Source organism: Roseateles sp. P5_E1, assembly GCF_054049335.1.
This window is the reverse complement of record NZ_JBFUMN010000017.1, coordinates 1-95,881: the sequence shown is the minus strand read 5'-3', so window position 1 is coordinate 95,881 and position 95,881 is coordinate 1. Positions and strand designations below refer to the sequence as shown.

Here is a 95,881-nt window from a genome sequence, read left to right as displayed (position 1 = left end):
GGCGCTGCCAGTGCGCCGGGCGCGAGTGCCAGCGGCGCGAGCGCGGCGGCGGCTGCCGCCGACGGCGAGCGGCCGCGCTGGGCCGACCGCGTGCCGCCCGAGATGGTCGAGAAGCTCAAGGCCATGAATCCCGAGGACCGCCGCACCTGGATCCAGCAGCACCGCGCCTCGGCTCCTTCCCAGTGAGGAAGCTGTGAACGCACCCCGCACGCCCGCTCATCCCGCCGCAACGCCGCCACTCGGCGTTGCAAATGCTCGCCGTAGTCCCTGCTACGGCTGTGCTTTGCGCCTTGATTGGCGACGCCGCGACGGCCTGCTCGGCCGCGCGGAGTCCATTCACAGCTTCCGATGAACCCGTCACGCCTTTTCATCGCGCGGCCGGTCGCGACCTCGCTGCTGATGCTGGCCATCGTGCTGGCCGGCGCCCTGGCCTACCGGCTGCTGCCGGTGTCGGCCCTGCCCGAGGTCGACTACCCGACCATCCAGGTCACGACGCTCTACCCCGGCGCCAGCCCGGACGTGATGACGTCCTCGGTCACCGCCCCGCTGGAGCGCCAGTTCGGCCAGATGCCGGGCCTGGCGCAGATGTCGTCCACCAGCTCGGGCGGGGCCTCGGTCATCACGCTGCGCTTCGAGCTCAGCCTGGCCCTGGACGTGGCCGAGCAGGAGGTGCAGGCGGCCATCAATGCCGGCAGCAACCTGCTGCCCAGCGACCTGCCGATGCCGCCGGTCTACAGCAAGGTCAACCCGGCCGATGCGCCGGTGCTGACCATCGCCATCAGTTCCGCGACCCTGCCCATCACGCGCGTGCACGATCTCGTCGAGAGCCGCCTGGCGCAGAAGATCTCGCAGGTGCCGGGCGTGGGCCTGGTCGGCATCGCGGGTGGGCGGAGGCCGGCCGTGCGCATCCAGGCCAATCCGGGCGCGCTGGCCTCGCTCGGCCTGTCCATCGACGATGTGCGCACGGCGATCTCTGGGGCCAACGTCAACCAGTCCAAGGGAAGCTTCGACGGCCCGCTGCGCGCCTCGACGCTGGACGCCAACGATCAGCTGCGCAGCGCGTCTGAATACGCCAATCTGGTGATTGCCTACAAAAACGGCAATGCGGTGCGGCTCAAGGATGTGGCCCAGCTGGTGGATGACGCCGAGAACCTGCGCCTGGCCGCCTGGGCCGGCCAGGCCAGCAAATCCTCGGTGTCGGCCGTCATCCTGAACGTGCAGCGCCAGCCCGGGGCCAACGTCATCGAGACCGTGGACCGCGTGCGCGCCGTGCTGCCCCAGCTGCAGGCCAGCCTGCCGGCATCGCTGGACGTGCAACTGCTCAGCGACCGCACCACCACCATCCGCGCCTCGGTGACCGATGTGCAGCACGAACTGCTGTTTGCCATCGTGCTGGTCATCGGCGTCATCTTCGTCTTCCTGCGCAGCCTGCCGGCCACCATCATCCCGGCCGTCGCCGTGCCGGTGTCTCTGGTGGGCACCTTCGGCGTCATGTACATGGCGGGGTTCTCGATCAACAACCTGACGCTGATGGCGTTGGTGATCTCCACGGGCTTCGTGGTGGACGACGCCATCGTCATGATTGAGAACATTGCGCGGCACATGGAGGAGGGCGGTGAAGCCGTCAGCCCATACGACGCGGCCCTGACTGGCTCCAAGCAGATCGGCTTCACCATCATCTCGCTGACGGTCTCGCTGATCGCCGTGCTGATCCCGCTGCTCTTCATGGGCGACGTGGTCGGCCGCCTCTTCCACGAGTTCGCGATCACGCTGGCCGTGTCCATCCTGATCTCGGCCTTCGTGTCGCTGACGTTGACGCCCATGATGTGCGCGCGCCTGCTCAAGCACGAGCACGACGAAGACCACGGCTGGCTGTGGCGCCGCGTGGGCAAGGCCTTCGACGACACCATCGCCGGCTATGGCCGCATGTTGAACTGGGTGCTGGACCGCTCAGCGGCGACGCTGGTCGTCTTCATCGCCACGCTGGGCCTGACCGGCGTGCTCTATCTGCTGGTGCCCAAGGGCTTCTTCCCCGTGCAGGACACCGGCCAGCTGCAGGGCATCACCGAGGCGGCGCAGTCCACCTCCTTCGGCGCCATGGCCGAGCACCAGCAGCGCCTGGCCGAACGCGTGCTGAAGGACCCGGCGGTGGAGAGCGTGTCGTCCTTCATCGGCGTGGACGGTGGCAACACGACGCTGAACCAGGGCCGGCTGCAGATTTCGCTCAAGGCCAAGGAGGGCCGCGGCGCCAGCGCCGCCGAGGTGGCGCGACGCATTGCGGACGCGGCCGCCGAGGAGCCCGGCATTGCGCTGTATCTGCAGCCCGTGCAGGACCTGACCATCGAGGACCGCATCGCCAAGACGCAGTACCAGTTCACGCTGTCTTCGCCGGACTCCGCCGAGTTGAGCCGTTCGACGACGGCCGTGCTGGAGCGGCTGCGTGGCCTGAAGCAGATCGTCGATGTGGCCAGCGACCAGCAGGAAAAGGGCCTCCAAGCCTATGTCGACATCGACCGCGACGCGGCCGGCCGGCTGGGCGTCAGCGTCGCGGCCATCGACAGTGCGCTGTACAGCGCCTTCGGCCAGCGGTTGATCTCGACCATCTTCACGCAGAGCAACCAGTACCGCGTCGTGCTGGAAGTGGCGCCCGAATACCGCCAGGGCCTGGACGGCCTGAAGCGCCTCTATGTGCCCGGCGCGGGTGGCGTGCAAGTGCCGCTCAGCTCGGTGGCGCGCTTCAGCGAGAAGCTGGCGCCGCTGGCCGTCAACCATGTGGCGCAGTTCCCGTCGTCGACCCTGTCTTTCAACCTCGCGCCTGGCGCCTCGCTCGGCGAAGCGGTCAAGGCGGTCCGCGCCGAGGTCGATGCGTTGCAGCTGCCGCTCAGCGTCGAGACGCGATTCGAGGGTGCGGCCCTGGCCTTCCAGGCGTCCCTCACGAGCACGCTGCTGCTCATCCTCGCGGCCATCGTGACGATGTACATCGTGCTGGGCGTGCTCTACGAGAGCACCATCCACCCGCTGACCATCCTGTCGACGCTGCCCTCCGCCGGCCTGGGTGCGCTGCTGGCCCTGCTGGCCTTCCGCCTCGACCTGGACATCATCGCCATCATCGGCATCGTGCTCTTGATCGGCATCGTCAAGAAGAACGCGATCATGATGATCGACTTCGCCTTGGAGGCCGAACGCGATCATGGCAAGACGCCGCGCGACGCCATCTTCGAGGCCTGCCTGCTGCGTTTCCGGCCCATCCTGATGACGACGATGGCGGCCCTGCTGGGCGCGCTGCCGCTGATGCTCGGCACCGGCGTGGGCAGCGAGCTGCGCCACCCGCTGGGCGTCGTCATGGTCGGCGGCCTCATCGTCAGCCAGCTGCTGACGCTGTTCACGACGCCGGTCATTTACCTGGGCTTCGCATCGGTGGCCGCGCGCCTCAAGCGCCGCGGCCAGGCGAAGGAGGCCGTGGCGTGAACCTGTCGCGCGTCTTCATCGAGCGCCCCATCGGCACGGCGCTGATCACCTGCGGCCTGGCGCTGGCGGGGGCCATCGCCTACCTGCTGCTGCCCATCGCGCCGCTGCCGCAGGTCGAGTTCCCGACCATCTCGGTCAGCGCTTCCCTGCCCGGCGCCAGCCCCGACACGATGGCCGCGACCGTGGCCACGCCGCTGGAGCGGACGCTCGGCAGCATCGCCGGCGTCACCGAGATCACCTCGTCATCGTCGCTGGGCAGCAGCCGCGTCACGCTGCAGTTCGACCTCAGCCGCGACATCGACAGCGCCGCCCGCGACGTGCAGGCCGGCATCAATGCCTCGCGTGCCTTGCTGCCCACCGGCATGCCGAGCAACCCGAGCTACCGCAAGGTCAACCCGGCCGACGCGCCCATCATGATCGTCGCGCTGACGTCGGACACGCTGACGCGCGGCCAGATGTACGACGCCGCGTCCACCGTGCTGGCGCAGCGCCTGTCGCAGGTCGACGGTGTCGGCCAGGTCAGCGTGGGCGGCGGTGCGTTGCCGGCGGTGCGCATCGAGCTGGACCCGAACAAGCTGTCCGCCCAGGGCATCTCGCTGGATCAGGTCAGGGCGGCCGTTGTCGCCACCAATGCCAACCGGCCCAAGGGGCAACTGGAGAGCGGCGACCGCACCTGGCAGATCATCGCCAACGACCAGGCCCGCCTCGCCAGCGACTACGCACCCCTGGTGCTGAGCTACAAGAACGGCGCCGCCGTGCAGCTGCGCGACGTGGCCTCCATCGAGGACAGCGTGCAGGACCTGCGCAACGACGGCCTGGCCAATGGCCGCTCGGCCGTGCTGCTGATCCTGAACAAGGCACCCAGCGCCAACATCATCAAGACCGTCGACACGGTGCGGGCGCTGCTGCCGCAGTTGCGCGCCTCCATCTCGCCGGCCATCAATGTCGACGTCGTCATGGACCGCACGTCGACCATCCGCGGCAGCATCAAGGAGGTGCAGCGCACGCTGACCATCTCCTTCGGCCTGGTCATCGTCGTCGTCTTCATCTTCTTGCGGCGCTTCCGTGCCGCCCTGCTGCCGGCTGTGGCCGTGCCGGTGTCGCTGGCCGGCACCTGCGGCTTCATGTATCTGCTGGGCTACAGCATCGACAACCTGTCGCTGATGGCGATGACGGTGGCGACGGGCTTCGTCGTCGACGACGCCATCGTCGTGCTCGAGAACATCTCGCGCCACATCGAGCGCGGCGTGCCGCCCCGCGAGGCGGCGCTGAAAGGCGCGCGCGAGATCGGCTTCACCGTCGTCTCCATCTCGCTGAGCCTGATTGCCGTCTTCATCCCCATCCTGGCCATGGGTGGCATCGTCGGGCGGCTGTTCCGCGAGTTCGCCGTCGTGCTGTCGGTGGCCATCCTGGTGTCCATGGTCGTGTCGCTGACCACCACGCCCATGATGGCCGCGACCTTGCTCAAGCCCCATGGCGAGGCGAAGAAGGCCGGCCGCGTCGGCCAATTTCTCGGACGCCTGCAACGCGCATTGATGCGCGGCTACCGCCGCAGTCTGCGCTGGACGCTGCGCCACCAGCCCGTCGCGCTGCTGGTGCTGGCCGGCGTCGTCGCGCTGAACGTGCATCTCTACATGACCATCCCCAAGGGCTTCTTCCCGCAGCAGGACACCGGCCTGATGACTGGCGGCGTACAGGCCGACCAGGCCTCCTCCTTCCAGTCCATGCAGCTCAAGCTGCGCACCTTCCATGACATCGTGCGCGCCGACCCGGCCGTGGCCAACGTCACCGGTTTCACCGGCGGTGGCCAGCGCAACAGCGCCAACATGTTCATCAGCCTGAAGTCCCAGGCCGAACGCGAGGAGAGCATCGACGCCGTCATCAACCGGCTACGCGGCAAGCTGGCCAAGGTGCCGGGCGCCAATATGTTCATGGCGCCCGTGCAGGACATCCGCATCGGCGGCCGCCAGGCCAACGCCTCGCTGCAGTACACGCTGCAGTCGGACAGCCTGGAAGACCTGCGCACCTGGGAGCCGCGCATCCGCCGCGCGCTGACCGAGGTGCCGGAGATCACCGACGTCAATACCGACCAGCAGGACAAGGGCACGCAGACGTCGCTGGTCGTCGACCGTGATGCATTGGCGCGACTCGGCATCACGATGAGCGCCTTCGACAGCACGCTGAACAATGCCTTTGGCCAGCGCCAGGTCGGCGTCATCTACAACCCGCTGAACCAGTACCGCGTCGTCATGGAGCTGGCGCCCGTCTGGCTGCAAAGCCCGCAGACCCTGGACCGGCTGATGCTGACCAGCAGCGCGGGCCAGCAGGTGCCGCTGTCGGCGGTGGCGCGCGTCGAGACGACCAACACGCCGCTGTCCGTCAACCACCAGAGCGGCACGCCGGCCAGCACCATCAGCTTCAACCTGGCCGAGGGCGTGTCGATGTCGGATGCGGTCGTCGCCATCAATGACGCCGTGGCCGGCAGCGGCGCGCCCGTGTCGGTGCGCGGCAGCTTCCAGGGCACGGCCCAGGCCTTCCAGGCCTCGCTGAAGTCCCAGCCCCTGCTCATCCTCGCGGCCATCGTGACCATCTACCTGGTGCTGGGCATGCTCTACGAGAGCCTGATCCACCCGATCACCATCCTGTCGACGCTGCCCTCGGCGGGCGTCGGCGCATTGCTCGCGCTGATGGCCTTCAAGACCGACTTCACCATCATTGCGTTGATCGGCGTCATCCTGCTGATCGGCATCGTCAAGAAGAACGCCATCATGATGCTGGACTTCGCCATCTCGGCCCAGCATGCGGCCGAGGAGCGCGGCAGCCGGCTGTCGCCAGGTGCCGCCATCTACCGCGCGGCGCTGCTGCGGCTGCGCCCCATCCTGATGACGACGGTGGCCGCCGTCTTCGGCGCCGTGCCGCTGGCCCTGGGCCATGGCGAAGGCGCCGAACTGCGCGTGCCGCTGGGCATCTCCATCGTCGGCGGCCTGCTGCTGAGCCAGCTGCTGACCCTCTACACCACGCCCGTCGTGTTCTGCTGCATGGACAGGCTGAGCCGCAAGAAGCGCGCGCCTGCTCGTGCAGCTGTCATCCAGACCGCGACCTAAGCCATGCTGAAGACTGCCCTTGCTCCCTTGACCATCGCCCTGCTGCTTGCCGGCTGCGCCGTGACCTCGCAGCACCCGCCTGCTGAATCCCCGCCGCCCGAGCACTTCACGGGCTCGACCGAATGGCGGCGCGTGGCGCCCGAGGTCGCCGTGCCCGAGGCCTGGTGGACGATGTTCAAGGATCCGGTGCTGGACAGCCTGCAGGCCGACCTCGTCGTCGGCAACCAGAACCTTGCCGCGGCCCTGGCCCAGGTTGCATCGGCCCGCGCGGTGCTTGCAGCCAGCCGCTCGGCCATTTTCCCCACGTTGTCCGTTGGCGCGGGCAGCACCCGATCCGCCACGGCCGAGAACGGCAACGGCCAGCGCACCGCGTCGACCAACAACTCGCTGACGGCCAATGCGGCCTGGGAGATCGATCTCTGGGGGCGCCTCGCCGAAGGCGTCAAGGCCGCCGGCGCGAACTACCAGGCCAGCCAGGCCGATCTGGCCGCGCTGCGCCTGTCGGCGCAGGCGACGCTGACGCAAAGCTATTTCGCGTTGCGCACCGCCGAGGCGCAGCAGGCGCTGCTGGAGCGCACCGTGACCGCCAACCAGCGAGCGCTGGAGTTGACCGAGGCCCGCTATGCCGGCGGCGTCGTCGCGCAGACCGATGTGCTGCAGGCTCGCACCCAGCTGCGCAGCGTGCAGTCGCAGCTCAGCGACATGCGCACCGAGCGCGCGCAACTTGAGCATGCCATCGCCACCCAGCTTGGCAAGCTGCCGGGGCAGTTCCAGCTGCTGCCCAGCTCTCACCTGCCCGAGTTGCCGCCGGTGCCGGACCTGGTGCCGTCGACGATGCTGGCCCAGCGCCCCGACATTGCGGCCGCACGCGCCCGCCAGACGGCGGCGTATGCGCAGATCGGCATCGCCGATGCGGCCTTCTTTCCGTCCATCGACCTGTCAGCCAGCGCCGGCTACCGCGGCTCGTCCTGGTCCAACCTGATCTCGGCGCCCAACCTGTTGTGGAGCATCGGTGCGGCCGTGGCGCAGCCGATCTTCGATGGCGGCCAACGCAAGCTGGCTTCAGCCCAAGCTCGCGCCGCGGCCGATGCCGCTACCGCCAACTACCGCCAGGCGGTGCTGACGGCGTTTCAGGAGGTCGAGGACAACCTCGTGCAGTTCGCCGAATCCGGCGCCGCGCTGGCCCTGCAGCGTGACGCTTTCGAGGCCGCCCAGCGAAACCTCGACATCGTGCTGGCCCAGTACCGCGCCGGCACGGTCAGCTTCTTGAACGTCAGCGCGGCGCAGAGTTCGCTGCTCTCGGCCGAAGCCAACCTGCTGTCTGCCCGCAACCGCCAGCTGGTGGCGGCCAATCTGCTGCTGAAGAACCTGGGTGGCCGGCTGCCGGCGCAATGAAAAAGGGCTCCTTGCGGAGCCCCTCGTCTTTGGCTTGAAGCCTCGAAGAAATTACTTCTTCTTCTTCTTCTTGCCGTCGTCGACCACCGGAGCGGCGGCAACGATGACTTCTTCAGCAACCGGCGCGATCGGCGTCGCGATGACGGGGTTCGGCTTGCCGTGCGTCACGACCTTGATGCCTTCCGGCAGCTTGATGTCGTTGACGTGCAGCGAGTGACCCTGGGTCAAGCCAGACAGGTCCACCTCGATGAACTCGGGCAGTTGCTTGGCCAGGCAGGTGATCAGCAGTTCGGTCACAACGTGGTTGACCGTGCAGTGGTCGGTCTTGACGGCCGGCGACGTGTCTTCACCGATGAAGTGCAGCGGCACCTTCTTCGTGATCTTGGTCGTGGCGTCCACGCGTTGGAAGTCGCAGTGCAGGACTTGCGGCTTGTACGGGTGCATCTGGAAATCGCGCAGCAGCACTTGCGTGGTGGCGCCAGCCAGTTCCATGTCCAGCAGCGAGCTGTGGAAGGCTTCCTTCTTGAGGGCGTGGAACAGCGCGTTGTGATCGAGTTCGATCATGACGGGCTCACCAGCGCCAAAAACGATACCGGGCACTTTGCCGGCCACGCGCAGGCGGCGGCTCGCTCCGGTCCCCTGCAATTTGCGCTCAAAAGCGACGAACTTCATGGTTTTCTCCAAAAAGAGAAACGGCACCCGCGACCAGGCACCGTTGGGAATGCGGTCTTGCGACCGCGGCGAAATCCCCGATCAGAAGTTGTTGTTCTGCTCGGAGAAGAGACTGGTGACCGACTCGCCGTCGGAAATACGGCGGATGGTCTCGGCGAACAGGAAGGCCACCGACAGCTGGCGGATCTTCTTGCAGGCCTTGGCCGCGTCGGTCAGCGGAATGGTGTTGGTGATGACGACTTCGTCCAGCTGCGAGCTGGCGATGCGCTCGATGGCCGGGCCCGACAGGATGGGGTGGGTGCAATAGGCGAACACGCTCTTGGCGCCACGCGCCTTCAGCACATCGGCCGCCTTCACGAGGGTGCCGGCGGTGTCGATCATGTCGTCCATGATCACGCAGTTGCGGCCGTCGATCTCGCCGATGACGTGCATCACTTCGGACACGTTGGCGGTTGGGCGGCGCTTGTCGATGATGGCCAGGTCGCAGCCGAGCTGTTTGGCGAGGGCGCGGGCGCGCACCACGCCGCCGACGTCCGGCGACACGACGACGAGGTCGCTGTAGTTGCGGCTCTTCAGGTCCGACAGCAGGACGGGCGACGCGTAGATGTTGTCGACCGGGATGTCGAAGAAGCCCTGGATCTGGTCGGCGTGCAGGTCCATGGTCAGCACACGCTCGACGCCGACGGTTTCCAGCAGGTTGGCGACGACCTTGGCCGAGATCGGCACGCGGGTGGAGCGCGGGCGGCGGTCCTGGCGGGCATAGCCGTAATAGGGGATGACGGCGGTGATGCGGCGGGCACTGGAGCGCTTGAGCGCGTCCGCCATGATCAGCAGCTCCATCAGGTTCTCGTTCGTCGGCGCGCAGGTGGGCTGGATGACGAAGACGTCGCGGGCGCGCACGTTCTGCTGGATCTCGACGGCGACTTCGCCGTCCGAGAAACGCCCGACGACGGCCTTGCCCAGCTCGAGACCGAGATGGGTGGCCATTTCCTGAGAGAGGACCGGGTTCGCGTTGCCGGTGAAGAGAACCGTGTTGAGCAGCACTGGGCTTCCTTGAGTCAGTGGCCCGCTGAATGCGCAGCCGGTTCAGCGAAGTACGGAAAACATTTGGCAGGGGAGGAAGGACTCGAACCCTCGCATGTCGGAATCAAAATCCGATGCCTTGACCAACTTGGCGACTCCCCTACACAGGACCCGGCCGAGCGGCCGAACCCTATAAACCTTTGTCAGCCGGCCCAGCCCGCGAGCGGGTGTTGAGCCAGGCTGTGGCAGATTCGACCGGTCCACTCCGCAGGTCTGGCCCGCAGTAATGTCGCCAGGGACTGGTCGTCATTGCCATCTTTTCCATTCCCGGCGAGTACTGAAAACACTGCAGCGCCTGAGCCCGTCATTCGGGCGTTGCCGAATTGCTTCGACATGCACGCTACCGCGTCTTGCACTTCACTGCTGATACTTTCGGCGGCGGGCTGGAGGTCGTTGTGACCAAAGCCATTCACCAAGTTTTCTGCAGTTCCAGCCAGGGCGGGAAAGCCCGCGACTATAGCCAGGTTTTCAGACCTTGCCAAGAGTTGGCTTGAAAAGATGTCCTTGGTTGCCAGCCCGGCCGGGCCCTTGAGCACGGCGAAGCGCTGCTCGGGCAAGGTCAGTGGATGCAGGATTTCGCCGATGCCTTCGACGAAGGCCGGGCCGCCGCCGAGGAAGAAGGGCAGGTCGGCGCCGAGCTTCAGGCCGAGCGCTATCAGGCGGTCCAGCGGCAGGCGCAGATCCCAGAGCCGGTTCAGCGCCAGCAGCGTCGTCGCCGCATCCGACGAGCCGCCGCCCATGCCGGCACCGGCAGGCAGCCGCTTTTCGAGATGGATGTCGGCGCCGAGCGTGCAGCCAGTCTCGGTTTGCAGCAGGCGAGCGGCACGCAGGCAGAGGTCATCGGCGGGCAGGTCGCCTGCGAGCACATCATGGCGATGCAGCTGCCCGTCTGCGCGAGTCTCCACATGCAATGTGTCCGCCCAATCGATCAGCACAAAGACTGACTGCAGCAGGTGGTAGCCATCAGGCCGCTTGCCGATCACATGCAAAAAGAGGTTGAGCTTGGCGGGCGCGGCCAGGTCGTACAGCGCCTTCATTCGCCGCTGTCCAGCCGGGCGCGCAGCGTGACGGTGGGTTCGGCCAGGCGCGTGGCGACGAGGGCGGGCAGCTTGGGTTCGATGCGCCAGCCCAGTTGCTCGAAGCCGCTCGTCGTCTTGCGGTGTGGCGCGGCGGGCCAGGGTCGGGCTTGCAGCCAGTCGAACAGCGCAGCAACCGGCACCGGCTCGCCGAGCAGCTCGCGGGTCAATGCGTCGAGGTCGTCGAAGCGGCGCTCGTCGCCGGGCGTCTGCAGCGTGACGCGGCCGGGCTGCCAGTTCGCGCGGGCTACCAGGGCGCCGAGCGGCGATGTCAGCTCCAGCCGCCCAGCCTGCGGGCCGCCGAACAGTTCGAAGCTGGCCGCACCGCCGGTGCCACGGTTGTGCGCATCGCCGGCCACCGTCACGCTGATGCGGCCACTGAGCCGGGACTCCTGGCCAGCGGGCGGCGCCTGAGGCAGCTGCGCGCAGCCGGCGACGGCGAGCGCGAGGAGCAGGGCGGCCAGCCTCATCGCGGCTTGACCTTCAGCCGGTCCAGCGTCTCGCGTAGGGCGTCATTGCCGGGTTCGCGCTGAGCGGCCTCTGCAAAGACGCGGCGGGCTTCATCCTGGGCGCCGCTGGCCCACAGCACCTCGCCGAGGTGGGCGGCGATCTCGGCGTCGGGGCGGGCGGTATGGGCCTGGCGCAGCAGCTTGGCGGCCTCGGGCAGGTTGCCCAGGCGGAATTCGACCCAGCCCAGGCTGTCGACGATGAAGGGCTCGCCCGGCGCCAGCTTCAGCGCCTGTTCGATGAGCTCCTTGGCCTCGGGCAGGCGCAGATTGCGCTCGGCCAGCGAATAGCCCAGGGCGTTGTAGGCGTGGTGATAGTCGGGTTTGATCTCGATGACCCGGCGCAAGAGGCTCTCCATTTCATCGAAGCGGCCCGCCTTCTCGGTCATCATGGCCTGTTCGTAGACGAGGTCGGCGTCGGCGGGAAAGCGGGTCGTGGCAGTCTTGAGGACGGCCAGTGAGGCCGTGTAGTCGCGCTGCTCGCGCATCAGCTGGGCTTCGGCAAGCAGCGCGGCGCGGGCGTCGGCATCGCTGGCATCGGTCGCCGGTTGCAGCAGCTTGCGGGCCTCAGGCAACTTCCCTTGTCGAGCCAGCAGGCTGGCGCGGCGGTAGCGCAGTTCCAGTCCGTTGCCGTCCACCTTTTGCAGTGCCGCCTCGGCGGCCTTGAGATCGCCGCGTTGCTCGGCCGCCTGGGACAGCATCAACCAGGCCTGCTGGCGGCCCTCGGCGCGGGCCTTGATCTCGGCATCGGTGCCCGAGGCCGGCGTGTCCAGCCGCTTCAGGGCTTCGCGCAGGGCGGCCTCAGCGGCGGCGGCATGCTTGAGCTCCAGCTCGGTGGCGCCCAGGGCCAGCCAGGGGGCGGGGTTGTCGGGTGTCGCCTCGGTCAGCAGGCGGAACTCGCGCGCGGCATCGGCCGGGCGCTGGGCCAGGATCAAGGCGCGGGCATAGGCCTGGCGCAGCGCATGCTGATCAGGCGTCTGCCGCAGCCTGGCGGTGATCAGCCCTTCGGCCTGAGGCTCCGTGGGCATCAGGTCGACGGCCAGTTGCATCGCGTCATCGTTGTCGGGCACGAGCTGGTTGAGTTCGCGGGTCAGTCCAAGTGCTCGCCCGTTCTCGCCGGCATTGATGGACAGGCGGGCCTCGGTGTACAGGGCGGCGGGCTTGAGCGGGCCGGCCTGGGCCTGCAGCACCGGGCGCAGGGCCATGAGCACGGCCTTGGGATCGGGCGAGCGCTGGAACAGGCGGGGCAGCGCGAGGATGAGCCCGGGGCGCTGCGGAGCGGGCGCAACGCGCAGCAAGCTCGCCAGCGGCGTGGGTACTTCGGCGGGCTTGTTCATGACGGCCAGCAGCTGCACGCAGTTCTGCAGCGCCTCGGCCGAGGTTGGCACGGTCTCGGCCCAGGCACGTGCGGCCATCAGGGCCTGGTCACCCGCACGCGCCTGCACGGCGATGTTGACGACGCGCTTGAACAGCTCCTCGTCGCCGGTGCGGCGCGCCGCGTCCAGCAGCACCTGGAAGGCGACGCCGGCCTGGCCACTCTGCAGCTCGAGCTCGCCGATCAGCAACTGGTAGAACAGCGGCGCGTCCATGGCCGAGTTCGTCGGTGCCTCGGTGGGAGTGGCCGGCGCGGCGGCATCCTGGGCGTGGGCTTGCAAGGCGGCGAACAGGGCGGCCGCGGCGATCACGCGGCGAGTGGGCAGGGGCATTCGAACTCCGACTGAACAGGGCCTGATTATGATTTCCGTCTCATGCCCGAGTTACCCGAAGTCGAAGTCACGCGCCGCAGCTTTGCCAGCGCCATCCAGGGGGCCCGGGTAACCGGCCTTCGCCTGGGAAAACCCTTGCGCTGGCCACTCGGCGTCGACCCCGAAACACTGCTCGGCAGCCGCGTCGGCAGCACGCAAAGAAGGGGTAAATATTTGTGGCTGCCGCTGGAAAAAGGCGATGCCGGGCCGCCCCAAATCGCCTTGCTCCCCTCGGGGGGCGGGCTGGGCGCCGCTCAGCCCTTGGGGCCGACAAGTGCCGGGGGCTTGTTGATGCACCTGGGAATGTCCGGTTCGCTGGCCTTTCTCGACACGACACCCGCGCCCGGCGCGCATGATCATTTCGACCTGCACACCGACCATGGCCTGCTGCGCCTGACCGACCCGCGCCGCTTCGGCGCCGTCGTCTGGGGCGCGTCGCTGGACGCAGAACCGGTGGCGACGCTGCTCGGCAGCCTGGGCCTGGAGCCCTTCGACGAGCGATTCGACGGCCTGCACCTGCATGCGGCACTCAGCGGCCGGCGCGTGTCCATCAAGCAGGCGCTGCTGGCAGGCGACATCGTCGTCGGCGCGGGCAATATCTACGCCTGTGAGGCGCTGTTCATGGCCGGCATCGACCCGCGTCTGCCCGCCGGCAAGCTGAGCCGCCCGCGCGCCGACAAGCTCGCCGCGGCCGTGCGCACGGTGCTCGGCCAGGCGCTGGAAGCTGGTGGCACGACGCTGCGCGACTTTCGCGACGCCCATGGCGTGGCCGGCAGCTTCCAGATGCAGGCGCAGGTCTATGGCCGCGAAGGCGACGCCTGTCGGCGTTGCGGCACCGCCATCAGGCGCATCGTGCAAGGCGCACGTTCCACCTTCTTCTGCCCCCAATGCCAGAAACGATGAGGCCAGAAGCGCTGGGCGCCGACTTCGGCAAGACCGTCGTCGCCTGGCAGCGCCGCCATGGCCGCAACACGCTGCCGTGGCAGAACACGCGCGACCCCTACCGCGTCTGGCTGTCGGAAGTCATGCTGCAGCAGACCCAGGTCGCGACGGTGCTGGGCTACTACGAACGCTTCCTGGCGCGCTGGCCCAAGGTCACCGACCTGGCCGCGGCGTCGCTGGACGAAGTGCTCGCGCAATGGGCCGGCCTGGGCTACTACAGCCGGGCGCGCAATCTCCACGCCTGCGCCAAGGCCGTGGCTGAGCTGCATGGGGGCGAGTTCCCAGGCACAGCTGCAGCCCTGCAGACGCTGCCCGGCATCGGTCGCTCCACGGCTGCGGCCATCGCGGCCTTCTGCTTTGGCGAGCGCGTCGCCATCCTGGACGGCAATGTCAAGCGCGTGCTGTCGCGCGTGCTTGCCTTCAGCGGCGATCTTTCCAGCAGCGCCGCCGAGAAGAAGCTGTGGGACCGTGCCACCGAGCTGCTGCCCGAGCGCGACGTTGACCGCTACACCCAGGGCCTGATGGACCTCGGCGCGACGATCTGCAGCACGCACTCGCCCGACTGCCTGCTCTGCCCCGTGCAGCCCATGTGCCGCGGGCAGCAGGAGGGCGATCCGACGCGCTTCCCGGTCAAGACCAGGAAGCTCAAGCGCGGCCGTCGCGAGAACTGGTGGCTGTGGGTCGAGAGCGTCGAGGGCCGGGTCTTGCTGCAGCAGCGACCTGACACCGGCGTCTGGGCGGGCTTGTGGACGCTGCCGATGTTTGATGACGAGGCCAGCGCCCGAGCGGCCCTGCCGGGCGGCGAGCTGGAGACGCTGCCGCGGCTGCAGCACGCGCTGACGCACTTCGATTGGGTGCTGCACACGCTGCGGGCCGAGGCAGTTGAGGGTATGACTCCTGGCGGCACTTGGGTGGCGCGGGAGAAACTGGTGGATTACGCGCTGCCTGCGCCGCTGAAGAAGTTGATCGAGGGAGACTGAGCCATGAAACCACACATCAAGAGCGGCATCGAGTACGCAGTCATCACCCTGCTCGTCGCCGGCCTGTGCCTGTGGCAGATCATCAGCAGCACGCAGGACGGCGAGCCGCCGGCGTCCAGGCTCGTCCTGCTGGGTCTGGGTCTCGTCGTGGCGGGCACCATGCATTGCGTTTTCATGATGCAGCTGGTGCGCCGTACGGGCCGCGCCTTCATGCCTTGGTTCATTGCCATCGTCGTTTTCATGCCCATCGGCACCGCCGTGCTGCTCGCCTTGCTGCTGGGCGAGGCCGAGCCGTCTGAAAGTTGACAAAACAGGGGTTGCACACGCATTGCCTGCCCACGGCGAAAGGGGCACAGTCCCTCGAACAACGACAAGGGGACAGCCGTGGATGGACTGAAGAATCTGCGCGTCGGAACGCGCCTGGGATTGGCGTTCTTCGTGTTGCTGGCGCTGATGCTGGCGATGGCCTTTGTCGGCACGTTGCTGGCGAAGTCGATCAACTACTACGCCGAGTACTACCCCGAGAACATCCTGCCGTCGCTGCGCATCATTCACCAGATCGACGGTGCGATCTCCGACGCGCGGAGGTACGAGCAGCAGCACATCCTGACGGACGACGACAAGCAGAAGAAGGAACTCTCCGGCCAGATCGTCAAGGCGCGTGACGACGTCCGCCAGCGGTTGAAGGACTATGAGCTGCTGGCCGCCGACGACGAGGATCGTGGGCTGCTGAAGACGGTGCGCGAGGGCGCCGAGGCCTATTTCGCGGGCCAGGAAAAAGTCCTCAAGGCTTCAGAGGAGAGTGCCGCCGACCCGACCCAGGGCACGGCAGCCCGGGAGATGAATGGGGCCGCCCGCACCGTCTTCCTGCCGCTGCGCCAGAACGTCGGCAAATGGTGGGACTACAACGAGAAGCTGGCCGGCGTGACGACCGCTTCCGCCGAGAGTGCCTACCGCCGCGTGCTGTGGATCTTCGGCATCGCATCGCTCGTGGCCCTGGTCATCGGCGTGTTGGCGGCCCTGTCCATCACCCGTTCCATTACCGGCCCCGTGCAGCGCGCTTCCGACGCGGTCAGGGCCGTGGCGGCCGGCGACTTGACACAGCGCCTGCAGAGCAGTTCGCGCGATGAACTCGGCCAGTTGCTGACCATGCTGGACGAGATGACGCAGAACCTGGCGCGCATGGTGTCGGGCGTGCGCCTGGGCTGCGACCAGCTCAGCGTCGCCGCGGCCGAGATCGCCCAGGGCAATGCCGACCTGTCGGCGCGCACCGAGAGCCAGGCCTCCAGCCTCGAGCAGACGGCCGCCTCCGTCGAGCAGATGGCCGCGCAGATCAAGGCCAATGCCGACAACGCCCGCCAGGCCGACCAGCTCGCCAACCATGCCTCCGAAGTGGCCGGCGCCGGTGGCACCGCGGTGGGCGAGGTCGTCACGACGATGGACGCGATCTCGACCTCCAGCCGCAAGATCTMCGACATCATCGGCACCATCGATGGCATCGCCTTCCAGACCAATATCCTCGCGCTGAACGCGGCGGTCGAGGCGGCGCGGGCGGGCGAGCAGGGCCGCGGCTTTGCCGTCGTGGCCGGCGAGGTGCGCCTGCTGGCCCAGCGCAGCGCCGAGGCGGCCAAGGAGATCAAAAGCCTCATTGGTGACAGCGTCAGCAAGGTCGAGAGCGGCAGCGCCCAGGTGCTGGCCGCGCGCGAAACCATCGGCCAGATGGTCAACGAGGTGCGCAAGGTGACCGACCTCGTCGGCGAGATCACCGTCTCCAGCCGAGAGCAGAGCGAAGGCGTGGGCCAGATCAACGCGGCCGTCAGCCAGCTCGACCAGGCCACGCAGCAGAACGCGGCCCTGGTGGAGCAGACGGCGGCCGCGGCCGAGAGCATGCGCATGCAGACGGCCAAGCTGGCCGAGGCGGTGGCGGCCTTCCGCGTGGATGCGGGCGCTGCGGCGCCAGGGCCACGCGGCACGCCCAAGCCGGCAGCGCGGTCTGCCATGGCGCCTCGCGCTGCGACTCCCAAACCTGCACCGCGCCCTGCGGCTCAAGCCAGGCCCGCGCCGGTCAGTGCGGCGCCCGCGCAGAAGACCGTTCCCGCCCCCGCGCCGAGCCAGGCCGAGGGCGATTGGGAGACTTTCTAGAACAGGCCGGCGAGCCGCTGCACCGCGGCCTCGCTCTGGGCCCGGTCGGGGCGCTGGTCTTCATTGCCGAAGTCGTGCTCACCCATGGCCGCGACCAGCAGGCCGTCGCGGCGCGGCAGCACGACAAGGTTCTGGCCGCGATAGATCAGCGCGTAGTCCACCTCGGGCTGTGGAATGAGTCGAGCCGTCTGGCCGCGCACCGGCGTCATGCTGGAGTCGCCCAGCAGCTTGCGCGCACCGTCGCCCGTGCAGTTGACGATGACGCGCTCGGGCAGGCGGGCAAAGTCGCGCGGCTGCCGGAACTCGCGCTGCACCAGTTCGCCGCCGTCGCGGGCAAAGTCGTCCAGCAGCAGGCGCTGGTAGGCCGGGATGTTGAAAATGAGTTGCGTGAAGCGGCGTGCGTGCGGTTTGCGAAAAGGATGCTCCGCGGCCGAGAGCGCCTTGCCCTGCGGGCGCAGGTCGGCGATGCGCGACGACAGCTCCGGATAGTCGGGCTCGCCGATGTGGCCGGGCAGGGCCTGATCGAAACCCTCGTCGGCGACGACATAGCCGTCATGCCATTCGACGGGGCCGGAAGGCAGGCCGAGATTGCTCTGGTGCACCTTGAACGAGGCACGAGCCATGGCTTCCCAATCGGCCGTCCAGGCCTCGCTGGCGTGTTCGCTGGTGACGATGCGCGAGTCCGGCGTCCACAGCCCGGTGGCCGCTGAGGAGTGCACGTGGGGTGGCCGGTCCTTGGCGTAGAGCCTGACCTTGTAGCCGGCCTGCTGGGCGGTGCGCGCCGTCGTCAGGCCGATGGCGCCGCAGCCGATGACGGCGATGCGCTCACCCGGGCGACCGCCGCGCGACTGGATCAGCGCCAGCGCGCGCTGGGCCGAACCCCAGGACAGTGACCAACCGCTGCCGCCGTGGCCGTAGTGGTGGACGACGGTCTTGCCGAAGCGTCTCTCGACCTCGATGCGCGGCCCCTGGGCGCGAAAAGGGCGGATGCCGACGGCGATGTCGACGATGCGGTCCACGCTGGCGCGCATCACAGCCGGCGCCGCTGGGGCTGCGAAGTCCAGCGCAAAGGCGGGCCAGGACAGGGCGGCGCTGCCGGCCGCAAGCAGATGACGGCGTTGCACGGTCAGAAAGCCTGGCGGGCCAGCGACTTGCGGATCAGCGCTGCATCGCGCAGGCGATTGGCCGAGCCGTCGGCGTCCAGCAGCACCACGGTCACCGGGCGCTTGCCGTTCAGGATGCGCATGGCCAGGCAGCGGCCTGCTTCCTCGGTATAGCCGGTCTTGGAGACGCGGATGTTCCAGCCCTTGGCGCCGACCAGCCGGTTGGTGTTGCGCACGTCGCGCTGGCGGCCGTCGACCGGCACCTTGGCCTTCTTGACGCTGGTGATGCGCTCGATCTCGCCGTAGCGCGCCGCCGCTGCCGTGATGGCCGCCATCTCGGTGGCGGTCGAGGTATTGGCCGGCGACAGGCCGGTCGGGTCGGTGATGGCCGTGCGCTTCAGGCCGAGCGCGCGGATCTTGGCCTGCATGGCCTTCTCGAAGCCGGCCTCCCCGCCGGGAAAGGTGCGCGCCAGCGCCGCGGCGGCGCGGTTCTCGGACTCCATCAGCGCCAGCTCCAGCGCGGCCTGCCGGCTCATCTGCGTGCCGACGCGAACCCGCGAGCGGCTGTGCTTGAGCGTGTCGACGTCGTCGCTGGTGATGCGCAGCTTCTCGTTCGGGTCCAGCTTGGCGTCGAGCACGACCATGGCCGTCAGCAGCTTGGTCAGCGAGGCGATCGGCACGACGGTGTCGGCGTCGCGAGCCATCAGCACCTTGCCGGTGGCGTCGTCGATGACGACGACGTGCTTGGCATTGACGGGCAGGCGCAGTTGTTGAACCGGCGGCGCCTCGGCCTCGATGGCCACGGGGCTGGGCGGCGGCTCGACCGGCTCACGGCCCTTGGCTTGCACGACGAAGCTGGTCGCGGCGATCAGCAGGGCCGGCAGGGCCAGCTTCCAGCCCGTGGCCTGGGGGCGCGGCGCGAGCAGGCGCTCGATGCGGGCAAGCAGGTCGCCGCCACGAGCGGCGAGCGCGGGAGAGGGGGTCATATCGGAGCAATCCATTTCAGAAAGGGCGTGCAGGGCCAGGGCCAGGCGGCGTGAATCACCGAGCAGCTCGGCCGAGATCTCGTCGGCCACCAGCTCGCGCTCATGACGCATGCGAGCCGACAGCCACCAGACGACGGGGTGAAAGAAGAGCAGGGCCTCGACGGCGCTCTGCAGCAGGTTGGCCGCGTAGTCCCAGCGCCGCACATGAGCCAGCTCGTGGGCCAGCAGGGCTTCGATCAGGTCCACCGGCAGGCGGGTCAGCAGGGCGGCGGGCAGCAGCACACAGGGCCTGAACATGCCCAGTGCGATGGGGCCGGCCAAGTCGGGCAGCAGGCGCAGCGGGACGGGTCGCTTGAGGCCCAGGCGTCGAGCGAGAGCGTCCAGCCGCGCCTGCCATTCGGCCGGTGCCGGCGTGCTGCGCCGCCGCGCGCGGCCGACCCAGGCCAGGCCCAGGGCCAGCCGCGCCAGCATCAGCGCCGTGCCCAGGGCCCAGGCACTGACCAGGGCCGGCATCTGCTCAGCAAGCGGCGGCAGCTCGCCGATGAACTCGGTGTCGGCCGGTGCGAGATCCAGGCACTGTGCCAGCGGCAGGCCCAGGCAAAGCCCCAGGCCGGCCGCACAGACGGCATAGCGCCAGCGTGCCGATGCGCCGCGCATCAGCGCCAGCAGCAAGGCCACGGCGGCGCCGACGACGACGCCCTGCCAGACGAAGTTCACGAGGGCCCAGCCCCAGGCAATCATGGCGATGTCCAGGCTCATCTGGCTTCATCTCCCTTTCCAGCCAGCAACTGGCGGATCTCCGCGCGCTCCTTGGCGCTGACGTGGTTCTTCAGGGCCGCCAGCACCAGGGCCTTGCCAGAGCCGGCAAAGGCCTTGCTGATGAAGTCCTTCATCAGGGACTGCTGCAGCTTGTCCTGGGCATGCACGGGGGCGTAGAGCTGCGGGCGCTGGCTCTCGTCGCGGGTCAGCAGGCCCTTGCCGTGCATCACCTGCAGCTGGCGCAGCACGGTGGCATAGGTGGCGTCGGGCCGCTCGGGCAGCAGGGCCTCGTGCACGGCCTTGGCATCGGCGGGGCCCAGGCGCCAGAGCACGCGCAGCAGGTCCAGCTCGGCCGCCGTTGGCTTGGAGGAAGGGGTTCGACTCATGGGTTCAGAATAAACGTTCTAGAACGTGATGTCTAGAACATTTGTTCTGAACTTCCCACCAGGCCGAGCGAGGGGCTCTACCTTGCGTCCAGCTCGCGGTGGCGCTTCAGCACATGGCCGTGGTGGCTGAACTGGCGCGCCAGCATCTCGACGAGATACACGGAGCGGTGCTGGCCACCGGTACAGCCAATGGCCACGGTCAGGTAGCTGCGCTGGTCGGCCGCGAAGTTGGGCAGCCAACGCGACAGGAAGCCGGCGATCTGGCCCATCATCAGCCCGACCTCGGGCTGGGCTGCGAGATAGGCCGCCACCGGTGCGTCGCGGCCGTTGAGCGGGCGCAGCTCCCGGTCGTAATAGGGGTTGGGCAGCACGCGCACGTCGAAGACGAAGTCCGCGTCGCTGGGCACGCCATGCTTGAAGGCGAAGCTCTCGAAAACCAGGGTGAGCTTGGCGCCGACGTGCGGGCCGACCAGATCACCGAGCCAGGCACGCAACTGCGCCGGGCGCAGCTGGCTGGTATCGATGACGGTGGACTCGGCCTTGAGCCCGCCGAGCAGTTCGCGCTCCAGCTTGATGGCGTCCAGCAACAGGCGGTGGCTGTCATCGGCCGCGCCTTCCAGCGCGCCGAAGCCGGTGTCGCGGTCCTCGCGCAGCGGGTGAGGCCGGCGTGTCTCGGAGAAGCGCCGCATCAGCGCCTCGTTGTTGGCGTCCAGGAAGATGGAGCGCACCGGCACGCCGGTGGCTCGCAGGTCCTTGAGCAGCGGCAGCATCAGCGGCAGCGAACTCGCCGAGCGCACGTCCACCGCGATGGCGACACGGCGTTCACCGCGTTGCTGCTCCAGGCGCAGGAAGTCCAGCAGCAGCTCCGCGGGCAGGTTGTCCACGCAGAAATAGCCGGCGTCTTCCAGGGCATGCATGGCCACCGACTTGCCGCCGCCGGACATGCCGGTCAGCAGCACGACGTCGCCGTGCAGATCCGTGTCCATGCTCATGACCGGGCCTTGCGCGGCTTGGTCGCCGTGGACGCGTCCAGCATCTCCTGCGCATGCGCCAGGCTGGTGGACGACAGGCGCTCGCCGCCCAACATGCGGGCGATCTCGGCCACGCGGGCTTCGCCGGCCACGGGGCTGACGGAGCTGACGGTGCTCGTGCCTTGCAAGGCCTTGGCGACGACGAGATGCCGGTCTGCGCACGCGGCCACCTGGGGCAGGTGGGTGACGGCCAGCACCTGGCGCTGGCCGGTTGCCGAGTGGCCGAGCTGCTTCATCAGCCGGCCCACGGTCTCGGCGACGGCGCCACCGATGCCGACGTCGATCTCGTCAAAGATCAGCGTGCCGGGCGCGTTGTCGGTTGCAGCCTGGCTGGCCGTCACCGCAATGGCCAGCGCGATGCGCGACAGCTCGCCGCCCGAGGCCACCTTGGCGAGCGGCCGCGGCGTGCTGCCGGCATGGCCGGCGACCAGGAATTCGGCGGATTCGACGCCAAAGCTCTGCGGGCCGTCGGTGGGGTTCAAGGCGATGTCGAACTGGCCGCCCGCCATGCCGAGCTGCTGCATCGCCGCCGTGACGGCGGACGCAAGCTGGGGCGCCGCCTTCTTGCGCGCACGGCTGGCGGCCTGCGCCTCGACGTCGAAGGCCTGGCGCGCGGCGGCGAGGGCCGCCTCGAGGAGCGTGGGGTCGCTGGCGGCGTCGAGGGCCGCGAGCTCCGCGCGCCATTGCGCGAGCAGGGCCGGCAGCTCGTGAGGCTGGCGGCGGTAGCGGCGCGCCAGCGTCATCCAGGCCGACACGCGCTCGTCCAGCTCGGCCAGGCGGTTCGGGTCGAGATCGGCCTTGTGCAGATAGGCCGACAGCGTGTGGCTGGCGTCCTGCAGCTGGGCCTGCACGTCGCGCAGGGCCTGCACGGCGGGCAGCAGGCGGGCGTCGTGGTCGAGCACGCGTTCGAGCTGGTCCAGCGCGCCGCCGGCGAGGGACTGGGCGCTGGGCTCGGCCTCGTCCAGCGCATCCAGCGCCGACTTGGCCGCGTCGATGAGGGACTGGCCGTGCGACAGGCGCCCGTGCTCGGCGTTCAGCTCCTCCCACTCGTCCTCGGCCGGCGCCAGGCCGTCCAGCTCGCCGATCTGCCAGGCCAGCCGCTCGCGCTCGCGCAGTGCGTCGGCCTGCTGGCCCTGGGCCTTTTGCAGCGCCTCGGCGGCTTGCTTCCATGCGGCGTGGGCGCGGCCCAGCGGCACAGTGTCCAGCCCCGCGAAGCCATCCAACAGCTCGCGCACGGCGGCGGGGCGGGTCAGGCCCTGCCAGGCATGCTGGCCGTGGATGTCGAGCAGATGGTCGGCCAGTTCGCGCAGCTGCGTCAGCGTGGCGGCGCCGCCGTTGATCCAGGCGCGGCTTTTTCCCGCGGCGTCGATGACGCGGCGCAGCAGCAGCGTGTCGTCGGTGTCGAAGCCGGCTTCGTCCAGCCAGGCGCGCAGATGCGCCGGCGTGTCGAACTCGGCGGTGATCTCGGCCTTGGCCGCACCCTCGCGCACCACGCCGGCGTCACCGCGGCCGCCCAGCGCCAACTGCAGCGCGTCGATGAGGATGGACTTGCCCGCGCCGGTTTCGCCGGTCAGCACGGCGAAGCCGGGCTCGAAGTCGAGCTCCAGCGCAGGGACGATGACGAAATCCTTTAAAGACAGGTGGCGCAGCATCTCAGTGGTCGCGGTGTTTCGGGCCGAGCGCCGGGCCGCTCCCTAGCCGGCCCGCCATGGCGGTGTGCTTGCCGGCCGATCCGGCAAGCATCGCCGTCCCCTCGGGGGACCGGCTGAGCTGCCCGCGTCCAGCGGGGCGAGATCGGACGAGGGGCTTCATACATACCAACGCAGTTTGCGTCGCAGAGTCGCGTAATAGCTCCAGCCCTTGGGGTGGAGGAAGCGGACTTGGTGCTGGCTGCGCCGCACGGTGATGGTGTCGCCGTGCAGCAGGCTGGCGAGGCTTTGCATGTCGAAATTCACCGACGCATCGCGGCCGGCGACGATCTCCAGGCGCACCTCGCCCAGGTCAGGCAGCACGATGGGCCGGTTGGACAGCGTGTGGGGCGCGATCGGCACGATCAGCCAGCCGGCGATGCTGGGGTGCAGGATGGGCCCGCCGGCCGACAGCGCATAGGCCGTGGAACCGGTAGGCGAGGCGACGATGAGGCCGTCGGCGCGCATGTTGGCGACGAACTGCTCGCCCACCTCGATCTTCAGCTCCACCATGCCGGAGCTGCCGCCGCGGCTCACGACCACGTCATTGAGTGCCAGGCCGGAGAAGATGGACTCGCCGTCGCGCCAGACCGCGCCTTCCAGCATCGCCCGGGGTTCGACTTCATAGTCGCCCGCCAGCACCGGCGCCAATGACTCGCGCCAGCGTTCGATGGGAATGTCCGTGATGAAGCCCAGCCGCCCCTGGTTGATGCCCACCAGCGGAATGCCGTGGCGAGCCATGTCCCGCGCGAAGCCGAGCATCGTGCCGTCACCGCCGATGACCACAGCCAGGTCGCATTGCCGGCCCAGCTCGTCGTTGGACAGCGCGTCGTAGTCCGACAGGCCGGTGTTGAGCGCGGTGTCCGCTTCCAGCGAGACATCCAGGCCCTGGCTGCACAAAAATTGGGCAATCTCCTCCAGCACCGGCCCGATGCCAGGCGCTTGATGCTTGCCCACGATGGCGACATGTCTGAAGCGCTCGGCCATGCGGCAAATTACACCACAGGGGGTTTGCACATCCCGGGCAGAACAGCGCTGTCCATAGAATGCGGGCATGCTCGACGAGCGATCTAAATCCCTGCTGAAAACCCTGGTCGAACGCTATATCGCGGACGGGCAGCCGGTCGGCTCGCGCACGCTGTCCAAAGCCTCGGGCCTGGAACTCAGCCCGGCGACCATCCGCAATGTGATGGCCGACCTCGAAGAACTCGGCCTCATCGCCAGCCCCCACACCAGCGCCGGCCGCATCCCCACGGCGCGTGGCTACCGCCTCTTCGTCGACACCATGCTGACGGCCCAGCCCGGCCTCATTGGCGTGGATGCCGCCCGGCTGCAGCCCGACCAGCCCCAGCGCGTCATCGCCAGCGCGGCGCTGATGCTGTCCAACTTGTCGAGCTTCGTGGGCGTGGTCACTTCGCCGAAGAAGGCCAGCGTCTTCCACCACATCGAGTTTCTGCGCCTGGGCGAGCGCCGCGTGCTCGTCATCCTCGTTGCACCCGATGGCGACGTGCAGAACCGCGTCATCTTCACCGCACAGGACCTCAGCCAGTCCGAGCTCGCCGAAGCCAGCAACCGCCTGAATGCCAGCTACGCCGGCCTCACGCTCGAAGCCGTGCGCGAACGCCTGCGCCATGAGGTGGATGAGCTGCGCGGCGAGATCGCCGGGCTGATGAGCGCGGCCGTGCAGGTCGGCACCGAAGCCATGGTGCAGGAGCAGGAGCAGGTCGTCGTCTCCGGCGAGCGCAACCTGCTGGCCGTGCAGGACTTCAGCCACGACATGGGCAGCCTGCGCCGCCTCTTCGACCTCTTCGAGCAGAAGACGCAACTGATGCGCCTGTTGGACACGTCGAGCCGCGCCGAGGGCGTGCGCATCTACATCGGCGGCGAAAGCCAGGTCGTGCCCTACGAGGAACTGTCCATCGTCAGCGCGCCCTACGAGGTCGACGGCCAGGTCGTCGGCACGCTCGGCGTCATCGGCCCGACGCGCATGGCCTACGACCGCATGATCCAGATCGTCGACATCACGTCGCGGATGGTGGGGCAGGCGCTCAGCCAACGCTGACTAGAATCTGCGCCTTCTCTCCGGGGCATTTGCTCAGTCAGCGGCGGCCGGGAGCGAAATAGAAGTTGTTGTATCAGTGGGCCGTTAGCTCAGTTGGTCAGAGCAGAGGACTCATAGCGAAAGTTGTGCACCGGGTGGCGAAAGCGCCTGCGTGAATGGCGTCAAATTCGGCGAACCCTGACGGCCGCAAGGCACAAGGCAACGCCGAGCCAAGCCCCGCGAGGGGAAGGTGTAGAGACTAGACGGCGCCCGCCTACAGGCCTTCACGGTCCATGGCGAAGGCATAGTCCAGGGAGTCCAGAAATGGGCACAAACCGGAATCCTTTGGTCGCAGGTTCAAGCCCTGCACGGCCTACCACTAGACAATAGCCTGGGAGGGCGCATGAGCAGCGGCTGGGACCTGACTCATGAGGTTCCGATCGAGTTTGACGCGCTGGTGAACGAGGTGCATGCATGAGCGGACTCCTTCCCGGCAGCGACGATGCGGGGCCCAGCTACAACGGCATCCACGGCGACATCGTCGCTCTTCTGGAGGCCGCCCGTCATGCCGCCGCACGCAGCGTCAATGCGCTGATGACGGCCAGCTACTGGGAGATCGGCCGACGCATCGTCGAATTCGAGCAGGGTGGGCGGGGCCGAGCTGCTTACGGCGACGCATTGATCAAGCGCTTGTCTGAAGACCTGACTGCCCGCTTTGGGCGCGGCTTCAGCCGCCAGAACCTCTGGCAAATGCGCGCTTTCTACCTTGCCTGGCCTGCCGAGCAGATTTTGCAGACACTGTCTGCGAAATCCTCTAGCCTGCAGATTCTCCAGACAGTGTCTGGAGAATCGATGGGCCTACCTGCACTGGCCCAAGCCTTCCCGCTGCCCTGGTCGGCCTATGTGCGCCTGCTGTCCGTCAAGTCCGAAGCCGCGCGCGCCTTCTACGAAACCGAGGCCCTGCGTTGTGGCTGGAGCGTGCGTCAGCTCGACCGTCAGGTCAACAGCCAGTTCTATGAGCGCATCGCCCTGTCGCACAACAAGGCGGCCATGCTGCGCAAGGCTGAAGCTGCCGAGGCCGGCGATGTCATCACTCCTGAGCAGGCGCTCAAGGACCCCTTCGTCCTGGAATTCCTCAACCTCAAGGACGAGTACTCGGAATCAGACCTAGAAGACGCGCTTATCCAGCACCTGGCCGACTTCCTGCTTGAGCTGGGCGACGACTTCGCCTTCGTGGGCCGGCAGCGGCGCCTCCGGCTGGACGACGCCTGGTTCCGTGTCGATCTGCTGTTCTTCCACCGCCGGCTGCACTGTCTGCTTGTCATCGACCTGAAGATCGGTAGATTCAGCCATGCCGACGCGGGCCAGATGCACATGTACCTGAACTACGCCCGCGAACACTGGATGAAGCCCGGCGAGAACCCGCCCGTGGGCCTGGTGCTGTGCGCCAGCAAGGGGAGCAACGAGGCGCACTATGCCCTGGAGGGCCTGCCCAACAAGGTGATGGCCGCCGAGTACCAGACCGTACTGCCGGACGCCAGGCTGCTGGAAGCGGAGCTGGACAAGACGCGGCGGGAACTGGAGGGGCGGGGTGTCAGCCGGGGTGATGTGGAGGCCGGCGAATGAGGGCTTGGACCATGACAACACAGGGTGGCGTTGCGCCCATCATCCGCAGAGCGGTAGACATCCGGCCTGACCGCTCCTATCCCTAATTGGGCATTCGCTCCTTCGGCAACCGCACACTGAGACTGGAGAAGCTTATGACTCTCGAAGTGCCATTGCCGTCCTTGCCTGTTCAGCAAGCATTCAATCAGCTCCATGCCCAGGTCACCACCACCCTGAAGGCCAAGCGCACTGCCATTCGCCAGGAGAACGCGATATTGCTGCCCGATACGCTTGAGCGACTGTTTAACACATCGACACAGGGCGCGAGCCATGGCCAATGACGCCCTCGCGCAGTCAGATGCGGAAGCGCTGCTGAAGATGGAGAAGGTGCCAGCACTGCAGGGCGCCTTCCAATTTCCCGACCTTGGTGGTCGCATCGAAGTGCCCTTGATCTCGCGTGATGAGCGAGAGCAATTCTCCTTGGATATCAACCGCAAGCGCATAGCTCTCACCACGGGCTATCAGGCGCGTGGAAGGCAGGTCGTCGTGCTGGCCCGGCTCGACTTTGCCGCACCGCATCGCAACCCGGATGGCACTGAGGTGGGCGTGCCTCACCTGCACGTTTACCGAGAAGGCTATGGCGACAAGTGGGCCGTGGAGGTTCCGGTCGGAATGCTCAGCCAGCCCGACGATGCGTGGCAGGTTCTCCAGGACTTCATGACCTACTGCGGAGTCGTCGAGCGGCCCAATATCGTGCGAGGGCTGTTCTCATGAAAGCAACGGACGACCTGATCCGTAGCTACTACGACTGGCTGAAGGCCAAGACGGCCTGGCGAGAAGTCAATGGCTGGGTGGAGATCACCACGCCGTACCTGGATCGTCACAACGACTACATCCAAATCTACCTTCGTCAGCAGGGGCAAGAGTGGATGCTGACCGATGACGGCTACACACTCGCCGACCTGGCGCAGTCAGGCTGCGAAATTGACACCCCGCGCCGCAAGGCACTGCTGGCTGCCACGCTGAACGGCTTCGGTGTGCAGCAAAACGCTGATGCGCTTGAAATCAAGGCCACGGAGGACAACTTCCCACTTCGCAAACATAGCCTGGTGCAGGCGATCCTGGCCGTGAACGACCTGTTCTACGTGGCCCGCGCCAACGTCGAGAGCTTCTTCTTTGAAGACGTGGCCTTGTGGCTGGACGACGCCGATGTGCGCTACACGCCTCGGGCGAACTTCGTCGGCCACAGCCGATACAACCACCAATTCGACTTCGTCGTGCCCAAGTCCAGGCGCGCACCTGAACGAATCCTGCGTGTCATCAACAACCCCAACAAGGACAACGCCCAAAGTGCGGCCTTTGCGTGGGTCGATACCAAGGATGTCCGTCCGGCGGATTCCCTGGCCTTCGCAGTTCTGAATGATCGAGACCATAAGGTGAGCGAGGCCGTCCAGGACGCCCTGCGCAGTTACGACATCACGCCGATAGCTTGGAGCAAGCGAGAAGAGTTCAGGGAGCGCTTGGCAGCGTAAGGCTCGATGAGCAAGCCAGCTGGAAAGTCTTCGCTGTCATGGGCCGATGCCAAGGTCGAGCTGACTGAGCCCGCGGACCTCCATGCGCTGCAAGCCGAGAACGTGCGGCTCGTAGCGCTGCTGGAGTCGCACGGCATTGCGTGGCACGCGTCGCCCACAGCCGCGCCGCAACCGATGCTGACTGCTCCGGTGCCTGCGCCTGCGCCAGAAACCCCGAAGGCTATTCTGTCCACGGCTGAGAAGGTGGCGCTGTTCAGGCGCCTCTTCAGGGGCCGCACCGACGTCTATCCAGTCCGCTGGGAGGGCAAGACCTCGGGCAAGTCGGGCTACGCACCGGCTTGCGCCAATGAGTGGCGGGCCGGGGTCTGTGAGAAGCCCCGCATCAAGTGCGGCGACTGTGGGTACCGGCTGCCGGTGCCGCTGTCGGACGCTGTGATCTACGACCACCTGGCAGGCAAGCAGACCGTGGGCGTCTACCCGCTGCTGGAGGACGATACCTGCTACTTTCTGGCCGTCGATTTCGACGAGGCAGATTGGCAGCACGACGCCCAGGCGTTCATGCTGTCATGCGACGAGTTGGGCGTGCCGGCCGCGCTGGAGATTTCACGTTCGGGGCAGGGCGCGCATGCATGGGTTTTTTTCGCCGGCCGTGTGTCGGCGCGCGATGCCCGGCGCCTCGGTACAGCCATCATCAGCCACACCTGTGCGCGCACCCGGCAGCTCAGGCTAGCGTCTTACGACCGCTTGTTTCCCAACCAGGACTCGATGCCCAAAGGCGGCTTTGGCAACCTGATCGCGCTGCCTCTGCAGAAGCACCCACGCGAGCGCGGCTGCAGCGTCTTCGTGGATGCCGCGCTGCGGCCGCACACCGACCAGTGGGCGTTTCTCGCTGGGATCCAGCCTATGGCGCCGCACGACATCGAGCCGACTGTTCTGCGCGCCACCGGTGGCGTTCATCCGCTGGACGTGACCTTCATCGACGACGAGGACCTGGCAACGCCCTGGAAGCGCCAGGCCACCAAGACAGGCAAGCTGGCCGGCACCATGCCTCGGGCCTTGACCGTGACGCTGGCCAACCTGGTCTACTTCGAGAAGAGCGCGTTGCCCCAGGCCTTGGCCAACCGCCTGATTCGCTTGGCGGCCTTCCAGAACCCCGAGTTCTACAAGGCGCAGGCCATGCGCATGTCGGTGTGGGACAAGCCGCGCGTCATCGGCAACGCCGAGAACTACCCGCAGCACATCGCCTTGCCGAGGGGCTGCCTGGACGCAGCACGCGCTTTGCTGAAGGACAACGGCATCCATTGCGACCTGCGGGACGAGCGATTCCCAGGCGAGCCTATCCAAGCCGACTTCGTCGGCACCTTGCGACCCGACCAGGAACTGGCCGTGGCCACCATGCTGCAGCACGATGCCGGCGTGCTGTGCGCGCCCACCGCCTTCGGCAAGACGGTGACGGCAGCGGCCATCGTCGCCAGGCGCGGCGTCAACACATTGGTGCTGGTTCATCGCACCGAGTTGCTGAAGCAGTGGCAGGAACGCTTGCAGGCCTTCCTGCGCGTCGGGAAAGGCGTGATCGGCGCCATTGGCGGCGGCAAGGCCAAGCCCACCGGCCATATCGACATCGCCGTGATGCAGTCGCTGTCCCGCCAGGGCGAGGTCAATGCACTGGTCGAGAACTATGGGCAGATCGTGGTGGACGAGTGCCACCATGTCGGCGCCACCTCGTTCGACGCCATCCTCAAGCAGACGAAAGCCAGGTTCGTTCTGGGTCTGACTGCCACGCCGATCCGCCGCGATGGCCAGCAGCCCGTCATCTTCATGCAGTGCGGGCCGATCCGGCATACGGCTGCAAGGCCTGCCAGTGCGCCTCACGACTTGGAGGTGGTGCCGCGATCACGCTTTGCGCGCATCGACTTGGCCGCGACAGCAGGCATCCAAGACGTGTTCCGCCACTTGGCCAATGACCTGGCCCGCACGCAGGCCATCGCCGCAGAAGCCGCAACGGCGTTTGAGCAAGGCCGCAAGGTGCTCGTGCTGACCGAGCGCACCGAACATCTCGACGCAATCCTCGTGGCCCTGAACGCGCAGGTGCCGCCGCCGTTCGTGTTGCATGGGCGAATGTCGAAGAAGCAGCGCGCCACCCTCGTTGCCGCGTTGGATGCGCTGCCACCTGACGCGCCGCGCATCCTGCTGGCCACAGGGAAACTTGTCGGCGAAGGCTTCGACCATCCGCCGCTGGACACCTTGGTGCTGGCGATGCCGGTTTCCTGGAAAGGCACGTTGCAGCAGTACGCAGGGCGCCTGCACCGCGAGCACGCCAGCAAGTCAGACGTGCGGATCATCGACTTCGTCGATACCGGCCATCCAGCGCTGCTGCGGATGTGGGACAAGCGGCAGCGGGGCTATCGCGCGATGGGGTACCGCATGGGCGTCGAGAGCGGCGGTGATCAGGGCGACTTCATCGATGCCCGAGCCCCAAGTACCGAGAGCTTCGGTACACCTGCGGTACATCCATCAGCTCTTGGCGCTTTCGCTCAAATCCGCTAAGTTACTGTCACCAAAGTACTTTCAGCTCTTCCAGGCTACGCAGGGCTTCGGTACACTTCCTTAGGTACGCACTGTGCCGCGCAAACTCATAATCCTTTGGTCATTGGTTCAAGTCCAATACGGCCTACCAACAAAATCAATAGGTTAGCTTCAACATCTGGCCTGCTGTAGGTAGGTGGTGTCAACGAAGTGTCAACGCCTGGCTGTTGAGGGTGCAGCAGGGCGGCTGTCCCTCAATCTCGCCGATCGGACGTCGGTCGGATTTCCGCTGCAGGCTGGTCGAGGCATTCGATAGTGAATGGTCGAACGACGGCGACTCCAACAAGCAGTCAGTGGGCCCATGCGGAAATGTGTGGCTGGTAGTCACCCGGAATCGGCGTCTAGCAACAGGCTGACGTCGCGGCACCAACGAGCACCAGGGTGGGTGGCCATCAATGACCGCTGCCGATCCCCACCATCGGCCCACATGCAGCCATGCTCGCGTCACGCCAGCGGCTGATCAGTGCGGCTTGGACGCGAACTTGCGACACCAAGCGGACATCCTTTACGCCAATCCCCTTCCGAATACGGCTTGTATTTGCAACTCTATTCGCAATCGACCTGGTTTGTTTCTACGCTTTAAAATCAAAGGCTTACATAAACTTCTACGGCCTAGACGGGAATTGCCTTAGCAGCTTTAACGTGTAATAATTCAACGCATAAAACGTGTAATGCCACAGCGGCTTTTACGCTAGTTGCCACAGCACCTCGGACGTGCCGCACCCACATGGCCAGTCCTAACGTCAAACTCGCGACATCGCTTCAGAAGCTCCACGACCTTCAAAAGCAAGGCCGCGTTGTCGTTCGCACCGCTGATCTGTCGCGGACACACCTTGAGCGCTTGGTCGAGAGTGGGCGTCTTCGTCCGATCATCCGCGGCTGGTACATGCCCTCCCGGCCCGAGGAAGACCTTGGCGACACAACAACCTGGTTCGCCTCAATGCGGCACTTCGTTCGCGGCTACTGCGACGAACGCTTCGGCAGCGATTGGCACATCAACGCCGAACTCAGCCTGAAACTGCACACAGGCTCGAGCACGCTTCCGCGTCAGATCCAGGTGAACGCGCTCAAGGGCACCAATAACGCACTAACCTTGCCAGCAGGGACGTCCGTGTTTGACCTGCGCGTCAAGGAGATGCCTCCAGCAGACCAACTCGGCGAGGCCCAGGGCCTGCGCGCTTTGTCGCTGGAGGCTGCCCTTGTGCGAGCTACGCCGAATGTCTGGCAGGCTGATGCGCTCACCATGCAACTCGCGCTCGGCATGCTGAAGGACACCTCCGCCCTCAATCGAATCCTTCTCGACGGCAACCACACGACCATCGCCGGGCGCATCGCCGGCGCTCTCCGCGCCGTTGACCGCGCGGAGCTGGCTGACGGAGTGCTCAAGACAATGAGGTCAGCCGGCCATAGCATCGTCGAGCAAAACCCATTCGACGTGCCGGTCCAGTCTGCTCGAACACTTCCGGAGTCACCGTACTGCGCGCGAATCAAGGCCATGTGGGAGCTGATGCGGGAGCAGGTCATGAAGGCCTGGACAACCCCCGTGCGCACGCAAGGCACGCCGCAGGAATACCTGGACGAAGCTGAGGTGCGATACCTGGCCGACGCCTATCACTCGCTGTCCATCGAAGGCTACCAAGTCACTCCGGAGATGATCGACCGTGTGCGCAAGGGCACCTGGGGCTCGGGCGATACGGAACGCGATCGCCAAGAACGTAACGCGATGGCTGCCAAAGGCTACTTCGAAGCGCACAAGGCTGTGCGCGCGAGCCTGCTGCGGGTGCTGGAAGGCCAGAACCCGGGAGCACGCCTACGAGGTGACCTTCAAGACTGGTACTTGGCACTCTGGTCCCCATCCGTCCAGGTCGGGCTGGTAAAGCCTTCAGAACTCGCGGGTTGGCGCGGCTCGCAGGTGTTCATCAAGAACGCCAGACACACGCCGCTTCCACCTGAGGCTGTTCGCGATGCGATGCCGCTGCTATTCGACCTGCTCGAAGCCGAAACCGAGCCCTGCGTGCGAGCAGTGCTCGGGCACTTCGTCTTCGTGTTCATCCATCCTTACATGGACGGCAATGGACGGCTGGCTCGGTTCATCATGAACCTCATGCTGGCCACCGGCGGATGGCCGTGGACAGTCGTCACTTTGGATATCCGCGACGAATACATGCGAGCGCTTGATGCCGCGTCGTCGGACCAGGACATCAAGCCATTTACCAGGCTGCTGAGCAGCTTGGTGCAAGCCCAGTTGATCGAAGGGCCGAAGCGGCCTGCCTCCAGCTAGCCTGTCTTCGACCATAGCTCCGCCTGCTTACTGCATGCTGTGTCGTGCTCCAGGCTATTCAGGCTCAGCGGCACCAGCCAAAGTGTCAGCAGCATGATGTGGCTAGCGCTGGATCAAACACGCCAGCCGACCTGTCGCTGTCGGCCACCCCGCAGTAGACACCGGGGTCTGGGTATGTCCGCTTTTCTGTCACCAATTCGCTTGCCACTGCAGCCTCCCGCATTTGCAAGTGTCAACGCTTCTTCTTCAACGCTGACTCCCAATCCGAATAGTGGTGCTCCATGCCGTTCGATGCAGCTGTTAGAGCCGCTTCCGGCATGCCAACAAGTTGGATTGCGACATTCGCCCTTTCAGTTTTGATGCGACCAAGCACCAGATCTTCGGCCGCAGAGGCTAGCTTGATGAGGTCCTCCGCGTGCTTCGGGCCGCAGAGCACTGCTGACCGGTGATAGGAGCTCCTAACCAGCCTGACGGCTTCACCGTTTTGGAATTCGACGTGCGCTTCTATCCGCCCCTCATCTAACGGCGCAACGCAGTGGGACACGTATTTGTCCCGAAGTTCCTTGTACGTTTCGTGCAACTCGGCAAGCCCAAATTCCGCAGCGTCAGCATGCGACAGCGCGGTGCGCTTTTGACTGCCGAAACACTTGAAATAGCTAACGACGGCCCCTTTGACGACGCCGTCGACGTGCTGAGCAATGAAGTTGGAGTCCTTGCTCATTCGCAGGGCCAGCTGGCAGAGGTCAATCACTTGACCCAACTCGTATGCCACCGAGTGCAGATCAGTAAGCAAGTCGGCAATCTCCGCCGGCAAATACACAGCTTCAATCGCCATAACGGCACACCCATCGAGACAGTTTATATGCCCTGTCGCTCGGCACGCCAAACGGCGGACAACTGTAGAGGTAGCGCATCGGCTTCCCCGACTCATCGACCATCACCGCCATGTCGAAGTCGGAACCGCGCACCACGCTCAGCGCAGCCTCATTAACGTGTGTGTCGTCGTAGTTCATTTGAAATCCTCCGGCGCGCATTCGGCGACGCTGGCCGGCACGTTGCCTGGCTGATCCAGCTCGCGCCGAGACTTGCCCATAGTGGGCGGGAACTTGGCCTTGGCTCGGGCTTCTTGCTCATCGACGGGCTCGCGGACGGGGTCGCACCACCACACCTGCGGCACAGGCTTTGGGCTCTTGGCGCTGAAGCCATGGTCCTCATAGCCGAGCACCATGATCTGACCGTCCCGAATCTTGACTCGGGCTCGGTCGAGCTGCCGCCCTGTGGACCCGCCCTGCCGTACATACGGACGAGGGCGCGCCGAAAGCTTAAGAGCAGGACTGTTGCTCAGGCCACCGAGCGCAGCGACATGGCGGCCTTGGTGGCATCGAACGCCACTCCTGCCTGTTCCAACATCCACGCTTCGATGCGTTCGTGATGCGTGCGCAGCAGGTCCAGCGGTCGAACGGTGTAGTGCTTCTCTGTGGACCATTCCCGCGATCGCCTGTCGGAAGACGACCTCGCGGTTTGGCGAGGTCGGCGCCCTGCTGTATCGCGAAGGCCAGCAGCGGCGCAGTCAGTAAACCGGCGCCTAGCTACTGAACTGCTCGTTCCCCGCCACGCCCAGCTTCTTGACGCTGTGCCGCTGCGCGGAGGCCATCACGGCAGCGAAGGCGCTGTAGTCCACCAACTTGTTCGGCTTGATGTGCACCTCGGGCTGCGCGGCCTCGGCAAGGGCGCCGACTTCCTGCATCTTGGCGTCGACGGCGGCGCGGTTGGCCAGGGGCTGGTCGTCCCAGTAGACCGTGCCGTCGAAGTCGATGGCGACCGTGTGGATGACCGGCTTGGGTTGTGACTTGCCGCCCAGCCCGATGTCCAGGCTGATCGAATGCAGCTGGGTCGGGATGGTCAGGATGAGCATCACCAACAGCACCAGCATCACGTCGATCAACGGCGTCGTGTTGACGTCCATCAAGGTCTCGGCTTCGCCGCTGCCTGCCATCGCTGCAACGTTCATTCCCATGTCGGTCTCCCTCGGGTTGCTGCCATGCGCTCACCGTGACTGGCAAGCGCTGGCACCGATGATGCCCAGCGGACGCCATGAAGACAACGGGAGCCTGCCGCCCTGTTGCTACCGACCCTACTGCACGAAGCTGACCCTCAGCTTCCCATTCACCACCTTCACATCCCTCACCGCCATCTTCGCCAGCGCACCCTTCGCCGTGCTCGCATCGATGGTGTAGACGGGACGAGCCTGCAGCTGTGCGTTGATCATCCCCGGCCCTTGCAGCTTCACGATCGCGGCGTACTCCTCGGGCAAGCCGGCGAACTCCAGCGTCGTGATCTGCACGTCGTCCAGGAAGAGCTGGCCCTCGGCCGGCACATAGCGCGGCCGGCCGGAGAAGCCGACGCGGCCGGTGCGCTCGCGGGTGCCCAGCACGACCTTGGCGTCGGCGGTGAGGCCGATGCGGTCCTCGCCCTCGGTCAGCACGACGACGGGGTTGGACAGGTCCAGGCAGGCGATGAGGAGCTTGCAGTGATGCGTCGGGAAGCGTGGCGCGATGCGGGCCTGCAGCTCGGCCTGCTCGATGTCGAGGTGGCCGTCGGAGATGCGGCTCAAGACGGCACAGGTGGCCAGCGGCAGGACGGCGAGCAGGGTGACGGAGAGGGCAAGAAGGCGGCGGTTCATGACGTCGAAGGCTTCAAGGCGCCGCCGAGTTTGCCCTCGTCCACCCAGAGGGGGCGTAAGTCAGTGTTCGATCAAATGCGAATACAAATGATTCGCATTTGAGTGCTAGCATGGCTGCTTATGCGTGCGTTACTGGTTCTCCTGCACCGCTGGTTTGGCCTGGCGGCGGCGGTTTTTCTGTTCATCGCCGGGCTGACGGGGGCGGTCATCGCCTTTGACCATGAGCTGGACGCCGCGCTGAATCCGCAGTTCTTCGAGGCCCGCAGCGCAGGGCCGGCCCGCCCGGCGCTGGAGCTTGCCGATGCGCTAGAGGCCGCCGACCCGCGGCTGCGCGTGCGCTACCTCCCGTTGCAGGCGGAGCCCGGCCACACGCTGCTGGCCATGGTCGAGCCGCGCGATGCGGACAAGCCGCTGGGCTTCAACCAGCTCGCTGTCGATCCCGCCACCGGCGCCGTGCAAGCCCGCCGGCAGTGGGGCGCCTTGTCGCTGTCGCGCGAGAACCTGCTGCCCTTCCTGTACGCGCTGCACTACAGCCTGCACCTGCCGGAGTCCGGCGGCATCGCCTGGGGCATCTGGCTGATGGGCCTGATCGGCCTGGTCTGGGTGCTGGACTGCTTTGTCGCCATCTATCTGTCCTTCCCCAGCCGGCGCCAGTGGCGCAAGTCCTTTGCCTTCCGCTGGGCCAAGGGGGGCCACGCGCTGACCTTCGACCTGCACCGCAGCGGTGGCGTGTGGCTGTGGCTGCTGGTGCTGGTTGTGGCGCTGACTTCGGTGGCGATGAATCTGCGCCAGCAGGTCGTCGTGCCGCTGGTGTCGGCGGTCTCGCGCATCACGCCCAGCGCCTTCGAGACGCGCCAGCCCAGCGCCAAGCCCATCGCCCCGACGCTGACCCGCGCCCAGGCCCTGGCTGCCGCGCAGACCCAGGCGCGCGAGCGCGGCCTGAAAGCGCCGGCCGGCGGCATCTTCTATGCCGCGGAATACGGCGTCTACGGCGTCGGCTTCTTCCAGCCCGGCAACGACCATGCCGACGGCGGCCTCGGCAACCCCTGGATCTACATCGACGGCCGTGACGGCAGCGCGGCCGGCGCGCTGATCCCCGGCGAGGGCACGGCGGGCGACCTCTATCTGCAGGCCCAGTTCCCGATCCACTCCGGCCGAATCCTGGGCCTGCCCGGCCGCATCCTCGTGTCCGCCCTGGGGCTGGCCATCGCCGTGCTTTCCGTCACCGGCGTGCTGATCTGGCTGCGCAAGGCCCGCGCCCGCCGACACGCGCCCCAAGCGCCTTCCGCTCCCGCCCTGCGTCCTTCCGAAGCATGAAATCAAAGACCGTCCTGATCCTCTCCCCGCTGGCCTTGGCCGCAAGCGCCGCCCTGGCCCAGCAGACCCCGGTGGAGGCCGCCGGCGCGACCCTGCCCATCGTGCGCGTGCAGGCCAAGGCTGCGGACGACGAGAAGAGCAGCAGCAGCGCCACGCGTCTGGAGATGACGCTGCGCGAGACGCCGCAGTCCGTCACTGTCATCGGCCAGCAGCAGATCCGCGACTTCGGCCTCACCGACATCAACAAGCTGCTGGACCTGACCCCGGGCGTGCTGGTCGAACGCGTTGAAACCGACCGCACCTATTTCAGCGCGCGCGGCTTCGACATTCAGAACTTCCAGGTCGATGGCCTCGGCCTGCCCTTTGCCAACGGCGCGCAATGGGGCGCGCTGGACACCGCCGCCTTCGAGCGCGTGGAGGTGCTGCGCGGCGCCACCGGCCTGCTCGCCGGCACCGGCAACCCGTCGGCCACGGTCAACTTCATCCGCAAGCGCGCCGACAGCAAGGCCTTCGCCGCCAGCGCCGCGCTGACGCTGGGTTCGTGGAACCAGCACCGCGTTGAAGCCGATGTGAGCGGCAGCCTGAATGCCGACGGCTCCCTGCGCGGCCGCTTCGTGCTCGCCGACGAAGACAAGGACAGCTGGCTCGACCGTTACAGCCAGCACCGCAGCCTCGGCTATGGCGTGCTGGAGCTGGACATCGGCCGCAGCACGCTGCTGACCGTCGGCCTCAACGCCCAGCGCAGCAAGGCCGACAGCCCGATGTGGGGCGCGCTGCCGATGGTGGACAGCACGGGCAAGCGCATCGACTACTCGCGCAACACCAGCTCGGCCGCCGACTGGGCCTGGTGGACCAACCGCGACACCGAAGCCTTTGCCGAACTGAGCCACGACCTCGGCGACGGCTGGCAGGCGCGCGCCACCGTCTCACGCCGCAGCCGCAGCACGCCCAGCGAGCTCTTCTACGTCTACGGCACGCCCAACCCCGGCGGCGTGCCGGACAGCGGCTTGTACGCCTACCCGTCGGCCTTCGACGGCAAATACGTGGACAGCGTCGCCGACCTCTACGTCTCCGGCCCGTTCAGCCTGTTCGGTCGCGAGCATCAGCTGATGCTCGGCCTCAACGGCGGCCGCCAGACGCTCAGCGAGCTCTCGCTCTATGCCGGCAATATCGGCGCGGCCGTGCCCGGCCTGCAGGGTTGGAACGGTGCCTTCCCCAAGCCGGCCTTCGGCGCGTCGACCGACGGCTCCGACGTGTCGCGCCGCCGCGAGAGCGCCTACGCCGCCGCGCAGTTCAGCGTCAGCGACGCGCTCAAACTGGTGACAGGTTTCAACGCCACCCGCGTGCGCAACGGCGGCATGAGCTACGGCGCCGAGCAGGCCTACAGCCGCAGCGCCGTCAAACCCTATCTCGGCGCCGTGCTGGATCTGGGCGCCAGCACCAGCGCCTACGCGAGCTATGCCGAGGTCTTCAACCCCCAGCTCGAAGCCGACATCGACCGCAAGCCGCTGGGTGCGCTGGAGGGCAGCAACCTCGAGGCCGGTATCAAGACCGAATGGCTCGATGGCCAGCTCAACGCCAGCGCCGCCGTCTTCCGCACCCGCCAGCAGAACGTGCCGGTGCAGGCCGGCACCCGCCCCGACTTCAGCGCCTATTACGAGGGCATCACCGCCACCAGCACCGGCTATGAGCTGGAGCTGTCCGGCAAGCTGACGCCCGACTGGCGGATTGCCGGCGGCTGGACCCAACTGCGCCTGAAGGGCAGCAGCGGCGACGACGTCAACCGCTACATCCCGCGCCGCGTGCTGCGCCTGAGCTCCACGTACCAGCTGCTGCCCCAGCTCAAGCTCGGCGCCGCCGTGCGCTGGCAAAGCGAGATCAGCGACCCGGCGCAGATCGTCAAGCAGAAGGCTTATGCCGTCGTCGACCTGAACGCCGGCTGGGAGTTCAACAAGCAGTGGAGCGCCGGCCTCGCGGTCAACAACGTGGCCGACACGACCTACCTCGGCAGCCTGAAGTGGGACCAGGCCTACTACGCCGCGCCGCGCAGCCTCAGCGCCACCCTGAGCTGGAAGTACTGACGATGTAGGGGGGCGCCGCGCTGAGCGCATATCCATCTGCGCAAAGCGGCGTTCCCTCTTTGGCGTGCGGTGCCTAGAGTGCCGGGCAATGACACGCCTGCTCACCTTCCCCGACTCCCAGCACCAGGTACTGTCGATCCGTGCCAAGGCACTGGTCTTCGACGACCCGGCCTCGCGTGCGCTGCTGGCCCAGGCCGAGCGCGTGGCGGCGAGCGACGCCACCGTGCTGATCATTGGCGAGACCGGTACCGGCAAGGAGTTGATCGCCCGCCACATCCACAACAGCAGCGGCCGCCGCGGCCCCTTCCTGGCCGTGAACTGCGGCGCCTTCACCGAGCAGCTGGTCGAAACCGAGCTCTTTGGCCATGAAGCCGGCGCTTACACGGGCGCCACCAGCGCACGCGCCGGCTGGTTCGAGGCCGCCGCCGATGGCACGCTGTTCCTCGACGAGGTGGGCGACCTGCCGCCGTCCGTGCAGGTCAAGCTGCTGCGCGTGCTGCAGGAGCGCCAGGTCGTGCGYATCGGCTCGCGCAAGCCCATCGACGTGCGYGTGCGCCTCGTGGCCGCCACCAATGTGCGGCTGGAGCAGGCCGTGGCCGCGGGCCACTTCCGCGCTGACCTCTACTACCGCCTCAGCGTCGCCACGCTGCAACTCGCACCGCTGGCCCAGCGGCCGGGCGACATCCTGGCGCTGGCCGAGCACTTCATCGAGGTCTACAGCCGCCGCCTCGGGCTCACGCAGGTGCGCCTCAGCGCGGATGCGCGCGACGCACTGCTCGGCTACGCCTGGCCCGGCAATATCCGCGAGCTGGAAAACGTCATCCATTACGCGCTGATCATCTGCCGCGACGGCAGCATCGCCCGCGAGGATCTGCAGTTGCATGCGGTGGCGCGGCCCGGGCCGGCGGTCGTTGCGCCGCCGGCGGAAGCGGTGGCCGAGGAGGTGCTGGAGCGCGTTTTCGATCGGCTCTTCGACGAGGCGCCCCAGGCGCTGCACGCGCGCGTCGAGTCCGCACTGGTCCGCGCTGCCTACCGCCACTGCCACCACAACCAGGTGCATACCGCGGCGCTGCTGGGCATCACGCGCAATGTGCTGCGCACGCACTTGAAGCGCCTGGGCCTGCTGGCGCCCGCGCGTAACGCCGCGCCGCAGCTCGCTCATGAGGCCATGCCCGCGCGCCTTCACGCCGCTGCATGAGCTAACGCGAAAAGCTTAGTTCGCGCTTCGCAGGGCGCTGCGCACACTGCCCCGGTCCCTCTGCTTTACTCCACACACGCCGATGAACGCCTCCACCTTTGCCCGTCGCGCCCTCGCGCCACTCGCCCTGCTCCTCATCGCCAGCGCCGCCCATGCCCAGGGCGACAACCCCTATGGCGTCGGCTCCGTCTGGGAGAAGAGCGACGCAGTCACCAAGGTCGTGCTCTTCACCCTCGTCGCGATGAGCGCGGGCAGCTGGTACGTCATCATCACCAAGCTGCTGCAGCAGGCTCGCCTGGGCGTGCAGTCGCGTGCCGCGCAGCGGGATTTCTGGAGCGCCGGCACCGTCAAGGCGGGCGCCGAGAAGCTGTCGCCCAAGAGCCCGTACCGCTACATCGCCGAGGCGAGCCTGGAGGCCACGCAGCGCCACCACGGCCTGCGCGCCAAGGTCGACTTCGCTGACTGGGTGGACCTCTCCCTGCACCGCGCCACGGAGCGCGTGCAGCGCCAGCTCTCCACGGGCCTGAGCCTGCTGGCCACCGTCGGCTCCACCTCGCCCTTCGTCGGCCTGCTGGGCACGGTCTGGGGCATCTATCACGCGCTCACCGCCATCGGCGTGGCCGGCCAGGCCTCCATCGACAAGGTGGCCGGCCCGGTGGGTGAGGCGTTGATCATGACGGCCATCGGCTTGTTCGTCGCCGTGCCTGCCGTGCTGGGCTACAACGCGCTGCTGCGCCGCAACGCACTGGTGCTGGACGACGTGCGCGACTTCTCCGGCGAGCTGCACTCGGTGCTGCTGGGTTCGGCACACGAAGAGCCCGCCTCTGCGGAGCAGCCGGCGGGCCTGAGCCCCGCCCTGGCCTGAGCACTGCGCCATGGCCATCCAGATTGCGCAGGGTGCCGACGAGGCGGTCTCGTCCATCAACACGACGCCGCTCGTCGACGTCATGCTGGTGCTGCTCATCATCTTCCTCATCACCATCCCGGTCGTGAACTTCTCGGTGCCGGTGGAGCTGCCCAAGCAGCGCAACGAGGTGCGCGAGAGCGAGCCCAAGGACGTGGTCATCACCGTCTCACGCGATGGCAAGCTCTACTGGTTCGATGCACCCGTGGCCAGCAAGGACGCGCTGTTCGAGCGGCTCAAGGGCATTGCCCAGCAGCAGCCCCAGCCCGAGGTGCATGTGCGCGGTGACGCCGGCAGCGACTACGCCCCTGTAGGCCGGGTGCTGCTGGCCGCCCAGCGCGCCGGCATTGCCAAGGTGGGCTTCATCACCGAGCCGCCAGCGAGGGCGCTATGAGTGCGGGACCTCTGCGCAAGGCGGCTCGTGCGCGCCGCCAGGTCACGTCGGCCCTGCCCGTGCCGGACATCAACACCACGCCGCTGATCGACGTCATGCTGGTGCTGTTGGTGATGCTCATCATCACGATCCCGGTCCAGTTGCACAGCGTCAAGCTCAACCTGCCGATCGCGCCGCCGAGCGCGCCGCCGCCCACACCGCCCGAGGTCGTGCGGCTGGACATCACGCCGGATGCCGTGCTGTGGAACGGCGAGGCCATCGCCGACCAGGTCTCGCTGCGCGAGCGCCTGGACGCCGCCGGCAAGCAGGCCACGCAGCCCGAGGTTCACGTGCGCCCGCAGCCCGGTGCCAAGTACGACAACTTCGCAGCCGTCATGACGGCGGCCCACCAGGCCGGCCTGACCAAGCTCGGCGTGACCGGCAGCGAGCAGTTCCTGGACGACTCGCAGTAGGAGAGATTCATGAGTGCAGTTCTTTCACCGGGTATCTCCGGCGGCCTGACGCTGAACGGCACCCGCGCCGCGCCGCGCCGGCTCGTTGCGCCAGCGCCTTTGGCCACCACGGCACCGCTGCGCTCGCAGCTGAAGCCGCCGGCCGGCGCCAACCGCGGCACCGGCATCGCCCTCGTCGTCGGCCTGCACATCGTGCTGGGCTGGGGGCTGACGACGGGCCTCGCGTCCAAGGCCGTCGATGCGATCAAGAAGCCCATCGAAATGGCCCTGCTGCCCGAGGTGCTGCCGCCGCCACCACCCCCACCACCGCCGCCCAAGGTCGTCAAGATCGAGCCGGTGCAGAAGGCCGCTCCGCCGCCAGCCTATGTGCCGCCGCCCGAGGTAGTGCCCGCCGTCGCGCCACCGCCCGCGCCCATCCAGGTCGTGCAGGCGCAGCCGCCGAAGGAAACGGTTGTCGTGGCGGCAGCACTCGCGCCTGTGCCCGCACCGCCGCCGCCCGCAGCACCCGCCGTCGTGAAGCGCGAGATCAGCCTGGCCTGCCCCGGCTATGAGGCCGTGCTGGCCTCCGCGCTGGAAGAGGCCATCGACCGCGTCGGCCTCAAAGGCACGGTGCAGACACTGATCAAGATCCGCGGCAACCAGGTCGTGGACGTGCTGCCGCAATCAGGCCCCAAGGAGTACCACAAGTACGTTCAGGCCGCCGTCAAGCGCATGCGCTGCACGGCCGGTGGTGCCGATGAGGTGCAGGTGTCCCTGCCCGTCATATTTTCCTGACACGACGGGCATGCAAGGTAACGCGGCGGCGCGCCAATGGGGCGCCAGCAGCCGGCTGAAAGAGGTTCAGTGGCGGTCTGCGCGCGCCGGCAGGGCGGCCATGCTGCCGCTATCCCCGGATGGCGTGGCGACAGCGTTTGCGTCGCTGGGCTCGAGGTCCCCAGCGCGCCGGTCACGCAGCACGGAGCGAGCTTCGTAGAGGCAGTCGGCGCGCGACTGGATGGTGTTGCCGGACAGGCAATTGGCGCGTTCCTGTTGGTAGATTTCCGTGGCGCTCTGCGTTTGTGCGGTGATGGGCAACACGATCGCGACCACGGCCGCTGCGGCAACAGCCGTGCGGACCGGCGTCTGCCATGAAGTGAATCGGCGGATGCTCATGACGTACTCCTGGTGGATCAGGCACTGATCGGGCTTCGCCAGCCCGGCAGTGCCGGTACCGTTGCTGGCTGGGAAGCGGGGCAATCCAAGTGCTGGCTGCGTCTGGCGCCGGCCAGATCTGGTGCTTTCCGGTTACTCGCGATGACTTGTTGACGCCTTTTGCCGCGGAGCCGCCTGGCGACGTTGTTGACGTTCCAGGTTGCGACCCGCACGGCGTTACCGCTTGCTGGCCTTCAAGTGGGCCTCAACGGCTGCGGCGTCGTTGCCGACTGCCTTCACGGCCGCCTTGAGCGCGTCCGGCGTCACGCCGAACTTCGTGGCCCAGTCGCGCACCTCGTAGTCCTCGCTGAGGCTGATGCGGCTGCGATCCTGGCCGCCGGTCTTGGTCTTGTCGTCTGACATGGAAGTCTCCTAGAATGCCCATGAAACCGCCATCGTGGTGCCGTTGGAGCGAGGCGCATGAAGGACAAGTCCCCGCCGTGCTGCAAGCGTCGGCCTACGCCATGCAGAGTCCGCAGATTAGGGATGCGGCGGCGGGATGAGCCGGCGTCCTACAACCCAGCTTGGATGGGACGCCCAGGATGGCATTCGCTGCGACTGCCGGAGCGTGCCATGACCCAGAGTTTTGATCGGTCCCGGCTGGCCGAAATTGCCGAAGCGCCGCCGATGCCTCGGGTGGCTTTCCCAGGCCGGGAGGAGATCGCCGTCATGCGGCGAAGCCTGCGGCGGATACGGGAACTGTTGAAACGCAAAGGCCGTGAGTCGCGAGCGTCCCGCCGCGAGCGGGAGCCGGCCGCAGCGGCGCGCCGCCTGGTCTCGGTGGGCTGAAGCTTCGCGTTACCAGCGTTCGGCGGGAAACGTCGGCGCTTTCGGTGTGGTGCGGTCCTTGGCCAAACGTTCCAGGGTGCCGGGCTCCAGGCGGTCCCATCGAACCGCGTCTTCACCGCGCCGCGGCTCGGCCGTTTGAGCCGGGTTGCCCGGTATCGAGGCCGGCGCAACCGGCTGGGTTCGCGCGGGTGCACCCGCGACGGCGCTCGTTGCGACCGCGCAGCCTGCGAGCAGGCCAAGGGCAGAACCTGGGAGATCGAACTTCATTGCGGGCTCCTTCGCTGGGTGCGGGACAGGACACCAAAGCCGGGGAATGCGCGCGCCCAGAACGCCAGCTCGAAGATACCGCCGAGGGCCAGCAGGGCGGTGGCGCCGCTATCCAGCCCAATGCCATAGCAGGCCAGGGCGGCCAGCAGGAGGGCGGCGGTCACGAGGCGGTGTTTCATGGCATCCCGATGCAACGCTTGAGATGGCCATGCTAACGCGACGCCGCCTGCATGGCCGTCATCCAGCGTGAGTTGGCTGCCCACGACCAAGCGGGTAGAGTCAGCGGCGATTGCGGGAATCCAAGGGGCTTGCATGTTCCGTGGGCTCCCACTGATATCTGGCGCCAGGGAGGCGAACAGTTAGCCATGCAATATCTGCCCTCCAGCTACGCCCCGTGGGTGGTCGCTGCGTCGCTGCTGATCGCCAGCTTTGCGTCCTATGTTGCGCTTGATCTGGCCAAGCGGGTCCGCACCCGTGACCGCGGCGTCGCCGTGAATTGGTGGGTCGGCGGCTCGCTGGCGATGGGCACCGGCATCTGGTGCATGCACTTCGTGGGCATGCTTGCCTTCTCTCTGCCGATTCCGCTCGGCTATACCGTGGTGCTGACGGTGGCATCGTGGATCGCCGGGGTCGCCGTGTCGGCCATCGCCCTGTTTGTCGCGAGCCAAGGCGAGCTCACCTGGCGCCGCCTGGCCGGTGGCGCCATCGCGATGGGGCTGGGCATCTGCGCGATGCACTACACCGGCATGGCAGCGCTCGACATGTCGCCCGGCATCGTCTGGAATTTGCTGTTGGTCGCGGCATCGGCGCTGATCGCGATCGCTGCGTCGGCGGCGGCGTTGTTGATCTTCTTCTGGCTGCGCAAGGTGGGGGAGAGGCGCGGCATGGTCTTCCAACCCCTGGCCGCGCTGGTGATGGGCATCGCCATTTGCGGCATGCACTACACGGGCATGGCGGCGGCGAGTTTTCCGGCCGGCACCGTCTGCCTGAGCGCTGACGCGTTGGCAGGCCCGCAGCTCGGGATGATGGTGTCGGTGTCATCCGTCGCGTTGCTGGCGATGACCTTGTTCACTTCGACCCTCGACGCCCGCATGCGCAGCTCGCTGAAGGTCGCGAACGTGAAGCTGGAAACGGCCAACGAGGAGCTGCGCCGGCGTGCCTTCCAGGATCCGCTCACCGGCCTGCCCAATCGCATGCTGTTCGAGGACCGCCTGACCCACGCGCTGCAGCGCCATGCGCGCAACGGCGAGCAGATCTCGGAGCGCAATGCCGGCAAGGTGGCCGTGCTGTTTGTCGACCTGGACGGCTTCAAGCCGGTCAACGACTCGCTCGGCCATGCCGCCGGCGATGCGGTGCTGAGGGAGGTTGCCGTGCGCCTGCGTTCAGCGGCCCGCGACGCCGACACGGTGGCGCGCATCGGTGGCGACGAGTTCGTTCTGCTGATGGAGGACGTCAGCAGCCTGGTGGACTGCGTCAGCCTCGCCCGCCGCCTGATCGAGGCACTGGCGGCACCTCTGGAGATCGGCGGCCGCCGGGTTGCCTTGTCTGGATCGGTTGGCATCGCCGCCTACCCTGATCACGGTGACGGCGACAAGCTGGTCATGCATGCGGACGCCGCGATGTACACCGCCAAACGCGCCGGGGGCAGCACCTATGCGCTGTACGAGGCGCATATGGACGAAGGTGCGCAGGAGCAGCTCAATCTGCTGAACGACCTTCGCCATGCCATCGAGCATGAGCAACTGCAGCTCTATTACCAACCCAAGATCGATGGCCAGCATGGCCAGATCCGCGGTGTCGAAGCCCTGCTGCGCTGGAATCATCCGGAGCGCGGCCTGCTGGCCCCGGGTCTGTTCATCCCTCTCGCAGAGCGCTTCGGCCTCATCAACGGCCTTGGCAGCTGGGTCATCGAAGAGGCCTGCCGGCAGATGCGCGCCTGGGCCGAGATCGGGCTGCACATGCGCGTGGCGATCAACCTGTCGGTGCATCAACTGCGCGAGGAAGACCTGGCGGCGCGGATCGAAGCGGCCCTTTCCAGGAACTTGGTCGAACCCTCCCAACTGCTTTGCGAAATCACCGAATCCGTCGCGATGGAGGATCTCAAAAGCACGCAGCGCGCGTTCGAGGAGTTGGCCCGGATCGGCGTGTTTCTCTCCATCGACGATTTCGGGACCGGCTATTCCAGCCTCAGCTATCTGCGCCAGCTGCCCGCCCGCCAGCTCAAGATCGATCGCAGCTTCGTTGCCGACGTCGAGACCAGCAGCGACGCCAAGGCCATCGTCAGCGCCGTCATCCAGTTGGCCCATGAGCTGGGGTTGCGCGTCGTCGCCGAGGGTGTGGAGACCAAGGGGCAACGCGACATCCTGCTGGCGCTGCACTGCGACGAACTGCAGGGCTATTTCCTGGCGCGGCCCATGGCGGCCGAGACGCTGCAGGCCTGGACCGAAGGGCAAAAGCCCGCTGGCACGGCTGATTTCTCACCCTCTGTATTGGGTGGTCATCTCATGATGGAGGCCGGGGCCCTGGGCGCGATGGGCTTGCAGGACAACACGGCGACGCCGTTCTGACGACAACCGGGCAGCGCGGCCTCAGGCGTCGAGCAGCGTGTTCAAGATCTCCAGGCAGGCCTGGGCGGTCCGGTTGTCGGCGTCCTGTTCCTCATGCCATGCAGAGACGGAGACGGCGACGATGTTGTACGCGCGCAGGGCGCCAAAGAAGTCGGCCATGTCCGCGGCACTGGGGCCGCGCTGGACATGGTATTTGAGCGCAGGCATATGGGCCGGGTCGTCGATGATGTCGGTATCCCAGTGCAGGTAGATGCGCTCCTGCGGTTGCAGGTGTGCCAGCACTTCGTCGAGCGGGCAGCGCAGGATCTGGGAGCCGAGCAGCGCTTCGCGCTCGCCGGGGTCGAGATCGCGGGCATCGGCGAGAACGATTTGCTGTTGTGGATAAGCCTGCACGCCTATGGTGGCCAGGCAGGCGCGTGCCGCCTGGCTGCGCGGGTCGAGATCGTGGTCGACCCGTCCGACGAACAGGGCCAGGGGCATGCCGCCGATGTACTGGGTCTGGCTGCTGGACCAGGTGTGGAAGTCGCCATGGGCATCCAGCCAGAGCACACGCTCGGGCGGCTGGCCGGCTTGCTGCAGCCCGGCCAGTAGCCCCAAGCTGGAGACACAGTCGCCGGCGAGGCTGACTGGCCGGCAGCCACTGTGGGCCAGCGTGGCGACACGAGCAGCCAGCAGGGCGTAGAGGTGCCCCAAGCTGTCCAGCTTGGCGATGGGATCGTCGATCCGCGTCGCATGCTGCCGTGCCGGTGCCAGCACTTCCCAGGGATGGGGGTCGATGTCGAGCACGCGGCGCAGGCCGTCGCGGCGCTGGCCCATCAGGTAGGGCAGCAGAAGCCTTGCATTCACAGCCATCTGTCGGGCTCCATGGGATAGCCAAGCCTGTCCATCATCTCGCGCACCTCGGTCCGCTGAGCCAGGTCCAGCAGCAAGGCGCTTCTTTTGTGCCAGCGTTTGGAGCTCGGTGGTTCGGTGGCCATCTTGATGGGCAGCGCATCTGGCGGGGCCATGGCGGGCAGGCCCAGATGGTCGGTGATCAACCGCAGCGTTGCGATGGGGTTGTCGACGAAGTCTTCAAAAGACACGCGCAGGGTGCAGACGCCGCTTTGCAGGATGGCTTCGTGGATGGAGTACCACTGGTTCAGGCACACCTCTTCCAGCTTCGCCCGGGTGAACTGGCGCCAGTTGGGTGGCAGGTCGAACTTCCACCACTTGCGGCCGAAAGCCACGGTGTCGGAATAGCCGGGGATGGCGAGTTCGCAGCCGATCTTGCTGAGGTCGTGGGAGAAGAATCCCAGCGGGTAGAGCCAGCCGTCCATCAGGCCGTTGATGGACTGCGCGAAACCCCGGGTCAGATGGATGTAGCTCACCTCGGCGTTGGGGAACAACTGCTCGTACATGCCGATGCGGTAGGCGTCGGACGGCGCCTTGAACAGCAGCACCGATTCCCGCACATCGGCCGAGCCGAAGGGCCGCCGCTTGAGCGTGGGTACCACGAAGGGAGGCTCCTCGATTTTCAAGGGTTCGTCGAAGTGCCGGCCGTCGCCGCGGTTGGCCTTGCCGTCGTAGTAGCTGATCCGCCAAGGCTCGTCGCTGAACACGGTGGAGAGCACAAGTTCCTGGAGCTCGGTTTCGCTGCGACGCTCGCCGCCTTCGAACTGGCCCAAGGCCGCCTCCAGCGACTGTTCCAGGCGCCGCTCGGCAGCGGTGTCCAGGAAACGCGACGGGAACTGCAGCAGCAGCCGGTTCTTCCACTTCCTGAGCAGCAGCTCGGTATCGAGGAGGTCCGCCGAGGCAAAGGAAACCTCGTCCAGAATGTTGCTGCTCAATTCCTCGACATTGGCCACCCGCTCGATGCCATCGCTGTCGGAGTTCTGATTGAAGCCGTTGCCCGACAAGGCCAGCAACGGGTCCAGTTCCCCATCCAGTGAAGCGATGCTCGGATGCAGGGCCAGGGCCTCCTTGAAGAGGCTGGATCCGCCGCGCGAGCCGCACAGGATGACGGCCACCCTGCGGACCCTCGTTCTCAGGCCTGAGCGCGGGACGGCGCGGCGCGCCTTGATGGCCAGTAGCAGGCTGTCCATGGGGGGGCGATGCGTCAGGTTCCTGGAATCGATCAGGCCCAGGTCATCTCGTAGACGAAGAATTGCTGGCGCCCGGTTTCGTCCGTGGCCTCGCTGGCCAGCTCCCTGGTCTGCAGGCCCGCTGTTTGCGCCAGGCGCTTCATGGCCTCGATCTCACCGAAGTTGGACTGCACGAAATAGATGCGCCCTTTGGGCTTCAAATGCCGGCCCACGCCTTCGAAGAAGCGCGTGTTGGTCTTGAAATCGGTGTCCCACTGGGACATGGCCACCACATCGTGTGCCGGCTTGTTTCGAAACGGCAGGTTGGCGGTGATGACATCGAACTGCTCGTCGCCCAGCGCCTCGAACAAATTGGACTGCAGCGCTGTCATGGTGCCGGCAAAGCCGTGCATCTGGGCGTTGTGGGTGGCGCTTTGGATGGCCGCCGGGTTGATGTCCACGCCCACCACCCGCCCGGCGCCCTGATAGCAGGCAAAGATGCCGATGACGCCCGAGCCGGTACCCACGTCCAGCACGGTTTCGCCTGGCGCGACCGTGAAATTCCTGACCAGCGGCAGGCTGTCGGCGAAGGGCCAGAAGGTGTCGGGGTAGACCAGGAACTCCTTGTCCAGATAGCGGACTTTGCGGCCTTCCGGCGGCACGGATTTGAAGAGTTGCTGCCGCTGTGCCTGCCACTGGTCTGTGTAGCTCGTCAGGTCCATCTGCCACCTCCAGGGCCAAAGCATTGCCAGATTTGCTTGAACTGGCAACGGAGAAATCTCCTATGCCGCAGTTTGGACAAGTTAGGTCATACGTCACGCAACAGGCCTTGCAAGACGCTAGCCGTGCCCGTACTCTTCGTTCAAACGAGCTTAGACAACACACTTAACCCGTTATCCATGTGGCCTACATGGCCTTGGCGTGGTGGGTGCGGGAGGACCAAATGAGCGCTCCGACCCCGGCGGGTCGCGGTCTGAACCGCCGTCTGAATCGCCGTCATCTGGCAGGCCTGGCCTCACTCGCCGTGCTTGCCACGGCGTTTGGCCTGAGCCGGCGCCGGTCCGGCCCGCCCTTGGCGCCCGAGCGGCTCTCGATTGCGCTTCCCCAGGCGCCGCATGCCGGTCTTATTCACATCGCCGCGGCACGGGGCTTCTTCGATGAACGCGGTCTGGCAGTGACGGTGCTGCCGCAAACCCATGGCAAAGCTGCGCTGGCCGAGCTCCTGCGAGGCGGCGCGGACCTCGCCGCCGCGGCCGACGTGCCCATCGTCATCGAGGTGCTCAAAGGTGCGCCGCTGAGCATGGCGGCGGCGGTGGCGAGCGCCTCCAACGAACTGGCCGTGCTGGCGCGTCGCGACCGCGAAATCAGCTCACCGGCCGGCCTGCAGGGGCGCCGGGTGGGCGTCACCCTCGGTACCAGCGGCGAATACTTCCTGTGGGCCTTCATGGTGCGCCATCGCCTGGCCCCGCAGTCGCTGATCCTCGTGGACCTGCCGCCAACCCGCCTGATCGCCGCGCTGCGCGACGGCAGCGTGGACGCCATCGCCGCCTGGCAGCCGGTCCGGCATGAAGCCGAGCTGGCCCTGGGCAGCGCCATCATCTCGTTCAGTGCACCCGATGCCTATGCCCAGAACTACGTGCTTGTCGGCCGCAGCGAATTCATGTCCACCCGCGGCGAGGCTTTGCGCCGACTGCTGCTGGCCCTGCTGGATGCCGAGCGTTTCGTGCAGCTCGACCCCCAGCAGGCGAAGACGCTGCTGGCAGCACGCCTGAAGCTCGACCCCGAGGCGCTCGAGCCGGCCTGGCAGGCGCTGGATCTGGAGGTCGATCAGCAGCAGGCCCAGTTGGTCACGCTTGAAGACGTGGCGGGCTGGGCGATGGCGCGCGGTTATGCGCCCACGCAGCCGATGCCGAACTTCCTGTCCCATCTGAGCCTCGACGCCTTGCTGGCCGCGAGCCCGGGGCGGGTGACGGTGGTGCGATGAAGATCAGCAGCAAGGCCCGGATCGCCGCAGCGCTGATGTTCGGCGCCATGGTGCTGATCGCTGCCAGCATCGGCTGGGCGAACACCCAGGTCAGTGCCGCTGTCAAGCAGCGCCGCCACAGCGCCGCGATCGCCAGCGCGCTCAACGACATCCGCATGGTCACCTTCGAATACCTGCTCAACCGTCGCGAACGCGCCCGATTGCAGGAACAGGCGGTCTGGCAGCGTCTTGAAGGCCTGCTTGCATTGCCGACCGGCCTTGACGATGCCGCAGCCAGGACACTGGCCGAGCTGCGTGCCAACGGCGAGGCCAGCCACCGCTTGTTCGGCGAAGTTGTGCCCACGCGAGCCGCCGGTGGCGTCGCCGACGAGGTCCAGCAGCGCTTCGAGGTCCAGATCTCCAGCCGGCTGCTGATCCTGCAGCAAAGAAGCCTCGTCGACGCGGCCAAGCTGATTGACGATGCGGGCGTTCGTATCGACGAGACGCAACAGCGAGTGGTCCTCGTGACGGCCGCGGGACTGGTGTTGATGGCGCTGATCACGGGGGCTGCCGTCTGGATGTTCCGGCGCGACGTGCTCCGCCCTATCGCGCGGCTCGAGCAGGCCACTCGCGAGGTGGCCGCCGGCAACTGGTCGTTCGAGCTCGATGTCGGCAGCGCCGATGAACTCGGCGAGATGGCGCGCCACTTTGACGCGATGACGCGCGCGCTGCGGGATTCCTTTGGCCAGCTCGAGCTCAGCAATCGGGAACTCGTCTCGCTGAACAATGAGCTCGAGTCATTCAGCTACTCGGTCTCGCACGACCTGCGCAGCCCCCTTCGCAGCATGGATGGCTTCTCGCTGGCTTTGATCGAGGACTATGGCGATCAGCTCGACGATGAGGCCCGTGACAGCCTGCAGCGCATCCGCGCCGCCAGCCAGCGCATGGGTCGCCTGATCGACGAGCTGCTGGGCCTGGCGCGGGTGACGCGAGCCGAGCTGCGCATTCAGGAGGTGGACATCAGCACCATGGTCCACGAGATGGCGGCCACACTGGCCCGGAGTCAACCCAAGCGCCAGGTGCGCTGGGAGATCGACGAGGGCATCAGGGTGCAGGCCGACCGGGAGCTGATCCACATCGCGCTGCAGAACCTGCTCGAAAACGCCTGGAAATTCACGGGCAAGACCGCCGACGCCGTCATTCGCGTGGGCATGCGCCATGAAGGCAGGGACCGGGTCTGTTTTGTTGCCGACAACGRTGCAGGCTTCGACATGGCCTACGCCGATCGCCTGTTCGGCGCCTTCCAGCGCCTTCACCACGAAAGCGATTTCCCGGGCACCGGCGTCGGCCTGGCGATTGTTCAGCGTGTGCTGCGCCGCCATGGCTGGCCGTTATGGGCCCAGGCCAGCCTCGGCAGTGGCGCCACATTCTTCTTCCGTATCCTGGAGCAAACCGATGAGCGACGAGAGCAAGGTCATCCTGCTGGTTGAAGACAACCCGGACGATGTCGCGCTGACGCTGCGCGCATTCAAGCGCAGCCATCTGATGAATCCGCTGGTTGTCGCCCGTGACGGCGTGGAAGCGCTCGATTTCCTGTTTGCGCGTGGTGCCCATGCCCATCGTGCTGAGGCGGCGCTGCCAACACTGATCATCCTCGACTTGAAGCTGCCCCGACTGGATGGGCTTGGCGTGCTCAAGGCGATGCGCGCCGACCCCCGCACGGCGTTGCTTCCGGCAGTGATCCTGACCTCGTCGAAGGAGGAGCAGGACATCGTTTCGGGCTACAAGCTGGGCGCCAACAGCTATGTGCGCAAGCCCGTCGACTTCACCGAGTTTCTCGAGGCGGTCAAGGTGCTCGGTATTTACTGGCTCGCACTCAACCAATTGCCGCCGCGGCCGGCGTCGTCATGAATCAACGGCCGATCAGGGTTCTTGCCGTCGAGGACTCGGAAAACGACGCCCGCCTGGCGATGCGCCTGCTGCGCCGCGCCGGCTTCGCGCCTGATTTCCACCGGGTCCAGGATCTGGCGGCGCTGCAGTCAGCCCTTGTCCAGGGCCCGTGGGATGCGGTGATCTCCGACTTCAGCATGCCGGGCTTCAGCGGCCTGGAAGCGCTCACCACCTTCCGTGCGAGCGGTCTGGACATCCCCTTCATCTTTGTCTCCGGCACGATCGGCGAGGAAACGGCTGTGGTCGCGATGAAGGCCGGTGCCAACGACTATGTGATGAAGGACAACATGAGTCGGCTTGCGCCGGTGCTCGAGCGCGAGCTCGTCCAGGCCGCTCGCCGGGCCGCGCATCGAGAGGCGGAGGCCGAGTTGAGACGCTTCGAGGCACAGCTCGGCGAGGCGCAAAAGATGGAATCCCTCGGGACGCTCGCAGGCGGCATCGCCCACGACTTCAACAACATCCTTGGCGCGATCCTCGGCAATGTCGAACTCGCGCGAGGTGAACTCGAGGCCGACCATCCCGCGCTGACGATGTTGGGCGAGATCCAGAAGGCCGGCCTGCGCGCACGCGACCTTGTTCGTCAGATCCTGACCTTCAGCCGCCGCCAGCCGCAGCAATTGCGCAACGTCGCGCTGCGGCCGATCGTCGACGAAACCTACGGCTTGCTGCGCGTGACGCTGCCAGCTGGCGCTGAACTCGAATTGAGCCTGAGCGATGAGCCTCTGCATGTCGATGGCGACGCCACCCAGCTCCAGCAGGTGCTGATGAATCTGAGCACGAATGGCTGGCACGCGTTGCGTGGCGAGGTCGGCAAGATCGTCATCGGCCTTGAGGCGGTGCATCTGGACGCGGCCACGGCCCGTGCCCTGTCCGGGCTGGTCGCCGGCCCCTATGCCCATTTGTGGGTGAGTGATACGGGCATGGGCATGGACGCCGCGACACGCGAGCGGATCTTCGAGCCCTTCTTCACGACCAAACCAACGGGGCAGGGCACGGGCCTGGGCCTGTCGGTGGTCCATGGCATCGTCGTCGCCCATCAGGGCAGCATTGCCGTGGACAGCCTTCCCGGTCAGGGCAGCACCTTCCACCTCTACCTGCCTGCCGTCAATCCGCCGCTGCCGGCGATGAGCGTCGAGCGCCTGTCGGATGCACCGTCCCTTGGGCACGGCGAGCACGTGATCTATCTGGACGACGACGAGACCGTCGTGCTGGTCGTCGTGCGCCTGCTGGAGCGTGCCGGCTACCGCTGCAGCGGCTTCACCGAGGCAGCCGCTGCGCTTGCGGCCCTGGGCGCCGCACCCGATGCGGTGGACTTGTTCGTGACCGACTACAACATGCCTGTCCGCTCAGGCCTCGACGTCGCACGCGAGATCGCCTCCCTCCGCCCCGGGTTGCCTGTGGTGATCAGCTCAGGCCTGATCACCGACGAATTGCGCGAACAAGCGACGGCCGCGGGTGTGCGCGCCGTGCTTGAAAAGGAAGACACCTTCCGCGACCTGACCGCACTGGTTGGGCGGCTCCTGGCCGCTGCCAGGTGAGCTTACCGGTGGTGCGTGCGCCGCTCCTTCGTTTCGCGTTGGACAACACATCCATTGGCCGGCGAGATCACCGTCTCTTGAAGGATTCCCGCGATAGATTTCGCGCAAAACGCATAGATGTCCCGGTGATGACCAAGTTCTTCAGCGGCCTGAGGGCTCCGCCTTTTCCGCGGGTTGGATGTGTAGACCCGAAAGCGCAGGCAATGCCAGCAGGAGTTCGCGCTGCTCATTGCCAACGCCATACAGCAGGCGCAAGCGCTGCGGCGCCGGTGTGACGGGGAAGAACGCGCTGCGCCGCAGTTCGGCGCCAGGGGCGAGGTCGGCCGGCAACTGGAAGCCGCGCCGCTTGATCTCATACTCGATCACCAGGGATTCGGCGTTGACTTTGCTCTGCGTTCGATAGGCCGAGATGCCGCCCACCAGCAGGGCCAGAGGCAGGATCGGCGCCATCACGGTGTAGCCGGCCGCACTTGCCAGCACCAGCACACCGGCCACTGCCCCGCTGGAGCCAATCACCACGATGCGCCCGGCCGTTTTCATGGCGTCGACGTTGCGTGTCGTCTCGCTCTTGAGCTGATCGGGTGCGGTGGTGTGGTTGACGTTGTCGAGGACGTCGTTGGCGAGCGAGATCGAGTGCAGCCGGACTGGTGTGCTGCTGTCGTTGCGCACGACCAGCGCGTACTCATCCCAGTCGGCTTCGCGCACCCAGCTGGCCGCATCGTTGCGGACGATGACTTGCTGCACATCGAGCTTGATGCCGTCCGCCGTTTCGGCGCGCCAGCCAAGTGCCGTCGTGGCGTCGAGGGCAGGCGGGTGCAGCAGCCGTGATTGGCCGGCACAGCCACCGAGCAGCAGCGCCGTGGTGGCGACGAAAACGGCGCATGCGGCGACCCTGAGGATTCCTGCGACGAAGCTTGCGGGTGGCTGCATGTGCACCTTCGAACGGAATCCATCGGGCCGCATGCACTATAGGCGTGGGCGGCCGCCCTCGCGGTGCCAACGCTTGCGGTAGATTCGCTTCGCCCCCCAACGCCCATCGACATGAACCGCCTGCAGTCCGAGTTGCATCGCTTGTACCTTTTGACCTCGCCGGATCTGGGCGGGCATTTGATCGATGGCGCGGGCCAGGTACGGGCAATGGTCATGGAGCTGACCGGCCCAGCCAATTGGGACGAACTGTCCAAGGTCTGGCGCGGCGTGCAGGCCGATCTTGAGCTGCCCGCTCCCGCCATCGCCGTGTCGGGCAGCGACGGGCTGCAGCTGTGGTTCTCGCTGCAGGAGCCGATCAGCGCATTGCGTGCGGCGGCGTTTCTCGCCCATCTGCAGGCACGCTACCTGGCCGGCGTCGCGCCGGCACGCCTGCGGTTGAGTCCATCGGCAGCCGGCCAGACCTTCGACGCAGCGCTCGTGCCGGCGCAGCAGGACGCCACGGAAAACTGGTCCGCCTTCGTCGCGCCCGACCTCGCCCCGGTGTTTGCCGACACACCCTGGCTGGACATCCCGCCGGGCATCGAAGGGCAGGCTGACCTGCTCGCGCGGCTGGAGAGCATCAAGCCGGACGCTCTGGCCGCCGCGATGCAACGGCTGCAGCCCGTGGTCTCTACCGGCTCATCGCCCGCAGCTCAACCGTCGAGCGCAGATGTGGAGCCCAAGCGCTTCCTGCAGCAGGTGCTGAACGACGAGACGGCCGCGCTGGCCTTGCGGGTCGAGGCGGCGAAGGCGTTGTTGCGCTATGCCGAGCAGCCAGGCTCCCGGCAGAACGACTGAACCGCCAGCAACACCATTGCCGCCGCCCGATCGTCCCGGCCGTGCACGATGGGCCGCTGCAGATAGAAGTCCAGCGTCGGCCCGGCCGGCGTGCCGGCGCAGACATCGCGGAAGCCGCCTGTTGCATCGATGCGCGACTGCATGCCCGCCCAGGCGCGCGTGACGGCCGCGTCTGCCACGCCGGCGGGCAGCCAGCCGTGGCTGCGGGCCACGGTCAGCGCGGTCACACTCATCGCCGTCACGGTCAGCTCGGGCTGGGCGCTGGACTGGTCCAGCACCTGGCGCCAAAGGCCGTCCGCGGCCTGCAGGGGCAGCAGTGCGTGCAGATGGTTTTGCAGGCGTCCGAGCAGGGGTGCTGCGGCGAAAAAACCCTGCAGCGGGCCGGCGAGGGCTTGCGCAAGGGCGAGCGACGCGAAGCCGTTGCCGCGGCCCCAGGCGACTGGGGAAGCCTCGGCGTGGTCAAAGAGGCCGTCGGGCCGCTGCAGTCGGTCAGAGAGATGCAGCAGCGCAGCGGTCAGGGCGACGGCCGCGCGCTTGCGTTCCTGCGCGGGCAGCAGGGGCGCGGTGCGGTCCAGCAGCAGCGTGGCCATGAACATGTCGTCCGTCCACGAGCGCAAGCCGGCGAGGCGCGGGCCGGCGGCGGTGTCAGCCAGCACCGAGCGCAGCGCCTGCACGGCCAGCGCGCCGGCCGCCGTGTCGCCGTCGAGCGTCGCCGCTTCCGCCAGTGCCGCATAGCCGGCCAGGCGCGGCCAGTCGGTGGGCATGGCATAACCCGGCGCGTTGACGGCCTCGCGCAGGGCTGCCGTGGCGGTGCGCGCCGTCTCGGGCCGGCCAAGATGCCTCTGTGCCGAGACCAGCAGGGCGTTGACGTAATGGGGCGTTGGCGTGGCGACGTACTGTGAGGCGATGGATAGCGCCAAGCGCCGTGCGTCGCTCGCTGGCGGCTGGGCCGCCGGGTGCGCGCTGGTGGCGACGGCGCCCAAGGCAATGCAGGCCTGGCGCCGCCTCACAGCAGCGTGGTGGCCAGGCCGATCGCCGCGCACAGGCCCAGCAGCGGCATGACGCCCAGCTTGAAGCGAAACAGCGCGATGCCAGCGCCCGCGGCGATCAGCGCCGAGACCGCGTCGAAGCGCCCGCCAAAGCCCTGGGGCCACAGCACGTGATACGCGAAGAACACGGCCAGGTTGAGGATGACGCCGACGACTGCCGCCGTGATAGCCGTCAGTGGTGCGGTGAACTGCAGCTTGCCGTGCGTGGACTCGATGACCGGGCCGCCGGCCAGGATGAAGACAAAGGACGGCAGGAAGGTGAAGAAGGTGACGACGCTCGCCGCCGCGGCGCCGGCCAGGAAGAGCGAGTCCGGCCCGAAGAGCTGCTTCACCCAGCCGCCGACGAAGCCGACGAAGGCGACCACCATGATCAGYGGCCCCGGCGTCGTCTCGCCCAGGGCCAGGCCGTCGATCATCTGCGTGCCGGTCAGCCACTGGTGCTGCTCGACGGCGCCCTGGTAGACATAGGGCAGCACCGCATAGGCGCCGCCAAAGGTCAGCAGTGCGGCCTTGGTGAAGAACCAGCCCATCTGCGTCAGCGCGCCTTGAAAACCGTGGACGGCGACGAGGCCAGCCATGGCGGCCAGCCACAGCCCGAGGCCGATGGCGAGCACGCGCGCAAGGCGGCCGCGGCTGAAGCGGGCATGGGCCGGCGTCGGCGTGTCGTCGTCGATGAGGGCCGGGCCGTAGTCCTGCTTGGCAGCACCGTGGCCGCCGCCGAGGGCGAAAACCTGCGGCGCCAACCGGCCGCCGATGTGGCCGATGAGGGCAGCGGCCAGCACGATCAGCGGGAAGGGTGCGTCCAGCGCAAAGATGGCGACAAAGGCGGCGGCAGCGATGCCCCACAGCCAGCCGTTCTTCAGCGCCCGCGTGCCGATGCGGTGGGCCGCATGCACGACCAGGGCCGTCACGGCGGGCTTCAAGCCATAGAACAGGCCGGCCACGACGGGCAGCTTGCCCCAGGCCATGTAGACCCAGGCCAGCGCGACGAGGATGAAGAGGGACGGCAGCACGAACAGCGCGCCGGCGACGATGCCACCCCAGCTGCGGTGCATCAGCCAGCCGATGTAGGTGGCGAGCTGCTGGGCCTCGGGGCCGGGCAGGACCATGCAGTAGTTCAGCGCGTGCAGGAAGCGCTTCTCGCTGATCCAGCGGCGCCGCTCGACCAGCTCGGTGTGCATGATGGCAATCTGSCCGGCSGGCCCGCCRAAGCTGATGAAGCCGAGCTTGAGCCAGAAGCGGAAGGCTTCCCAGAAGCTGACGGGGCGGGGCGGCGAGTCGATGGCGGGGCTCCGGGCTGAAGACGGTCAGCCGCAATGTAGGGCCTGTTCAACGGGCCTGCGCCTTCGCGATGCTGTCGCGCAGCGAGGCGGCGATGTCGCTGTCGGCCGGCACCTCGGCCAGCACGCGGCGCCAGTAGCCCACAGCCGCCGCCGTGTCGCCGCGCTCATGGGCGGCGCTGCCGAGCAGGGCCAGCGTGGGCACATGGCGCGGGTCGAGCTTGAGGGCGCGCTGCAGCAGCGCCTCGGGCTCGCCAGCGAGGCCCTGGCCTTGCACCAGGGCGAGGGTGACAGCGTGCTGGCTCAAGGGCTGCGGGTCGGCGGGGCGCAGCCGTTCGAGCTGCGCGTAGGCGGGCAGGGCGTCCTGCAGGCGGCCCAGCTGCTCGTAGGCGCGGGCCAGCAGGGCCCAGCCTTCGGCGTCGTCGGGCGTGCGCTGCAGGCGGTCGGCCAGGCGCTGCACCATCTGCTGAACGGGGTTGGCGGGCGGCGTAGGCGGCGGGTTGATGGCGTCGGGTCGGCCGAGTTGGACGTAGAGCAGGCTGGCAGAGAGCGGCAGGGCCAGTCCCAGGACTGCAGCGGTGCGCCATGCGCGTGGGCTGTTGGGGCCCAGCAGGGCCGGCGCGAGAGGCAGCAGCGAGGCCAGCGTCAACACGACGGCGGCGAGGATGAATAGGCTCATCGCGGCTCCTCGCGCCGCCGGCCCTGGCGCAGATAGACACCGGCACCGATGGCCAGCAGTGCCAGCGGCCCGAACCAGAGCGGCGCCGTGCCGGCGTGCAGGGCGGGGCGGTAGAGCACCTGCTCGCCATAGCGCTGCACCAGCTCCTCACGCAGCTCGACTTCGCTGCGGCCGGCGGCCAGGCCTTCGCGCAGCTGGCGCTTCATGTCGACGGCCAGCGGCGCGTTGGACTCGGCCACGCTCTGGCTCTGGCAGACGACGCAGCGCAGCTCCTGGGCCAGGCGCTCGACGCGGGTGTCGAGATTCTCGGCCTGCGCGACGAGCGCGGCGGTCAGCAGAACGATCGCGATGAGGCTACGCACTTTGCAGCCTCTTGATGAGCGGCAGCAAGCGCTTGTTCAAGTCTTCCGCCGTGACCGGCCCGGTGTGCCGCAGCCGCACGATGCCGCGACGGTCGATGACAAAGGTTTCGGGCACGCCGGTGATGCCCCAGGCCAGGCTGCCCTTGCCTTGCGGGTCCAGCCAGGTCAGCGCATACGGGTTGCCGTGGCGCTTCAGGAAGCCCAGGCCCAGCTCGGGCGTGTCGCGGTAGTCCAGGCCGACGACGCGCACGCCGCTCTGTTCGGCCAGCTGACCCAGCACCGGCAGCTCGGCACGGCAAGGCGCGCACCAGGAGGCGAACACATTCAGCACCCAGACCTGGCCTTGCAAGGCCAGGCTTTCGCCGTCCAGGCGCTCGAGGTCGAGCACGGGCGCAGGTTTGCCGATCAGGGGCGAAGTGGGCTCCGCCAGGGCATCTCGGTTCAGGCCGCGTGCGAGCAGCGTAACGAGGGCTGCGCTGGCCAGCAGCGGAACGAGGGTGGCGAGCTTGGGTTTCATGGCGTCGACAGCGCGGGGACGAAGTTGGGCTGCAACTCGGCGCGCGGGCTGCGTCCCCGAGCGAGTGCGCCCCAGAGGCCACCGACGGCCATCAGCAGCGCGCCGATCCACACCCAGCTCATGAAGGGCTTGATCTGCAGGCGCAGCGCCCAGCGCCCGTCGACATCGGCATCGYCCAGGCTGACGTAGACGTCGCGCCACGGGCCGCGCGAGATGGCCGCCTCGGTCATCGCAGACTGCCGACGGGTATAGACGCGCTTCTCCGGCGACAGCGTGATGACCTCACCGCCGTGTTGCCACACCAGCTTGGCCCGGGCGGCGCGGTAGTTGGCGCCGTCCACGGCCTCCAGCCTTTCGAAGCGCAGCAGATGGCCTGCCACGAGCACCTGCTCGCCGGGCGCGAGTTGCAGGTCATGCGCCTGCTCCAGGCTGCGCACCAGCGTCACGCCCAGCACGAAGACGGCGATGCCGGCGTGGGCCAGCCACAGCGGCAGGTTGTGCCGCCAGGCGGCGCGTTGGCGCCAGGCCAGCGCCACGGTGCCGCCCAGTGCCCACAGGCCTGTGGCGATGCCGGCAGCCAGCCACAGCGAGCCCTGCAGCGCGAGCGCCAGCACCGCAGCACTCGCCAGCGCCGCCAAGGCCAGCGGTAGTAGCGGCCTCACGACGCCGAGCGCGGCTACTCGCCAGCGCGCCAGCGGCCCGACGACGAGCAGGGCGACGAGGGGCAGCATGATGGGCGGGAAGACGGTATCGAAGTAGGGGGCGCCGACCGACAGCTTGGTGCCCGAGATAACCTCGGCCGCCAGCGGGTAGAGCGTGCCCAGCAGCACGGTGCCCGTGGCCGTGGCCAGCAGCAGGTTGTTCAGCAGCAGCAGCGATTCGCGCGAGCCTAGAGCGTAGCCCTCGGCCGCGGGCAGGCGCCCCACGCGCAGCGCGTAGAGCGTGAGCGACCCACCCACCGCCAGGCCCAGCAGCGCCAGGATGAAGAGGCCCCGGGCCGGATCGCTAGCGAACGCGTGGACCGAGCTGACCACGCCCGAGCGCACGAGGAAGGTGCCCAGCAACGACAGCGCAAAGGCCAGCAGTGCCAGCAGCACGCTCCAGCGCAGGAAGCCCGGCCGCTTGTCGGCCACGGCCAGCGAATGGATCAGCGCCGTGCCCAGCAGCCAGGGCATGAAGGCCGCGTTCTCGACCGCATCCCAGAACCAGAAGCCACCCCAGCCCAGTTCGTAATAGGCCCAGAAGCTGCCGAGCAGGATGCCGCCCGTCAGCGCCGACCACGCGGCCAGCACCCAGGGCCGGGCCCAGCGCGTCCAGCGCGCGTCGGGCGCGTCGTCCAGCAGGGCCGCCACCGCGAAGGCGAAGCCGACCGCGAAACCCACATAGCCCATGTAGAGCAGCGGCGGATGGGCCGCCATGCCGGGGTCCTGCAGCAGCGGGTTCAGGTCGCGGCCCTCCAGCGGCGCGGGCAGCAGCCGAGCAAAGGGGTTGGACGTGAAGGCGATGAAGGCGAGGAAGCCAGCCGCCACGGCGCCAAGCACGCCCTGCACGCGCGCCGCGAAGGCGGGCGGTAGCTTGCGGCTGCGGGCGGCCACCAGCGCGCCCCAGGCCGCCAGCATCCATACCCACAGCAGCAGCGAGCCCTCGTGCCCGCCCCAGCTCGCCGTGATGCGATAGCCCAGCGGCAGCTCGTGGCTGGCGTTGGCGGCGACGTAGGCGACCGAGGTGTCGAGCTGGATGAAGCTGGCGACCAGCGTGGCGAAGGCGGTGCTGACGAGGCCGAAGCCGACGGTGGCCAGGGGCCGCGCAAGAGCCATCCAGCGCGTGCGGCCGGACTGTGCGCCCCACAGCGGCAGTAGCGCCTGCGCGAGTGCGACCGCCAACGCCAGCAGCAGTGCGAACTGGCCGAGTTCGGGCGTCATCTTGCGCTCGCTTGTTTGAGCGCCGCGGCAGCCTCGGGCGGCATGTAGCTCTCGTCATGCTTGGCCAGCACCTCGTCGGCGACGAAGCCCAGGCCGGCCAGCTTGCCCTGCGCGACCACGCCCTTGCCTTCGCGAAACAGGTCGGGCAGCGGGCCGCGGTAGCTCACGGCGACGTCGCGTGCACCGTCGGTGACCGTGAAGCTCATCAGGCCGTCGGCGCCGCGCTGCACTGAACCAGGCGCCACCATGCCGCCGAGCCGAAAGCGCGTGCCGGCCGGCGCTTCACCGCGCACGATCTCGCTGGGCGTGACGAAGAAGACGAGGTTCTGGCGGAAGGCCTTCAGCACCAGGCCTCCGGCCATTGCGAGCAGGGCCAGCATGGCGAGCAGGCCGAGGAGGCGGATGTGGCGGGGTTTCATCGGCGGAGGGACCACAGCTCGACGGCGATGCCTAGGGCCACGGCCGTGAGTGAAGCCCAGACATAGAACGCGTGGGCGCCGAAGAGCTCGCTCATGCCAGGCTCCCAAGCGCACGTGGCCAGCGCGCCTCGGACTCGACCCGGGCCTGCAGCAGCCGCCTCGCCCGCGCCAGCACGACAGCGCCGGCATAGGCCCAGAACCCCAGCGTCGACAGCAGCAGCGCCGCCAGCATCTCCGGCGCGATCGCGCTGCCGCGCGCTGTGATGGAGGCGCCCTGGTGCAGGGTGTTCCACCAGCTGACTGAGAAATACAGCACTGGCAGGTTCAGCGCGCCAACCAGCGCCAGCAGCGCGCCGGCCTGGTCGCCGCGACGCGGGTCGTCGGGCGTGTCGACGGCCGAGGTCAGTGCGATGAAGCCGACATAGAGCAGGGCCAGCAGCAGGGCCGAGGTGAGGCGCGCGTCCCAGACCCACCAGGTGCCCCAGGTCGGCCGGCCCCAGAGCGAGCCGGTCAGCAGCGTCAGCACGGCGAACAGGGCGCCGGTGGGCGCCAGCGCGCGCATCAGCACGAAGGCCAGGCGCGTCTTCCAGGCCAGGCCCCACAGCGCCCAGAAGGCCATGGCGCCGTAGCAGACCATCGCGATCCACGCCGCCGGCACGTGCAGGTAGAGGATGCGGTAGGCCTCGCCCTGCTGGGCGTCGGTGGGCGCGATGAAGAGGCCGAGGGTGAGGCCGGTCGCTATGCCGAGTGCTGCCAGCAGCCACAGCGCGGGCAGCAGCCGGCCGGTCAGCGGCAGGAAGTGGGCGGGGCTGGCATAGCGCCAGAGCGGGTGCGGGGTGGTCATTCAATCCAACATCAGTGAGAGAGTGGCCGAGGTGGCCCAGGGGGCGAGGGCCAGCAGCACGGCCAGCCAGGCGCCGAGCAGCAGCAGGGCGGTGTCTGCATTCGCACCGCCTTGGGCCGCCGCAGTGCCGAAGACGAGCACCGGCACCTCCAGCGGCAGCAGCAGCAGGGCCAGCAAGCCGGCGCCGGCGCGCGCATGCAGCACCAGCGCCGCGCCCAGGCCGCCGAGCAGAGCCAGCGCGGGTGTGCCSAGCAGCAGGCTCAGCGCGAGTGGCGTCGGGTTGTCGATGCCGAAGGCCAGCGCCAGMAGCGGCGTGACGAGCACCAGCGGCAGGCTGCCCAAGGCCCAGTGCACGGCCAGCTTCAGCGCCACGGCAAAAGGGCGTGGCAGCGGCGCCAGCCACCATTGCTCCAGGCTGCCGTCGGCCAGGTCGGGTGCGAACAGGCGCGGCAGGGCCAGCAGGCTGGCCAGCAGTGCGGCAATCCACAGCAAGCCCGGCGCCAGCTCGCGCAACCTAGCCGGCTCGGGCCCGAGACCCAGGGGAAACATGGCGGCCACGCCGACGACGAAGCCCAGAGGCGTCAGCCATTCGGCCGGCTGGCGCAGCGTGCTGGACCACTCCCGCCGGGCGAGCGCCGCGGCGGCTTGGGCTGCGGCGCCCATCAGGGCCTCCCGAGCTGCAGGCTGCGGACGCTGCGCTTGAGCGGCAGGGCCTGGTGGCTGGTGAACACGACGCTGCCGCCTTCATCCGCATGCCGGTCCAGGCGTTGGGCGATGCGATCGGCCATCGCGGCGTCCAGCGCGGCGAGCGGCTCGTCCAGCACCCACAGCGGTGCAACCCGGGGAAGCCACAACTGCGCCAGGGCGACGCGGCGGCGCTGGCCCTCGGACAGCTGGGCCAGGCGCAGCCCGGCGGCGTCGTCCAGGCCGACCGGCGCGAGTGCCGCCAGGGCCTGTCCTTCAGTGCAAGGACGCCCGGCCAGCGCGGCGCTGCTGCGCAGCTGCTCGATGRCCGACAGCACGTCCTTGAGCCCGGGCCGGTGGCCGATGTAGAGCAAGTCGCGCTCCACATGCACCCGCCCCGCGCGCGGCGCGCTGAGGCCGCAGATCAGCCGCAGCAGGCTGGTCTTGCCGCTGCCGTTGGCGCCCTGCACCCACAGCAGCTGGCCGGGATGCAGGGCCAGGTCCACCTCTTCGAACAGCGGCCGCGCCCCACGCGACTGGCCCACGCGCTGCAGGATGAGCACGGGTGGCGCAGAAAGGGAAGCGAGGGCGAGAGACATGCCCGCCACTCTAGGCAGCGGGCCATGCCGCGCCAACGAAGCAAAACGACTGAGCTATTTCAGTTGGCGCTGCTTTTCGCGCTCAAGCCGTCAGGCTTCGGGGCGCGGGATCAAAGTCCAGCGCGCCGCAGCCACGCCTCGGCGTCGGTCGGGTGAATCTCGTCCGCAGACCGCAGGTTGCGCAGCACGCGGTAGCGGCTTTCGATGCCCACCAGCATCAGCACCCGTTTGCCGGCATGCGCGTGCACGGCGTCGCACAGCCGATCGGCGTGGTGCTGATCCCACTGGGCCTGCACCTGGGCAGCCTCCTGGCCCACCAGGCCCTCCTCGATCTCCCGCAGCGCAGCTACCAGCCGGTCCGTCTTCTCGCTGTTCACGTCGGCAGCAGAGCTCCACCCGCTGGCCAGCGCGCGATACGTGGCCTGCTTCAGCTCGTCGAGCGCCTTGGCGCCGGCCGGGTTCCGCTCACCGAAGGCCTTGTAGGCCTGGCCCACCGAGCCCGTCAGCTGATTGAACAAGGCTTCGTCCGGTTCCGATCCCAGAGCCGGGATGCCGTTGGCATCGAGGTAGGGAAAGATGACGTCGAGGTACTCGACCTTGCCGGGCCAGACCTTGCGGGTGCGCAGTTCCTTGGGCGTGACGTCCAACACCAGCACATCGGGCTTCACGGCCTCGAGGACCTGGCGGAGCACGGGCAGGCCGTAGGCTGGCACCAGCTTGTGCCGCGAGTACAGGGTGGAGACAACGAACACCTCGCCTTGGGTCGCGAGCGCTGCCCTGGTGGCAGCCGGCGCAGCCGCCAGCACGCCGAGCAAGACCCGTCTCGACCAGTCACGCCTCATGGGGTTCATGCAGATCCTGTGCCATTGAAGGCCTGCAATCTAGGTCGACGCGCGCAGGAGGTCGGGCTCATGCGACGAAACGGGCTGGGGCGCGATGAGGTTGGCTTATCCGCCTACAAACCCGCTGCCCGCGCCGCCAGCGTGCCCAGCTCGCCATACAGCGGCAGCACATTGGTGCCTGCGGCTGGGTGCACGCGGTTGGACAGCAGCACGAAAAAGCTGCGGCTCGTCGGGTCCAGCCAGAAGGCGCAACCGGTGAAGCCGGTGTGGCCAAAACTGGTGGGCGGATAGAGGCTGCCGCGCGGGCGCGCATAGGGCGAGGCGATGTCCCAGCCCATGCCGCGCTGCTCGGCAAGGTCGGGCGGGGACTGCGGCGTCGTCAGCAGGGCCACGCTTTGCTCGGACAGCAGGCGTCGGCCGTCCTCGCCCACGCCGCCGGCCAGCAGCATGCGCGCGAAGCGGGCCAGGTCCGCCGTCGTCGTGAACAGGCCTGCATGGCCGGCCACGCCGCCCATCTTGCGGGCGGTCGGGTCGTGCACCTCGCCGCGCAGCACCTGGCCACCGGGCAACTTCTCGGTCGGTGCGACGCGTGAGGCGTCCATGCGGCGCAGCGGCAGATAGCCGCTGTCCATCATGCCCAGGGGCTGGAACAGGGCCTGCTCGGCCAGGCGTTCCAGCGCCACACCACTGGCGCGTTCGACGATCAGGCCGAGCAGGATGTAGTTGACGTCCGAGTAGCGGAACTGAGTGCCCGGCGCGGCGGCCAGGGGCAGGTCGCAGGCGATGCGCAGGGCGTCGTCCTTGCCGGCCCAGTCACCGGCGCCATTGCGGGGCAGGCCGGAGGGCAGGCCCGAGCTGTGCGTCAGCAGCAGGCGCAGCGTGATGCCGGCCTTGTCGGCGCCACCGCAGCCCGGCAGATAGCGCTGCAGCGGCGCTTCGAGGTCAAGCTGGCCGCGCTCGCGCAGCAGCTGCACCAGCGTGGCGGTGATGACCGGCTTGGTCAGCGAGGCGGCGTCGAAGACGGTGGCCTCGTCCAGCGGCTCGGGCGCCGGCTCGACGGCACCCTGGCCGTAGGCGCGGTGGTGGCTGCCATGGCCGACGCGCTCGATCCACACAGCGGCGCCCGGCAGCTGGCCCTGGGCGATGAAGCGCTCGACGGCCGCGTCGGCTTCGGCGAGCGGTTGGGGTGCGAGGCTGGGGCGGTGGGCGCAACTGACCAGCAGGGCGGCGGCCAGCAGCCCTGCGATGGTGAGGGCAGGTCTCATGGCCGGGATTCTCAGGGCCCGGCGGGCCCGCTCAACCGCGTCGTGCGGCCTCGATCTTGGCGATGTCGATCTTCTGCATCTCCATCATGGCCTCGAAGGCCCGCTTGGCAGCGGCGGGATCGGGGTCGCTGATGGCATCGATGAGCGCGCGCGGCGTGATCTGCCACGACAGCCCCCAGCGGTCCTTGCACCAACCGCACTGGCTTTCCTGCCCACCATTGCCGACGATGGCTTTCCACAGGCGGTCGGTCTCGGCCTGGTTGTCGGTGGCGATCTGGAAGGAGAAGGCTTCGCTGTGCTTGAACATCGGGCCACCGTTCAAGCCGATGCACGGGATGCCGGCGACGGTGAACTCCACGGTCAGCACATTGCCCTGCTTGCCGTCGGGATAGTCACCCGGCGCGCGGTGGACGGCGCCGACGCGGCTGTCGGGGAAGGTTTCGGCATAGAAGCGGGCGGCGGCTTCGGCGTCACCGTCGTACCAGAGGCAGATCGTGTTCTTGGCGGCCATGGGGGTCTCCTGAGTGAGTGGCCAGCCTAGGGCCGGCCTGGCCGAATGTTGATCCCTAGCAGAGGCCTTGGTGGTTACGTTATGTTGGGGGCCATGAAGCTCCGCCGTTCACTGCTGGCCAGTTCGGCCCTCCTGACCCTGCTTGCCGTCATGCCGAAGCTGCACGCCCAGGTGCCGGCCCCCGCCCAGGCAGCCCGACAGCTCGCGCAGGCCACGCCGGCGTCGCAGCGCGGCGATCTGCTGCACCCTTTCACCGACGCCGCCCGCAGTGACTGGCACTACACGCCGCGCCGCCGTGACGGCATCGCCTGGAAGGCCATGTCGCCCGCGCAGCGCGAGGCGACGACGGCCCTGCTGCGCACCGCGCTGAACGAGGGCGGCCTGGGCAAGGTCAGGGCGCTGATGGCGTTGGAGATCGCGCTGCGCCAGATCGAGAGCTCGGGCAGCTTTCGCGATCCCGAGAACTACGCCATCGCGATCTACGGCGAGCCGGGCGCGACTGGCTGGGGCTGGCGCATCGAGGGGCATCACCTGTCGCTGCACTTCAGCCTGGACGGCGACCGCTATGTGTCGACGCTGCCGCAATTCTTTGGCGCCAACCCGGCCGTCGTGCCTGCCGGGCCGCAGCAGGGCTTTCGCCTGCTGGGTAGCGAGGAAGACCTGGCCCGCCAATGGCTGGCCGGTCTGGCGCCGGCACAGCGTTCGCGCGCCATCTTCAGCACCCGCCCCTTTGGCGACATCGTCAGCGGCAATGCCGCGCGTGCCAGGCCGCTGGACGCCATGGGCCTGCCCTTCGCGGACATGGACGCCGGCCAGCAGGCCCAGGTGCTGAAGCTGATCACCGCCTTGGCCGACCACCTTCAACCCGATCTGGCCCAGGCTCGCCTGGGCCGCGTGCGCGCCGCGCCGCTCGACGGCATCCGCATGGGCTGGGCCGGATCAACGCAGGCTGGCCAGCCGTTTTACTTCCGCATCCAGGGCGCCAGCTTCCTCATCGAGTTTGACAACTCGGGTGGCAACCACATCCATTCGGTGTGGCGCGACTTCGACGGCGACTTCGGCCGCGATGTCCTGGGCGAGCACTACCGCAAGGCCGAGGGCAGCGCGCATCGCCACCGGTCGTCTACTTCACCTTGACCACCACCTTGCCCTTGGCCCGGCCTGTTTCGACATAGGCCAGCGCTTCGTTCGTCGATTCGAACGCAAAGACGCGATCCACGACCGGGCGTATCGCGCCGGCGTCAACCAGGCGAGTGATCTCGCGCAACTGTTGCCCGCTGGCGCGCATGAACAGGAATGAGTAGTTCAAGCCCAGGCGCGCTGCCGCCCGCCTGACGCCGGCGCTCAATAGACGCACGACGAGGCGCACGAACCACGGCGCGCCCAGGCCCTTTGCGAAGGCAGGATCGGGCGGGCCGGAGATCGAGATGAGGGTGCCGCCGGGCTTGAGCACGCGCAGGGACTTGTGCAATGCCGCGCTGTCCTGGCTGTGCAGCACGACGTCGTAGTCCTGCAGCACGCGCTCGAAGTCCTCGTTGCGGTAGTCGATGACGACGTCGGCGCCCAGGCGCTTCACGAGCTCGATGTTGGCGCCGCTGGTCGTGGTGGCGACAGTGGCCCCCACATGCTTGGCCAGCTGGATGGCGAAGCTGCCGACGCCACCGGAGCCGGCCTGGATGAAGACTTTCTGCCCCTTCTTCAGCTTGGCCCTCTCGATGAGGGCCTGCCAGGCGGTCAGGCCCACCAGTGGCAGCGACGCGGCCTCTTCCATGCTGAGCGCCTTGGGCTTGAGCGCCAGGGACGCCTCCTTGACGGCCACGTATTCGGCGAAGCTGCCGATGCGGAAGTCATCGGGCCGAGCATAGACCTCGTCGCCCGGCTTGAAACCTTGCACGCGCGGCCCGACTTCGGTGACGACGCCGGCCACGTCATGGCCCAGCACCAGGGGCAGGCGATAGGGCAGGATGAGCTTGAATTCGCCGTTCTTGATTTTGGCGTCCAACAGGTTCACGCCGGCGGCGTGGACCTGGACCAGCACCTCGTCATCGCGCAGCGTCGGGGCCGGCACCTCTGCCGACCGCAATGTGCGGTTCTTGCCGTAGCGGTCGAGGAGAAAGGCTTTCATGATGCGCTCGCCGACGATACCGCGTCGAGCTGCAGATCGCGCCGGATGCCGGCGTCCACCATGCTCGCGGGCGCGAACCGGCGCAGCAGTCGCAGGCGGCTCGCGAGCCCGCCGGCCGTGTAGCGGAGTTGCGGCTGAGCTGCGCTGGCGGCTTTCAGTACGACCTCGGCGACGACGTCGGGCTGGTCTGCGGTCGTCATCACTTGCCTCACCCTCTCGCTCACCGCCACACGGGCCTCGCGGTATGCATCGAGCTTGGCATCGGGCTCCAGGAAGTTGGCGTCGAACGGCGTCTTGGTGTAGGCCGGTTCGACGACCGAGACGCGGATGCCGCGGGTGCGCAGCTCGTGGTCGAGCGACTCGGAATAGCCTTCGACCGCGTGCTTGGTTGCGGCGTAGAGCGCGCCGTAGGGCATGGGCAGGAAGCCCAGCACGGAGCCGATGTTGATGATGCGGCCGCTGCCCTGGCGCCGCATGTGCGGCAGAACGGCCCGTGTCATGCGGACGATGCCGAAGAAGTTGGTGTCGAAGATGGCCTGCGCCTGCTCGATGGAGCTTTCCTCCGCGCCGGCCGGCGCGACGCCAAAGCCGGCGTTGTTGACGAGAAGGTCGATACGGCCCGCCAGCGCCATCACCTGGTCCACCGCAGCCTGGACCGAGTCGTCCAGCGTCACGTCCAGGGCCAGCATCTTGAATCCGCGCTGCCCCGCCTGCCGCCCTTGCCGGCTCGTGCCGTACACGGTGTAGCCGGCTTTCGCGAGCCGCTCGGCGGTGGCCTGGCCTATGCCTGAGGAGGCGCCCGTCACGAGGGCGATCTTGTTGTTCGTGTTCATGATGTTCTTTCGTCCGCGTGAAGAGGTCAGGAACTCGCCGGCGTACGCGGTGCGCGGCGGGTCAGGAAGGTTTGAATCTTTACTCGCATGATGTTCGTCATACTTAAGTGCGAACAAAAGGCCGACTGCATCGGTGAGGGTTCAGGGATGGGTGGGAGCCAGGCGCTTCAGCGCCGCGTCGAGCATGCTGCTCGACAGTGCAGGTTCGTCAACGGCGCGTGCCAGCAGCAGGGCGCCGACCATGGTCGCCAGGGTCACCAATGCGTGTTCATGCGCTGCGGGTTGCCCCCAATCAGGCGACTGGCGCGCAATCAGGTCCACCATCGCCTTGATGTGGCGGGTGGTCACCCGGCGCACCTCGGGAGCCTGGCGGGATGTCTCCGAGCCCAGGGCCGCCAGTGGGCAGCCGAGTTCCACCTGCTCGACGTGGGCCTTGGAGAGGTAGGCGTGCAGCATGGTCTCCAGGGTCTTGTCGGGCGGCGTGTGGGCCACGGCGTCAGCCACGGCGGCGGCTGCCTGGGCACAGGCCAGCCCGGCCGCCTCCGCCAGCATGGCCTCGCGGGACGGGAAATGGGCGTAGAAGGCGCCGTGGGTCAGCCCGGCCTCCTTCATGATGTCGGCGACGCCCGTGCCGTCGTAGCCGCTGCGGCGGATGGCTCGTGCCGCGGCCGACACGATGCGTTCGTGCGAGGCCTCCTTGGCCGCGGCTCTGGCGTTGCTTGCTGTATTTCGCATGACGATCATCATACGTCATGCGATCCGGGGCTGTCGTGATTTTTCTGGCGCTTGCCTCAGGCCGGGACCGTTCGCCGGCCCCGCAGTGCCACGCCGACCCCCATCAAGCCGGCCACCAGCATCGCCCAGCTGCCCGGCTCGGGCACCGAGGTGACGGTGAAGTTGTCGAAGCTCGCGTCCATGCCCTGGCCGAATAGGCGTTCCGACACCGGGACGGAGACGGCCAGGTCGGGTCGGTCGGGGTGCTGGAAGGGGAAGGCGTCGAGCAGGCTGAAGAGGCCGTGGCCGATGGTCAGGTTGTGGATCTTGCCGCCCAGGGCCTCGCCCGGGCCATAGGACGGATAGACGCCGGACCAGTTGGCGCCCTGCTGGTCGAGCGGGATGCCGACGTTGTCGACCTGGGACACCAGTGCACCGTCGAGGAAGTAGCTGACGCTGCCGGCATCGCTGTAGCTGATGGAAGCCGTGTGCGGCCCGGGGCCGATGTCGATCTGCTTGATGATCTGCGTGTACATCTTGTCGATGCCGACGTAGCCCGGATCGCCCGGCAACAGCGCCGGGTTGGTGACCGACGACGGCAGGCGCTCGATCAGTGTGAAGGCGGTCGAGCCGGAGATGAACCAGTCGAACAGCTGGCCGGTGGAGAAATCGATCATGTTCATGACCGCACCAGCCTGCTGGCCTTCGAGGGCCGTGGCCGAATAGGGCAGGCCGCTCTGGATGTAGCTGCCGCTGATGACGCGGCCCGCCGCCTGGGTGTTGTGAGCCGTGGCGCTGATGGTGGAGGAGAAGGTCAGCGAGCCGCCGGTGGGCACGGCGAAGGCCTGGCTGCTGGTGGCGATGTACTTGAGGTGGTCGTAGACGCTGAAGTCATAGCCCGTCTGGAAGACCGGGGCCTTGATGGCGAAGCTGCCGCCCGAGAAGTCGCGCGTGTCGCCGAGGGCCATTTCGCCCAGGCCATAGGGGTTGACCCATTTGGCGCCATAGCTGGCCAGGGAATAGCCGGGCGTGTCGAAGCTGTCGTAGACGACGGTACCCGCCGTAGCTGGCGTTGCGGCCAGCGCCAACCCCGCAGCCAACACCAAGGTCGTGCGCTGCATGGCCGCGCGGGTCCAGTGAGTCTGGCTTGAGTTCATGAGTGCCCCTTGAATGAAGCTGCGTTGCTTCGCGGCTGACGATCAGGCCATGGAGTGGCGATCGGCCCACAGGGTTTCCCAGGTCAAGGGCGGTTGCTCATCAAGATTGGGGATGCCAGGGCGATGATCCGATGGTGGATCGGGCGGCTGGGCGGCTGAAGACTTAACCGCAGCTCATACCTCATGACGGTTTGGTCATCCAATCAGTCGCCAAGTTGACTGCCACGCCCGCCGCTCTGGCATTACGGTTGAGACTTCCTTGTTTGTCTCCTCCTCCCGCAAGGGTGGATTCAGCCCTTCGAACCGGTGCGCCGGTCGAAGGGCTTTTTCTTTGCCTGAGGGCCTTGCGTGCAAACCGCATAACTGTTCGCGTTTTGCTTCGTTTGCCGAAGAAGCCCTGAACCCTAGCCTTGCTCGGTTTTCGCATGAGAGCCGACATGAGCACCGTTGCTTTTGAAGAACCCGAAGTCCTGGCCCGCGCCCGCGAGGCTGCCCAGGCCGCTGTGCTGCCCTTCGCAGGCAGCGTCGCGCCGCGCGATGCCTGGGCCCTGGTCCAGGCGGGCCGAGCCGTCCTGGTCGATGTGCGCAGCGCCGAGGAGCGGCATTTCGTCGGCCATGTGCCGGGCAGCCTGCACGTGGCCTGGGCCACCGGCACCTCGCTGAACCGCAACCCGCGTTTCGCCAAGGAGCTGGACGCCAAGGTGGGCGGCAAATCCGGCAACGAGCTGCCGGTGCTGCTGCTGTGCCGCAGCGGCAAGCGCTCGGCGCTGGCTGCCGAGGCGGCGACCAAGGCCGGGCTGGCCAATGTCTTCAATGTGCAGGAAGGCTTTGAAGGCGACAGCGACGATCACCAGCAGCGCGGCCATTTCAATGGCTGGCGTTTCCACAGCCTGCCCTGGGTGCAGGACTGATGGATACGGTCGACGAGCTGTCGAGCATCGTCTCGGCGCTGCGTGGCGCGCGCCGGCGCTGGCGCGAGGAGCACCGTCGCTGGGACGCCGGTGGCCGCGAGCTGCCGTCGCGCGAGCTGCTGGCCGTCGTCGTGCAGCAGCTGGCTGGTGCGCTCTTCCCGATGCGCCTCGGGCCGCCCGACCTTCAGCCCGAGGGCGAGGACTATTACGTCGGCCACACGCTGGGCGCGGCGCTCTCCAGGCTGCGCCAGCAGGTAGCGCTGGAGCTGGGCCATGACGCGCGGCTGCGCGGTACCGAGGTGCCGACCTTCAACGACGCCGCCGAGCGCGTGGCCCGCTTCGCCGCCCGCCTGCCCGTCGTGCGCGAACTGCTGGACAGCGACGTCATCGCCGCCTTCCAGGGCGACCCGGCAGCGCGAAGCGTCGACGAAGTGCTGCTTTGCTACCCAGGCCTGCATGCGCTGATCAGCCACCGCCTTGCGCACGAGTTGTACCGTCTCGGGCTGCCGCTGATTGCTCGCGTGATCGCCGAGCTCGCCCATGCGCAGACCGGCATCGACATCCACCCTGGCGCGCAGATCGGTGCGGGTTGTTTCATTGACCATGGCACCGGCGTCGTCATCGGCGAGACGGCCGTGCTGGGCCAGCGTGTGCGCATCTATCAGAACGTCACGCTGGGCGCCAAGAGCATCCCGACCGACGAGGCCGGCCATGCCCACAAGGGCCAGCCGCGCCACCCCATCGTCGAGGACGACGTCGTCATCTACGCCGGCGCCACCGTGCTCGGCCGCATCACCATCGGCCGCGGCTCGGTCATCGGCGGCAATGTCTGGCTGACGCGCAGCCTGCCGCCGCAAAGCCGCATTTCCCAGGCGGCCTCGCAAGCCGATCCGAACTCAGCCTTCCAGGCGCTGAGCGCCTGACTTCCTCATCCCACCCACCGCCCCCAGGAGCCCTTTTCCCATGGCTGACACCCCTCAACTCGCGCTCAGCGACACTGCCGCGCGGCAGCTTGCGAACGCGACAAAAACCGTCCCGCAGCTCTCCACCATCACGCCGCGCTGGCTGACGCATCTGCTGCAGTGGATTCCGGTCGAGGCCGGCATCTACCGCCTCAACAAGGTGGCCGACCCCGAGGCCGTCAAGGTCGCCTGCGCCAAGCGCGACGAGGCCGAGCTGCCCGTCACCTTCGCCGACTACGACGCCGCGCCGCGCGAGTACTTCCTGAACGCGGTGGCCACCGTGCTGGACGTGCACACCCGCGTGTCCGACCTCTACAGCAGCCCGCACGACCAGATCAAGGAGCAGCTGCGCATCGTCATCGAGACGATCAAGGAACGCCAGGAGTCCGAGCTGATCAACAACCCCGACTACGGCCTGCTGGCCAATGTCGCGGATGAGCAGCGCATCTCCACCCTCACCGGCGCGCCCACGCCGGACGATCTGGACGACCTGCTCGGGAAGGTCTGGAAGGAGCCCGCCTTCTTCCTGACCCACCCGCTGGGCATCGCCGCATTCGGCCGCGAGTGCACGCGGCGCGGCGTGCCGCCGCCCACCATCAGCCTGTTCGGCAGCCAGTTCCTGACCTGGCGCGGCATCCCGCTGATTCCCAGCGACAAGGTGCCCGTCAACGACGGCAAGACCAGCATCATCCTGCTGCGCGTGGGCGACAAGCGCCAGGGCGTGGTGGGCTTGTATCAACCCGGCCTGCCGGGTGAGCAGGGGCCGGGCCTGTCGGTGCGCTTCATGGGCATCAACCGCAACGCGATCGCCTCCTACCTGATCAGCCTGTATTGCTCGCTGGCGGTGCACAGCGACGACGCGCTGGCCGTGCTCGAAGACGTGGAAGTGGGCAAGTACCATGAGTACCCTGACACCTACCGCTGACGTGGTCGAGAGCCCATTCGACGTCGCGGCGCTGGGCCGGTTGGCCAACGAGTTGTTCGGCAGCTTGAATGCAGGGTCGCTGCCTTCAGCGCAGCCGGTGCAGTCCGCTGGTGGCCTCAATGTGCCCGCCAACCCGCTGCCGCCCGGCTTGCCGAGCGGCCCGCTGCCCCAGCCCACCACCACCCAGTTCGGCGGCTTCGGCGCAGCGGCGCCCGGCCTCAACCTCGCGCCCACCGGCCCGGATCACGTCGCCGCATTGCTGCGCCCGTCACCCGCCCGGGCACCCCACGCGCAAGCTGGCAATGGCGTGCCCGACGTGCTGCTGACCAGCGTGCCCGGCATTGACGGCCGCGCCGGCGGCCAGCTGCTGGGCGTACCTCAGCAGATCTCGCCGTCGCAACGCGAAGCCGTGCCCTCGGGCTACTACTTCGTCGAGCCTTCGAGCGTGTCTCAGCAGCCATCGCTCTACGTGCTGGACCTGCAGCCACGCCACCCCGGCGCCGCAGGTCATCACGCTGGCGAACTGCCGAACAAGCATGTGCTGCAAGGCCAGCGCCAGCCCTTCGACGTGAACGCCATCCGCCGGGATTTCCCCATCCTGTCGGAGCGCGTCAACGGCAAGCAACTGGTCTGGTTCGACAACGCCGCCACGACGCAGAAGCCCAAGGCCGTCATCGACCGGCTGAGCTACTTCTACGAGCACGAGAACAGCAACATCCACCGTGCTGCCCACACTCTGGCCGCGCGCGCGACGGATGCCTACGAAGGTGCCCGCAAGACGGTGGCCAGGTTCGTCAATGCGCGCTCGGCGGATGAGGTCATCTTCGTGCGCGGTGCCACCGAGGCCATCAACCTCGTGGCCAACACCTGGGGCGAGCAGCACATCGGTGCGGGCGACGAGATCGTCGTCTCCCATCTGGAGCACCACGCCAACATCGTGCCCTGGCAGCAGCTCGCCGCGCGCAAGGGCGCGCATCTGCGCGTGATCCCGGTGGACGACACCGGCCAGGTCATCCTGAGCGAGGCGCAGAAGCTCATTGGCAGCCCGCGCGCCAAGCTGCTCGCCGTGACGCAGGTCAGCAATGCCCTGGGCACGGTGGTGCCGGTGCAGGAGCTGGTCGGCATGGCGCAGCGCCAGGGCGTGACGACGCTGGTGGACGGCGCGCAGTCGGTCTCCCACCTCGCGGTGGACGTGCAGGCCATCGGTTGCGACTTCTTCATCTTCAGCGGCCACAAGATCTTCGGCCCCACCGGCATCGGTGCGGTCGTCGGCCGCAAGGAGGTGCTGGACGCGATTCCGCCCTGGCAGGGTGGCGGCAACATGATTGCCGACGTGACCTTCGAGCGCACGGTGTTCCAGCCGGCGCCGGCGCGCTTCGAGGCTGGCACCGGCAATATCGCCGACGCGGCCGGTCTGGGCGCTGCGCTGGACTACGTCTCGCGCATCGGTCTGCACCACATCGCCCGCTACGAGCATGACCTGCTGGCCTACGCGACCGAGGCCATCCGCCCCATCCCGGGCGTGCGCCTCATTGGCACCGCGGCCGACAAGGCCAGCGTGTTGAGTTTCGTGCTGGCGGGCCATGAGACGTCAGCGGTGGGCAAGGCGCTGGCGGAGGAGGGCATCGCGGTGCGCTCCGGCCACCACTGCGCCCAACCCATCCTGCGCCGGTTTGGCGTGGAAGCGACCGTTCGGCCATCATTCGCGTTCTACAACACCTGCGACGAGATCGACCATTTCGTGTCGGTGGTGCGCCGGTTGGCGAGGGCTTGAATGATGAGTACGGACACGCTCACCCGAGTCGAGATCCGCCCACTGCCCGACAGCTTTGCCGCCGAGGTGGTGGGCCTGGACCTGAGCCAGCCGCTGGCGGACGAAGACTTCCGCCGCATCCACCGCGCCCACCTCGACCACCATGTGCTGGTCTTCCGCGACCAGCGCATCACGCCCGAGCAGCAGATCGAATTCAGCCGCCGCTTTGGCGCGCTGGAGATCCATGTGCTGCACCAGTTCCACCTGAAGGGCCACCCGGAGATCCTCATCGTCTCCAACATCGTCGAGAACGGCCAGCCGGTTGGCCTCGGCGATGCAGGCTACTTCTGGCATTCGGACCTGTCGTACAAGGAGAAGCCCAGCCTGGGCTCCATGCTGCTGGCCCAGGAGTTGCCGGAGGAAGGCGGCGATACGCTGTTTGCCGACCAGCACGCGGCCTGGGTGGCGCTGCCGCCCGAGCTGAAGCAACGCGTGCGCCACCTGAAGGCTGAGCACTCCTACCTCGCCAAGTACGAGGAGCTGCGCGAACGCAGCCCGTGGCGGCCCAAGCTCAGCGACGAGCAGGTCGCACAGGTCAAGCCTGTCGTGCAGCCTGTCGTTCGCACCCATCCGGAGACGGGGCGCCTCGGCCTCTTCGTCAGCGAGCACTTCACGACCCGCATCGTCGATGTTTCCGAGGACGAGAGCCGCAATCTGCTGGCCGAGCTGTTTGCCTACGGCACGCGGCCCGAACTGCAGTACCGCCACCAATGGCTGCCCCACGACATGGTGTTCTGGGACAACCGCTCCGTCACCCACCTGGCCGCCGGCTGCCCACCGCAGATGCGTCGCCGCCTGCACCGCACCACCATCGAGGGCGACAAGCCGTTCTGATCATGCTTGGCGCACGCTGATCGCGGCCGAGTTCTTCTTCGGCGCATCATCGGGCAGCGGTGGCCTGGACTGGTACATCTTCCAGAGCCGCAACGAGCCGCTGACCGACCGCGTGTTCGCCGGCCTGGCCACCATCGTGCTGATCAGCTGGCTGATCGAGCGCTTCCTCTTCGACACCGTCGAGCGGTTGACGGTGAGGCGTTGGGGCGTGCAGCGCTGAGTTTGTCAGCCGGCGCGTCTGCGCATGCGGAGCCCGAGTGCGAGCAGTCCCACCGTGAGCAACGCCCATGCACCGGGCTCCGGGATGGGTGCGTTGCCGATGCCCGCGCTGAACTCGAATGCGTAGCCCGGGCCGACGCCGCCGGCGAAGGTGAACACGGGGTCGATATAGGCGGTGGCAATGGCCCAGGGCCCCGACGAAGCGCCGGCGAAGGCGTCGGCAACCAGCGTCACGCGGTAGATATGGCTGGGCTTGAGCAACAGCGCGACGTCGTGGTCGAAGCTCTGATTGAAGCTGCCCTGCAGCGCGCCAGTTTCGATGCCGTCGCTGAAGACCGGCTGTAGGCCGAGGCTCACGTCTTCCAGCAGCCATTGCGCCTTCATCGCAAAGCCGGCGAAGGGGTCGACATTGTTCGACGAGCCCAGCACCCGCCCGGCCACGGCGGCGTTCACGCCCACATCCGCATTCGGGTCCGCGCCCGGTGGGGCGACGACCTGCATCTGGTAGGTCAGTTGCGCGCTGGCCCGCCCGGTGAAGCCGGGGCCAACCCCGACCTCGGCGTACAACGATGGGCTGGGCAGGGGCGATGCGTCGAGCCGAACCTGGCCGCCCGGGCCGAGCAGCGGGAAGCTGCCGAAGCCGTCGACCTGAATGGCGGCTGGTGGTTCGAAGTTGAAGGACACCTTGCCGGCCACGGCGGCCGGCGCAAGGGTGTTGGCCTGAACGATGCCGGCCGCGGCCAGCAACAGGGCGCCCGACAGGGCCAGCGCGATTCGCGAGGTGGGCATGAGCGCCTCCAGGCTTGGCAATGACAAGTGGCGAAGCGTAGGCCTGTGGGGGTGTGGGCGGCAGCCTCAGGTTCTAGGGGGCTCATGCAGGCCGGCGTCTGCCTTGCGTCCTGGAACTTCACACTGACCTCATACCGACCTCACCGAAGGTCTGCACAGTTCAGGTCATGGCAGCCCTGCGCGAGGCAGCTCAACACCCGAGAGGAATCAAGAGGATGACGACCGGAAAAAACGACGCACACTGGGTCGAGGTCGTCGACGGAGAGGGTCTTTACCCTGTCAAGATGCTCGACCCCTATGCCACTTCACGCTTGGCAGACAAGGCGCATCGCGGCGTCATGCGCTTGCTGAATGTCGGGCGATACACGGTCGCGGTCGTGTCGCAGCAGGATCTCGAAGGCCGCAAACAGAGCGATGAGATCATCTCATGAGCCTCTCGGCGAGCCATGGGGTCGCCGCCTCCACCGGCCCAATGCGCCGGTGAGGATCGGGAGATTGACTTCGTCTGGAGATCCCTACTGCGCGTTCACCTTCAGCCAGTTCAGATTCCACTCCTTGCCGATGGATTTCAGGCGCAGGGTGTGGTTGCCGGCCGCCATGGCGAAGGGGGTGCTGGTCTGGGTGGCCCAGGTCTGCCAGCCGCCGGTGTTGGGAACGGCCATGACATCGACAGCTTTGGCGCCATCAACCCAGACTTCAAAACCGGTGCTGCCATTGGCGCTCGCCAAGCGGTAGTCGATCGTGAAGTTGCCAGCGGCGGCCACGTTGATCTTGAATTCGATGTAGTCGTCGGGATCAAAGTAGCCGACGTCCTGGCCGCCGCCGGTGTCGGTGCAGGTCTCGGTCTGGACGCCGTTCATGCCCGTGAAGGCCTCAGCCTGCAGGGTCGCAGGTACCGGCACCGCGAGGACGGCGGTGCTTGCGGCGTCGCTGTAATAGCTTTCGTTGGCCGCGGTCAGTGCAGTCACCACGTAGTAATAGGTCGTGCCAGTGGCCGCGGTGGCGTCCGTGTAGGTGGCGGTGGTGACTTTTTCGGCGAGCTTGGCGAAAGCGCCGCCGGCGCCGATCGCGCGATACACGTTGTAGCCTGTGACCTTGGCATCGGTACTTGCGTTCCAACTGAGCGCGTTGCTGTTATTGCCTTCGGTCAGCTTCAGGCTGCTGGGGCGCGCCGGCAACTGGAACACTTCCGGCGCGGTGCTGCTCACCATCCACTGGGCCAGGCCTGAGTGCACGTCATACGCCTGAGTGGCGTAGCTCTTGAACAGGGCTTCAATTTCAGCCACGGTGGCGGTGGTGAAATCCACCTTGCCATTCATGTCGATGACGTCCTTGCCCTGCACCGGCTCCTTGTCGAGCAGGTACATCTCGGCCCAGGTGTTGGCACTGCCGTTGTCCTTGAATACGCCGTTCAATGCATAGGTCTGGCCGCCTTCGAGGATGATGGCCTGGTAGACGCCGCCATTGATTTCGCCGGTGATGCCGTCCGGGCGGGTCACGCGCAAGACGGCGCCTTCGCTGCCGGTCGGGCTCTTGCCCGCGGCCGATGCGTTGAAGTCCAGGTTCAACTTGCCGCTGATGGTCAGCTCGGTCCAGCCGGTGTTCGAGCCGAAGCCGCCGTTGGTGATGAGCTCGGCATTGGTGGCGGTGTTGGTGATGCTGATCTTGTCAAAGCTCACATCGGGATTGCTGCCTCCCGAAGCGCCGCTCTTGATGACGAAGTAATAGGTCTTGCGGCCGGTGCCGCCCACCTTGATGGTTGCTGCCTTCACCGCGCAGGCATTGCTGAAGCCGGAATCCCAGCCCGCGCAATCCCAGGTGCTGGCCTTGGCCACCAGGCCCACGCCGGTGTCGAAGTTGCTGTTGACGGCGTTGGTGACCATGCCCCAGGTGCCTTTGCCTGAGCCGCCCGCCGGGCTGACCAGTTTGTAGGCCCAGGAGGTGGACGCCCAGCCGTAGCTGGCATAGGTGTCGTAGGTGGCACGGCCGATCTGGCCGCCCAGGTCCAGGCCCGCACCCTGCCAGGGTTGAAACTCACCCACGAGCAGAGGGATCTTCAGGTCGCTGACCTGCTTGTTGTAGGCGCAGACACCGGCGGTGCCCGCCGACCCGCAGCGCAGCCAGTCGCGGTGGATCGCGTAGGGCGAATCGCCAGGCCTGTCACCAAACAGGCCGGGGTAGGGGTGGATCTCGAAGGCGACGTTGGTGAAGCCCTTGGCTGTCGGGTTGCCATAGCCGTCGATGCTGCCGTAGTGGCTGGGCAGCAGCACGATGTGCTTGTCATCGATGGCGCGGATGGTTTTGTACAGCTCCTCGACGCGCGCCACCATGGCTTCGGCGGTGGAGCCCCAGGGCTCGTTGAGGGGGTCGTAGGCCGCAACCACAGGCTCGTCCTTGTACCTGGTCGCGATCTGCTGCCACAGCCACTTGGTGCGCTCCTGCGCTTGCGCGTCCGTCCAGTATTTGTTCTGGCCGGCACAACCCGTGTGGTCGTTGGGGGTCTGGCCACCGGGGGCGCCGTGCAGGTCAAGGATCACGTAGATGCCGCGCTTCTTGGCCTCGGCGATGCTCCAGTCCAGGTACTTCCAGGCGTCCGCGCGCAGGGCCTTGGGCTTCTTCTCGTCTTCGATGGCGCTCCACAGGATGGGCAGGCGGACGATGTTGAAGCCGAACGCCTGCAGTTGGTCCCAGTCGCGCGTGGTGATCCAACTGTCGCGAAAGAGCTTGATCAGGCGCTCCTTCTCGTCATAGCCAAAGCGCTCGGTCAGCTTGGCTTCGAGGGTGCATTGGTCGGTCACGCCGTTGCCGCCCTGGCCCATCATCCAGAACTCCTGCACCAGCCAGTTGCCGAGGTTGGTGCCCTTGAGCAAGACCTGCTTGCCGCTGGCGTTGACCCACTGGGTGCCGTCGGTTTTCAGCAGGGTGAGGCCTTCGCTGGTGACAGGAGGTGTACTGGGTGATGGAACGGTTGCGTTGCTGCCGGAGCCTCCACCGCCGCCACAACCGGCCAGCAGCGCCGCGCCCATCACGCCGCCGAGTAAAGCGTCACGCGCGGAACTGCCCAGGCGCGAGGCGGCGCCTCCCACGAACCATCGTTTTGCCACGTCTTGTCTCCGTTTATAGATTGGAACCGGTTCCAATCAAGTATCCAAGACGGGCTGAGATCCTGTCAACAATGCGTGGGGAGCATCCTTGGGGGGCTGGACACTTTCAGTATTTTCCCGGGTTGATAAATGGAATCGGTTCCATTATTTGCGAGGCGCAGAATGACGCGGCCACATCTAAAAATGTCCAGCACCATGGTCATCCGAGTTCTCTGCGCAGACGACTTGCCCTTGATGCGCCGCATGCTTGATCTCCTCGGGCAAGCTTTTGACGACGTGTCGACCTACTCAAGGTGGCAACCGGAAGACGGTTATCTCAGCCAACTGCTGAGCAGCCAGACCTTCATCGCGATCTGCGCGCTGGATGGAGACGATGTGGTGGGCGGACTGGCAGGCTACGTGCTGCCCAAGTTCGAGCAGCAGCGCTCGGAGTTCTACATCTACGACCTGGCGGTGTCCGAGCACCATCGGCGGCAGGGCATCGCGACAGCCATGATCCGAGAGCTGCAGCGGCTCGCCGCGGCTCGAGGTTTCTACGCCATCTTTGTGCAGGCCGATCACGGCGATGACCCGGCGATTGCGCTTTACAGCAAGTTGGGCGTCCGGGAAGACGTCCTGCACTTCGACATCGAGCCTGCAGACCGAAAAAAAGAAACCCGCCAGCGGCGGGTGGGTGACTGACAGCAGCGCGGGTTTCAGACAAGCCAGACGGCCGTCTGGGCTGCGGCTACCGCCGTTTCGGCCGGCGCGCTGCGATGCCCTTCGACGACGACGCGCGGCAGCTTGGCGACCACCATCGCATCGGCACGCTTGCCGACCACAACCACGCGCTCCAGCTTCACGATCTCGGTCGCCGGCGTCGCGGTGTGGTTGGCCAGGCCCACGCCCATGGCGGCAGCGGCGGCCACAGAGGCGATGGCGATGACGAAGGTCTTGGCGGCGGTGTTCATGGTGGGCTCCGGTGGGGTTGGCTGTGTCAGTGATTGCAGTGTCTGCAGACGCGCCCCCCGCCGCGAGCGGCAGGCGATGAATCGCCGGCGCGCGCGGATGAACTGCGGATTTGTGGGACGGACGGGTCGGCTCGACCGGGCCTGAATCCTGTTGAAACACTCTTGGGCGGGCCGGGCTCCTAACATGGCTCTTCCACTCACCCATGGCACGGAGCGCGCATGGAAACCCAGGAACTGCATCGCGGCCGGCTGGTCGACCACATCCAACTCGTCGTGCGCGACCTGGCCGCCAGCCAGCGCTTCTACGAGGCGGTCTTCAAGGTGCTGGAGATTCCCATCGGTGGCACCGGCGACAGCTTCTTCTGGGCGGATGAACTCTTCGTTTCGACCGCCGACAGCAAGGCCGCGCAAGGCGACCTGACCGGGCGCGTGCACCTGGCTTTCCAGGCCAAGGGCAAAGCCGCCGTCGATGCCTTCCACAAGGCCGCGTTGGCGGCTGGCGGCGAGGACAACGGTGCGCCGGGCGAGCGGCAATATCACCCGGGCTACTACGCCGCCTTCGTCATCGACCCCGACGGCAACAACATCGAGGCGGTCTTCCATGGCGTGGCCCAGCGCAGCGCGGACTCGGTGAAGCTGACGTTCTAGCCATTGGCACCGGTGACGCTTGCCGGAGCGATTCTGCGATTCTTGGGAGCCCGGCCTTGTACCGGGCTGAGTAGCATCACCGCTTGACCGGCGTTCGAGGTGTCATCAGATGCTCAACCGCACAGCGCTCGTGGCTAATTTGGTCACAGGCGTCTTTTTCGGGATCTTGATTTTTGCGACGGCCTACTCTCGCCCGCAGAAACGCTGTGAGGCGGCCGACGGGAAGTGGAGCCTCGCAGCAGAGTCCTGCATCACCCGGTCCTGTTTCCTGTCCGGCAGCTGCGGAACATGGGCTTATCCGGCTGAAAGGTGTTCAAGGATCAAGGCCGGCGACGATCGCTCGGAGGTGTACTTCCAGCTTGGCGACCCGGAAATCGTCGGCGCTGATGACGCGACCTGGCACGCCTACAAGACCTCGTCGGAATTGATCGTTGCCAAGTTCCGCGGCGACAAACTGCTGAGCCTGTCCTGCCCTGCCTTGCGTTAATAAGCGGTTGCGCGCAGGCGCCGTAGGCACGCCGATTGCTGGAGCTTTTCATCGGCAATTCGGGCCAGGTCAACGACATGAATATCCAGCGCACTTCACCCATCTTGAGTCGATCGGTCTATCTCGCCGCGCTCATGTTGCTGGTGGCTTTTGCCCACGCCCAGTCACCGGCCACGGCATCCGGCGTCGACAAGGGAAAAACCACGCAAACAGCCAAGTCGCGGGATGGCACGCGGATCACCTATGACAAGGTGGGCAAGGGCCCCGCGGTCATCGTGGTGGGTGGCGCGCTGTCCGACCGCGCGGGCGGCGCGGAGCTGGCGCAGCTGCTGGCGGCGCGCCTGACGGTCTACAGCTATGACCGGCGAGGTCGGAGCGACAGCGGCGACACCAAGCCCTATTCGGTCCAGCGCGAGGTCGAGGACATCTATGCCCTCATCGACAGTGCCGGCGGCTCGGCCTATGTCTACGGCAAGTCCTCGGGGGCCGCCCTGGCGCTGCAGGCGGCTGCGGCGCTGGGGAGCAAGGTCAGGAAGCTGGCCCTTTATGAAGCCCCCTACAGCGAGGCCGAAGGCGCCGCCGGGGAGTGGAAAGCGTTCACGGCCAAGCTTGATGGGCTGCTGGCCGCCAACCAGCGTGCCGAGGCCATCACGTCGTTCATGAAGTTCGTCGGCGCACCGGAGGACGTGGTGGCCAAAATGAAGGCCTCGCCCGCGTGGCCGGGCATGCTGGCCATGGCGCCGACGCTGGCCTATGACAACGCGGTGCTGGGGGCGGATCGCTCCGTGCCCGTTGGCGTCGCCGCCAAGGTGAAGGCGCCCACGCTGGTCATGGACGGCAGCGCCAGCCTCGGTCCCATGCCCTTCATGCGGCCGACGGCGGACAAGCTGGCCAAGGCCATCCCGAATGCCCAGCGCCGGGTGGTCGAAGGCCAGGCGCATGATGTCAGCGCCAAGGCGTTGGCGCCCATCCTGCTCGAGTTCTTCAACTGAGCTGGGCCAGCGCCTCGGCGATCTCGCGCGTGCCGCCGGGCCGCACGACGCGCGCGACCTCCCGCCCGTCTTGCAGCATCACCAGCGTCGGCCACAGCTTGATGCGGAAGGAGCGGCCCAGTGGCCGCCCGGGGCCGTCCTCGATCTTCAGGTGGCGCAGCGGTGCGTGCTCTGCCAGCGCATCCCCGATGGTTCGCTGCGCGGCCTGGCAGATGCCGCACCAGTTGGCGCCGAATTCGAGCACGGTGCTGCCAGCCATGGCGTCGACCTCGGCGCGGGGTGGTTCGTCACTGGAATAGGGAGGGCTCATCGGGATCTCCTGCAGCCATGTCGACCAGCCACGGCAAACGCGATGCCTAGGTCAAGCCACGCAACTCCCGCAACGCGACCGACAGCATCGCCGCGTCCGGCGCCGGCACCGCGCGCAGCTCACCCAGCAACTGCTCCGCGCGTTCGATGGTGCGGCCGTTGCTGGCCTGCCAGGCCTCGACCAGGGCGTCGGGCGAATCGTGGTTGCCGCCGCCGGCCAGCACCGCGCCGGTGATGGAGCGCTGCAGGCCCCACAGATCGTCGAGCATGGCGCCCTTGGCGAGCATCTGCCAGTGCTGGTCGCCGGGCAGGGCGGTGATCTTGTCGCGCAGCCACGGCATGCCCAGGCGGTTCGCAAGGTCGAAGTAGATGGCCGCCACCAGCTCCACCGGCCAACGGGCGCTGCCGGCGATCTCGGCGATGTCCAGCGTCGCGTACAGYGTGCCGAAGGTGACCACGCGCTCGGCCAGTTCGCGCGGCACGCCGCCGGCGATGTAGCTGGCTGCCGCAGCGTCGACGCGCGCACGCTCGTCGGCATCCAGCAGCTGCGGCAGGCGCGCGGCGAGCTTGGTGACGTTGGACGTGAAGTGCTCGATGGTGGCGCCCATGTCGTCCACCAGGCGGTTGGAGCGCAGGAACCACTTGGTGCCGCGCTCAAGCTGGCGGCTGGTGTCGATCAGCATGCGCGACTGCAGCTCGTCGGCCACCTTGTTGTCCAGCGCCTCGATGCCCTGCCACAGGCTCACCATGCCAAAGATCTCGCGGCTCAGCAGGTAGGCGCGCACGATCTCGAAGGCGCGCGCGCCGGTGGTCTCCAGCAGGCGGTGCACGAAGGTGCTGCCGACCCGGTTGACCATGCTGTTGGTGACGTGCGTGGCGATGATCTCCCGCTTGAGCGGGTGGCGCTGCATATAGCTGCTGAACTTGTCCTGCAGCAGCGCCGGGAAGTAACGCCCCAGCGCCGTCGACACCCAGGGGTCGTCGGGCAGCGTGGAGCCGAGCAGCTCGTCATAGAGCCAGATCTTGCTGTAGGCCAGCAGCACGGCGCGCTCGGGGTTGGTCAGCCCCAGGCCCTTGCCGCGCCGGTCGGCGATCTCCTCGTTGGACGGCAGGTATTCGATCGCGCGGTCCAGCCGCTCGGCCTTCTCCAGGTACTGCATGAAGCGCGCCTGTGCGTCCATCAGCTGCGGCGCCATATGCCCAGTGACCGAGAGCACCTGGGTCTGGAAGACGTTGTCGCGCAGCACCAGCGCGGCGACGTCGTCGGTCATCTGCGGCAGCAGCGTGTTGCGTTGCTTCTCGGTCAGCTCGCCCTCGCTGACGGCCAGGCCGAGCAGGATCTTGATGTTGACCTCGTGGTCGGAGGTGTCGACGCCGGCCGAGTTGTCAATGGCGTCTGTGTTGATGCGACCACCGGCCAGCGCGTACTCGATGCGCCCGCGCTGCGTGCACCCGAGGTTCCCGCCCTCGGCAAACACCTTGCAGCGCAACTCGCCGCCATTGACACGCAGCGCGTCGTTGGCGCGGTCGCCGACCTGGGCGTGGGTTTCGGTTGCGGCCTTCACATAGGTGCCGATGCCGCCGTTGTAGATGAGGTCGACCGGCGCCTTCAGGATGGCGTTGACCAGCTCGGTCGGCGTCATTGTGTCGGCGGTGATGCCCAGCGCCTGCTTCACCTCGGGCGTGATCGGAATGGACTTGGCGCTGCGCGCATGCACGCCGCCGCCCGCCGAGATCAGGGTGGCGTTGTAGTCGGCCCAGGATGAGCGCGGCAGCTTGAACATGCGCTCGCGCTCGACAAACGAGCTTTCCGCATCGGGGGTCGGGTCCAGGAAGATGTGGCGGTGGTCGAASGCCGCCAGCAGGCGGATGTGSYKCGACAGCAGCATGCCGTTGCCRAACACGTCRCCCGACATGTCGCCSACGCCGGCCACCGTGAAGCCGGTGGTCTGCGTATCGACGCCCATCTCGCGGAAGTGCCGCTTGACGGACTCCCAGGCGCCGCGTGCCGTGATGCCCATGGCCTTGTGGTCGTAGCCGACCGAGCCACCGGAAGCGAAGGCGTCCCCGAGCCAGAAGCCGTACTCCTTGCTGATGCCGTTGGCGTAGTCCGAGAAGGTCGCGGTGCCCTTGTCGGCGGCGACGACCAGATAGGGGTCGTCCTGGTCATAGCGGCGCACCTGCGGCGGCGGCACGATTTTGTCGCCCACGCGGTTGTCGGTGATGTCCAGCAGGCCGCGCAGGTAGTTCTGGTAGCAGGCCACGCCTTCCTTCATGAAGGCCTCGCGGTCGCTGGATGGCGGCGCCTTCTTCAGCACGAAGCCACCCTTGGACCCCACCGGCACGATGACGGTGTTCTTCACCATCTGCGCCTTCACCAGGCCCAGCACCTCGGTGCGGAAATCCTCCGGCCGGTCCGACCAGCGCAGGCCGCCGCGCGCCACCCGGCCGCCGCGCAAGTGCACGCCTTCGAAGCGGGGCGAGTAGACGAAGATCTCGAACATCGGCCTCGGAGCGGGCAGGCCCGGCACCTTGGACGAATCGAACTTGAACGACAGGAAGCTGCGCCGCTGGCCTGCCGCATCGCGGCGCCAGAAGTTCGTGCGCGTCGTGGCGAGCATCAGCGCCAGGTATTGGCGCAGCACGCGATCCTCCGACAGGTTCTCGACCTGTTCCAGCGCGGCCGTGATGGCCTTGACCTGCTCCGCGGCCTGGGCTTCGGCATTGGCGCCACCGGCCGGGTCGAAGCGCAATTCGAAAAGACGGGCGAGCTGGGCGGCGATTGGCGCGTGCGCAGCAAGCGTCGCCTCGATGAAGGATTGCGACAGCGCAAAGCCGATCTGCCGCATGTACTTGGCATAGGCGCGCAGCACGACGATCTGTTCGGCCGTCAGGCGTGCCGCCACGACGAGGCGGTTGAAGTCGTCGTCCTCCACCTCGCCACGCAGCACGGCGGCGAAGGCGTTCTCGAACACATGGTGCAGCGCGGCCACTTCCACCTCGGCGTCGGCACTGCCCATCAGCCCGAAGTCGTGGATCCAGATCGGCGCCGAGTCCAGCGGCGCGATGCGATAGGGATGCTCGTCGAGCACCTTCATGCCCATGTGCTCCAGCATCGGCAGGCTGTTCGACAACGTCAGCGGCTCGCCGCGGCGCAACAGCTTGAAGCGCAGATGGCCGGGCGGCGCCTCGAGCGGGCGGTACAGGTTCATGCCCAGCGGTTCGGCATCAGTGAGCCGAGTCATCAGCTCGACGTCGGGCACCGCCGCGCGGGCCTCGAACTCTTCCCGGTACGAGGCGGGGAAGGCGCTGCCGAACTGGCGCAGCAACTGGATGCCGCGGGCCTCGCCGGTCGCCTCAACCAGCGCCGTCTTCAGGTCGTCGTCCCAGCGCCGCGCGGCCGAGGCCAGGCGCGCTTCCAGCTCACGCACATCGAAGGCGGGGATCTGGCCCGGCTGGGTGCGTATCGTCATCTGGATGCGCGCCAGCACCGATTCCGACAGGTGCACGTTGAACTCCGAGCCGCTGCCGTTGAAGGCCTGCAGCAGGATGGCCTRCCACTTCTGGCGCAACTCGGTCGTGTAGTGCTCGCGCGGCGCGTAGATCAGGCAGGACAGGAAGCGCTGGAAGGGGTCGCGCCGCACGAACAGGCGGAAGCGCTGGCGCTCGCCCAGGTGCAGGATCCCCACCGCCGTCTGCAGCAGGTCGTCGTTGCTGGTCTGGAACAGCTCGTCACGCGGATAGGTCTCGAGGATGTTGATCAGGGCCTTGCCGGCATGGCCGCCCGGCGTGAAGCCGGCGCGCGCGACCACGTCGGCCACCTTGCGCCGCAGCAGCGGGATGTCGGCCGGGTTGGCGCTGTAGGCAGTGGAGGTGAACAGGCCCAGGAAGCGGTCCTCGCCGACGACTGCGCCGTCGGGGCCGAAGCGCTTGACGGCCACGTAGTCCAGGTAGCCCGGCCGGTGCACGGTGGAGCGCGCAGTCGACTTCGTCACCACCAGCAGCTCGGGCCGGCGCACCTGGGCACGCACCTCGGCCGGCAGGGCGGCAAAGGCGGCCACCGCATCCAGCGAGGCCACGTCGTGCAGGATGCCCAGGCTCGAATCGGGTACGACGGTCAGCACGTCCTGCCCGTCGACACTGGCCAGGCCGTGGCGGCGGTAGCCCAGGAAGGTGAAATGGTTGTCGCCCAGCCAGCGCAGGAAGTCCAGGCCCTCGGCCAACTCGTCGGCCGGCAGCGGCGGCGCCTGCTGCTCCAGCTCATCGACGATGTCCTGCATGCGCTGGCGCATGGCGCGCCAGCCGGCCACGGCAGAGCGCACATCGTCGAGCACGCGGCTCACGTCGGCCGCGAGGGCGTCCAGCCGGGCCGGCTCGGGAATGCGGTCGACCTCCACATGGATGAAGGATTCGCGCACACCGTCGGCCGCCATCCCCTGCAGCGTGCCGTCGCCGTCGCGGTTCACCGCCATCAGCGGATGGATGATCAGGTGCAGCGTCAACCCGTGGCGATTGACCTCCATCGTCACCGAGTCGACGAGGAAGGGCATGTCGTCGTTGACGATCTCGATGACGGTGTGGGTCGACTGCCAGCCGTGCTCGGCAATCGTCGGGTTGAACACCCGCACCCGCGCGCGGCCGACCTCGCGCTTGCGGGCAAAGCTCCAGTGCGAGACCGCCGCGCCGTACAGGTCGGCCACCTGGCGTTCGGCCAGCTCCTGCGGGTCGACCTGGCCGAAGTAGCGCTGCACGAAATCCGCCAGCGTCTCGCGCTGGTCGGCGCTGGTCTTGGCGCGCACCAGCTTGACGACTTCGTCCATGCGCTCGGCCCGCGGGCCCGAGGGGGTTGTCTGCACCAGCATGCTTGTCTCCTGCCGCTTTGTTTGCATCAAGTCGCCGGGCATGTTCGCGCGCCAGCAGCGCCGTGCCAAGTGTTGACAAGCGGAGGTTACGCCTGCCTGGACACGCTTCCAGCGCATCTTGGGTCGTGGCACCATGCCAGCCACCCGTCACCCCCAGACCCAGGCATCGCATGCACCGTCGCGTCCTCCTGCTCTCGCTGCTCATCCCCTTGCTGGCGAACGCGCAGCCGGACCGCCTCGTGCCATCCAGCCCGGTGGACGCGGTGGCGCTGTACGTGATCCCCACCGACGGCATTCCCGAGCAGTTCGCGGCCGGCGTCGCCCGATCGCTGACACAGGAAGCCGGTGTGTGGGTCAAGGCCTCGCTGCTGATGCCCTCGGGCGTGGCCGACCCCATCCCCGGCACCCAACAGTACGCGGTCGAGGACTATCTGGCCTTTGGTACAACGCTCGCGAAACGGCTGCAGGACGCCGGCCCGCGGACCTATTTCATCGTGGTCACGGACCGGGACATCAACTCGCGCGAGCGCAACTTCCGGTTCCAGTACTCGGCCCACAGCCCCATGGCCCGCACTTCGGTGCTGTCCCTGGCCCGACTGGGAGCCAGCAAGGACGGCAAGCCCGCGTCGGCGGAGCTCATCGGTCTGCGCCTGCAGAAGATGCTGATGCGCATCGTCGGCGAGATGAAGCTGGGCTGGACGCGGACCACCGACCCAACCGACCTGATGTATGCGCCGATCATGTCCATCGACGACATCGACCGGATGAGCCTCACGCACACGATGAAGGTGCGGGGAGTCGCCAAGTGAAGCCGACCGCGGCCTGTAGAACGGTGCTTGTGTCAGCATCGCCCGTCGACCCCTTGAATCCGCAGGAGCAATGACGATGGCCGGCCACCGCATCTTCAGCATGCCCTTTGCCAGGGTGTACCCGCTGTACATCCGCAAGGCCGAGGCCAAGGGCCGGACCAAGGATGAGGTCGACCGCATCATCCATTGGCTCACCGGCTATGACGCCGCAGGCTTGCAGCAGCAACTTGACCAGTCCACGGACTTCGAGACCTTCTTTGCCCAGGCGCCGGCACTGAATCCCAGCGTGGCCCTCATCAAGGGCGTGGTGTGCGGCATCCGGGTGGAAGAGATCGAAGACCCGCTGATGCAGAAGCTGCGCTACCTGGACAAGCTCATCGACGAACTCGCCAAGGGCAGGGCGATGGAGAAGATCCTGAGGCAGCCGTCGTGACGGGTGCAATCCGGCGGGGCGCTCGCAGGTCCGTTGACGCGTTCTCACACAGCCTCGGCTGATAGCGGACCCGCCGCTTCAGTCAACGCTTCCAATGGAAGCGCCGTGTGACCCTCTGCACCCCCAGGCAAGAAATCATGAAGGCTATGCTTGGATCAAGCACCTGCGGCAACGCCCAGTAGGCATTGGCCTCATCGTTGGGGTAAGGGCAAGAAGAACGCTGGCCAGGATGCCGGCCAAGAACGGCGGCGCAAACGAGTGCGAACGAGTTATTCCCAACATTGCACGCACCAACCCGACCCGGTTCAGTACGAACAGCAAAGCACAGAGCGCCAATAAAGGCTGGAAGCGGGCATCTCGCGCTACTGGTCCGAAGGCCGTTCAAACGTGCTGCCCAATGCGCGGCGCTTGGCACGCAGCCTCCGGCTGCGAAGACCAACTGCTCCTGCGAAGCCCGCCATCAGCGCGAGCGCCAGGCCAGCCCACACCAACCAAGTCCGATGCCTAAGTTGTAGCTGGTATTCCTGCTCACGCTCCGCCAGTAGCTTCAAGTGGGACAACGTCGTTTTATACGCCGGCAAATCCCACTGGGTTTCTGGCACCCAAACGCCAGGCACCTCGCCAATTTGCTTCGAGATCGCAGCGACGGCTGGAATCACTTCACTCGCGTCCAGACGACGCGACCCGAGCACCGCCGTGGCATGAGGCTGCACGAGCGCATTAACCCACCACTCTCCGCGCTGTTCAAAGAAGAGCACGTAGGTCTGACCAACGTTGAAAGTGCCTATCCCACAGAGGCTGCCGCCGCCTGTTTCCACAATGTGGCCTGAATACTTGCCCTTAAGCACGTGCTCAACCGACACGGTTGCCAAAGACACTCCTGCTTCACGCTGCACCGCAATGACTTTCGCCTGAAGCACGACCGCAGCTTGGCTCAGCGCAGTCTCCACCGTGGGCGGGCGCCAACTTGGCAAAACGCTGCAGGCAGCCGCCTCCTGCGACAGACTTAGCAGCGAGAGCAACGTGACCAGGATCATGCGCATGGGGTTCTCGGCTCCTTGTGCTGCTGATTGTCCGCAGTCGCTAAGCCGCCCTCCACGGTTTCAATCACGGGCAAGGCCAAAGATGTCAGCGAATGCGGCTCCATGCGCCTCCTCCCCGCCGCCAATAGATACTTGGCCCAGCTTTGATGGGCAGTGAAGGCATGGGCAAGGTCAGGATGTGGGTGACGGCTGGTTGGTTGGCCACAGCCAGCGTGCAAGCACTGGCGCAGCCGGTCGCGTGCGGGCCGTACCGTGTCGCCTTGTACGAATATGGTTCGCTGGCCTTTCGGCGTGCGGGGCTGAGCACGGCGGGCATTGACGTCGATATCGTCGATGAAGTGGGCCGTCGGACCGGCTGTAAGTTCGAGACTTTCGTGGACGCCCGGGTCCGCACCTGGGCCGACCTGGCCCGTGGCAGCCTTGACATGACGGTGTCGGCCATCGAGACGGACGAGCGCAACGGGTTTGCGCGCTTCGTGATCTACATGAGCGGGCGCAACCGGCTGCTGGTTCGCGAAGGCCTGCCCTACCCGGTCCCTACGCTGGAGGCGTTCGCCGAGCACAGCGATCTGCGCCTGGCGGTCGTCAAGGGATTCAGACACGGCCCGCAGTGGGACCAGTGGATCGCCAAGCTGCGCCAGCAGGGGCGGGTGGACGAGTACGCCGACGCCAACATGGCGGCCAGGCTCGTCGCGCTGGGGCGTGACGCGGCCTTTCTGTCCGAACCTGTCGTGTGGGGGCGAATTCTTGCGGACAGCAAGCTGGAGGGCCGGGTCACGGTCATCGATGCCTTCCCGGACGACAACTACGCCGCGGGCTTCGCGCTTTCCAAGGCCAGGGTCCGCGAAAGCGACGCCCGCAAGATCCAGGATGCCGTCGCGGCCATGCGGGCGGACGGCACCCTCTACAGGATCTTCAGCGCTTACCTGACCCGTGCCGAGGCGCTGAGTTCCCTGCCCTGAACCGGTCGGTCCATTGAAGAAGGCGATGGCGGGCGCCACCGGCCTTTACATCTTCAGTTGGCCGCGAAGCAGTAGAGCAGGCCCGCGCCACCCGTCGCTACCAGCTTGGGCTGGCTGCAGCCGCGGCTGGCGTGGGCGGAGTTCCAGGAGGCATTGCCGCCGCCGGTGCGATCGAAATGGCCGAGCTGCACCGAGCCATCCTCGGCGCCCGACGAGTAGTTGCGGCAGGTCTTGTCGGCACCCTCGGGGAAGGCACGGCCTTCGGGCGTGGAGCCGGTGACGATGTCGTGCTCGTTGGGCGTGTCGCCAGCGGCTTTGGGACGCTCGCCCTTTTCGGTGAGTGCCGTGTTGCGGGTCAGGTTGCTGCCGAGTTGGGCCTGCTCCAGCGTGTCGCCGTGCAGGTGGCCGACGTCGCGGGCGATGACCTGGCCGCGCACATTGGTCCATGGGCCCTTGCCGATGCGGTCGCGGGCGTTGACAGCGCCGGCGCCTTGCGTGCTGAGGTAGGCGCGCCAGGTCTTGTAGGGGTTGCCCACGGACTCGGCGAGCTTCTGGCAATGGGCATCGGCGCCTTGGAGGCCGCCGTAGTTGGCGCCGTTGCCGCCGCCGGTGCTGGTGACGAAGAAGGTGAAGGGTGGCGGCGGCGGCGCGCTGGCGGCCGCTGCAGGCGGGGTCTGGGCCTGGACGCCGACAGCGGCGAGCAGGGCGGCGGAGCAAAGTAGAGCCTTCATCAGTTGCTGTTCCTGTAGTCGTCGTGGCAGGCCTTGCAGGTCTTCTGCAGCGCGGCGAGCTGGGCCTTGATGGCGGCCACGTCGCCGCCCTGGGCGACGCGCGCGAGCTCATTGGCTTCCTTGCCGAAGGCGGCCTGGGCGGCGGCGGCACCGGCGGCGTCGCTGAAGAGCGTCGGCTTGACGCTGGTGTCATGCCAGCCCTTGCCGGTTTCGGTGGAAGCCGGGAACAGCGAGGGCAGGCCGCCGTTGGCAACCGCGGCAATCGTGTTGGCTGCGCGGATGACGTCGTCCTTGTTGTACGTGCCGTCGACGTTGGCCTTGACGCGGCCGGTGTTCCAGCCGATGACCTGGTAGGCCGACTGGCGCCACTTGATGAGCTGCTCGGGCTTGGGGGCCTGCTGGGCCTGGGCGGTGTTGGCGAGCAGTGCGGCTGTGATGATGAGGAGTCGTTTCATCGTTGTGGTGGGTGGTTGGGGAAGGGATCAGCGGCCGGCCAGGCGTTCGACCTCGGCAAGCGCGGCGGCCACGTTGGCCGCGGGCGCCAGGCCGCCGACGGTGGCGACGACGCGGCCCTCGCGACTCAGGACAAAGCTGGTGCGCTCGGCGCGGGCGTGAGTGATGTCCTGGCCCTTGGTCGTCTTGCGGCCGGGCGGTGTCGCGGTGGTGGCGATGTCGAAGGCGCGGGCGATGTGGCCGTCGGCATCCGAGGCGACAGCGAGCTTGCCGGCGCAGGTCTCGGGGTCGGCCGAGAACTCGCGCAGGCGCTCGAGGCCGTCACCCGACACGCCGATGACGCTGGCGCCGGCGGCCGTGAAGCGGGCCAGGTTCTCTGCAAATTCGTGCGCCTGCAGGTTGCAGCCGCCGGTGAAGGCGGCCGGGTAGAAATAGACGACGACGGGGCCTTTTGCGAGGGCATCCTTGAGTTGCAGGTCGACGGTCTTGCCGGCCAGGGCTGCGGTGGCCTGGAAGTCGGGCGCTGCGTCACCGGGCTTCAACGCGGCGTGGGCGCTGGCGGCGAGCGCCAGCAGGGAAAGGGCGAGGGTCTTTTTCATGGCAGGGGCTTGTAGGGGTCGTGGCAGTCGTTGCAGGCGAGGGCGATGGCGCGTGCGGCGCCCTTGGCGCTGGCGACATCCCCAGCGGCCAGCGCCGTGGTGATGGCGGCGGCCTGGCGCTCGCCTTCGCGCGAGAAGCCGACCGCATCGGCGGCCGGGTAGTCCTTCTCGAAGAAGGCCGTCATGTCGGCATAGAGCTTCTGCAGGGCCTGGGCATCGACCGCGGCCTCGTCGTGGCGGCCGGCGCCGAGGGCCTTCTGCACGCTGACCGACTTGTGGTCGATGGAGCGCATCCAGATGCCGAGGTCCAGCTTGGAAGCGGCGTGGCAGAGCGGCGCAACGAGCAGGGCGATGGAGATGAGGAAGGGAGCTTGCTTCTTCATTTCTTGGTCTTGTAGACCTCGTGGCAGGCCTTGCAGCTGCGCGTCAGGTCATTGAGTGCGTCTTGCGCGGCGTCGTAGTTGCCGGCCTCGACGGCGGCGGCAATGGCCTTGGCGTGGTCCTGCGACTTGCGCGCGAAGTCGACGCCGCGGGCGGCATCGGGCTGAGCCGTGTAGTGGGCGCCGACCTGCTGGAAGAAGCGCGCGAGTTCACGCGCCTCGTCCAGGGCCTTGCGGTTCTGCAGGCTGACGTTGGAGTCGAGATCGCGCAGCGTGTCTTCGGCGCTGCGCATCTCGTCGGCACTGAGCTCGGCTTGGGCGGCGAGGACGGTGGTGGCGATCAGCAGGGGGATGAGGGCGGTTAGCGCCGGGTACGTTTTCATTTGTTGGATGTCTTTGCAGAGGTCCTTATGACTCGTGTGCAGTGCCGCGGGAATCCGCCCCGCGAGGGCGGGTAACTTTTCTCTGACGCGCCAGAGAAAAGTCACCAAAAGAGGAGCGCTCAACGCAATCCGCACTCGAGCAGGATGGAGCGCTCGCGTTGCTCGGAACTGGACGGCGCCTTCACGCGAYCCGCTGCGCTCTCGCTGCTGTCCTTGTCACCAATGGCATCCACCGCACCACCTGTCCGC

Annotated in this window: 94 protein-coding genes, 1 tRNA gene and 3 pseudogenes; 44 read left to right on the top strand and 54 right to left on the bottom strand. The window is 67.3% G+C overall.

The window, feature by feature from the left end; all coding sequences use genetic code 11:
- The 4 genes from ACXJKJ_RS15665 to ACXJKJ_RS15650 form a co-directional block, all read left to right on the top strand.
- Nucleotides 1-186, top strand: a 186-nt coding sequence (locus ACXJKJ_RS15665) for a hypothetical protein (RefSeq protein WP_457390874.1), incomplete at its 5' end; no start/stop codon positions are given.
- A gap of 162 nt (nt 187-348) precedes the next feature.
- Complete coding sequence (locus ACXJKJ_RS15660; protein ID WP_457390872.1) at nt 349-3,468, top strand: MdtB/MuxB family multidrug efflux RND transporter permease subunit; 3,120 nt, start codon at nt 349-351, stop codon at nt 3,466-3,468.
- A complete protein-coding gene (locus ACXJKJ_RS15655) occupies nt 3,465-6,572 on the top strand; it encodes a multidrug efflux RND transporter permease subunit (protein ID WP_457390870.1) in 3,108 nt (1,035 codons plus the stop codon). The genes ACXJKJ_RS15660 and ACXJKJ_RS15655 overlap by 4 nt, the downstream gene beginning before the upstream one ends.
- 3 nt (nt 6,573-6,575) lie before the next feature.
- On the top strand, nt 6,576-7,967 hold the full coding sequence (locus tag ACXJKJ_RS15650) for an efflux transporter outer membrane subunit (protein WP_457390868.1): 1,392 nt from the start codon (nt 6,576-6,578) through the stop codon (nt 7,965-7,967).
- A gap of 51 nt (nt 7,968-8,018) precedes the next feature.
- Here the strand turns inward: ACXJKJ_RS15650 and ACXJKJ_RS15645 are convergent, their stop codons facing one another.
- The 6 genes from ACXJKJ_RS15645 to ACXJKJ_RS15620 all read right to left on the bottom strand — a co-directional run bounded on the left by ACXJKJ_RS15645 (nt 8,019) and on the right by ACXJKJ_RS15620 (nt 13,010).
- A complete protein-coding gene (locus ACXJKJ_RS15645) occupies nt 8,019-8,639 on the bottom strand; it encodes a 50S ribosomal protein L25/general stress protein Ctc (protein ID WP_056193788.1) in 621 nt (206 codons plus the stop codon).
- Between the two features lie 81 nt (nt 8,640-8,720).
- On the bottom strand, nt 8,721-9,683 hold the full coding sequence (locus ACXJKJ_RS15640) for a ribose-phosphate pyrophosphokinase (RefSeq protein ID WP_056193791.1): 963 nt from the start codon (nt 9,681-9,683) through the stop codon (nt 8,721-8,723).
- 64 nt (nt 9,684-9,747) lie between these two features.
- Nucleotides 9,748-9,824, bottom strand: a tRNA-Gln gene (locus ACXJKJ_RS15635).
- A gap of 41 nt (nt 9,825-9,865) precedes the next feature.
- The gene (gene ispE / locus ACXJKJ_RS15630; protein ID WP_457390866.1) at nt 9,866-10,759 is read right to left on the bottom strand and encodes a 4-(cytidine 5'-diphospho)-2-C-methyl-D-erythritol kinase; all 894 of its coding nucleotides are present in this window, start codon (nt 10,757-10,759) and stop codon (nt 9,866-9,868) included.
- Nucleotides 10,756-11,268, bottom strand: a complete 513-nt coding sequence (locus tag ACXJKJ_RS15625) for an outer membrane lipoprotein LolB (RefSeq protein ID WP_457390864.1) — start codon at nt 11,266-11,268, stop codon at nt 10,756-10,758. The genes ispE and ACXJKJ_RS15625 overlap by 4 nt, the downstream gene beginning before the upstream one ends.
- Nucleotides 11,265-13,010, bottom strand: a complete 1,746-nt coding sequence (locus ACXJKJ_RS15620) for a tetratricopeptide repeat protein (protein WP_457390862.1) — start codon at nt 13,008-13,010, stop codon at nt 11,265-11,267. The genes ACXJKJ_RS15625 and ACXJKJ_RS15620 overlap by 4 nt, the downstream gene beginning before the upstream one ends.
- Nucleotides 13,011-13,052: 42 nt before the next feature.
- Between ACXJKJ_RS15620 and mutM the strand changes: the two genes are divergently transcribed.
- From mutM to ACXJKJ_RS15600, 4 genes and pseudogenes are all read left to right on the top strand, one after another.
- Complete coding sequence (gene mutM, locus ACXJKJ_RS15615) at nt 13,053-13,952, top strand: bifunctional DNA-formamidopyrimidine glycosylase/DNA-(apurinic or apyrimidinic site) lyase (RefSeq protein ID WP_457390860.1); 900 nt, start codon at nt 13,053-13,055, stop codon at nt 13,950-13,952.
- Nucleotides 13,949-14,971: an A/G-specific adenine glycosylase gene (mutY, locus tag ACXJKJ_RS15610; RefSeq protein WP_457390859.1), complete on the top strand. Its 1,023-nt coding sequence runs from the start codon at nt 13,949-13,951 to the stop codon at nt 14,969-14,971. Before mutM ends, mutY begins: the two co-directional genes overlap by 4 nt.
- Nucleotides 14,972-14,974: 3 nt before the next feature.
- Complete coding sequence (locus ACXJKJ_RS15605) at nt 14,975-15,277, top strand: hypothetical protein (protein WP_057300647.1); 303 nt, start codon at nt 14,975-14,977, stop codon at nt 15,275-15,277.
- Between the two features lie 105 nt (nt 15,278-15,382).
- A pseudogene (locus ACXJKJ_RS15600) lies at nt 15,383-16,747 on the top strand (methyl-accepting chemotaxis protein); the annotation flags it as partial.
- A gap of 362 nt (nt 16,748-17,109) precedes the next feature.
- Here ACXJKJ_RS15600 and ACXJKJ_RS15595 read toward each other — a convergent pair.
- From ACXJKJ_RS15595 to ACXJKJ_RS15570, 6 genes are all read right to left on the bottom strand, one after another.
- Nucleotides 17,110-18,237: an FAD-dependent oxidoreductase gene (locus ACXJKJ_RS15595; RefSeq protein WP_457390857.1), complete on the bottom strand. Its 1,128-nt coding sequence runs from the start codon at nt 18,235-18,237 to the stop codon at nt 17,110-17,112.
- 2 nt (nt 18,238-18,239) lie between these two features.
- Nucleotides 18,240-19,961, bottom strand: coding sequence for a M56 family metallopeptidase (locus ACXJKJ_RS15590; protein WP_457390856.1), 1,722 nt, complete (start codon nt 19,959-19,961; stop codon nt 18,240-18,242).
- Entirely contained in the window at nt 19,958-20,347 is a 390-nt protein-coding gene (locus ACXJKJ_RS15585; protein ID WP_457351673.1) for a BlaI/MecI/CopY family transcriptional regulator, read from the bottom strand. The genes ACXJKJ_RS15590 and ACXJKJ_RS15585 overlap by 4 nt, the downstream gene beginning before the upstream one ends.
- A 77-nt stretch (nt 20,348-20,424) precedes the next feature.
- Entirely contained in the window at nt 20,425-21,339 is a 915-nt protein-coding gene (gene rapZ / locus ACXJKJ_RS15580) for an RNase adapter RapZ (RefSeq protein ID WP_457351671.1), read from the bottom strand.
- A complete protein-coding gene (gene recN / locus ACXJKJ_RS15575; protein ID WP_457390854.1) occupies nt 21,336-23,030 on the bottom strand; it encodes a DNA repair protein RecN in 1,695 nt (564 codons plus the stop codon). Before recN ends, rapZ begins: the two co-directional genes overlap by 4 nt.
- Before the next feature lie 156 nt (nt 23,031-23,186).
- The gene (locus ACXJKJ_RS15570; protein WP_457390852.1) at nt 23,187-24,053 is read right to left on the bottom strand and encodes an NAD kinase; all 867 of its coding nucleotides are present in this window, start codon (nt 24,051-24,053) and stop codon (nt 23,187-23,189) included.
- A gap of 67 nt (nt 24,054-24,120) precedes the next feature.
- On the opposite strand from ACXJKJ_RS15570, the gene hrcA reads away from it, so the two are divergent.
- From hrcA to ACXJKJ_RS15535, 7 genes are all read left to right on the top strand, one after another.
- Entirely contained in the window at nt 24,121-25,128 is a 1,008-nt protein-coding gene (gene hrcA, locus ACXJKJ_RS15565) for a heat-inducible transcriptional repressor HrcA (protein ID WP_457390850.1), read from the top strand.
- Nucleotides 25,129-25,581: 453 nt separating this feature from the next.
- Nucleotides 25,582-26,733, top strand: a complete 1,152-nt coding sequence (locus ACXJKJ_RS15560; RefSeq protein WP_457390848.1) for a PDDEXK nuclease domain-containing protein — start codon at nt 25,582-25,584, stop codon at nt 26,731-26,733.
- Nucleotides 26,734-26,867: 134 nt separating this feature from the next.
- On the top strand, nt 26,868-27,053 hold the full coding sequence (locus ACXJKJ_RS15555; RefSeq protein WP_457390847.1) for a hypothetical protein: 186 nt from the start codon (nt 26,868-26,870) through the stop codon (nt 27,051-27,053).
- The gene (locus tag ACXJKJ_RS15550) at nt 27,043-27,486 is read left to right on the top strand and encodes a DUF6978 family protein (protein ID WP_457390846.1); all 444 of its coding nucleotides are present in this window, start codon (nt 27,043-27,045) and stop codon (nt 27,484-27,486) included. The genes ACXJKJ_RS15555 and ACXJKJ_RS15550 overlap by 11 nt, the downstream gene beginning before the upstream one ends.
- Complete coding sequence (locus ACXJKJ_RS15545) at nt 27,483-28,244, top strand: DUF1829 domain-containing protein (protein ID WP_457390845.1); 762 nt, start codon at nt 27,483-27,485, stop codon at nt 28,242-28,244. Before ACXJKJ_RS15550 ends, ACXJKJ_RS15545 begins: the two co-directional genes overlap by 4 nt.
- A gap of 6 nt (nt 28,245-28,250) precedes the next feature.
- Nucleotides 28,251-30,791: a TOTE conflict system archaeo-eukaryotic primase domain-containing protein gene (locus tag ACXJKJ_RS15540; RefSeq protein WP_457390843.1), complete on the top strand. Its 2,541-nt coding sequence runs from the start codon at nt 28,251-28,253 to the stop codon at nt 30,789-30,791.
- Between the two features lie 766 nt (nt 30,792-31,557).
- A complete protein-coding gene (locus ACXJKJ_RS15535; RefSeq protein WP_457390841.1) occupies nt 31,558-33,111 on the top strand; it encodes a Fic family protein in 1,554 nt (517 codons plus the stop codon).
- A 232-nt stretch (nt 33,112-33,343) separates the two neighbouring features.
- Here the strand turns inward: ACXJKJ_RS15535 and ACXJKJ_RS15530 are convergent, their stop codons facing one another.
- From ACXJKJ_RS15530 to ACXJKJ_RS15505, 6 genes and pseudogenes are all read right to left on the bottom strand, one after another.
- Nucleotides 33,344-33,946 (bottom strand): hypothetical protein, encoded by a 603-nt coding sequence (locus ACXJKJ_RS15530; RefSeq protein WP_457390839.1) that lies wholly within the window; start codon nt 33,944-33,946, stop codon nt 33,344-33,346.
- A complete protein-coding gene (locus ACXJKJ_RS15525) occupies nt 33,936-34,124 on the bottom strand; it encodes a hypothetical protein (RefSeq protein WP_457390837.1) in 189 nt (62 codons plus the stop codon). The genes ACXJKJ_RS15530 and ACXJKJ_RS15525 overlap by 11 nt, the downstream gene beginning before the upstream one ends.
- Nucleotides 34,121-34,339, bottom strand: coding sequence for a hypothetical protein (locus ACXJKJ_RS15520; RefSeq protein ID WP_457390836.1), 219 nt, complete (start codon nt 34,337-34,339; stop codon nt 34,121-34,123). Before ACXJKJ_RS15520 ends, ACXJKJ_RS15525 begins: the two co-directional genes overlap by 4 nt.
- A 113-nt stretch (nt 34,340-34,452) precedes the next feature.
- Nucleotides 34,453-34,593 (bottom strand): annotated as a pseudogene (locus tag ACXJKJ_RS15515) (preprotein translocase); the annotation flags it as partial.
- Between the two features lie 103 nt (nt 34,594-34,696).
- Nucleotides 34,697-35,128 (bottom strand): ExbD/TolR family protein, encoded by a 432-nt coding sequence (locus ACXJKJ_RS15510; protein WP_457390834.1) that lies wholly within the window; start codon nt 35,126-35,128, stop codon nt 34,697-34,699.
- Between the two features lie 117 nt (nt 35,129-35,245).
- Nucleotides 35,246-35,794 carry a DUF1439 domain-containing protein gene (locus ACXJKJ_RS15505; protein WP_457390833.1) on the bottom strand — a complete coding sequence of 183 codons (549 nt, stop codon included), beginning with the start codon at nt 35,792-35,794 and terminating at the stop codon, nt 35,246-35,248.
- A 120-nt stretch (nt 35,795-35,914) separates the two neighbouring features.
- Between ACXJKJ_RS15505 and ACXJKJ_RS15500 the strand changes: the two genes are divergently transcribed.
- The 7 genes from ACXJKJ_RS15500 (at nt 35,915) to ACXJKJ_RS15470 (ending at nt 42,914) form a co-directional block, all read left to right on the top strand.
- Nucleotides 35,915-37,111 (top strand): PepSY-associated TM helix domain-containing protein, encoded by a 1,197-nt coding sequence (locus tag ACXJKJ_RS15500; protein ID WP_457390831.1) that lies wholly within the window; start codon nt 35,915-35,917, stop codon nt 37,109-37,111.
- Nucleotides 37,108-39,192 carry a TonB-dependent siderophore receptor gene (locus ACXJKJ_RS15495; RefSeq protein WP_457390829.1) on the top strand — a complete coding sequence of 695 codons (2,085 nt, stop codon included), beginning with the start codon at nt 37,108-37,110 and terminating at the stop codon, nt 39,190-39,192. The genes ACXJKJ_RS15500 and ACXJKJ_RS15495 overlap by 4 nt, the downstream gene beginning before the upstream one ends.
- 88 nt (nt 39,193-39,280) lie before the next feature.
- Nucleotides 39,281-40,390 (top strand): sigma-54 interaction domain-containing protein, encoded by a 1,110-nt coding sequence (locus ACXJKJ_RS15490; protein WP_457390828.1) that lies wholly within the window; start codon nt 39,281-39,283, stop codon nt 40,388-40,390.
- An 82-nt stretch (nt 40,391-40,472) separates the two neighbouring features.
- Entirely contained in the window at nt 40,473-41,255 is a 783-nt protein-coding gene (locus ACXJKJ_RS15485) for a MotA/TolQ/ExbB proton channel family protein (protein ID WP_457390826.1), read from the top strand.
- Nucleotides 41,256-41,265: 10 nt separating this feature from the next.
- A complete protein-coding gene (locus ACXJKJ_RS15480) occupies nt 41,266-41,688 on the top strand; it encodes an ExbD/TolR family protein (RefSeq protein WP_056193856.1) in 423 nt (140 codons plus the stop codon).
- Nucleotides 41,685-42,140, top strand: a complete 456-nt coding sequence (locus ACXJKJ_RS15475) for an ExbD/TolR family protein (RefSeq protein WP_457390825.1) — start codon at nt 41,685-41,687, stop codon at nt 42,138-42,140. The genes ACXJKJ_RS15480 and ACXJKJ_RS15475 overlap by 4 nt, the downstream gene beginning before the upstream one ends.
- Before the next feature lie 9 nt (nt 42,141-42,149).
- The gene (locus ACXJKJ_RS15470; RefSeq protein ID WP_457390823.1) at nt 42,150-42,914 is read left to right on the top strand and encodes an energy transducer TonB; all 765 of its coding nucleotides are present in this window, start codon (nt 42,150-42,152) and stop codon (nt 42,912-42,914) included.
- 66 nt (nt 42,915-42,980) lie between these two features.
- Here ACXJKJ_RS15470 and ACXJKJ_RS15465 read toward each other — a convergent pair whose 3' ends face one another.
- Both ACXJKJ_RS15465 and ACXJKJ_RS15460 read right to left on the bottom strand, forming a co-directional pair.
- Nucleotides 42,981-43,292, bottom strand: a complete 312-nt coding sequence (locus ACXJKJ_RS15465; RefSeq protein WP_457390822.1) for a hypothetical protein — start codon at nt 43,290-43,292, stop codon at nt 42,981-42,983.
- 216 nt (nt 43,293-43,508) lie between these two features.
- Nucleotides 43,509-43,694, bottom strand: a complete 186-nt coding sequence (locus ACXJKJ_RS15460; protein WP_457390820.1) for a DUF3606 domain-containing protein — start codon at nt 43,692-43,694, stop codon at nt 43,509-43,511.
- Nucleotides 43,695-43,904: 210 nt separating this feature from the next.
- Between ACXJKJ_RS15460 and ACXJKJ_RS15455 the strand changes: the two genes are divergently transcribed.
- Nucleotides 43,905-44,120: a hypothetical protein gene (locus ACXJKJ_RS15455; protein ID WP_157281209.1), complete on the top strand. Its 216-nt coding sequence runs from the start codon at nt 43,905-43,907 to the stop codon at nt 44,118-44,120.
- A 9-nt stretch (nt 44,121-44,129) separates the two neighbouring features.
- On the opposite strand, the gene ACXJKJ_RS15450 is transcribed toward ACXJKJ_RS15455, so the two are convergent.
- Both ACXJKJ_RS15450 and ACXJKJ_RS15445 read right to left on the bottom strand, forming a co-directional pair.
- A complete protein-coding gene (locus ACXJKJ_RS15450) occupies nt 44,130-44,387 on the bottom strand; it encodes a hypothetical protein (RefSeq protein ID WP_457390818.1) in 258 nt (85 codons plus the stop codon).
- A complete protein-coding gene (locus ACXJKJ_RS15445) occupies nt 44,384-44,566 on the bottom strand; it encodes a hypothetical protein (RefSeq protein ID WP_056193870.1) in 183 nt (60 codons plus the stop codon). Before ACXJKJ_RS15445 ends, ACXJKJ_RS15450 begins: the two co-directional genes overlap by 4 nt.
- Nucleotides 44,567-44,752: 186 nt before the next feature.
- On the opposite strand from ACXJKJ_RS15445, the gene ACXJKJ_RS15440 reads away from it, so the two are divergent.
- Entirely contained in the window at nt 44,753-46,954 is a 2,202-nt protein-coding gene (locus tag ACXJKJ_RS15440; RefSeq protein WP_457390817.1) for a putative bifunctional diguanylate cyclase/phosphodiesterase, read from the top strand.
- 21 nt (nt 46,955-46,975) lie between these two features.
- Here the strand turns inward: ACXJKJ_RS15440 and ACXJKJ_RS15435 are convergent, their stop codons facing one another.
- Genes ACXJKJ_RS15435 through ACXJKJ_RS15425 form a run of 3 tightly spaced genes read right to left on the bottom strand, consistent with a single transcriptional unit; the run spans nt 46,976 to nt 49,736 of the window.
- The gene (locus ACXJKJ_RS15435) at nt 46,976-47,806 is read right to left on the bottom strand and encodes an arginase family protein (protein WP_457390816.1); all 831 of its coding nucleotides are present in this window, start codon (nt 47,804-47,806) and stop codon (nt 46,976-46,978) included.
- Nucleotides 47,797-49,035, bottom strand: coding sequence for a hypothetical protein (locus ACXJKJ_RS15430; RefSeq protein ID WP_457390814.1), 1,239 nt, complete (start codon nt 49,033-49,035; stop codon nt 47,797-47,799). Before ACXJKJ_RS15430 ends, ACXJKJ_RS15435 begins: the two co-directional genes overlap by 10 nt.
- A gap of 32 nt (nt 49,036-49,067) precedes the next feature.
- Nucleotides 49,068-49,736, bottom strand: coding sequence for a methyltransferase (locus ACXJKJ_RS15425; protein ID WP_457324600.1), 669 nt, complete (start codon nt 49,734-49,736; stop codon nt 49,068-49,070).
- Nucleotides 49,737-49,957: 221 nt separating this feature from the next.
- On the opposite strand from ACXJKJ_RS15425, the gene ACXJKJ_RS15420 reads away from it, so the two are divergent.
- Genes ACXJKJ_RS15420 through ACXJKJ_RS15405 form a run of 4 tightly spaced genes read left to right on the top strand, consistent with a single transcriptional unit; the run spans nt 49,958 to nt 54,465 of the window.
- On the top strand, nt 49,958-50,998 hold the full coding sequence (locus tag ACXJKJ_RS15420; protein WP_457324601.1) for an ABC transporter substrate-binding protein: 1,041 nt from the start codon (nt 49,958-49,960) through the stop codon (nt 50,996-50,998).
- Nucleotides 50,995-52,467, top strand: coding sequence for a sensor histidine kinase (locus tag ACXJKJ_RS15415; RefSeq protein ID WP_457390812.1), 1,473 nt, complete (start codon nt 50,995-50,997; stop codon nt 52,465-52,467). The genes ACXJKJ_RS15420 and ACXJKJ_RS15415 overlap by 4 nt, the downstream gene beginning before the upstream one ends.
- Nucleotides 52,433-52,888 (top strand): response regulator, encoded by a 456-nt coding sequence (locus ACXJKJ_RS15410; protein ID WP_056193887.1) that lies wholly within the window; start codon nt 52,433-52,435, stop codon nt 52,886-52,888. The genes ACXJKJ_RS15415 and ACXJKJ_RS15410 overlap by 35 nt, the downstream gene beginning before the upstream one ends.
- Entirely contained in the window at nt 52,885-54,465 is a 1,581-nt protein-coding gene (locus ACXJKJ_RS15405) for a response regulator (RefSeq protein WP_457390810.1), read from the top strand. Before ACXJKJ_RS15410 ends, ACXJKJ_RS15405 begins: the two co-directional genes overlap by 4 nt.
- A 141-nt stretch (nt 54,466-54,606) precedes the next feature.
- Here the strand turns inward: ACXJKJ_RS15405 and ACXJKJ_RS15400 are convergent, their stop codons facing one another.
- A complete protein-coding gene (locus ACXJKJ_RS15400; RefSeq protein ID WP_457390808.1) occupies nt 54,607-55,428 on the bottom strand; it encodes a hypothetical protein in 822 nt (273 codons plus the stop codon).
- A 78-nt stretch (nt 55,429-55,506) separates the two neighbouring features.
- Here ACXJKJ_RS15400 and ACXJKJ_RS15395 point away from each other — a divergent pair, with 78 nt between their 5' ends.
- Entirely contained in the window at nt 55,507-56,232 is a 726-nt protein-coding gene (locus tag ACXJKJ_RS15395; RefSeq protein WP_457390807.1) for a hypothetical protein, read from the top strand.
- Here the strand turns inward: ACXJKJ_RS15395 and ACXJKJ_RS15390 are convergent.
- From ACXJKJ_RS15390 to ACXJKJ_RS15330, 13 genes are all read right to left on the bottom strand, one after another.
- Entirely contained in the window at nt 56,196-57,215 is a 1,020-nt protein-coding gene (locus ACXJKJ_RS15390; protein WP_457390805.1) for a glycoside hydrolase family 88 protein, read from the bottom strand. The two genes, ACXJKJ_RS15395 and ACXJKJ_RS15390, sit on opposite strands and share 37 nt — an antisense overlap.
- 23 nt (nt 57,216-57,238) lie before the next feature.
- Nucleotides 57,239-58,564: a chromate efflux transporter gene (gene chrA / locus ACXJKJ_RS15385; protein WP_457390879.1), complete on the bottom strand. Its 1,326-nt coding sequence runs from the start codon at nt 58,562-58,564 to the stop codon at nt 57,239-57,241.
- A 46-nt stretch (nt 58,565-58,610) separates the two neighbouring features.
- Complete coding sequence (locus tag ACXJKJ_RS15380; RefSeq protein ID WP_457390803.1) at nt 58,611-59,240, bottom strand: tetratricopeptide repeat protein; 630 nt, start codon at nt 59,238-59,240, stop codon at nt 58,611-58,613.
- Nucleotides 59,237-59,602, bottom strand: coding sequence for a cytochrome c-type biogenesis protein (locus tag ACXJKJ_RS15375; protein ID WP_457390801.1), 366 nt, complete (start codon nt 59,600-59,602; stop codon nt 59,237-59,239). Before ACXJKJ_RS15375 ends, ACXJKJ_RS15380 begins: the two co-directional genes overlap by 4 nt.
- Nucleotides 59,595-60,119 carry a DsbE family thiol:disulfide interchange protein gene (locus ACXJKJ_RS15370; protein WP_457390800.1) on the bottom strand — a complete coding sequence of 175 codons (525 nt, stop codon included), beginning with the start codon at nt 60,117-60,119 and terminating at the stop codon, nt 59,595-59,597. Before ACXJKJ_RS15370 ends, ACXJKJ_RS15375 begins: the two co-directional genes overlap by 8 nt.
- Complete coding sequence (locus ACXJKJ_RS15365) at nt 60,116-62,041, bottom strand: heme lyase CcmF/NrfE family subunit (protein ID WP_457390799.1); 1,926 nt, start codon at nt 62,039-62,041, stop codon at nt 60,116-60,118. Before ACXJKJ_RS15365 ends, ACXJKJ_RS15370 begins: the two co-directional genes overlap by 4 nt.
- Nucleotides 62,038-62,460 (bottom strand): cytochrome c maturation protein CcmE, encoded by a 423-nt coding sequence (ccmE, locus tag ACXJKJ_RS15360; RefSeq protein WP_056193920.1) that lies wholly within the window; start codon nt 62,458-62,460, stop codon nt 62,038-62,040. Before ccmE ends, ACXJKJ_RS15365 begins: the two co-directional genes overlap by 4 nt.
- Nucleotides 62,461-62,551: 91 nt before the next feature.
- Nucleotides 62,552-63,304 carry a heme ABC transporter permease CcmC gene (gene ccmC / locus ACXJKJ_RS15355; protein ID WP_457390798.1) on the bottom strand — a complete coding sequence of 251 codons (753 nt, stop codon included), beginning with the start codon at nt 63,302-63,304 and terminating at the stop codon, nt 62,552-62,554.
- Nucleotides 63,305-63,967, bottom strand: a complete 663-nt coding sequence (gene ccmB / locus ACXJKJ_RS15350) for a heme exporter protein CcmB (protein WP_457390797.1) — start codon at nt 63,965-63,967, stop codon at nt 63,305-63,307. It lies immediately after the preceding gene.
- The gene (ccmA, locus tag ACXJKJ_RS15345) at nt 63,967-64,587 is read right to left on the bottom strand and encodes a heme ABC exporter ATP-binding protein CcmA (RefSeq protein ID WP_457390796.1); all 621 of its coding nucleotides are present in this window, start codon (nt 64,585-64,587) and stop codon (nt 63,967-63,969) included. Before ccmA ends, ccmB begins: the two co-directional genes overlap by 1 nt.
- A gap of 110 nt (nt 64,588-64,697) precedes the next feature.
- A complete protein-coding gene (locus tag ACXJKJ_RS15340; RefSeq protein WP_457390794.1) occupies nt 64,698-65,438 on the bottom strand; it encodes a hypothetical protein in 741 nt (246 codons plus the stop codon).
- Nucleotides 65,439-65,542: 104 nt separating this feature from the next.
- Nucleotides 65,543-66,694: a serine hydrolase domain-containing protein gene (locus ACXJKJ_RS15335; RefSeq protein WP_457390792.1), complete on the bottom strand. Its 1,152-nt coding sequence runs from the start codon at nt 66,692-66,694 to the stop codon at nt 65,543-65,545.
- Nucleotides 66,695-66,725: 31 nt separating this feature from the next.
- Nucleotides 66,726-67,205: a VOC family protein gene (locus tag ACXJKJ_RS15330; protein WP_056193933.1), complete on the bottom strand. Its 480-nt coding sequence runs from the start codon at nt 67,203-67,205 to the stop codon at nt 66,726-66,728.
- A gap of 93 nt (nt 67,206-67,298) precedes the next feature.
- Between ACXJKJ_RS15330 and ACXJKJ_RS15325 the strand changes: the two genes are divergently transcribed.
- Nucleotides 67,299-68,342 carry a DUF3500 domain-containing protein gene (locus ACXJKJ_RS15325; protein ID WP_457390791.1) on the top strand — a complete coding sequence of 348 codons (1,044 nt, stop codon included), beginning with the start codon at nt 67,299-67,301 and terminating at the stop codon, nt 68,340-68,342.
- On the opposite strand, the gene ACXJKJ_RS15320 is transcribed toward ACXJKJ_RS15325, so the two are convergent.
- The 4 genes from ACXJKJ_RS15320 to ACXJKJ_RS15305 form a co-directional block, all read right to left on the bottom strand.
- Nucleotides 68,329-69,330 carry an NADP-dependent oxidoreductase gene (locus ACXJKJ_RS15320; protein ID WP_457390789.1) on the bottom strand — a complete coding sequence of 334 codons (1,002 nt, stop codon included), beginning with the start codon at nt 69,328-69,330 and terminating at the stop codon, nt 68,329-68,331. The two genes, ACXJKJ_RS15325 and ACXJKJ_RS15320, sit on opposite strands and share 14 nt — an antisense overlap.
- Complete coding sequence (locus ACXJKJ_RS15315; RefSeq protein ID WP_457390877.1) at nt 69,327-70,163, bottom strand: oxidoreductase; 837 nt, start codon at nt 70,161-70,163, stop codon at nt 69,327-69,329. Before ACXJKJ_RS15315 ends, ACXJKJ_RS15320 begins: the two co-directional genes overlap by 4 nt.
- 141 nt (nt 70,164-70,304) lie before the next feature.
- Entirely contained in the window at nt 70,305-70,910 is a 606-nt protein-coding gene (locus tag ACXJKJ_RS15310) for a TetR/AcrR family transcriptional regulator (protein WP_457390788.1), read from the bottom strand.
- 44 nt (nt 70,911-70,954) lie between these two features.
- Nucleotides 70,955-72,034, bottom strand: coding sequence for a DUF6081 family protein (locus tag ACXJKJ_RS15305; protein WP_457390787.1), 1,080 nt, complete (start codon nt 72,032-72,034; stop codon nt 70,955-70,957).
- A 437-nt stretch (nt 72,035-72,471) separates the two neighbouring features.
- On the opposite strand from ACXJKJ_RS15305, the gene ACXJKJ_RS15300 reads away from it, so the two are divergent.
- The 6 genes and pseudogenes from ACXJKJ_RS15300 to ACXJKJ_RS15275 all read left to right on the top strand — a co-directional run.
- Nucleotides 72,472-72,945 carry a rhodanese-like domain-containing protein gene (locus ACXJKJ_RS15300; RefSeq protein WP_056193954.1) on the top strand — a complete coding sequence of 158 codons (474 nt, stop codon included), beginning with the start codon at nt 72,472-72,474 and terminating at the stop codon, nt 72,943-72,945.
- On the top strand, nt 72,945-73,868 hold the full coding sequence (epsC, locus tag ACXJKJ_RS15295; RefSeq protein ID WP_457390786.1) for a serine O-acetyltransferase EpsC: 924 nt from the start codon (nt 72,945-72,947) through the stop codon (nt 73,866-73,868). Before ACXJKJ_RS15300 ends, epsC begins: the two co-directional genes overlap by 1 nt.
- A gap of 40 nt (nt 73,869-73,908) precedes the next feature.
- Nucleotides 73,909-74,832: a family 2A encapsulin nanocompartment shell protein gene (locus tag ACXJKJ_RS15290; protein ID WP_457390785.1), complete on the top strand. Its 924-nt coding sequence runs from the start codon at nt 73,909-73,911 to the stop codon at nt 74,830-74,832.
- Nucleotides 74,807-76,606: a family 2A encapsulin nanocompartment cargo protein cysteine desulfurase gene (locus ACXJKJ_RS15285; protein ID WP_457390784.1), complete on the top strand. Its 1,800-nt coding sequence runs from the start codon at nt 74,807-74,809 to the stop codon at nt 76,604-76,606. The genes ACXJKJ_RS15290 and ACXJKJ_RS15285 overlap by 26 nt, the downstream gene beginning before the upstream one ends.
- A 3-nt stretch (nt 76,607-76,609) precedes the next feature.
- Nucleotides 76,610-77,479, top strand: coding sequence for a TauD/TfdA dioxygenase family protein (locus ACXJKJ_RS15280; protein ID WP_457390782.1), 870 nt, complete (start codon nt 76,610-76,612; stop codon nt 77,477-77,479).
- 4 nt (nt 77,480-77,483) lie between these two features.
- Nucleotides 77,484-77,699 (top strand): annotated as a pseudogene (locus tag ACXJKJ_RS15275) (ABC transporter permease); the annotation flags it as partial.
- Between the two features lie 5 nt (nt 77,700-77,704).
- On the opposite strand, the gene ACXJKJ_RS15270 reads toward ACXJKJ_RS15275, so the two are convergent.
- Nucleotides 77,705-78,487: a PEP-CTERM sorting domain-containing protein gene (locus ACXJKJ_RS15270; protein ID WP_457325798.1), complete on the bottom strand. Its 783-nt coding sequence runs from the start codon at nt 78,485-78,487 to the stop codon at nt 77,705-77,707.
- 167 nt (nt 78,488-78,654) lie between these two features.
- Between ACXJKJ_RS15270 and ACXJKJ_RS15265 the strand changes: the two genes are divergently transcribed.
- On the top strand, nt 78,655-78,918 hold the full coding sequence (locus ACXJKJ_RS15265; RefSeq protein ID WP_457390780.1) for a hypothetical protein: 264 nt from the start codon (nt 78,655-78,657) through the stop codon (nt 78,916-78,918).
- Nucleotides 78,919-79,002: 84 nt separating this feature from the next.
- On the opposite strand, the gene ACXJKJ_RS15260 is transcribed toward ACXJKJ_RS15265, so the two are convergent.
- Nucleotides 79,003-81,591, bottom strand: coding sequence for a cellulase family glycosylhydrolase (locus tag ACXJKJ_RS15260; protein WP_457390779.1), 2,589 nt, complete (start codon nt 81,589-81,591; stop codon nt 79,003-79,005).
- A 195-nt stretch (nt 81,592-81,786) separates the two neighbouring features.
- On the opposite strand from ACXJKJ_RS15260, the gene ACXJKJ_RS15255 reads away from it, so the two are divergent.
- Nucleotides 81,787-82,272, top strand: a complete 486-nt coding sequence (locus ACXJKJ_RS15255; RefSeq protein ID WP_157281161.1) for an AAC(3)-I family aminoglycoside N-acetyltransferase — start codon at nt 81,787-81,789, stop codon at nt 82,270-82,272.
- A 14-nt stretch (nt 82,273-82,286) separates the two neighbouring features.
- Here the strand turns inward: ACXJKJ_RS15255 and ACXJKJ_RS15250 are convergent, their stop codons facing one another.
- Nucleotides 82,287-82,541, bottom strand: coding sequence for a hypothetical protein (locus ACXJKJ_RS15250; RefSeq protein ID WP_056193108.1), 255 nt, complete (start codon nt 82,539-82,541; stop codon nt 82,287-82,289).
- A 219-nt stretch (nt 82,542-82,760) separates the two neighbouring features.
- Here ACXJKJ_RS15250 and ACXJKJ_RS15245 point away from each other — a divergent pair, with 219 nt between their 5' ends.
- From ACXJKJ_RS15245 to ACXJKJ_RS15235, 3 genes are all read left to right on the top strand, one after another.
- Nucleotides 82,761-83,189, top strand: a complete 429-nt coding sequence (locus ACXJKJ_RS15245) for a VOC family protein (protein WP_457390777.1) — start codon at nt 82,761-82,763, stop codon at nt 83,187-83,189.
- A gap of 109 nt (nt 83,190-83,298) precedes the next feature.
- Nucleotides 83,299-83,676, top strand: a complete 378-nt coding sequence (locus ACXJKJ_RS15240) for a hypothetical protein (protein WP_457390776.1) — start codon at nt 83,299-83,301, stop codon at nt 83,674-83,676.
- Nucleotides 83,677-83,711: 35 nt separating this feature from the next.
- Complete coding sequence (locus ACXJKJ_RS15235) at nt 83,712-84,668, top strand: alpha/beta fold hydrolase (RefSeq protein WP_457390775.1); 957 nt, start codon at nt 83,712-83,714, stop codon at nt 84,666-84,668.
- Here the strand turns inward: ACXJKJ_RS15235 and ACXJKJ_RS15230 are convergent.
- Together ACXJKJ_RS15230 and ACXJKJ_RS15225 are read right to left on the bottom strand one after the other, a co-directional pair.
- Nucleotides 84,661-84,978 carry a thioredoxin family protein gene (locus tag ACXJKJ_RS15230; protein ID WP_457390773.1) on the bottom strand — a complete coding sequence of 106 codons (318 nt, stop codon included), beginning with the start codon at nt 84,976-84,978 and terminating at the stop codon, nt 84,661-84,663. The genes ACXJKJ_RS15235 and ACXJKJ_RS15230 overlap by 8 nt on opposite strands.
- A gap of 46 nt (nt 84,979-85,024) precedes the next feature.
- A complete protein-coding gene (locus ACXJKJ_RS15225) occupies nt 85,025-89,839 on the bottom strand; it encodes an NAD-glutamate dehydrogenase (RefSeq protein ID WP_457390771.1) in 4,815 nt (1,604 codons plus the stop codon).
- A 170-nt stretch (nt 89,840-90,009) separates the two neighbouring features.
- On the opposite strand from ACXJKJ_RS15225, the gene ACXJKJ_RS15220 reads away from it, so the two are divergent.
- Both ACXJKJ_RS15220 and ACXJKJ_RS15215 read left to right on the top strand, forming a co-directional pair.
- The gene (locus tag ACXJKJ_RS15220) at nt 90,010-90,648 is read left to right on the top strand and encodes a zinc metalloprotease (RefSeq protein ID WP_056193099.1); all 639 of its coding nucleotides are present in this window, start codon (nt 90,010-90,012) and stop codon (nt 90,646-90,648) included.
- 76 nt (nt 90,649-90,724) lie between these two features.
- A complete protein-coding gene (locus tag ACXJKJ_RS15215) occupies nt 90,725-91,081 on the top strand; it encodes a DUF2200 domain-containing protein (RefSeq protein ID WP_056193150.1) in 357 nt (118 codons plus the stop codon).
- A gap of 362 nt (nt 91,082-91,443) precedes the next feature.
- Here the strand turns inward: ACXJKJ_RS15215 and ACXJKJ_RS15210 are convergent, their stop codons facing one another.
- On the bottom strand, nt 91,444-92,124 hold the full coding sequence (locus ACXJKJ_RS15210; protein WP_457390770.1) for a hypothetical protein: 681 nt from the start codon (nt 92,122-92,124) through the stop codon (nt 91,444-91,446).
- Nucleotides 92,125-92,270: 146 nt separating this feature from the next.
- Here ACXJKJ_RS15210 and ACXJKJ_RS15205 point away from each other — a divergent pair, with 146 nt between their 5' ends.
- Nucleotides 92,271-93,086: a substrate-binding periplasmic protein gene (locus tag ACXJKJ_RS15205; protein ID WP_457390769.1), complete on the top strand. Its 816-nt coding sequence runs from the start codon at nt 92,271-92,273 to the stop codon at nt 93,084-93,086.
- 53 nt (nt 93,087-93,139) lie between these two features.
- Here the strand turns inward: ACXJKJ_RS15205 and ACXJKJ_RS15200 are convergent, their stop codons facing one another.
- The 5 genes from ACXJKJ_RS15200 to ACXJKJ_RS15180 are packed head-to-tail and all read right to left on the bottom strand — an operon-like array spanning nt 93,140 to nt 95,632.
- Nucleotides 93,140-93,817, bottom strand: coding sequence for a lectin (locus ACXJKJ_RS15200; RefSeq protein ID WP_457351574.1), 678 nt, complete (start codon nt 93,815-93,817; stop codon nt 93,140-93,142).
- The gene (locus ACXJKJ_RS15195; protein WP_457351572.1) at nt 93,817-94,272 is read right to left on the bottom strand and encodes a c-type cytochrome; all 456 of its coding nucleotides are present in this window, start codon (nt 94,270-94,272) and stop codon (nt 93,817-93,819) included. The genes ACXJKJ_RS15200 and ACXJKJ_RS15195 overlap by 1 nt, the downstream gene beginning before the upstream one ends.
- A 27-nt stretch (nt 94,273-94,299) precedes the next feature.
- On the bottom strand, nt 94,300-94,869 hold the full coding sequence (locus ACXJKJ_RS15190; protein ID WP_457390768.1) for a peroxiredoxin: 570 nt from the start codon (nt 94,867-94,869) through the stop codon (nt 94,300-94,302).
- Nucleotides 94,866-95,252, bottom strand: coding sequence for a hypothetical protein (locus ACXJKJ_RS15185; protein ID WP_056193084.1), 387 nt, complete (start codon nt 95,250-95,252; stop codon nt 94,866-94,868). The genes ACXJKJ_RS15190 and ACXJKJ_RS15185 overlap by 4 nt, the downstream gene beginning before the upstream one ends.
- A complete protein-coding gene (locus ACXJKJ_RS15180) occupies nt 95,249-95,632 on the bottom strand; it encodes a hypothetical protein (protein WP_457390766.1) in 384 nt (127 codons plus the stop codon). Before ACXJKJ_RS15180 ends, ACXJKJ_RS15185 begins: the two co-directional genes overlap by 4 nt.
- Nucleotides 95,633-95,881: the final 249 nt, after the last annotated feature.

What these genes read in the sequence shown, in the direction of transcription:
- ACXJKJ_RS15660 (WP_457390872.1), top strand. Translation starts at nt 349, where the DNA reads ATGAACCCGTCACGCCTTTTCATCGCGCGGCCGGTCGCGACCTCGCTG.
- ACXJKJ_RS15650 (WP_457390868.1), top strand. Translation starts at nt 6,576, where the DNA reads ATGCTGAAGACTGCCCTTGCTCCCTTGACCATCGCCCTGCTGCTTGCC.
- ACXJKJ_RS15645 (WP_056193788.1), bottom strand. Translation starts at nt 8,639, where the DNA reads ATGAAGTTCGTCGCTTTTGAGCGCAAATTGCAGGGGACCGGAGCGAGC.
- ispE (WP_457390866.1), bottom strand. Translation starts at nt 10,759, where the DNA reads ATGAAGGCGCTGTACGACCTGGCCGCGCCCGCCAAGCTCAACCTCTTT.
- ACXJKJ_RS15625 (WP_457390864.1), bottom strand. Translation starts at nt 11,268, where the DNA reads ATGAGGCTGGCCGCCCTGCTCCTCGCGCTCGCCGTCGCCGGCTGCGCG.
- ACXJKJ_RS15620 (WP_457390862.1), bottom strand. Translation starts at nt 13,010, where the DNA reads ATGCCCCTGCCCACTCGCCGCGTGATCGCCGCGGCCGCCCTGTTCGCC.
- mutM (WP_457390860.1), top strand. Translation starts at nt 13,053, where the DNA reads ATGCCCGAGTTACCCGAAGTCGAAGTCACGCGCCGCAGCTTTGCCAGC.
- mutY (WP_457390859.1), top strand. Translation starts at nt 13,949, where the DNA reads ATGAGGCCAGAAGCGCTGGGCGCCGACTTCGGCAAGACCGTCGTCGCC.
- ACXJKJ_RS15605 (WP_057300647.1), top strand. Translation starts at nt 14,975, where the DNA reads ATGAAACCACACATCAAGAGCGGCATCGAGTACGCAGTCATCACCCTG.
- ACXJKJ_RS15590 (WP_457390856.1), bottom strand. Translation starts at nt 19,961, where the DNA reads ATGAGCCTGGACATCGCCATGATTGCCTGGGGCTGGGCCCTCGTGAAC.
- ACXJKJ_RS15585 (WP_457351673.1), bottom strand. Translation starts at nt 20,347, where the DNA reads ATGAGTCGAACCCCTTCCTCCAAGCCAACGGCGGCCGAGCTGGACCTG.
- rapZ (WP_457351671.1), bottom strand. Translation starts at nt 21,339, where the DNA reads ATGAGCATGGACACGGATCTGCACGGCGACGTCGTGCTGCTGACCGGC.
- recN (WP_457390854.1), bottom strand. Translation starts at nt 23,030, where the DNA reads ATGCTGCGCCACCTGTCTTTAAAGGATTTCGTCATCGTCCCTGCGCTG.
- ACXJKJ_RS15570 (WP_457390852.1), bottom strand. Translation starts at nt 24,053, where the DNA reads ATGGCCGAGCGCTTCAGACATGTCGCCATCGTGGGCAAGCATCAAGCG.
- hrcA (WP_457390850.1), top strand. Translation starts at nt 24,121, where the DNA reads ATGCTCGACGAGCGATCTAAATCCCTGCTGAAAACCCTGGTCGAACGC.
- ACXJKJ_RS15560 (WP_457390848.1), top strand. Translation starts at nt 25,582, where the DNA reads ATGAGCGGACTCCTTCCCGGCAGCGACGATGCGGGGCCCAGCTACAAC.
- ACXJKJ_RS15555 (WP_457390847.1), top strand. Translation starts at nt 26,868, where the DNA reads ATGACTCTCGAAGTGCCATTGCCGTCCTTGCCTGTTCAGCAAGCATTC.
- ACXJKJ_RS15550 (WP_457390846.1), top strand. Translation starts at nt 27,043, where the DNA reads ATGGCCAATGACGCCCTCGCGCAGTCAGATGCGGAAGCGCTGCTGAAG.
- ACXJKJ_RS15545 (WP_457390845.1), top strand. Translation starts at nt 27,483, where the DNA reads ATGAAAGCAACGGACGACCTGATCCGTAGCTACTACGACTGGCTGAAG.
- ACXJKJ_RS15540 (WP_457390843.1), top strand. Translation starts at nt 28,251, where the DNA reads ATGAGCAAGCCAGCTGGAAAGTCTTCGCTGTCATGGGCCGATGCCAAG.
- ACXJKJ_RS15535 (WP_457390841.1), top strand. Translation starts at nt 31,558, where the DNA reads ATGGCCAGTCCTAACGTCAAACTCGCGACATCGCTTCAGAAGCTCCAC.
- ACXJKJ_RS15530 (WP_457390839.1), bottom strand. Translation starts at nt 33,946, where the DNA reads ATGGCGATTGAAGCTGTGTATTTGCCGGCGGAGATTGCCGACTTGCTT.
- ACXJKJ_RS15525 (WP_457390837.1), bottom strand. Translation starts at nt 34,124, where the DNA reads ATGAACTACGACGACACACACGTTAATGAGGCTGCGCTGAGCGTGGTG.
- ACXJKJ_RS15520 (WP_457390836.1), bottom strand. Translation starts at nt 34,339, where the DNA reads ATGGTGCTCGGCTATGAGGACCATGGCTTCAGCGCCAAGAGCCCAAAG.
- ACXJKJ_RS15510 (WP_457390834.1), bottom strand. Translation starts at nt 35,128, where the DNA reads ATGGGAATGAACGTTGCAGCGATGGCAGGCAGCGGCGAAGCCGAGACC.
- ACXJKJ_RS15505 (WP_457390833.1), bottom strand. Translation starts at nt 35,794, where the DNA reads ATGAACCGCCGCCTTCTTGCCCTCTCCGTCACCCTGCTCGCCGTCCTG.
- ACXJKJ_RS15500 (WP_457390831.1), top strand. Translation starts at nt 35,915, where the DNA reads ATGCGTGCGTTACTGGTTCTCCTGCACCGCTGGTTTGGCCTGGCGGCG.
- ACXJKJ_RS15495 (WP_457390829.1), top strand. Translation starts at nt 37,108, where the DNA reads ATGAAATCAAAGACCGTCCTGATCCTCTCCCCGCTGGCCTTGGCCGCA.
- ACXJKJ_RS15485 (WP_457390826.1), top strand. Translation starts at nt 40,473, where the DNA reads ATGAACGCCTCCACCTTTGCCCGTCGCGCCCTCGCGCCACTCGCCCTG.
- ACXJKJ_RS15480 (WP_056193856.1), top strand. Translation starts at nt 41,266, where the DNA reads ATGGCCATCCAGATTGCGCAGGGTGCCGACGAGGCGGTCTCGTCCATC.
- ACXJKJ_RS15475 (WP_457390825.1), top strand. Translation starts at nt 41,685, where the DNA reads ATGAGTGCGGGACCTCTGCGCAAGGCGGCTCGTGCGCGCCGCCAGGTC.
- ACXJKJ_RS15470 (WP_457390823.1), top strand. Translation starts at nt 42,150, where the DNA reads ATGAGTGCAGTTCTTTCACCGGGTATCTCCGGCGGCCTGACGCTGAAC.
- ACXJKJ_RS15465 (WP_457390822.1), bottom strand. Translation starts at nt 43,292, where the DNA reads ATGAGCATCCGCCGATTCACTTCATGGCAGACGCCGGTCCGCACGGCT.
- ACXJKJ_RS15460 (WP_457390820.1), bottom strand. Translation starts at nt 43,694, where the DNA reads ATGTCAGACGACAAGACCAAGACCGGCGGCCAGGATCGCAGCCGCATC.
- ACXJKJ_RS15455 (WP_157281209.1), top strand. Translation starts at nt 43,905, where the DNA reads ATGACCCAGAGTTTTGATCGGTCCCGGCTGGCCGAAATTGCCGAAGCG.
- ACXJKJ_RS15450 (WP_457390818.1), bottom strand. Translation starts at nt 44,387, where the DNA reads ATGAAGTTCGATCTCCCAGGTTCTGCCCTTGGCCTGCTCGCAGGCTGC.
- ACXJKJ_RS15445 (WP_056193870.1), bottom strand. Translation starts at nt 44,566, where the DNA reads ATGAAACACCGCCTCGTGACCGCCGCCCTCCTGCTGGCCGCCCTGGCC.
- ACXJKJ_RS15440 (WP_457390817.1), top strand. Translation starts at nt 44,753, where the DNA reads ATGCAATATCTGCCCTCCAGCTACGCCCCGTGGGTGGTCGCTGCGTCG.
- ACXJKJ_RS15435 (WP_457390816.1), bottom strand. Translation starts at nt 47,806, where the DNA reads ATGGCTGTGAATGCAAGGCTTCTGCTGCCCTACCTGATGGGCCAGCGC.
- ACXJKJ_RS15430 (WP_457390814.1), bottom strand. Translation starts at nt 49,035, where the DNA reads ATGGACAGCCTGCTACTGGCCATCAAGGCGCGCCGCGCCGTCCCGCGC.
- ACXJKJ_RS15425 (WP_457324600.1), bottom strand. Translation starts at nt 49,736, where the DNA reads ATGGACCTGACGAGCTACACAGACCAGTGGCAGGCACAGCGGCAGCAA.
- ACXJKJ_RS15420 (WP_457324601.1), top strand. Translation starts at nt 49,958, where the DNA reads ATGAGCGCTCCGACCCCGGCGGGTCGCGGTCTGAACCGCCGTCTGAAT.
- ACXJKJ_RS15410 (WP_056193887.1), top strand. Translation starts at nt 52,433, where the DNA reads ATGAGCGACGAGAGCAAGGTCATCCTGCTGGTTGAAGACAACCCGGAC.
- ACXJKJ_RS15405 (WP_457390810.1), top strand. Translation starts at nt 52,885, where the DNA reads ATGAATCAACGGCCGATCAGGGTTCTTGCCGTCGAGGACTCGGAAAAC.
- ACXJKJ_RS15400 (WP_457390808.1), bottom strand. Translation starts at nt 55,428, where the DNA reads ATGCGGCCCGATGGATTCCGTTCGAAGGTGCACATGCAGCCACCCGCA.
- ACXJKJ_RS15395 (WP_457390807.1), top strand. Translation starts at nt 55,507, where the DNA reads ATGAACCGCCTGCAGTCCGAGTTGCATCGCTTGTACCTTTTGACCTCG.
- ACXJKJ_RS15380 (WP_457390803.1), bottom strand. Translation starts at nt 59,240, where the DNA reads ATGAGCCTATTCATCCTCGCCGCCGTCGTGTTGACGCTGGCCTCGCTG.
- ACXJKJ_RS15370 (WP_457390800.1), bottom strand. Translation starts at nt 60,119, where the DNA reads ATGAAACCCAAGCTCGCCACCCTCGTTCCGCTGCTGGCCAGCGCAGCC.
- ccmE (WP_056193920.1), bottom strand. Translation starts at nt 62,460, where the DNA reads ATGAAACCCCGCCACATCCGCCTCCTCGGCCTGCTCGCCATGCTGGCC.
- ccmC (WP_457390798.1), bottom strand. Translation starts at nt 63,304, where the DNA reads ATGACCACCCCGCACCCGCTCTGGCGCTATGCCAGCCCCGCCCACTTC.
- ACXJKJ_RS15340 (WP_457390794.1), bottom strand. Translation starts at nt 65,438, where the DNA reads ATGAACCCCATGAGGCGTGACTGGTCGAGACGGGTCTTGCTCGGCGTG.
- ACXJKJ_RS15335 (WP_457390792.1), bottom strand. Translation starts at nt 66,694, where the DNA reads ATGAGACCTGCCCTCACCATCGCAGGGCTGCTGGCCGCCGCCCTGCTG.
- ACXJKJ_RS15330 (WP_056193933.1), bottom strand. Translation starts at nt 67,205, where the DNA reads ATGGCCGCCAAGAACACGATCTGCCTCTGGTACGACGGTGACGCCGAA.
- ACXJKJ_RS15325 (WP_457390791.1), top strand. Translation starts at nt 67,299, where the DNA reads ATGAAGCTCCGCCGTTCACTGCTGGCCAGTTCGGCCCTCCTGACCCTG.
- ACXJKJ_RS15320 (WP_457390789.1), bottom strand. Translation starts at nt 69,330, where the DNA reads ATGAAAGCCTTTCTCCTCGACCGCTACGGCAAGAACCGCACATTGCGG.
- ACXJKJ_RS15315 (WP_457390877.1), bottom strand. Translation starts at nt 70,163, where the DNA reads ATGAACACGAACAACAAGATCGCCCTCGTGACGGGCGCCTCCTCAGGC.
- ACXJKJ_RS15310 (WP_457390788.1), bottom strand. Translation starts at nt 70,910, where the DNA reads ATGATGATCGTCATGCGAAATACAGCAAGCAACGCCAGAGCCGCGGCC.
- ACXJKJ_RS15305 (WP_457390787.1), bottom strand. Translation starts at nt 72,034, where the DNA reads ATGAACTCAAGCCAGACTCACTGGACCCGCGCGGCCATGCAGCGCACG.
- ACXJKJ_RS15300 (WP_056193954.1), top strand. Translation starts at nt 72,472, where the DNA reads ATGAGCACCGTTGCTTTTGAAGAACCCGAAGTCCTGGCCCGCGCCCGC.
- epsC (WP_457390786.1), top strand. Translation starts at nt 72,945, where the DNA reads ATGGATACGGTCGACGAGCTGTCGAGCATCGTCTCGGCGCTGCGTGGC.
- ACXJKJ_RS15290 (WP_457390785.1), top strand. Translation starts at nt 73,909, where the DNA reads ATGGCTGACACCCCTCAACTCGCGCTCAGCGACACTGCCGCGCGGCAG.
- ACXJKJ_RS15285 (WP_457390784.1), top strand. Translation starts at nt 74,807, where the DNA reads ATGAGTACCCTGACACCTACCGCTGACGTGGTCGAGAGCCCATTCGAC.
- ACXJKJ_RS15280 (WP_457390782.1), top strand. Translation starts at nt 76,610, where the DNA reads ATGAGTACGGACACGCTCACCCGAGTCGAGATCCGCCCACTGCCCGAC.
- ACXJKJ_RS15270 (WP_457325798.1), bottom strand. Translation starts at nt 78,487, where the DNA reads ATGCCCACCTCGCGAATCGCGCTGGCCCTGTCGGGCGCCCTGTTGCTG.
- ACXJKJ_RS15265 (WP_457390780.1), top strand. Translation starts at nt 78,655, where the DNA reads ATGGCAGCCCTGCGCGAGGCAGCTCAACACCCGAGAGGAATCAAGAGG.
- ACXJKJ_RS15255 (WP_157281161.1), top strand. Translation starts at nt 81,787, where the DNA reads ATGGTCATCCGAGTTCTCTGCGCAGACGACTTGCCCTTGATGCGCCGC.
- ACXJKJ_RS15250 (WP_056193108.1), bottom strand. Translation starts at nt 82,541, where the DNA reads ATGAACACCGCCGCCAAGACCTTCGTCATCGCCATCGCCTCTGTGGCC.
- ACXJKJ_RS15245 (WP_457390777.1), top strand. Translation starts at nt 82,761, where the DNA reads ATGGAAACCCAGGAACTGCATCGCGGCCGGCTGGTCGACCACATCCAA.
- ACXJKJ_RS15240 (WP_457390776.1), top strand. Translation starts at nt 83,299, where the DNA reads ATGCTCAACCGCACAGCGCTCGTGGCTAATTTGGTCACAGGCGTCTTT.
- ACXJKJ_RS15230 (WP_457390773.1), bottom strand. Translation starts at nt 84,978, where the DNA reads ATGAGCCCTCCCTATTCCAGTGACGAACCACCCCGCGCCGAGGTCGAC.
- ACXJKJ_RS15220 (WP_056193099.1), top strand. Translation starts at nt 90,010, where the DNA reads ATGCACCGTCGCGTCCTCCTGCTCTCGCTGCTCATCCCCTTGCTGGCG.
- ACXJKJ_RS15215 (WP_056193150.1), top strand. Translation starts at nt 90,725, where the DNA reads ATGGCCGGCCACCGCATCTTCAGCATGCCCTTTGCCAGGGTGTACCCG.
- ACXJKJ_RS15210 (WP_457390770.1), bottom strand. Translation starts at nt 92,124, where the DNA reads ATGCGCATGATCCTGGTCACGTTGCTCTCGCTGCTAAGTCTGTCGCAG.
- ACXJKJ_RS15205 (WP_457390769.1), top strand. Translation starts at nt 92,271, where the DNA reads ATGGGCAGTGAAGGCATGGGCAAGGTCAGGATGTGGGTGACGGCTGGT.
- ACXJKJ_RS15200 (WP_457351574.1), bottom strand. Translation starts at nt 93,817, where the DNA reads ATGAAGGCTCTACTTTGCTCCGCCGCCCTGCTCGCCGCTGTCGGCGTC.
- ACXJKJ_RS15195 (WP_457351572.1), bottom strand. Translation starts at nt 94,272, where the DNA reads ATGAAACGACTCCTCATCATCACAGCCGCACTGCTCGCCAACACCGCC.
- ACXJKJ_RS15190 (WP_457390768.1), bottom strand. Translation starts at nt 94,869, where the DNA reads ATGAAAAAGACCCTCGCCCTTTCCCTGCTGGCGCTCGCCGCCAGCGCC.
- ACXJKJ_RS15185 (WP_056193084.1), bottom strand. Translation starts at nt 95,252, where the DNA reads ATGAAGAAGCAAGCTCCCTTCCTCATCTCCATCGCCCTGCTCGTTGCG.
- ACXJKJ_RS15180 (WP_457390766.1), bottom strand. Translation starts at nt 95,632, where the DNA reads ATGAAAACGTACCCGGCGCTAACCGCCCTCATCCCCCTGCTGATCGCC.